The sequence below is a fragment of the Hydrogenophaga sp. genome, assembly GCF_050250835.1.
Taxonomy (GTDB): Bacteria; Pseudomonadota; Gammaproteobacteria; order Burkholderiales; family Burkholderiaceae_C; genus Hydrogenophaga.
Window position 1 is genome coordinate 235,084 of sequence record NZ_JBFWNX010000004.1, and the last position, 106,061, is coordinate 341,144.

Annotated in this window: 101 protein-coding genes and 3 tRNA genes; 52 read left to right on the forward strand and 52 right to left on the reverse strand. The window is 65.1% G+C overall.

Annotation, left to right across the window (positions count from 1 at the left end; genetic code table 11):
* A partial coding sequence (locus tag AB7F11_RS07805; protein ID WP_428300731.1) for a hypothetical protein occupies positions 1–566 on the reverse strand: 566 nt, incomplete at its 3' end.
* Positions 563–1,819, reverse strand: coding sequence for a lipoprotein-releasing ABC transporter permease subunit (locus AB7F11_RS07810; protein WP_428288096.1), 1,257 nt, complete (start codon positions 1,817–1,819; stop codon positions 563–565). The genes AB7F11_RS07805 and AB7F11_RS07810, both read right to left, overlap by 4 nt.
* Positions 1,820–1,865: 46 nt before the next feature.
* On the opposite strand from AB7F11_RS07810, the gene AB7F11_RS07815 reads away from it, so the two are divergent.
* Both AB7F11_RS07815 and recJ read left to right on the forward strand, forming a co-directional pair.
* Complete coding sequence (locus tag AB7F11_RS07815; RefSeq protein WP_428288097.1) at positions 1,866–2,819, forward strand: hypothetical protein; 954 nt, start codon at positions 1,866–1,868, stop codon at positions 2,817–2,819.
* A 25-nt stretch (positions 2,820–2,844) separates the two neighbouring features.
* Positions 2,845–4,944, forward strand: a complete 2,100-nt coding sequence (gene recJ / locus AB7F11_RS07820) for a single-stranded-DNA-specific exonuclease RecJ (RefSeq protein WP_428288098.1) — start codon at positions 2,845–2,847, stop codon at positions 4,942–4,944.
* Positions 4,945–4,997: 53 nt separating this feature from the next.
* On the opposite strand, the gene AB7F11_RS07825 is transcribed toward recJ, so the two are convergent.
* The gene (locus AB7F11_RS07825; protein WP_428288099.1) at positions 4,998–5,807 is read right to left on the reverse strand and encodes a mechanosensitive ion channel family protein; all 810 of its coding nucleotides are present in this window, start codon (positions 5,805–5,807) and stop codon (positions 4,998–5,000) included.
* A gap of 143 nt (positions 5,808–5,950) precedes the next feature.
* Here AB7F11_RS07825 and AB7F11_RS07830 point away from each other — a divergent pair, with 143 nt between their 5' ends.
* From AB7F11_RS07830 to AB7F11_RS07855, 6 genes are all read left to right on the forward strand, one after another.
* On the forward strand, positions 5,951–6,733 hold the full coding sequence (locus tag AB7F11_RS07830; RefSeq protein ID WP_428288100.1) for a spermidine synthase: 783 nt from the start codon (positions 5,951–5,953) through the stop codon (positions 6,731–6,733).
* Between the two features lie 7 nt (positions 6,734–6,740).
* Entirely contained in the window at positions 6,741–8,630 is a 1,890-nt protein-coding gene (locus AB7F11_RS07835) for a GspE/PulE family protein (protein WP_428288101.1), read from the forward strand.
* Positions 8,631–8,648: 18 nt separating this feature from the next.
* Positions 8,649–9,143, forward strand: a complete 495-nt coding sequence (locus AB7F11_RS07840; RefSeq protein WP_428288102.1) for a tripartite tricarboxylate transporter TctB family protein — start codon at positions 8,649–8,651, stop codon at positions 9,141–9,143.
* A gap of 19 nt (positions 9,144–9,162) precedes the next feature.
* Complete coding sequence (locus AB7F11_RS07845) at positions 9,163–10,716, forward strand: tripartite tricarboxylate transporter permease (RefSeq protein ID WP_428288103.1); 1,554 nt, start codon at positions 9,163–9,165, stop codon at positions 10,714–10,716.
* A 207-nt stretch (positions 10,717–10,923) separates the two neighbouring features.
* Positions 10,924–11,853 (forward strand): DMT family transporter, encoded by a 930-nt coding sequence (locus AB7F11_RS07850; RefSeq protein WP_428288104.1) that lies wholly within the window; start codon positions 10,924–10,926, stop codon positions 11,851–11,853.
* A gap of 25 nt (positions 11,854–11,878) precedes the next feature.
* Positions 11,879–12,676: an SDR family oxidoreductase gene (locus AB7F11_RS07855; protein WP_428288105.1), complete on the forward strand. Its 798-nt coding sequence runs from the start codon at positions 11,879–11,881 to the stop codon at positions 12,674–12,676.
* Between the two features lie 4 nt (positions 12,677–12,680).
* On the opposite strand, the gene AB7F11_RS07860 is transcribed toward AB7F11_RS07855, so the two are convergent.
* Positions 12,681–13,622 (reverse strand): DMT family transporter, encoded by a 942-nt coding sequence (locus AB7F11_RS07860; RefSeq protein WP_428288106.1) that lies wholly within the window; start codon positions 13,620–13,622, stop codon positions 12,681–12,683.
* 133 nt (positions 13,623–13,755) lie between these two features.
* Between AB7F11_RS07860 and AB7F11_RS07865 the strand changes: the two genes are divergently transcribed.
* Positions 13,756–14,751, forward strand: coding sequence for a quinone oxidoreductase family protein (locus tag AB7F11_RS07865; protein ID WP_428288107.1), 996 nt, complete (start codon positions 13,756–13,758; stop codon positions 14,749–14,751).
* A gap of 12 nt (positions 14,752–14,763) precedes the next feature.
* Here AB7F11_RS07865 and AB7F11_RS07870 read toward each other — a convergent pair whose 3' ends face one another.
* From AB7F11_RS07870 to AB7F11_RS07890, 5 genes are all read right to left on the reverse strand, one after another.
* On the reverse strand, positions 14,764–15,912 hold the full coding sequence (locus AB7F11_RS07870) for an aminotransferase class V-fold PLP-dependent enzyme (RefSeq protein ID WP_428288108.1): 1,149 nt from the start codon (positions 15,910–15,912) through the stop codon (positions 14,764–14,766).
* A 73-nt stretch (positions 15,913–15,985) separates the two neighbouring features.
* A complete protein-coding gene (locus AB7F11_RS07875) occupies positions 15,986–17,644 on the reverse strand; it encodes a Na/Pi cotransporter family protein (protein ID WP_428288109.1) in 1,659 nt (552 codons plus the stop codon).
* A gap of 70 nt (positions 17,645–17,714) precedes the next feature.
* Positions 17,715–18,224: a signal peptidase II gene (gene lspA / locus AB7F11_RS07880; RefSeq protein ID WP_428288110.1), complete on the reverse strand. Its 510-nt coding sequence runs from the start codon at positions 18,222–18,224 to the stop codon at positions 17,715–17,717.
* Positions 18,224–21,169: an isoleucine--tRNA ligase gene (ileS, locus tag AB7F11_RS07885; protein ID WP_428288111.1), complete on the reverse strand. Its 2,946-nt coding sequence runs from the start codon at positions 21,167–21,169 to the stop codon at positions 18,224–18,226. Before ileS ends, lspA begins: the two co-directional genes overlap by 1 nt.
* Positions 21,170–21,285: 116 nt before the next feature.
* A complete protein-coding gene (locus tag AB7F11_RS07890; protein ID WP_428288112.1) occupies positions 21,286–22,350 on the reverse strand; it encodes a bifunctional riboflavin kinase/FAD synthetase in 1,065 nt (354 codons plus the stop codon).
* Between the two features lie 180 nt (positions 22,351–22,530).
* Between AB7F11_RS07890 and AB7F11_RS07895 the strand changes: the two genes are divergently transcribed.
* A complete protein-coding gene (locus AB7F11_RS07895) occupies positions 22,531–23,088 on the forward strand; it encodes an HNH endonuclease (RefSeq protein ID WP_428288113.1) in 558 nt (185 codons plus the stop codon).
* Between the two features lie 14 nt (positions 23,089–23,102).
* Here AB7F11_RS07895 and AB7F11_RS07900 read toward each other — a convergent pair whose 3' ends face one another.
* The 4 genes from AB7F11_RS07900 to AB7F11_RS07915 form a co-directional block, all read right to left on the reverse strand.
* Positions 23,103–24,479, reverse strand: coding sequence for an alpha/beta fold hydrolase (locus AB7F11_RS07900; RefSeq protein ID WP_428288114.1), 1,377 nt, complete (start codon positions 24,477–24,479; stop codon positions 23,103–23,105).
* Positions 24,476–25,591 (reverse strand): acyl-CoA dehydrogenase family protein, encoded by a 1,116-nt coding sequence (locus AB7F11_RS07905; RefSeq protein WP_428288115.1) that lies wholly within the window; start codon positions 25,589–25,591, stop codon positions 24,476–24,478. Before AB7F11_RS07905 ends, AB7F11_RS07900 begins: the two co-directional genes overlap by 4 nt.
* A gap of 93 nt (positions 25,592–25,684) precedes the next feature.
* Positions 25,685–26,866, reverse strand: a complete 1,182-nt coding sequence (locus tag AB7F11_RS07910) for an acyl-CoA dehydrogenase family protein (protein WP_428288116.1) — start codon at positions 26,864–26,866, stop codon at positions 25,685–25,687.
* Positions 26,867–26,945: 79 nt separating this feature from the next.
* On the reverse strand, positions 26,946–27,671 hold the full coding sequence (locus AB7F11_RS07915) for a YceH family protein (protein ID WP_428288117.1): 726 nt from the start codon (positions 27,669–27,671) through the stop codon (positions 26,946–26,948).
* Positions 27,672–27,685: 14 nt separating this feature from the next.
* On the opposite strand from AB7F11_RS07915, the gene purN reads away from it, so the two are divergent.
* The gene (gene purN / locus AB7F11_RS07920) at positions 27,686–28,279 is read left to right on the forward strand and encodes a phosphoribosylglycinamide formyltransferase (RefSeq protein ID WP_428288118.1); all 594 of its coding nucleotides are present in this window, start codon (positions 27,686–27,688) and stop codon (positions 28,277–28,279) included.
* Here the strand turns inward: purN and AB7F11_RS07925 are convergent, their stop codons facing one another.
* On the reverse strand, positions 28,280–29,899 hold the full coding sequence (locus tag AB7F11_RS07925) for a peptide chain release factor 3 (RefSeq protein ID WP_428288119.1): 1,620 nt from the start codon (positions 29,897–29,899) through the stop codon (positions 28,280–28,282). It lies immediately after the preceding gene.
* Positions 29,900–30,014: 115 nt separating this feature from the next.
* On the opposite strand from AB7F11_RS07925, the gene AB7F11_RS07930 reads away from it, so the two are divergent.
* Together AB7F11_RS07930 and AB7F11_RS07935 are read left to right on the forward strand one after the other, a co-directional pair.
* Positions 30,015–31,283: an RsmB/NOP family class I SAM-dependent RNA methyltransferase gene (locus tag AB7F11_RS07930; protein ID WP_428299871.1), complete on the forward strand. Its 1,269-nt coding sequence runs from the start codon at positions 30,015–30,017 to the stop codon at positions 31,281–31,283.
* Positions 31,284–31,449: 166 nt separating this feature from the next.
* A complete protein-coding gene (locus tag AB7F11_RS07935) occupies positions 31,450–32,676 on the forward strand; it encodes a DesA family fatty acid desaturase (protein WP_428288121.1) in 1,227 nt (408 codons plus the stop codon).
* Between the two features lie 111 nt (positions 32,677–32,787).
* Here the strand turns inward: AB7F11_RS07935 and rpmG are convergent, their stop codons facing one another.
* The 3 genes from rpmG to trxB form a co-directional block, all read right to left on the reverse strand.
* Complete coding sequence (rpmG, locus tag AB7F11_RS07940; RefSeq protein ID WP_066268084.1) at positions 32,788–32,958, reverse strand: 50S ribosomal protein L33; 171 nt, start codon at positions 32,956–32,958, stop codon at positions 32,788–32,790.
* A gap of 12 nt (positions 32,959–32,970) precedes the next feature.
* A complete protein-coding gene (gene rpmB / locus AB7F11_RS07945) occupies positions 32,971–33,204 on the reverse strand; it encodes a 50S ribosomal protein L28 (RefSeq protein ID WP_056269541.1) in 234 nt (77 codons plus the stop codon).
* A gap of 192 nt (positions 33,205–33,396) precedes the next feature.
* On the reverse strand, positions 33,397–34,344 hold the full coding sequence (gene trxB, locus AB7F11_RS07950; RefSeq protein ID WP_428288122.1) for a thioredoxin-disulfide reductase: 948 nt from the start codon (positions 34,342–34,344) through the stop codon (positions 33,397–33,399).
* Positions 34,345–34,499: 155 nt separating this feature from the next.
* Between trxB and AB7F11_RS07955 the strand changes: the two genes are divergently transcribed.
* The 9 genes from AB7F11_RS07955 to lysS all read left to right on the forward strand — a co-directional run bounded on the left by AB7F11_RS07955 (position 34,500) and on the right by lysS (position 45,087).
* Positions 34,500–35,174: a Crp/Fnr family transcriptional regulator gene (locus AB7F11_RS07955; RefSeq protein ID WP_428299870.1), complete on the forward strand. Its 675-nt coding sequence runs from the start codon at positions 34,500–34,502 to the stop codon at positions 35,172–35,174.
* A gap of 79 nt (positions 35,175–35,253) precedes the next feature.
* On the forward strand, positions 35,254–37,605 hold the full coding sequence (locus AB7F11_RS07960; RefSeq protein ID WP_428299869.1) for a DNA translocase FtsK: 2,352 nt from the start codon (positions 35,254–35,256) through the stop codon (positions 37,603–37,605).
* A gap of 46 nt (positions 37,606–37,651) precedes the next feature.
* Positions 37,652–38,287, forward strand: coding sequence for an outer membrane lipoprotein chaperone LolA (gene lolA, locus AB7F11_RS07965; protein ID WP_428288179.1), 636 nt, complete (start codon positions 37,652–37,654; stop codon positions 38,285–38,287).
* Positions 38,288–38,305: 18 nt separating this feature from the next.
* Positions 38,306–39,604 carry a replication-associated recombination protein A gene (locus tag AB7F11_RS07970; RefSeq protein ID WP_428288124.1) on the forward strand — a complete coding sequence of 433 codons (1,299 nt, stop codon included), beginning with the start codon at positions 38,306–38,308 and terminating at the stop codon, positions 39,602–39,604.
* Positions 39,605–39,832: 228 nt separating this feature from the next.
* Positions 39,833–40,762: a branched-chain amino acid ABC transporter permease gene (locus AB7F11_RS07975; RefSeq protein ID WP_428288125.1), complete on the forward strand. Its 930-nt coding sequence runs from the start codon at positions 39,833–39,835 to the stop codon at positions 40,760–40,762.
* 18 nt (positions 40,763–40,780) lie between these two features.
* Positions 40,781–41,866 (forward strand): branched-chain amino acid ABC transporter permease, encoded by a 1,086-nt coding sequence (locus AB7F11_RS07980; RefSeq protein WP_428288126.1) that lies wholly within the window; start codon positions 40,781–40,783, stop codon positions 41,864–41,866.
* A gap of 14 nt (positions 41,867–41,880) precedes the next feature.
* Positions 41,881–42,651 (forward strand): ABC transporter ATP-binding protein, encoded by a 771-nt coding sequence (locus AB7F11_RS07985; protein WP_428288127.1) that lies wholly within the window; start codon positions 41,881–41,883, stop codon positions 42,649–42,651.
* A 16-nt stretch (positions 42,652–42,667) separates the two neighbouring features.
* Positions 42,668–43,384 carry an ABC transporter ATP-binding protein gene (locus AB7F11_RS07990; RefSeq protein WP_428288128.1) on the forward strand — a complete coding sequence of 239 codons (717 nt, stop codon included), beginning with the start codon at positions 42,668–42,670 and terminating at the stop codon, positions 43,382–43,384.
* Positions 43,385–43,533: 149 nt separating this feature from the next.
* Entirely contained in the window at positions 43,534–45,087 is a 1,554-nt protein-coding gene (gene lysS, locus AB7F11_RS07995; RefSeq protein WP_428288129.1) for a lysine--tRNA ligase, read from the forward strand.
* 64 nt (positions 45,088–45,151) lie between these two features.
* On the opposite strand, the gene rpoH is transcribed toward lysS, so the two are convergent.
* From rpoH to AB7F11_RS08035, 8 genes are all read right to left on the reverse strand, one after another.
* Positions 45,152–46,099 carry an RNA polymerase sigma factor RpoH gene (rpoH, locus tag AB7F11_RS08000; protein ID WP_428288130.1) on the reverse strand — a complete coding sequence of 316 codons (948 nt, stop codon included), beginning with the start codon at positions 46,097–46,099 and terminating at the stop codon, positions 45,152–45,154.
* A gap of 102 nt (positions 46,100–46,201) precedes the next feature.
* Positions 46,202–47,281 (reverse strand): aldose epimerase family protein, encoded by a 1,080-nt coding sequence (locus AB7F11_RS08005; protein WP_428288131.1) that lies wholly within the window; start codon positions 47,279–47,281, stop codon positions 46,202–46,204.
* A gap of 19 nt (positions 47,282–47,300) precedes the next feature.
* Positions 47,301–48,269: a Bug family tripartite tricarboxylate transporter substrate binding protein gene (locus AB7F11_RS08010; protein ID WP_428288132.1), complete on the reverse strand. Its 969-nt coding sequence runs from the start codon at positions 48,267–48,269 to the stop codon at positions 47,301–47,303.
* 27 nt (positions 48,270–48,296) lie between these two features.
* Entirely contained in the window at positions 48,297–49,583 is a 1,287-nt protein-coding gene (locus tag AB7F11_RS08015) for a TRAP transporter large permease (RefSeq protein ID WP_428288133.1), read from the reverse strand.
* The gene (locus tag AB7F11_RS08020) at positions 49,583–50,113 is read right to left on the reverse strand and encodes a TRAP transporter small permease (protein WP_428288134.1); all 531 of its coding nucleotides are present in this window, start codon (positions 50,111–50,113) and stop codon (positions 49,583–49,585) included. The genes AB7F11_RS08015 and AB7F11_RS08020 overlap by 1 nt, the downstream gene beginning before the upstream one ends.
* A gap of 23 nt (positions 50,114–50,136) precedes the next feature.
* Complete coding sequence (locus AB7F11_RS08025) at positions 50,137–51,114, reverse strand: TRAP transporter substrate-binding protein (protein ID WP_428288135.1); 978 nt, start codon at positions 51,112–51,114, stop codon at positions 50,137–50,139.
* A gap of 46 nt (positions 51,115–51,160) precedes the next feature.
* On the reverse strand, positions 51,161–52,063 hold the full coding sequence (locus AB7F11_RS08030) for an SMP-30/gluconolactonase/LRE family protein (RefSeq protein WP_428288136.1): 903 nt from the start codon (positions 52,061–52,063) through the stop codon (positions 51,161–51,163).
* Positions 52,064–52,065: 2 nt separating this feature from the next.
* Positions 52,066–52,875: an NAD-dependent epimerase/dehydratase family protein gene (locus AB7F11_RS08035; protein WP_428288137.1), complete on the reverse strand. Its 810-nt coding sequence runs from the start codon at positions 52,873–52,875 to the stop codon at positions 52,066–52,068.
* A gap of 176 nt (positions 52,876–53,051) precedes the next feature.
* Here AB7F11_RS08035 and AB7F11_RS08040 point away from each other — a divergent pair, with 176 nt between their 5' ends.
* The 8 genes from AB7F11_RS08040 (at position 53,052) to AB7F11_RS08075 (ending at position 60,370) form a co-directional block, all read left to right on the forward strand.
* Positions 53,052–53,768 carry a FadR/GntR family transcriptional regulator gene (locus AB7F11_RS08040; protein WP_428288138.1) on the forward strand — a complete coding sequence of 239 codons (717 nt, stop codon included), beginning with the start codon at positions 53,052–53,054 and terminating at the stop codon, positions 53,766–53,768.
* Between the two features lie 302 nt (positions 53,769–54,070).
* On the forward strand, positions 54,071–54,655 hold the full coding sequence (locus AB7F11_RS08045) for an NnrU family protein (RefSeq protein WP_428288139.1): 585 nt from the start codon (positions 54,071–54,073) through the stop codon (positions 54,653–54,655).
* Between the two features lie 123 nt (positions 54,656–54,778).
* Positions 54,779–55,861: a PQQ-dependent sugar dehydrogenase gene (locus AB7F11_RS08050; protein WP_428288180.1), complete on the forward strand. Its 1,083-nt coding sequence runs from the start codon at positions 54,779–54,781 to the stop codon at positions 55,859–55,861.
* Positions 55,862–55,866: 5 nt separating this feature from the next.
* Positions 55,867–57,141, forward strand: coding sequence for an ergothioneine biosynthesis protein EgtB (gene egtB, locus AB7F11_RS08055; protein ID WP_428288140.1), 1,275 nt, complete (start codon positions 55,867–55,869; stop codon positions 57,139–57,141).
* Complete coding sequence (gene egtD, locus AB7F11_RS08060) at positions 57,138–58,142, forward strand: L-histidine N(alpha)-methyltransferase (RefSeq protein ID WP_428288141.1); 1,005 nt, start codon at positions 57,138–57,140, stop codon at positions 58,140–58,142. The genes egtB and egtD overlap by 4 nt, the downstream gene beginning before the upstream one ends.
* A 61-nt stretch (positions 58,143–58,203) precedes the next feature.
* Positions 58,204–59,280, forward strand: coding sequence for a selenide, water dikinase SelD (gene selD / locus AB7F11_RS08065; RefSeq protein WP_428288142.1), 1,077 nt, complete (start codon positions 58,204–58,206; stop codon positions 59,278–59,280).
* Positions 59,281–59,297: 17 nt separating this feature from the next.
* Positions 59,298–59,684 (forward strand): RidA family protein, encoded by a 387-nt coding sequence (locus tag AB7F11_RS08070; protein ID WP_428288143.1) that lies wholly within the window; start codon positions 59,298–59,300, stop codon positions 59,682–59,684.
* Positions 59,681–60,370 (forward strand): haloacid dehalogenase type II, encoded by a 690-nt coding sequence (locus tag AB7F11_RS08075; protein WP_428288144.1) that lies wholly within the window; start codon positions 59,681–59,683, stop codon positions 60,368–60,370. Before AB7F11_RS08070 ends, AB7F11_RS08075 begins: the two co-directional genes overlap by 4 nt.
* A gap of 4 nt (positions 60,371–60,374) precedes the next feature.
* Here the strand turns inward: AB7F11_RS08075 and AB7F11_RS08080 are convergent, their stop codons facing one another.
* Both AB7F11_RS08080 and AB7F11_RS08085 read right to left on the reverse strand, forming a co-directional pair.
* Positions 60,375–61,175 (reverse strand): DUF4399 domain-containing protein, encoded by an 801-nt coding sequence (locus AB7F11_RS08080; RefSeq protein ID WP_428288145.1) that lies wholly within the window; start codon positions 61,173–61,175, stop codon positions 60,375–60,377.
* Between the two features lie 55 nt (positions 61,176–61,230).
* Positions 61,231–62,379, reverse strand: coding sequence for an FAD-dependent oxidoreductase (locus AB7F11_RS08085; protein WP_428288146.1), 1,149 nt, complete (start codon positions 62,377–62,379; stop codon positions 61,231–61,233).
* Here AB7F11_RS08085 and AB7F11_RS08090 point away from each other — a divergent pair.
* Both AB7F11_RS08090 and AB7F11_RS08095 read left to right on the forward strand, forming a co-directional pair.
* Positions 62,335–62,901: a rhodanese-like domain-containing protein gene (locus AB7F11_RS08090; protein WP_428288147.1), complete on the forward strand. Its 567-nt coding sequence runs from the start codon at positions 62,335–62,337 to the stop codon at positions 62,899–62,901. The two genes, AB7F11_RS08085 and AB7F11_RS08090, sit on opposite strands and share 45 nt — an antisense overlap.
* 44 nt (positions 62,902–62,945) lie before the next feature.
* Positions 62,946–63,554, forward strand: a complete 609-nt coding sequence (locus AB7F11_RS08095) for a hypothetical protein (RefSeq protein WP_428288148.1) — start codon at positions 62,946–62,948, stop codon at positions 63,552–63,554.
* 9 nt (positions 63,555–63,563) lie between these two features.
* On the opposite strand, the gene AB7F11_RS08100 is transcribed toward AB7F11_RS08095, so the two are convergent.
* On the reverse strand, positions 63,564–65,687 hold the full coding sequence (locus AB7F11_RS08100; RefSeq protein ID WP_428288181.1) for an FAD-dependent oxidoreductase: 2,124 nt from the start codon (positions 65,685–65,687) through the stop codon (positions 63,564–63,566).
* 131 nt (positions 65,688–65,818) lie between these two features.
* On the opposite strand from AB7F11_RS08100, the gene AB7F11_RS08105 reads away from it, so the two are divergent.
* Positions 65,819–66,871: an aminoglycoside phosphotransferase family protein gene (locus AB7F11_RS08105; protein ID WP_428288149.1), complete on the forward strand. Its 1,053-nt coding sequence runs from the start codon at positions 65,819–65,821 to the stop codon at positions 66,869–66,871.
* Positions 66,868–68,247 carry a TIGR04283 family arsenosugar biosynthesis glycosyltransferase gene (locus AB7F11_RS08110; RefSeq protein ID WP_428288150.1) on the forward strand — a complete coding sequence of 460 codons (1,380 nt, stop codon included), beginning with the start codon at positions 66,868–66,870 and terminating at the stop codon, positions 68,245–68,247. Before AB7F11_RS08105 ends, AB7F11_RS08110 begins: the two co-directional genes overlap by 4 nt.
* Before the next feature lie 184 nt (positions 68,248–68,431).
* Here the strand turns inward: AB7F11_RS08110 and AB7F11_RS08115 are convergent, their stop codons facing one another.
* From AB7F11_RS08115 to AB7F11_RS08160, 10 genes are all read right to left on the reverse strand, one after another.
* Positions 68,432–69,271, reverse strand: coding sequence for an undecaprenyl-diphosphate phosphatase (locus AB7F11_RS08115; protein WP_428288152.1), 840 nt, complete (start codon positions 69,269–69,271; stop codon positions 68,432–68,434).
* Positions 69,272–69,327: 56 nt separating this feature from the next.
* Positions 69,328–69,933, reverse strand: a complete 606-nt coding sequence (locus AB7F11_RS08120; RefSeq protein ID WP_428288153.1) for a CDP-alcohol phosphatidyltransferase family protein — start codon at positions 69,931–69,933, stop codon at positions 69,328–69,330.
* Positions 69,923–70,558, reverse strand: coding sequence for an ATP-binding cassette domain-containing protein (locus tag AB7F11_RS08125; protein ID WP_428288154.1), 636 nt, complete (start codon positions 70,556–70,558; stop codon positions 69,923–69,925). Before AB7F11_RS08125 ends, AB7F11_RS08120 begins: the two co-directional genes overlap by 11 nt.
* Positions 70,555–72,204: an ABC transporter permease gene (locus tag AB7F11_RS08130; protein WP_428288155.1), complete on the reverse strand. Its 1,650-nt coding sequence runs from the start codon at positions 72,202–72,204 to the stop codon at positions 70,555–70,557. The genes AB7F11_RS08125 and AB7F11_RS08130 overlap by 4 nt, the downstream gene beginning before the upstream one ends.
* On the reverse strand, positions 72,197–73,414 hold the full coding sequence (locus AB7F11_RS08135) for an ABC transporter substrate-binding protein (protein ID WP_428288156.1): 1,218 nt from the start codon (positions 73,412–73,414) through the stop codon (positions 72,197–72,199). The genes AB7F11_RS08130 and AB7F11_RS08135 overlap by 8 nt, the downstream gene beginning before the upstream one ends.
* Positions 73,415–73,449: 35 nt before the next feature.
* The gene (locus AB7F11_RS08140) at positions 73,450–73,950 is read right to left on the reverse strand and encodes a DoxX family protein (protein ID WP_428288157.1); all 501 of its coding nucleotides are present in this window, start codon (positions 73,948–73,950) and stop codon (positions 73,450–73,452) included.
* Positions 73,947–74,747 (reverse strand): putative DNA-binding domain-containing protein, encoded by an 801-nt coding sequence (locus AB7F11_RS08145; protein WP_428288158.1) that lies wholly within the window; start codon positions 74,745–74,747, stop codon positions 73,947–73,949. The genes AB7F11_RS08140 and AB7F11_RS08145 overlap by 4 nt, the downstream gene beginning before the upstream one ends.
* Positions 74,744–75,649 carry a DUF692 domain-containing protein gene (locus AB7F11_RS08150; protein ID WP_428288159.1) on the reverse strand — a complete coding sequence of 302 codons (906 nt, stop codon included), beginning with the start codon at positions 75,647–75,649 and terminating at the stop codon, positions 74,744–74,746. Before AB7F11_RS08150 ends, AB7F11_RS08145 begins: the two co-directional genes overlap by 4 nt.
* A gap of 26 nt (positions 75,650–75,675) precedes the next feature.
* A complete protein-coding gene (locus AB7F11_RS08155; RefSeq protein WP_428288160.1) occupies positions 75,676–75,957 on the reverse strand; it encodes a DUF2282 domain-containing protein in 282 nt (93 codons plus the stop codon).
* A 141-nt stretch (positions 75,958–76,098) separates the two neighbouring features.
* Positions 76,099–76,614, reverse strand: a complete 516-nt coding sequence (locus tag AB7F11_RS08160; protein WP_428288161.1) for a TlpA family protein disulfide reductase — start codon at positions 76,612–76,614, stop codon at positions 76,099–76,101.
* Positions 76,615–76,674: 60 nt separating this feature from the next.
* On the opposite strand from AB7F11_RS08160, the gene AB7F11_RS08165 reads away from it, so the two are divergent.
* Entirely contained in the window at positions 76,675–77,256 is a 582-nt protein-coding gene (locus AB7F11_RS08165; RefSeq protein WP_428288162.1) for a sigma-70 family RNA polymerase sigma factor, read from the forward strand.
* Positions 77,253–77,456, forward strand: coding sequence for a zf-HC2 domain-containing protein (locus AB7F11_RS08170; RefSeq protein ID WP_428288163.1), 204 nt, complete (start codon positions 77,253–77,255; stop codon positions 77,454–77,456). Before AB7F11_RS08165 ends, AB7F11_RS08170 begins: the two co-directional genes overlap by 4 nt.
* A gap of 12 nt (positions 77,457–77,468) precedes the next feature.
* Here the strand turns inward: AB7F11_RS08170 and ftsY are convergent, their stop codons facing one another.
* Positions 77,469–78,479: a signal recognition particle-docking protein FtsY gene (ftsY, locus tag AB7F11_RS08175; RefSeq protein ID WP_428288164.1), complete on the reverse strand. Its 1,011-nt coding sequence runs from the start codon at positions 78,477–78,479 to the stop codon at positions 77,469–77,471.
* 29 nt (positions 78,480–78,508) lie between these two features.
* Between ftsY and AB7F11_RS08180 the strand changes: the two genes are divergently transcribed.
* From AB7F11_RS08180 to AB7F11_RS08200, 5 genes are all read left to right on the forward strand, one after another.
* On the forward strand, positions 78,509–79,939 hold the full coding sequence (locus AB7F11_RS08180) for a M16 family metallopeptidase (protein ID WP_428288165.1): 1,431 nt from the start codon (positions 78,509–78,511) through the stop codon (positions 79,937–79,939).
* 77 nt (positions 79,940–80,016) lie between these two features.
* Positions 80,017–81,303: a M16 family metallopeptidase gene (locus AB7F11_RS08185; protein WP_428288182.1), complete on the forward strand. Its 1,287-nt coding sequence runs from the start codon at positions 80,017–80,019 to the stop codon at positions 81,301–81,303.
* A gap of 28 nt (positions 81,304–81,331) precedes the next feature.
* Positions 81,332–81,946, forward strand: a complete 615-nt coding sequence (gene rsmD, locus AB7F11_RS08190; protein WP_428288166.1) for a 16S rRNA (guanine(966)-N(2))-methyltransferase RsmD — start codon at positions 81,332–81,334, stop codon at positions 81,944–81,946.
* Positions 81,947–81,982: 36 nt separating this feature from the next.
* A complete protein-coding gene (coaD, locus tag AB7F11_RS08195) occupies positions 81,983–82,501 on the forward strand; it encodes a pantetheine-phosphate adenylyltransferase (protein ID WP_428288167.1) in 519 nt (172 codons plus the stop codon).
* A 14-nt stretch (positions 82,502–82,515) separates the two neighbouring features.
* Positions 82,516–82,812, forward strand: coding sequence for a YfhL family 4Fe-4S dicluster ferredoxin (locus AB7F11_RS08200; RefSeq protein ID WP_428299868.1), 297 nt, complete (start codon positions 82,516–82,518; stop codon positions 82,810–82,812).
* Here the strand turns inward: AB7F11_RS08200 and pth are convergent.
* The 7 genes from pth to AB7F11_RS08235 all read right to left on the reverse strand — a co-directional run bounded on the left by pth (position 82,764) and on the right by AB7F11_RS08235 (position 88,719).
* Positions 82,764–83,423 carry an aminoacyl-tRNA hydrolase gene (gene pth / locus AB7F11_RS08205; RefSeq protein WP_428291375.1) on the reverse strand — a complete coding sequence of 220 codons (660 nt, stop codon included), beginning with the start codon at positions 83,421–83,423 and terminating at the stop codon, positions 82,764–82,766. The two genes, AB7F11_RS08200 and pth, sit on opposite strands and share 49 nt — an antisense overlap.
* A 70-nt stretch (positions 83,424–83,493) precedes the next feature.
* On the reverse strand, positions 83,494–84,129 hold the full coding sequence (locus tag AB7F11_RS08210) for a 50S ribosomal protein L25/general stress protein Ctc (RefSeq protein WP_428291374.1): 636 nt from the start codon (positions 84,127–84,129) through the stop codon (positions 83,494–83,496).
* Positions 84,130–84,228: 99 nt separating this feature from the next.
* Positions 84,229–85,203: a ribose-phosphate pyrophosphokinase gene (locus AB7F11_RS08215; protein ID WP_428291373.1), complete on the reverse strand. Its 975-nt coding sequence runs from the start codon at positions 85,201–85,203 to the stop codon at positions 84,229–84,231.
* Between the two features lie 100 nt (positions 85,204–85,303).
* A tRNA-Gln gene (locus AB7F11_RS08220) sits at positions 85,304–85,380 on the reverse strand.
* Positions 85,381–85,475: 95 nt separating this feature from the next.
* Positions 85,476–86,390 (reverse strand): 4-(cytidine 5'-diphospho)-2-C-methyl-D-erythritol kinase, encoded by a 915-nt coding sequence (gene ispE / locus AB7F11_RS08225; RefSeq protein ID WP_428291376.1) that lies wholly within the window; start codon positions 86,388–86,390, stop codon positions 85,476–85,478.
* A 14-nt stretch (positions 86,391–86,404) separates the two neighbouring features.
* Positions 86,405–86,914 (reverse strand): lipoprotein insertase outer membrane protein LolB, encoded by a 510-nt coding sequence (locus AB7F11_RS08230; protein ID WP_428291372.1) that lies wholly within the window; start codon positions 86,912–86,914, stop codon positions 86,405–86,407.
* Complete coding sequence (locus tag AB7F11_RS08235; RefSeq protein ID WP_428291371.1) at positions 86,911–88,719, reverse strand: tetratricopeptide repeat protein; 1,809 nt, start codon at positions 88,717–88,719, stop codon at positions 86,911–86,913. The genes AB7F11_RS08230 and AB7F11_RS08235 overlap by 4 nt, the downstream gene beginning before the upstream one ends.
* A 102-nt stretch (positions 88,720–88,821) precedes the next feature.
* On the opposite strand from AB7F11_RS08235, the gene mutM reads away from it, so the two are divergent.
* The 3 genes from mutM (at position 88,822) to mutY (ending at position 92,756) form a co-directional block, all read left to right on the forward strand.
* A complete protein-coding gene (mutM, locus tag AB7F11_RS08240) occupies positions 88,822–89,640 on the forward strand; it encodes a bifunctional DNA-formamidopyrimidine glycosylase/DNA-(apurinic or apyrimidinic site) lyase (RefSeq protein WP_428291370.1) in 819 nt (272 codons plus the stop codon).
* A gap of 105 nt (positions 89,641–89,745) precedes the next feature.
* Complete coding sequence (locus AB7F11_RS08245) at positions 89,746–91,689, forward strand: dynamin family protein (RefSeq protein WP_428291369.1); 1,944 nt, start codon at positions 89,746–89,748, stop codon at positions 91,687–91,689.
* Entirely contained in the window at positions 91,686–92,756 is a 1,071-nt protein-coding gene (gene mutY / locus AB7F11_RS08250; RefSeq protein ID WP_428291368.1) for an A/G-specific adenine glycosylase, read from the forward strand. Before AB7F11_RS08245 ends, mutY begins: the two co-directional genes overlap by 4 nt.
* On the opposite strand, the gene rapZ is transcribed toward mutY, so the two are convergent.
* The 3 genes from rapZ to AB7F11_RS08265 are packed head-to-tail and all read right to left on the reverse strand — an operon-like array spanning position 92,753 to position 96,234.
* Complete coding sequence (gene rapZ / locus AB7F11_RS08255; RefSeq protein WP_428291367.1) at positions 92,753–93,664, reverse strand: RNase adapter RapZ; 912 nt, start codon at positions 93,662–93,664, stop codon at positions 92,753–92,755. The genes mutY and rapZ overlap by 4 nt on opposite strands.
* 4 nt (positions 93,665–93,668) lie before the next feature.
* Complete coding sequence (recN, locus tag AB7F11_RS08260; protein ID WP_428291366.1) at positions 93,669–95,312, reverse strand: DNA repair protein RecN; 1,644 nt, start codon at positions 95,310–95,312, stop codon at positions 93,669–93,671.
* A 4-nt stretch (positions 95,313–95,316) separates the two neighbouring features.
* Positions 95,317–96,234 (reverse strand): NAD kinase, encoded by a 918-nt coding sequence (locus AB7F11_RS08265; RefSeq protein ID WP_428291365.1) that lies wholly within the window; start codon positions 96,232–96,234, stop codon positions 95,317–95,319.
* Positions 96,235–96,329: 95 nt separating this feature from the next.
* Here AB7F11_RS08265 and hrcA point away from each other — a divergent pair, with 95 nt between their 5' ends.
* From hrcA to greB, 8 genes are all read left to right on the forward strand, one after another.
* Positions 96,330–97,349 carry a heat-inducible transcriptional repressor HrcA gene (hrcA, locus tag AB7F11_RS08270; RefSeq protein WP_428291364.1) on the forward strand — a complete coding sequence of 340 codons (1,020 nt, stop codon included), beginning with the start codon at positions 96,330–96,332 and terminating at the stop codon, positions 97,347–97,349.
* 36 nt (positions 97,350–97,385) lie between these two features.
* A tRNA-Ile gene (locus AB7F11_RS08275) sits at positions 97,386–97,462 on the forward strand.
* A gap of 103 nt (positions 97,463–97,565) precedes the next feature.
* Complete coding sequence (locus AB7F11_RS08280; protein WP_428299867.1) at positions 97,566–98,777, forward strand: tyrosine-type recombinase/integrase; 1,212 nt, start codon at positions 97,566–97,568, stop codon at positions 98,775–98,777.
* Positions 98,778–98,870: 93 nt separating this feature from the next.
* The gene (locus AB7F11_RS08285; protein WP_428291362.1) at positions 98,871–99,692 is read left to right on the forward strand and encodes a hypothetical protein; all 822 of its coding nucleotides are present in this window, start codon (positions 98,871–98,873) and stop codon (positions 99,690–99,692) included.
* Between the two features lie 374 nt (positions 99,693–100,066).
* On the forward strand, positions 100,067–100,282 hold the full coding sequence (locus AB7F11_RS08290; RefSeq protein ID WP_428300732.1) for a hypothetical protein: 216 nt from the start codon (positions 100,067–100,069) through the stop codon (positions 100,280–100,282).
* Positions 100,283–100,390: 108 nt separating this feature from the next.
* Entirely contained in the window at positions 100,391–100,627 is a 237-nt protein-coding gene (locus AB7F11_RS08295) for a hypothetical protein (protein WP_428300733.1), read from the forward strand.
* A gap of 1,395 nt (positions 100,628–102,022) precedes the next feature.
* A tRNA-Arg gene (locus AB7F11_RS08300) sits at positions 102,023–102,099 on the forward strand.
* 60 nt (positions 102,100–102,159) lie between these two features.
* Positions 102,160–102,723, forward strand: coding sequence for a transcription elongation factor GreB (gene greB, locus AB7F11_RS08305; protein WP_428299866.1), 564 nt, complete (start codon positions 102,160–102,162; stop codon positions 102,721–102,723).
* 10 nt (positions 102,724–102,733) lie between these two features.
* On the opposite strand, the gene AB7F11_RS08310 is transcribed toward greB, so the two are convergent.
* The 3 genes from AB7F11_RS08310 to gmk all read right to left on the reverse strand — a co-directional run bounded on the left by AB7F11_RS08310 (position 102,734) and on the right by gmk (position 105,943).
* Positions 102,734–104,983, reverse strand: coding sequence for a RelA/SpoT family protein (locus tag AB7F11_RS08310; protein WP_428291770.1), 2,250 nt, complete (start codon positions 104,981–104,983; stop codon positions 102,734–102,736).
* 107 nt (positions 104,984–105,090) lie between these two features.
* Positions 105,091–105,294, reverse strand: coding sequence for a DNA-directed RNA polymerase subunit omega (gene rpoZ / locus AB7F11_RS08315; RefSeq protein ID WP_066268010.1), 204 nt, complete (start codon positions 105,292–105,294; stop codon positions 105,091–105,093).
* Positions 105,295–105,322: 28 nt separating this feature from the next.
* Positions 105,323–105,943: a guanylate kinase gene (gmk, locus tag AB7F11_RS08320; RefSeq protein ID WP_428291771.1), complete on the reverse strand. Its 621-nt coding sequence runs from the start codon at positions 105,941–105,943 to the stop codon at positions 105,323–105,325.
* Between the last annotated feature and the right edge of the window lie 118 nt (positions 105,944–106,061).

Here is a 106,061-nt window from a genome sequence, read left to right on the forward strand (position 1 = left end):
CGTTCGGGTAGAGCCATCACCCGTTCGGGTAGAGCCATTGCCCGTTCGGGCTGAGCCATCACCCGTTCGGGCTGAGCCATCACCCGTTCGGGCTGAGTCATCTCCCGTTCGGGCTGAGTCATTACCCGTTCGGGCTGAGCCATCACCCGTTCGGGCTGAGTCATCTCCCGTTCGGGCTGAGCCACCACCCGTTCGGGCTGAGTCATCTCCCGTTCGGGCTGAGCTTGTCGAAGCCCCTGCCAAGGAGTTGGTGAGCCCTTCGACAAGCTCAGGATGATCGGAACGTTGCCCTTCGACAGGCTCAGGCCCTTCGACAAGCTCAGGATGATCGGAACGTTGCCCTTCGACAAGCTCAGGCCCTTCGACAAGCTCAGGATGATCGGAACGTTGCCCTTCGACAAGCTCAGGCCCTTCGACAGGCTCAGGATGATCGGAACGTTGCCCTTCGACAGGCTCAGGATGATCGGAACGTTGCCCTTCGACAGGCTCAGGCCCTTCGACAAGCTCAGGATGATCGGAACGTTGCCCTTCGACAAGCTCAGGGCGAACGGGGCTGGTTGGGTCACTCATATCTCAGTGCCTCGGCCGGATTCACCCGGCTCGCGCGCCAGCTCGGATAGATGGTGGCCAGGAATGACAGCACCAGCGAGATCACCGCCACCGGCAGGATGTCGGTCTGCTGCGGGTCGCTGGGCATGCGGCTGATGAGGTAGATGTCCTGCGGCAGGAAACTCGCGCCCAGCAGGCGTTCGAGCGCGGGCACCAGGGTGTCGATGTTGAAGGCCACGCCGAGCCCGAGCAGGAGGCCCGCGCCGGTGCCGATGACGCCGACCATGGCGCCCTGCACCATGAACACACCCATGATGCTGCGAGGGCTGGCACCCAGCGTGCGCAAGATGGCGATGTCGGCGCGCTTGTCGGTCACGGTCATGACCAGCGTGGACACCAGATTGAACGCGGCCACCGCCACGATCAGGGTCAGGATGATGAACATCATGCGCTTTTCAAGTTGTACGGCGGCGAACCAGGTGCGGTTCTGGCGCGTCCAGTCGCGCACCAGCAGGCCAGGGTCCAGGCCGGCGGCAATCGAGATGGCCACCTCGCGTGCCGCGTGCAGGTCCTTGATCTTGATGCGCACGCCGGTGGGTCCTTCCACGCGGAAAATGCGCGCGGCGTCGTCCTGGTGCAGCAGCGCCAGGGCCGAGTCGTATTCGAAATGGCCGGAATTGAACACGCCCACCACCGCCATCTGCCGGATGCGTGGCACCACGCCGGCCGGTGTCACCTGCCCGCTGGGCGCGATCAGCGTGACGGTGTCGCCCACGATCACCCCGAGGCTGCGCGCCAGTTCGCCACCAAGGATGACGCCGAATTCGCCCGCTACCAGTCGCGGCAGCACCGTAGCGGCCAGATCGGCGGCGAGATCGGTCACCTTGGGCTCCAGCGCCGGGTCGATGCCGCGCACCAGCGTGCCCTTCATGTCTTCGCCGCGCGCGATCAGCGCCTGGGCACCGACGAAGGGCGCCGCGCCCAGCACCTCCGGGTGGCTTTCGATGCTGGCGAGCACGCGCGGCAGATCGGGAATGGCCTGGCCGCCGGGCTCGAACACCTCGATGTGCGCCAGCACGCCGAGCATGCGGTCGCGCACCTCCTTCTGGAAGCCGTTCATGACCGAGAGCACGATGATGAGTGCAGCCACGCCCAGAGCGATGCCCAGCATGGACACGCCGGAAATAAAGGAGATGAAGCCGTTGCGCCGGGTGGCGCGGCCGGCGCGCGTGTAGCGCCAACCCAGAATGAGTTCGTAGGGGGTTTGCATGGGTCCTGGATCCAGGGGGCATTGTGGCATCCCCGACAATCCCCTCATGTCCGTTGCCGCCCGCCACTTGATCATTCCGTTTGCCGCTGCCGGCGCGTCCGACCAGCAGCCGCTGTGGCCGTCGCCAGACCGAGAAGACCTGCCTCACCTGGCCGCCCTGCTGCATCGGCTGCAGGTGGTCTCACGCACGGTGTGCGCGCCCGACACGCCGTCGATGCCCTACGAACTGGTTCTGGCCCGGTTGCTGGGTCTTCCGTCCGAACCCGGGCGGATACCCTGGGCCGCCTTCGAGACGCGCACCCTGGGCGAGGCCTGCGGCTGGATCAAGCCCTGCCATCTGCAAGTGGGTGGCGACCAGGTGCGCCTGGGAGACGCGGCCCTGCTGGGGCTGGAGGAGGCCGAATCCCGAACCCTGCTGGCCGCGGCCGCACCCTACTTCGCGGAAGACGGCATGCGCCTCACCTACGCGGCACCCGGGGCCTGGCTGGTTGTCGGTGAACCATTGCGCGGTCTCACCACCTGGTCCGTCGACCGTCTTGCAGGGCGCCAGCTCTCGCCCGGTGTTCTGCAGCTCACCACGGGACCGTTTGGCCCACTCTGGCAACGCTTGCAGAACGAAATGCAGATGCTGTTCTACACACATGGTGTCAACGACGAGCGGACACGGCGCGGCCAGTTGCCGGTCAACGCCATCTGGCTCACCGGCGCCGGTGTTCTCGACGCTTTGCCTGCGCCCGCGCCCCATGTGGTGGTCGAGAATCGTCTGTGTGCCAGCGCGCTGGCGCTCGATGCAGCGGCGTATCGGCAAGCGTGGCAATCCGTGGACGCAGATGCCTGCATGGCGCTGTTGAATCAATGCCGCCAGGGACAACCGGTGCGTCTGACGCTGGCGGGCGAGCAGGCGGCGATCACCTATGGCCCCCGCCCCGTGTCAATGATCGCGCGCGTCGGCTCGCTGTTCTCCGCGAAACCGTCCGTGGCCGTGCTCGACGATCTGTAGAAACCAGGAAAGGCTTTATTTCGCCATGAAGATCATCACCCGCGACGTCCCTCCACGCGCTGCCTGGGCGCTGGAGCAAGGTGGCCTGCACCCGTTGCTCGCGCGCCTGTTCGCAGCACGCGGCATCACCAGCAAGGACGAGCTCGACGATGCGCTTGCGCGCCTGATTCCGCCCTCGCAGATGCTGGGCGCGCAGGAAGCCGCCCGCGCGCTGGCCGATGCCATGGTGGCCAGGCAGGCCATCTGCATCGTGGCCGACTACGACTGCGATGGCGCCACAGCCTGCGCGGTGGGGCTGCGTGGGCTTCGCCTGCTCGGCGCACCGCTGGGTTTCGACCGCGTGAACTACCTCGTGCCCGACCGCGTGGCCGACGGGTATGGACTCACGCCGTCAATTGCAAGGCGCGTGAAGGCCCAGGGCGCCGATGTGCTGGTGACCGTGGACAACGGCATTGCGAGTGTGGAGGGCGTGCGCGCTGCGCGCGAACTCGGCTTGCAGGTGATCGTGACCGATCACCACCTGCCCGCCATGAAGAATGGCGAGATCACGCTGCCGCAGGACTGCATCATCGTCAACCCCAACCAGCCCGGCTGCCCCTTCGAGAGCAAGTCGATTGCGGGTGTGGGGGTGATGTTTTATGTGTTGCTGGCGCTGCGGGCGGAGCTGCGCGAGCGTGGGGCATACGATTCTGTTTGCCCCGAACCCCCCTCCGCTCGCCCCGAGCCCCCCTCCGCTCGCCCTGAGCTTGTCGAAGGGCAACGTTCCGATCATCCTGAGCTTGTCGAAGGGCAATGTTCCGATCATCCTGAGCTTGTCGAAGGGCAATGTTCCGATCATCCTGAGCTCGTCGAAGGGCCTGAGCTTGTCGAAGGGCAATGTTCCGATCATCCTGAGCTTGTCGAAGGGCTCGCCAACACCTTGACCGGGGCTTCGACAAGCTCAGCCCGAACGGGAGAAGGCTCAGCCCGAACGGGAGATGGCTCAGCCCGAACGGGAGACGGCTCAGCCCGAACGGGAGACGGCTCAGCCCGAACGGGAGACGGCTCAGCCCGAACGGGCGGCCCGCGGCTTGACTCCTTGCTCCCTCTGGTGGCGCTGGGCACCGTGGCCGATGTGGTGAAACTGGATGCCAACAACCGCCGCCTGGTCGCGCAGGGCCTGAAGCGCGTGCGCATGGGAGCCATGCCGCCGGGCATGACGGCGCTGTTCAACGCGGCGGCTCGCAAACCCACTGCCGCCACCGGCTTCGACTTCGGCTTTGCCCTGGGTCCGCGCCTGAATGCCGCCGGCCGCCTGGCCGACATGACGCTCGGCATCGAATGCCTGACCACCGACGATGCCTTGCGTGCCGACGAACTCGCGCGCACGCTGGACGGCATCAACCGCGAGCGCAAGGTGATCGAAGGTGACATGCGCGAACAGGCGCTGCAACTGGCGGAGGAGATGTTCGACGAGTCCGAAGAACCGCCACCGGCGCTGATCGTGTTCGATCCGGACTTTCACGAAGGGGTGGTCGGCATCGTGGCCTCGCGGCTGAAGGACAAGCTGCACCGCCCCACGTTTGTGTTTGCCGCCAGTGGCGCCGAGGGCAAAGAGCACGAGCTCAAGGGGTCGGGGCGTTCCATTGCGGGCTTTCACCTGCGCGATGCGCTCGACCTCGTGGCCAAGCGCCACCCGGGCGTGCTGCTGCGTTTTGGCGGGCACGCCATGGCGGCCGGCTGCACCATCGACGAAGAGCATCTGGAGACTTTTGAAGCCGCGCTGCAGCAGGTGGCACACGAGTGGCTGGACGCTGCCACGCTGCAGCGCCGCATCGAGGCCGATGGCCCGCTGGAGACGAAGTACCGCCGCGCCGATCTGGTGGATACCTTGCACCAGGAGGTCTGGGGTCAGGGTTTTGCGCCGCCGGTGTTCTGCGAGGAGGTTCAGGTGGTGTCACAGCGGCTGGTGGGTGAGAAGCACCTGGCGCTCAAGCTCAAGCACCAGGGTGAGCCGGTGGATGGCATCTGGTTCGGCCACACCGAGCCACTGCCCAACCGCGTCAAGATCGCGTTCCGCCTGGACGCGGAAGAGTGGCAGGGCCAGCGCAGGGTTCGGTTTCTGGTGGAGGCGGCGGAGGTCTGAGGCATTGACGTCCTGTCGCTTTTCTCCGGCAGCAGGAAGCCGCCGGAGAAAAGTCAAACAGTCCGATGCAAAACCGGCGTCTCGGGCACCGGATACCCCGCAGCCCCAAAGGTACTCACCACTGCCTTGTGCGTGTCGAAGTAGACCTGCCAGTAGTGGTCGGTGTGGGTGTAGGGACGCACGCAGAGCAATGGCCCTTCGGGCGTGAACTGCAGAATTTCCACATCGGGGGCCGGTGAGGTCACCACATTGGGAATCGCGGCGAGGGCGGTGCGCAGGCGCGCCATGGCGTCGTTCACATCCACGCTGTTGGCCACCTTGGCCACGCAGTCCACGCGGCGGAACGGTTCATGGCTGAAGTTCTGGATGTTGTCCGAGAACACTTTGTTGTTGCCCACGATGGTCGTCACGTTGTCGGGCGTGAGGACGGTGGTGGCGAACAGGCCAAGTTCCTTCACCGTGCCAGTGACGCCACCGGCACAGATGAAATCGCCCACCTTGTAGGGCCGCAACACCTGCAGGAAGATGCCCGCCGCGAAGTTGGCCAGCATGCCGCTCCAGGCCACGCCGATGGCCAGGCCGGCGCCCGCCAGCAAAGCCGCGAAAGAGGTGGTGCGCACGCCGAAAATGTCCAGGATCGCCAGGATCAGCACGATGGTGAGCAGCACCGAGATGATGGACTTGAGGTACTGGATCAGCGTCTGGTCGAGCTTGCGGCCCCTCTCCATAGCCTTGCCGATCAGCCCCACCGCGATGCCGATGAGCCATCGGCCCACCACCCATGCCGCGATGGCGCCCAGCACCTTGAGGCCGAAATCGGCCCCTTGCGTGACCAGAAAATCCCAGATGACTTCCGTGTTCATAATGTTTTCCTTTCAAAGGTGATCCAACAGATGCAGCATTCACACCCACCTGGCAAACCTTGCGGTTGCGTCCTCCCCAGGACCCAGCAGGTCGGCGGATTGTGCCCGCGCCGTGGCCGGCCAGGTAGCAGGGGTATCCGCGCGTGAAGGCCGGTGCCAATGCCGCGGCCCGCCAGCGCCGCGTTCCCCAGGCCCTGCCCGAGGTCACCATCTCCGAGGACAGCGAAGTGCGCTTCCTGCACCTGGGAACTGAATGGATCCAGGGCTCCATGCTGCTGGACTCGCCGTTCGACATCGAGCTCGACTACGTCCAGCGCATGATGGCCTGGCTGCTGTTCGTCGAGCCCGACTCGGTGAGCACTCGGCGCGCGCTGCAACTCGGGCTGGGCTCGGCCGCGCTCACCAAGTTCTGCTTCAAGAAGCTTCGCATGGACACCACCGCCATCGAGATCAACCCTCAGGTGCTGGCGGTGTGTCGGCAGTGGTTCAAGCTGCCGCCCGACGGGGCGCGCCTGCGCGTGTTGCTGGCCGATGCCGGCGAAGAGATTCGCCGCGCCAGCCACATCGGCGCCTACGACGCCTTGCAGGTCGACCTGTACGACCACGAAGCTGCCGCACCGGTGCTCGACAGTCCCGACTTCTATGCCGACTGCCGCGCCGCGCTCACCGACGAAGGCGCCCTCACCGTCAACCTCTTTGGCCGCGACGCCAGCTACGAGCGCTCGCTGCAAAGCATCTGCGCCGCGTTCGGCGCCGATGCGGTCTGGGCTTTCAAGCCCACGCGCGAAGGCAACACGGTGGTGCTCGCGCAACGCACACCCGAGCGCCCCACGCGCATGGCGCTGCTGGCTCGGGCCGAGGCGGTGCAGGCACGCTGGGGTTTACCCGCTGTGAAGTGGCTGCGCCTGTTCAAGCCGGTATCCTGACGGTCCCATGAAGACTCTGCAGAAGCCCTCGCTCCGCCCGATCGAAGCCCCGCTGGACTGGCGCAGCCTGGTGGAATGGCTGCGCGAGGACGAAGTGATTTCCGCTGAAGAGGCCGAACGCACCATCACGCGCTGTGCCTCTGCCCACAGCTCGCAGCATCCCTTGCAGCGCCTCTCGGTGGTGGGCATGGCGCGCAAGGCCGATCGCCACGTGCTCGATGTGGAGATGCTCACCCAATGGCTGGCGGGGCGCAGTGGTCTGGACTACATGCGCATTGATCCGCTCAAGGTCGACGTGGGCAAGGTGGCCGAGGTGATGAGCGCCGCCTACGCCGAACGCCACAGGGTGTTGCCCGTGCTGGTGAGCCCCGCCGAGGTGGTGGTGGCCACGGCCGAACCGTTTCTGCGTGACTGGGTGCCCGAGGTGGAACGCCAGACGCGCAAGACGGTGCGCCTCGTGCTGGCCAGCCCGCAAGCCATCAGCAGCTTCACTGCCGAGTTCTTTGCCCTGGCCAAGTCGGTGCGCGCTGCCAGCAAGAGCGGCGGGCAGGCTGGCTTCGGCAGCTTCGAGCAACTGGTGGAACTCGGCAAGGCCAACACGCAGCTCGATGCCAACGACCAGGGCGTGGTGCAGGTGGTGGACTGGCTCTGGCAGTACGCCTTTGACCAGCGCGCCAGCGACATTCACCTGGAACCCCGGCGCGATCTAGGCGTGATCCGCTTCCGCATCGACGGTGTGTTGCACCCCGTGTACCAGATGCCCATTGGCGTGATGAACGCCATGACTGCGCGCATCAAACTGCTGGGGCGCATGGACGTGGTGGAGCGCCGCCGCCCGCAGGACGGTCGCATCAAGACCCTGCGTCCCGCGACATCGGCCCCCACGCTTGCGACTTCGTCTGCTTCGCTGCCCCCCGGGGGGGCTCAGCCGCCCAGGGGCGGCCCGTCGGCGGCTGGCCAGGCCCGCGGCGAAGAAGTGGAAATGCGCCTGTCCACCCTGCCCACAGCGTTCGGCGAAAAGCTGGTCATGCGCATCTTCGACCCCGACTCCACGGTGAAGGACCTCGCCGCGCTCGGATTTGCCGCGCACGACGCGCAGCGCTGGGAAGGGCTCACGAAACACCCGCACGGCATCGTGCTGGTGACTGGCCCCACCGGCTCGGGCAAGACCACCACGCTCTATGCCACTTTGAAGCGCCTGGCCACCGAAGAGGTGAACGTGAGCACGGTGGAAGACCCGATCGAGATGATCGAACCCGCCTTCAACCAGACGCAGGTGCAGCCGCATCTGGACCTGGACTTCGCACAAGGCCTGCGCGCCCTCATGCGACAGGACCCGGACATCATCATGGTGGGCGAGGTGCGCGACCTCGCCACTGCCGAAATGGCCGTGCAGGCCGCGCTCACGGGCCATCTGGTGTTCACCACCCTGCACACCAACGACGCTCCCTCGGCCATCATGCGCCTCATGGAACTGGGCATACCGCCTTACCTCATCAACGCCACCGTGCTCGGCGTGCTCGCGCAGCGGCTGGTGCGCACACTCTGTCCCGCGTGCCGCAAACCGCTGGACAAGGACGAGGTGGCTGCCTCGCACGAAACGCTGGCCGATCTCGTGAAACCGTGGCAGGTGAGCGGCAGCTACCGGCCGTATCAGCCGGTGGGCTGTGTGGACTGCCGCATGACAGGCTTCCGCGGACGCATGGGCCTTTACGAACTTCTTGTCGTGACCGAAGCCTTCAAGGACAAGGTGAGCCGCGAGCCGCGCCTGGACGTTCTGCGCAGGCAGGCCATGCAAGACGGCATGCGCCCTCTGCGCCTGGGTGGCGCGGCGCGCGTGGCCGAAGGCTCGACCACCATGGACGAAGTGCTGGCCTGCACACCGCCCGTGCAGTGAGCCCCTGAGCGCGGACCCATGATCAAGAACCTGCAGGACTTTCTGGCGGGCCTGCTCTTTCTGGCCATTGGCATTGGCTTCGGCTGGGCTGCCACGCACCATTCACTGGGATCTGCTTCCGACATGGGGCCGGGCTACTTCCCCCTGCTCATGGGCCTGCTGCTTGCCTTGCTCGGAGCGCTCATACTTTTCAAGGCACTCACCTTCGAGGCGCTGGGTGGCGGTCGGGTGAGTCACTGGGGCCTGGGTCCGCTGGTGCGCTTGCTGGGCGGACTGCTCTGGCTGGCCTTCTGTACCGGCCCTTCGCAATGGCCCTGGGTCGGGGCCGCGCTGCAAGGTTTCCCCACCTTTGGCCTGGTGATCGGCCTGGCCGGCTTGTTGCTGGCCGTGGTGGCCGGTGGCGGCGCGCGCGCCATGGGGTGGTCGTTGTTGCTGACGGTGTCGATCGGTGCCCTCTGGGTCGGGCTGCTCGGGTTGAACGTACCCCTGTGGCCAGGGCCAGGCGTGGGCTGACGGGAAAGGCACTTCCACCATGTCGCTTTCCTGGTGGGATTCACTGACCCTGGGCGCCGCCGCTGTGGCGGCATTCCAGCCGCTCGCATTGATTGCGGTGGGCGTGCTGGTGGGCAGTGTGTTCGGCCTGCTGCCCGGCCTGGGTCCGGTCACCGCCATTGCATTGCTGCTGCCGGCCACGCTCGATCTGCCGCCGCTGCCCGCGCTGCTGGTGCTGGCCGGTGTGTACTACGGCGCGCAGTACGGTGGCTCTCTGCCCGCCATCGTGCACAACCAGCCGGGCGAGGCGTCTTCCGTCATGACCAGCCTGGACGGCCATCCCCTGGCTCTCCAGGGCCGCGCGGGCGCAGCGCTGACGATGGCCACGGTCAGTTCCTTTGCCGCTGGGTGCCTGGGCATTGCAGTGGTGGCCGCACTCGCGCAGCCATTGGTGTCGCTCGGCTTGCAGTTCGGCTCGGCCGAGCGCTTCATGCTGCTCGTGGTGGGTCTCATGGGTGCCACCGTGCTGGCTTCGGGCTCGTTCCTCAAGGCGCTGGCCATGGCCGTGCTCGGCATCCTGCTCGGCCTCACCGGCTGGGATGTGCACACCGGCACCGCGCGCTTTGTGCCCGAAGCGCTGGAACCATGGATGGGCCGACAGAACGGGCTCGCCAATGGCGTGGGTTTCATCGCGTTGGCGCTTGGCTTTTTCGTGGTGGCACCGGTGGTGGCCGAGATGGCAGGGCTGTCTGACCTTGCGCCAGCAACAGAAGCAGAACCGACACAACCATCATCAGGCATGAAGGACCGCCCCACCCGCGCGGAATGGCGCGACGCCGTGCCCGCCCTGCTGCGTGGCACCGGCCTGGGCGTTGTGCTCGGGGTGGTGCCAGGTGGCGGTGCGCTGCTGTCATCGCTGGCGGCGTACCAGGTGGAAAAAGTGGTGTCGCGCCAGCGCACACCACGCCTGGGCGAGGGCAACCTGCGCGGCGTGGCCGCCCCTGAAGCCGCCAACAACGCCGGCGCACAAACGGCCTACCTGCCCATGTTGGCCCTGGGCCTGCCACCCAACGCCGTGATGGCGCTGCTGCTGGGTGCGCTCGGCCTGCACGCCATCGAGCCCGGGCCTTCGGTGATGAACGTGCAGCCCGCGCTGTTCTGGGGCTTGCTCGTGTCCATGTGGGTGGGCAACGTGCTGCTGATCCTGCTCAACCTGCCGCTGGCGCGCTGGTGGCAGCCGGCGCTGCTGAAGGTGCTGCACATCCCGCGCCGCGCATTGCTGGCGGGCCTCATGGTGGCGTGCGGTCTCGGAGCCCTTGCGCTCGGCCCTCATGGCTGGGGCGTGTGGCTGGTCATCGGCCTGGGTTTGCTCGCCTTTGTGCTGCAGCGCCTGGGCTGCGAGGGCGTGGCGCTGCTGCTGGGCTTTGTGCTCGCGCCGGGGCTGGAAGAACACCTGCGCCGTGCGCTGCAGCTTTCGCGTGGGGACTGGCTTGTGTTTCTTGAGCGGCCAGTGTCGGCACTGCTGCTGATGGTGGCGATCGGGTTGTTGCTGGTGGTGGTGTTGCAGCCGGGGCGGCGGCGTTTGGGGCGCTGAGGGACTTCTCGGCCTACGGAAATGCCACCTTCGCCGGTAACGGGCAGGTCGACATCAACGCGGGAGGCAACCACATCTCCAGACTCTCCATCGAACCGCTCTTGCACAGGCCCGATGTCGAAAATTCCCGGCTGCTCCTGCAGCCGGGCTTGGGGGTGATGTCGTTGTGAAACGCGGGGGAAGCGGCTTGTCCCCATAATCGACCGGATGTCCGTCGCCGCGTCCCACTCCAGTCCCCATCTCGCCACCGGTCTCACGCTCGCCATAGCGGGCTCGATCGCCTTCAGCGCCAAGGCCATCATCGTCAAGCTGGCCTACCGGTACGGCGTGGATGCGGTCACGCTGCTCATGTACCGCATGCTGTTCTCGCTGCCGCTGTTTCTGGCGCTGGCGTGGTGGGCGTCCTACCGGCAGGGCGCACGCCTCACCCTCAAGCGGCGTGACTGGCTGGGTGTGATCGGGCTGGGTTTCACGGGTTACTACCTCGCCAGCTTTCTGGATTTCTGGGGCCTGCAGTTCATCAGCGCGAGCCTGGAGCGGCTGATTCTTTATCTCAACCCCACGCTGGTGCTGGTGTTGGGCTGGATCATCTACCAGCGGCGAATCAGCGGCTTGCAGGCGATTGCCATGGCGGTGAGTTATGGCGGGGTGCTGCTGGTGTTCGGACACGAGGCTGGATTCCAGGGCCCGAATGCTGTGCTGGGCGCGGTGCTGGTGTTTGGAAGCGCCATCAGCTACGCCATCTACCTTGTCTACAGCGGGGAAATCGTCAAGCGCCTGGGGTCGATGCGCCTGGTGGGGCTGGCCACCAGCGTCGCCTGCGTGTTGTGCATCGTTCAGTTCGCCTTGCTTCGCCCCTTGAGCGCGGCAGTGGTCGAACCCGAGGTGATCTGGCTCTCCATGCTCAACGCCACCTTGTGCACGTTCGCGCCGGTGGTGATGGTGATGATGGCGATCGAGCGCATCGGCGCGGGGCTGGCGGCGCAGACCGGCATGATCGGACCCATGTCGACCATCGTCATGGGCGTGCTGATCCTGGGCGAGCCTTTCAACGGCTGGATCGTGGCGGGCACCGTGCTGGTGCTCTCGGGTGTGTTTCTGGTGACGCGTTTCGGCTCGTCGGCCGCGACCAAATAATCCTTCCCTTTCAGGAGATCAAAGCATGGACCTGGGTATCAATGGCAAGTGGGCGCTGGTGGGTGGCGCGAGCAAGGGGCTGGGGCTGGGCTGCGCGCAGGCGCTGGCGGCCGAAGGCGTGAATGTGGTCATGGTGGCGCGCCGTGCGCGCGACCTGGAGGAAGCGGTGGCCGGCGTGCGCGCGGCGTCGCCAGCGGTCACGGTGCTCGGTGTGGCGGCCGACATCACCACGCCCGAAGGCCGCGCCGCTGCGTTCTCGGTGAGCGGAGGGCCAGGCACGGCCTTCGACATCGTGGTGACCAACGCGGGTGGTCCGCCGTCGGGCGATTTCCGCGCCTGGGACCGCGATGTGTGGATCAAGGCGCTGGACGCCAACATGCTGACCCCGATCGAGCTGATCAAGGCCACGGTGGATGGCATGGCGCAGCGCGGCTTTGGCCGCATCGTCAACATCACCTCGGGTGCGGTGAAGGCGCCGATCGACATTCTGGGCCTGTCCAATGGCGCACGCAGCGGCCTCACGGGTTTCATGGCGGGCGCGGCGCGCAGCTCGCTGGCCGCACAAGGTGTGACCATCAACAACCTGCTGCCTGGTGCCTTCGACACGGACCGTCTCAAGAATCTGTTCGCCAGTTCGTCCACCAAGACCGGTGAACCCGCCGAGGCCATTGCCGATGCGCGGCGCAAGACGATACCGGCCCGGCGCTTTGGTGATCCCCAAGAGTTCGGTGCCACTTGCGCCTTCCTGTGCAGCGTGCACGCCGGCTACATCACGGGCCAGAACGTCCTGGTCGATGGTGGCGCCTACCCGGGAACGTTCTGAAGCGTCAGCGTCGCGACGACACCAGGATTCCGCCGACGATGAGCATGAAGCCGACCGCGTGGTACAGGCGCGGCGGCTCGCCCAGCAAGGTGGCCGACATGAGCGCTGCAAACAGGGGCGTGAGGTTGGAGAAGAACGCGGCCATGGCCGGGCCCACCCGTGCCACGCCCGCACCCCAGCAGCGGTAGGCCAGCAGCGAAGGGCCCACGGCCACGTACACCAGCGCAGCCGCCAACGGCCAACCCCATTGAATGGCGGAGCCGCCCACCGGCTGGGGGGGCAAGGTGAGCCACTCGCCTGCCGCGAAGAGGCCCGACCACGCCACGCCCATCAACACCTGCGCCAGCAGGAACGCGGCCCAGTCCGACTTGATGTGAGCCGGGTCCTCGCCTGGGCGGGGGCGTGCCAGCAGCCAGCTGTACCACGACCACAACATGGCGGCCAGCAGCACCCAGGCGTCGCCCGGGACCAGTTGCAACGCCCGCAGTTGATCCAGCTCACCGCGAGTGAGCACCACCACCACGCCCGCAATGGACAGCGCCGCGCCGAGCGCGGCCAGGCGCGAGATCGCCACACCGTAGAACAGCCGGCCCAGGAGCAGCATCCACACCGGCATGCTGGCGGCCACCAGCGTCACGTTGATGGGCGTGGAGGTTTTCAGGGCCACGTATTGCAGCGCGTTGTAGCAGCCCACCCCCAGCAGGCCCAACAGCGTGAAGCGCCGCCAGTGCGGCCACATGCCACGGTCACCCGGACGCACCACCCAGCCGGCCAGGGGCAGCAGCAGCGCCAGCGCCAGCACCCAGCGCAGAAAATTGAGCGTGACGGGCGGCACCACGCCCTGCATCACGCGGCCCACGATGGCGTTGCCTGCCCACAGCAGGGGCGGCGTCATGAGCAGCAGGACGGTGGAGAGCGTGAGGCGGGAATCTTTCGGTGCAGACATGCTGGAACTGTAGCCGCCCATGGATGCCCGCCGATGGCCAGGGGCTGCTGCCGTCGGGCACGCGCGTCGACCGCGTTTCCGTGGCAGCATGGTCGCTTTCATCGACACGCATCCCTGCAAGAGGAGACCCGATATGAGCGAACACACCAGCCGCGCCGTGCGCATACACGCCTCCGGCGGACCCGAGCAACTGGTGATCGACACCGTGAGCGTGGGTGATCCAGGCCCGGGACAGGTGCGCATCCGCCACCACGCGGTGGGGTTGAACTACATCGACGTCTATCAGCGCAGCGGCCTGTACCCGTTGCCCCTGCCGCTGGCGCTGGGCGTGGAAGGTGCTGGCGTGATCGAGGCGGTGGGTGAGGGCGTGACGCACCTGAAGGTGGGCGATCGTGCCGCCTACGCCGCCAATCAGCCCGGCAGCTACTGCGATGTGCGCGTCATGCCCGCCATGAACCTTTGCGTGCTGCCCGACGGCATTGATTTCGAAACCGGTGCGGCCATGATGCTCAAGGGGCTCACGGCGCAATACCTGCTCAAGCGCTGCAAACCGGTGGAAGGCCTGGAGGCGGGCGACTTCGTGCTGTTCCACGCCGCCGCAGGTGGCGTGGGCCTGATCGCCTGCCAATGGGCCAAGGCGCTCGGCCTGAAGCTCATTGCCACCGCTGGCTCGGACGAAAAGTGCAAGCTGGCGCTCGAACATGGTGCGAGCCACGCCGTCAACTACCGCACTGAAGACTTTGTCGCACGGGTCAAGGAGATCACCGGCGGCCAGGGCGTGAAAGTGGTCTACGACTCGGTGGGCAAGGACACTTTTGAAAAGTCGCTCGACTGCCTGCGCCCTTTCGGCCTGCTCGTGAGCTTTGGAAACGCCTCGGGCCCCGTGCCACCGTTTGCGCCCGGCATCCTGGGTGCCAAGGGGTCGTTGTATCTCACGCGCCAGACGGTGTTCACGCACATCTCCAGCCGGGAGCGCACGCAAGCCATGGCCGACGATCTGTTCGCGGTGGTGTCCAGCGGGCAGGTGAAGATTCGCATCGACCAGCGCTTTGCGCTGACCGATGTGCAGTCTGCGCACAGGAGCCTGGAAGCACGAGCCACGACAGGCAGCACCGTCCTCCTTCCCTGATCCAAAAAAGGATCAGGCGGCCTGGGTCGCGCGAGGCGCCACGGTCGCCAGCGCCTTTTCCAGGTGTTGCAAGGTGCCCGGCACGTCGTGCCACTTGTCCAGGCCGAAGAGGCCAATGCGGAAGGTCTTGAAGTCCGGACCTTCGTCGCATTGCAGCGGCACACCCGCCGCGGTTTGCAGGCCCTGTGCGAGGAATTTCTTGCTCGATTGAATGTCCGGGTCGGTGGTGAAGCTCACCACCACACCGGGCGCCTGGAAGCCACTGGCTGCCACACTGGCGAAACCGTGGCTTTGCAGCAGTTCGCGCACCTGGCTGCCCAGCGCCATCTGCTCCTGGCGCACCCGTTCTACGCCGTAGGCTTCGGTTTCCTTCATCGTGTCGCGCAGCCGCGTGAGTGCGTCGGTTGGCAAGGTGCTGTGGTAGGCATGGCCACCCCCTTCGTAGGTCTCCATGATCTGCAGCCATTTTTTCAGATCCATCGCAAAGGTGGTGCTTTGCGTGCTGTCGATCGCCGTTCGGGCACGCTCGCTGAGCATGACCATGGCGCAGCAGGGCGAGCTGCTCCAGCCCTTCTGCGGCGCAGAGATCAGGATGTCGACACCGGTGGCCTGCATGTCCACCCACATCGCACCCGAAGCGATGCAGTCGAGCACGAAGAGACCGCCCGCCGCATGCACCGCATCGGCCACCGCCTGCAGGTAGTCGTCCGGCAGGATCATGCCGGCGGCAGTTTCCACGTGTGGCGCAAACACCAGCGCGGGCTTTTCGCGCGCGATGGTGGCCACCACCTCGTCGACGGGGGCCGGTGCCCAGGCCGACTGGGCGCCTTCGCCCACGCGCCGCGCCTTCATCACCGTGTGGCTCGCGGGAATGGTGCCCATGTCGAAGATCTGCGTCCAGCGGTAGCTGAACCAGCCATTGCGAATGACCAATACATGCTTGCCGTGGGCAAACTGCCGCGCCACCGACTCCATGCCGAAGGTGCCGCTGCCCGGCACCAGCACCGCTGAGCGCGCACCGTACACGCGCTTGAGCATGGCCGAGATGTCGGTCATCACGCCCTGGAAGCGCTGGGACATGTGGTTGAGCGCGCGGTCGGTGTAGACCACCGAGAACTCGAGCAGGCCGTCGGGATCGACGTGGGGCAACAATCCTGGCATGGTGTTTCTCCTCTGGTGCTGGCCGTGAAAAGCGGCTTTCCAGCGTAGCACAGCAGCCCGTCTGCCGCAGGCTTCAGGGCCGTTCGAGCGTGCCTGCGGCGGGTCGCAGGCGGCTGGGAGCCAGCACGCCGGCCGAGTCCAGGATGGGGTAGGCAATGGAGCAGATGTGCGAGTTGATGCGCTTCAGATCGCTGATGAGGTCGAGGTGCAGCGCGCTGGTGTCCATGCTCTGCATGCTCTGGTCCGACAGCCGGTTCAGGTGCGTGGCAGCGTACTCGCGTTCCATGTCACGGAAGCGGACCTTCTCCTCCAGAAGACGTTGCGCATCGCGCACGTTGCCATTGAGGAACACGCTCATGCCCAGGCGAAGGTTGTCGATCAGGCGCGTGTGCAGCTCGGTGATCTCGGCCATGCCCGCCTCGGAGAACTCGCGGCCCTTGCGGATCTTCTTGTCCTCGATGTCGAGCAGCACGCGCTCCACGGTGTCGCCGATCTGCTCCATGTTGATGGTGAAGCTGATGATGTCGGTCCAGCGGCGGCCTTCTTCTTCGCTCAGCTGCTGGCGCGAGATCTTGGTGAGGTAGTACTTGATCGACGAGTAGAGGCTGTCCACGGTGTCATCAAGCTTGCGCAGATCTTGTGCGAGCTTGAGGTCGTTGGTCTTGATGACGGTGACCACGCCACGAAGCATGGTTTCGACGATGTCGGCCTGGTGCATGGCCTCGCGTGCGGCGCAGGAAATGGCCAGCGAAGGCGTGGCCAGGGCCGAGGGATCGAGGTGCTTGGGCCGATCCAGCGGGCTGTTGCCGGCTTGAAGTGGCAACAGCCGCTCCACCATGCGGGCAATGGGCTTGGTCAGGCCGATGAACACCAGGCCGACCATGAGGTTGAAGCTGAGGTGGAACAGCACGGTGAGAGTGGCCGGGTCCTGCACGTGGGGCTGGGCCAGCCGCAGCCACAGCGGGATCAACCACGGCGCAATGCCCACGCCCAGCACCTTGAACAGCAGGTTGCCCAGTGGCACCTGGCGTGTGCTGATGCCCGACTTGGCGGTGGTGATCACCGCCAGAAGGCCGCTGCCCAGGTTGGCGCCCAGCACCAGGCCCAGGGCCACGTCCAGCCCCACCATTTGCGTGGCCAGCGTGGCTGAGAGCAGCACGACCGCCAGGCTGGAATAGGACAGCACCGCCAGCGTGGCGCCCACCAGAATTTCAAGCAGCAGGTCGCTGCCCAGCGATTCCAGCATCAACTGCACTGCCGGGTTCTGCGTGAGTACGCTGGTGGAGGCCGACACCAGGCGCAGCGCCAGCAGCATCAGGCCCAGGCCGATCAGCACACGGCCGAAATCGCCCACCTGCGTGCCCTGACGAGAGATGAACAGCGTGACGCCGATGAAGATGAACAGGGGCGAGAGCCACGACAGATCGAAGTGGAACAGAACGGCCATGACGCTGGTGCCGATGTCAGCGCCCAGCATCACGGCGAGCGCGGCGGGCAGTGCGATCAGGCCCCGGCCCACGAAGGAGCCGGTGATCAGCGCGGTGGCGGTGCTCGACTGCACCAGGGCCGTGACGCCCAGGCCCGAGAACGCAGCGGCAAAGCGGTTGCCGGTGCAGGTGGCGAGGATCTGGCGCAGATTGCTGCCGAAGACCCTCAACACGCCGGTGCGCACGAGGTGGGTGCCCCAGACGAGCAAGGCCACAGCGGCCAGAAGATCCAGGAGATGTTTCATGAACTCCAAAACTATACGCGTCGCCGATGACGCGTGTTGCCAGCGCGGACTCGCGGATCAGGCAGAAGCGTCAGCGGCTTCGACGCAGGCGCAGGATTTCGTCGAGGATCAGCGCCACCGCCCCCACGCTGATGGCCGTGTCCGCCACATTGAACGCCGGAAAATGGCCACCGGGGAACATGCCGTTCAGCACGCGCCAGTGGAAGTCCAGGAAATCCACCACATAGCCATGTACCAGGCGGTCGATCACGTTGCCCAATGCGCCGCCCAGGATGCAGGCGAGTGCAAAGGCAAACAGTTTCTGGCCAGGGTGTGAGCGCAGCATCCAGACGATGAACACGGACGCCGCCACGCCCACGGCGGTGAAGAACCAGCGCTGCCAGCCACCCGCCTCGGCCAGAAAGGAAAACGCCGCGCCGGTGTTGTGTGCGCGCACGATGTTGAAGAAGCTGGTGACGTAGGTGGTGTCGCCGAGCTGGTAGCTGGACAGGATCACCTGCTTGGTGCCCTGGTCCACCACCAGCAGGAGTGCAGCCAGACCCAGCCAGGGCCCGATGCCAGCGTTTGAGGCGCGGGTCATCAAGCCGCGACGCGAGTTTCACCCGCGCCATACAGGTTGCTGGTGCAGCGACCGCACAGCGTGGGGTGCGCGGCGTCGGCGCCCACGTCGTCTCGGTAGTGCCAGCAGCGCTCGCACTTGGAGGCGGTGGCGGGTGCCACTTCCATTGCGACGCCTTCACCTTCAACGCACGCGAGCGTCACCTTGGACACGATGAAGACAAACTTCAGGTCTTCGCCCAGCGACGCCAGTTCACTGAAGCCCGGTTCACTCAAGCGGATGGTCAGTTCTGCCTGCAGCGAAGAACCAATCAGGCCTTCTGCGCGCTGTTCCTCGATTTTTTTGTTGGCCAGATCGCGAAGCTGATGGATGTCTTCCCATTTGTCCAGCAAGGCCTGATCGGGCACGGGCAGCTTGGCAAAGGTCTCGAAGAAGATCGAACCCCGGCTTTGCGCGCCCGCCAGCACCGGCCAGGCTTCCTCGGCCGTGAAGCTCAGGAAGGGAGCCATCCAGCGCAGCATGGCGTGGGTGATCTGGTGCAGGGCGGTCTGTGCGCTGCGGCGTGCCAGGCTCCTGGGCGCGGTGGTGTAGAGGCGGTCCTTGAGCACGTCGAGGTAAAACGCGCCGAGATCTTCGGAGCAGTACACCTGCAGCCTGGAGACCACGGGGTGAAATTCGTACACCTCGTAGTGCGCCAGCACCTCAGCCTGCAACTGCGCCGCGCGCGACAGCGCATACCGATCCACTTCCAGCAATTGCTCGAAGGGCACCGCGTCCCTGGCTGGATCGAAGTCACTCACGTTGGCCAGCAGGAAGCGCAAGGTGTTGCGGATGCGGCGGTACGCGTCGGTCACGCGGGCAATGACTTTCTTGTCCATCGGCGGGTCGCCGGAATAGTCGGTCGAGGCCACCCACAGGCGCGCGATCTCGGCGCCCGGGTCCTTCGCAAAGGTCTCGATTTCAATCACGTTGCCCAGCGACTTGCTCATTTTGCGGCCCTGCCCGTCGACGTTGAAGCCGTGCGTGAGAATGCCGCGATAGGGCGCTCGGTCGTAGAGTGCGCAGCCCAGCAACAGCGAGCTGTGGAACCAGCCTCGGTGCTGGTCGTGGCCTTCGAGGTACAGGTCGGCCTCGGAGCCCTGTTCGTGGTAGGGCAGGCGGTCGTATGCCTGGGCATGGCTGCCGCGCAACACATGCTGGAAGGTTGAGCCCGAGTCGAACCACACCTCCAGGATGTCGGTGCTCTTGGTGTAGTGCTTCGCGTCGTCTGCGCCCAGGATTTCTTCGGCAGTGACGCGGCTCCAGGCCTCGATGCCGCCCAGTTCCACGATGGCGGCTGCCTGGTCGAGGATCTCCATGGTGCGCGGGTGGAGCTCGCCGCTGTCCTTGTGCAAGAAGAACGGGATGGGCACGCCCCAGCTTCGCTGGCGCGAGATGCACCAGTCGGGGCGGTTGGCGATCATGTCGTGCAGGCGCGCCTTGCCGTTGGCCGGGAAAAACCGGGTCTGCTCGATCGCGTCCAGCGCAGTCTGGCGCAGCGTCTTGGGCGCCTTGTCTTTGGTGAACACGCCCACGCCTTCGTCCATGCGCACAAACCACTGCGCGGCGGCACGGTAGATCACCGGTGTCTTGTGGCGCCAGCAGTGCGGGTAGCTGTGGGTGATGGTCTGCGTGGCCATCAGGCGCCCGGCGTTCTTCAGCGCTTCCAGGATGACCGGCACGGCTTTCCAGATGTGCAGGCCACCGAACAGCGGGAAGTCAGGCGCATAGGCGCCGTTGCCCTGCACCGGGTTGAGGATGTCCTCGACCTTCATGCCGTGCGCGGTGCAGGAGTTGAAGTCGTCCAGGCCGTAGGCGGGTGACGAATGCACGAGGCCGGTGCCGTCGGCATCGCTCACGTAGTCGGCCAGGAACACTGGCGAGAGGCGGCGGTAGCCGGGGTCCACGTCGAACAGCGGGTGGCGGAAATTCAGGCCGCCCAAAGCCTTGCCGGACGCAGTGGCGAGCACCGTGCCGGAAAGGCCGAAACGCTCCAGGCATTTCTCGACCAGGGTCTCGGCCAGCACCAGGCAGCCCTTGGGCGTGTCGACCAGGGCGTAGGTGAAATCCGGGTGGGCATTGAGCGCCTGGTTGGCCGGGATGGTCCAGGCGGTGGTGGTCCAGATGACGGCGAAAACCGGCTTGACACCATCCGTTCGCACGGAGCTTGTCGAAGTGCTTGGACCCCGATCATCCTGAGCTTGTCGAAGGACAGGCTCAGACCGAACGGGCAAACTTGAGAACGCGGCATAAACCTTCGCCGGTTCATCGGCTTCGAACGCCACGTCCAGCGTCTCGCTCTTCTTGTCGGCGTACTCGATCTCGAATTCGGCCAGCGACGAGCCGCAGTCGAAGCACCAGTAGACCGGCTTCAAACCCCGGTAGACGAAGCCGCGCTCGATCACGCGCTTGAAAGCGCGGATCTCGCCTGCCTCGTTGGCCGGGTCCATGGTGCGGTAGGGGCGCTCCCAGTCGCCGAGCACGCCCAGCCTGCGGAAGTCTTCACGTTGCTGGTCGATCTGCTCCGTGGCGAAGGCGCGGCTCTTGGCCTGCATGTCGTCTCGGCTGAGGTTGCGGCCATGCAGCTTCTCGATCGCGTTTTCGATCGGCAGGCCGTGGCAGTCCCAGCCGGGGATGTATTGCGCATCGAAACCGGCGAGCTGGCGGCTCTTGACGATCATGTCCTTGAGGATCTTGTTCAGCGCATGGCCGATGTGCAGCTTGCCGTTGGCATACGGCGGGCCGTCATGCAGCACGAACAGCGGTGCACCGGCGCGGGCCACGCGCAGCCGCTGGTACAGGCCTTCGTCCTTCCAGGCCTTGACCCAGCCCGGCTCCCGCTTGGGCAGGTCGCCGCGCATGGGGAAAGGCGTGTCAGGCAGGTTGAGTGTGCTTCGGTAGTCGGTGGGGGTGGTGGTGTCGGACATGACCGGATTTCCGTGGTGGCTTCGACAAGCTCAGCCCGAACGGGGAGGGAGAGGTGGGAGGCTGGAAACCGTTCGCCCTGAGCCTGTCGAAGGGCGGCGACCGGACGGACAGGTCGTTAAATTCGGTCGCGGGTGGTCTGCCGGTGGGTCTGGGTGTGCAGCGACGCGAAATAGGCGCGCGCGTCGTCGCAGTCTCGAGCGATGCCTTGGGTCAGGGCGTCGAGGCCGTCGTATTTCAGTTCGTCGTGCAGTTTGTGCAGCAGTTCCACGCGCACGATTTTACCGTAGGCCTCACCGCCCGGCAGGCTGCGGGCCAGGGCGTCGGGCCATTGGAGGCAATGGGTTTCCAGCAGCACGCGCCCGCCATTGATGTCGTCCGGGTCGAGTGAAGGCCGCACACCGAGGTTTGCCACGCCGGGCAGGGGGGGTGACGCGGGGGTGGGGCCGAGCCCATGCACCAGCACGGCGAAGATACCGCTGGCAGCGGGCTTCCAGTGTGAAAAGCGCAGGTTGAGGGTGCGAAAGCCGTCGCCTCGCCCGGGAGCGCTCTCGGCCAGCCGGCGGCCCAGCTTGCGACCGTGCACCACATGGCCACTGATGCTGTACGGCCGGCCCAGCAGCGCGGCCACGTCGTCCATTCGGCCGGCGCCCAGGGCCTCGCGCACCGCCGAACTGGAGACGCGCAGGCCGTGCACCTCGTAGCTCTGCATGCGGGCGACGTCGAATCCTTGCCGGGTGCCTGCCGCGTCAAGCATGGCGTAGTCGCCCGCGCGCTGGGCGCCAAAGCGGAAATCGTCCCCCACCAGGACGTAGCGCACGCCGAGCGCACGAACCAGCGTGTCTTCGATGAAGGCCTGTGCTGGCTGACTGGCGAGCTTCGCATTGAAGGGCAGCACCACGCACTCGTCGACGCCGCAACGATCGAGTTCCTGGAGCTTGTCGCGCAGCGTGGCAATGCGGGCGGGCGCCAGTTCGGGCTTGTGGTGCAGGGCGGCGAAATAGTCGCGCGGATGCGGCTCGAATGTCATGACACAGCTTGGCACGCCACGGTGCTGGGCTTCGTTGTTGAGCAGCGCCAACATGGCCTGATGGCCTCGGTGCACACCGTCGAAGTTGCCGATGGTCAGGGCGCAGCCCGGTGGACCGGCGTTGTGGGAGCGCAAACCGCGAAAGATTTTCATGCCATCAAGGGGTGTCGGGGGCTGGCGACTGTGGCTTATGCGCCCGCTGCCGAGGCCCGCTCACAAAGTCTTGCTATATTGATGCACGATCATATGCGCCCGTCGCACCGCCTGCTGGCGCCGGACGGCTCCCTGCGGAGCCGCCCTTCCTGTTGACTTGTTCGATAGAAGGAGCCCGTCTTGAAGGTCTTGAAACTCTCCGCGCAAGGCTTGCCACAGTCGTGGATCAGCCTGGAAGAAGCCGTGCTGCATTACGCCGCGGACGAAGTGCGCTGGGAGATGGGGGCAGAGATCGCGGTGTTCCATGGCGGGCACAACGCGGTGACCGGGCGCCAGTCCATCATCAACGTCAATTCCATCATCGGCACCCAGGGCGTGCCACGCATCAACCCATTCGATCTGCGCCCGACGCTGACCAACAGCAAGCTGTTTGCGCGTGATCGCAACGTCTGCGCCTACTGCGGCGACCATTTCCATGAAGACGAGCTCACCCGCGAGCACATCGTGCCACTGGGGCAGAACGGGCGCGACCTGTGGATGAACGTGGTCACGGCCTGCCGTTCCTGCAACCACCGCAAGGGCAACCGCACGCCCGAGCAGGCCAACATGGGGCTTCTCTACGCTCCTTACGTGCCCAGCCTGTGGGAGGACTTCATCCTGCGCAACCGGCGCATCCTGGCCGATCAGATGGAGTTCTTGATGTCCCACCTGCCCAAAACCTCTCGGCTGCACGCCTGAGGTCGAGCAGTGGCTCAATAGGTCAGTTCAAGCACCACGAGGTGGTTGTCGGCTGCAGGCCACGTCCGGCCCGTGATTTTTTCGCCGTTGAATTCCGCCGAAATCGGGCGAACGGCGTCTTCCATCTGTTTGATCTTCGAACTGGACACGCCAGCGCCCGTGGGCGGCACGCCGGGCAACGCCTTGCCGTCAAACGCCATTCGGTCGCGCCCGGCGTCGAAGTAGCCGCGTGGTCGCGTAAGCGTGACGACGGACTTGCTGTCCTTGTCGGACGCCGCTAGGCGCTCTGCGCGCAGGTGAATGAGTTCGCTGCTGCGCGGGAAAGGGCTGCGGTAGATGTGGGTGATGGCATAACCCGGTGCGCTGATCACGAATTCGTAGGGCACACCGGCCTGCGCCATGAACGGTCCCCAAACGCCGTCGGCGCCCACGGTCTTTCGGTGCACTGCCGCGCCACGACGTTCACCCGTCGCCGGGTCGGTGGCGTACACCTCGAGGTATGCCCCCGGCAGCGGCAGGTTGTTCGAGTAGGTGCCCGAGGCAGGGTCGGTCGAAGACAGCCCGAGGCCGGTGACCTTGCCGTTGAGCACCGGCTGGGCCTGTTCGGAAATCGCCGTGGTCTGGGGTGCCTGGCCGGTGATGAAGCGCCAGGTTGCGTCAAAGGCGCCAGCCGAAAAAGCGGTCTCGCGGTGGTCCACGCGCGGCAGCACCACGTTTTGCGCGCCCTTGAGCGCCGGACCATCAAAGGTCACGTTCGTGGGTGTTCCCTTTGCACCGATCCACAGACCATCGGGCTGCGCGAACTTGTCGTTGTTGTCCGAGCGGAGGGTGAGCCATTTCACCGGGCCACTCACCTCGTCGCCTGTGGCGTTCTTCGGCGCGTTCAGCGCGGTCAGGAAGGGGCCGGTGCCCGCGAATTCATTGGCTTCGCGAAAGCCCTTGACGGCCCAGACGCCGTGGTTGGGCACGCCGCCCAGCACCGCGTGGCTCACGGTCTTGTCGCCGCCGCCGTTCTGGATGTAGTTGCGCACCGCGTACCCGCCGCGCGAGTTGGCCACCAGCACCACCTGGCCAGCGCCAGTGGCCTTCATGACCTTCTCCACCTCTGTTTTCAGAAAGGCCATGTGCTCGCCGGTGGACGTGCGGCCTGGCTGGGCCTTGGCGTCGTCGTCGCGCGCGAGCGGGTAGGGCAGGTCTATGGCGTGCAGGCGATCGCGCGGCCAGCCGTTGGCCTCGAAGCGCCACACGGTGGTCTGCCAGATGGAGGCCGAGTCTCCGTTGCCGTGCACAAAAACGATTGGCTGCCGTACGGTGGCGTTGGGCGTGCTGGCGCAGGCCGCGAGCAACAGGCCGCTGCCGACCAGTGCCAGGAGGGTGCGACGGTTCATCACGCAAACACGCCCGCCGTGTCCTGCATCCGGCTGGACACTTCGCCCAGGTGGTGCAAGGTGTCGCCGAAGGTCATCTCCAGCTGTGTGAGCTTTTTGAAGTAGTGGCTGACGATGTACTCGTCGGTCACGCCGATGCCGCCGTGCAGCTGCACCGCTTGCTGGCCGACAAAGCGCATGGCCGTGCCCAGCTGGACCTTGGCCCGCGCCAGGGCGGCGCGGCGTTCAGTGGCGGGCGCATTGAGCTTGAGGCTGGCGTAGTAGCTCATGGAACGGGCCAGTTCGAGTTGCATCTTCATGTCGGCCACGCGGTGGCGCAGCGCCTGGAACGTGGCGATGGCCACGCCGAACTGTTTGCGCGTGTTCATGTACTCGACCGTGATCGCCAGCGTCCTGTCCAGCACGCCCACCGCCTCGGCGCAGATGGCAGCGATGCCGATGTCCACACCGTGCTCCAGCGCGGCCAGGCCGTCGGAGGTGATGAGCTGGGCCGGGCTGTCCTGCAGTGTCAGGTCGCCGGCTCGGCCACCATCCTGCGTGAGATAGCCGGTGGCGCTCGAGCCGCTGGCTCCGCGCTCCACGAGGAACAGCGCCAGCTTGCCATCGGCCGTGGCGGGCACGATGAACGCATCGGCTTGATCGGCCACGGGCACCATGTGCTTGGCACCCGAGAGCGTCCAGCCGCTCATGCTTTTCGTGGCTCGCGTGGTGCACACGTCGAGCCGGTAGCGCGCCTTGCGCTCTTGATGCGCCAGTACCACCAGCGCCTCGCCCGAGGCCACGCGCGGCAGCCAGGCGGTCTTCAGGTCGGCCGGAGCATAGCCCTCGAGCAGGCCGGATGCGATCAGTGCCTGCGCCAGCGGTTCGAGCACGATGCCGCGTCCGAGCTCCTCCATCACCACCATGCCTTCGACAGGCCCCATGTTCATGCCGCCGTCGTTTTCACTCACGTAGAGACCGGTAAGACCGAGTTCGGCGAGTTCGCCATAGGCCTTGCGATCGAAACCACCGGCCCGCACGATGGCGCGGCGACGCTCGAAGTCGTAGCCCTTCTCCACCCATTTCTGAACTGCGTCGCGCAGCGCGCTCTGGTCATCGGAAAAATCGAAGTCCATGTGTGTCTCCAGCGTATCCGTTCGCCCTGAGCCAGTCGAAGGGCTTGTGCAATGTTCGTGTGAGGGCTTCGACAGGCTCAGCCCGAAGGGGAGTTATCCGAGCACCGTCTGCGCGACGATGTTGCGTTGCACTTCATTGCTGCCGCCGTAGATGGTGGTCTTGCGCATGTTGAAGTAGGTGGACGCCAGTGGCGCGTTCGCGTTGACGCCGCCTGGGAAGTTGCCTTGCCAGCCGGCCTCCATGGCCTCTTCGATGAAGGGCAGGCTGTACGGGCCGGCCGCGAGCATCATGAGTTCGCTGTAGCGCTGCTGGATCTCGCTGCCCTTGATCTTGAGCAGGCCGGCGATGTCGAGCGAATTCTTGCCGGACTTCTCGGCCGAGAGCACGCGCAGCACCAGCATTTCCAGCGCCACCACATCGACTTCCAGCAAGGCAATCTGATCGCGAAAACGCGTGTCCTCCCACACTCCCTCGGTCTTGGCGATGCGTTTGAGGCGTTCAAGTTCGCGTTTGGCGCGGTTCACATCGGCGATGTTGGTTCGCTCGTGGCTGAGAAGGTGCTTGGCGTAGGTCCAGCCCTTGTTCTCCTCGCCGATCAGGTTCTCGGCGGGCACTTCGACGTTGTCGAACCAGACCTCGTTGACCTCGCTTTCGCCGTCAAGCAGCTGGATGGGCCGAACCGTGACGCCGGGCGACTTCATGTCGATCAGCAGGAAGGAGATGCCGGTCTGCGGCTTGCCTTCGTTGCTGGTGCGCACCAGGCAGAAGATCCATTCGCCGTACTGGCCGAGCGTGGTCCAGGTTTTCTGGCCGTTGACGAGGTACTTGTCGCCGTGGCGTTCTGCGCGGCATTTCACCGAAGCGAGGTCGGAACCCGAGCCTGGCTCGCTGTAGCCCTGGCTCCACCAGACTTCGCCGCTGGCGATGCCAGGGAGGAAGCGTTCCTGCTGCTCCTTGTTGCCGAAAGCCATGATCACCGGCGCCACCATCACCGGTCCGAAGGGCACCACGCGCGGCGCACCGGCCAGGGCACATTCCTCTTCGAACAGGTGCTTTTGCACCGCGTTCCAGCCTGGGCCGCCAAATTCCTGGGGCCAGCCCCAGCCCAGCCAGCCCTTCTTGCCCAGGATCTTCGCCCAGCGCTGCATGTCCTCACGCGTGAGGCGCAGCGCATGGTGAACCTTGTGGGAAATCTCCGGGGGCAGGTTGGCTTTGACCCAGGCGCGGATGTCTTCGCGAAACGCCTGCTCTTGCGGCGTGAATGCCAGATCCATGGGGTTGTCTCCTGAGAACCACCACGGTTCGGTGGCGGCAAGTTGATCGACGCCCGTCAGTTTCGCACGACCGTTCGTTTTACCGCTGTCCGGGCTGCGACAAGCCGAGTTGTTCGTTCAGATTCTGCAACTGGTCCTGCAGGCCTGCCACCGTGTTTTCCAGTGCGGCCAGGCGGCGCGTGAGTGCGATCAGATCGTCCTCGGTGGCTGCGCTGGCCTGCGGGCTGCTGGCCAGCGCAGCGGTGTCGACCGGGCCGCACAGCAGGTGTGTCCAGCGCTGCTCGCGGGCGCCGGGCGCTCGCGGCAACTTCACCACGAGGGGTCCTCCTTTTTCAGGGCTGCGGTCCTGCAGCTCCTCCAGAAAACCATCCACCGAGGCCAGGTCGAGGAATTTGTACCAGCGCTCGGTGTTCAGACGCAGTTCGCCGGCGGTCTGTGGCCCACGCAGCATCAGCATGCCCAGCAACACGGCCGATTGCTCGGGCACGCCCGCGGCGCGCGGGAAGTTGTGTTCGTAGCGCGTGACGCGGCTGCCGCTGCCCTCCACCACCATGTGCAGCGAGCGCAGCGCTTCCAACGCCTCCAGCACCTGGGCTTCCGCCAGGTGCATCACCGGTTCGCGACTGGACTTCTGGTTGCAGCCAGTCACCAGCGCGTTCAGCGTGAGCGGGTAGCTGTCGGGCACGGTACGCGCCTTCTCCATGAGGGTGCCGAGCACGCGTGCTTCAACGCTGAGGAGAGGGCGCTGTTGAAAATCGTGGCCGCGTGGGCGAGCAGCCTGGGGGTATGTCGAATCTGAGGTCATTACACTTCCGGGCCATGTCTGGCGTGAACAAGAACATCGTGATTCTGATCTCTGGCGGCGGCTCGAACATGGCGGCCATCGTGGAAGCAGCGCGTGCGCGGCAATGGCGCGCGCGCTATGGCGCACGAGTGGTCGCCGTGATCAGCAACAAAGCCGCCGCGTCTGGCCTGGCCTGGGCCGGCATGCAAGGCCTGGCCACCGCCGTGGTGGACCATGCAGGCTTCGCGAGCCGCGAGGCCTTTGACGCGGCGCTGATGAGCGAGATCGACCGTCACGACCCCGCCCTCGTGGTGCTCGCCGGGTTCATGCGCATCCTCACACCGGGCTTCGTGCAGCACTACGAGGGCCGTCTCGTGAACATCCATCCCAGCCTGCTGCCGGCATTCACCGGCCTGAAGACGCACCAGCGCGCAATCGACATGGGCTGTCGTTTTGCCGGCGCCACGGTGCACCGCGTGACCGCCGAACTGGACCACGGCGAGATCCTGGAGCAGGCGGTGGTGCCCGTCCTGACCGGTGACACGGCCGACACGCTCGCCGCGCGTGTGCTGGCGCAGGAACACGTCATCTATCCCCGCGCGCTGGAGCGGCTGCTGGCCGCAGGCTGATCAGACGCCTTTCGCGAACACCAGGCCCGCGTGCTCCCGCATCGCGTGGAACTTGATCTTCGGCCAGTTCGCTTCCACCGCGCGCAGGGTGGCCGCATGGTCCACCAGCAGTGTGGGGGCGTCGACCGCGTCCAGTGCCACGCGGTGGCTGTTGGCGTCGATGAAGCGTTTGAGTTCGATCTCGCCACCATCCTCGGGCGAACAGGTGACCCAGCGCGCCACCTGGTAGGGGCTGTTCATGATGCGCGCCTTCACGCCGTATTCGTGTTCCAGACGGTGCGCCACCACCTCGAACTGCAGTTGGCCCACGGCGCCCAGCAGCAACACTGAGCCAGCCACCGGGCGGAACACCTGGATCGCGCCTTCTTCGCCAAGCTGCGTCAGGCCGGCGCGAAGTTGCTTGCTGCGCAATGGGTCCGCCACCTCGACGCTGCGGATGATTTCGGGCGCGAAGAAGGGCAGGCCGGTGAACTGCAGACTTTCGCCCTCGGTGAGCGTGTCGCCGAGCTGCAGCACGCCGTGGTTCGGAATGCCGATGATGTCGCCGGCAAAAGCTTCGTCCAGCAACTCACGCCGCTGGGACAGAAAGCTGACCACGGTGTTGGGACGCAGGTCTTTGCCCGAGCGCACCACCTTGAGCTTCATGCCGCGCTCGAAATGGCCACTGGCCACGCGCACGAAGGCGATACGATCGCGGTGCGCTGGGTCCATGTTGGCCTGGATCTTGAAGACCACGCCGCTGAACTTTGGCTCTTCGGGATGCACCACGCGCTGGATGGCGGGGCGATCACCAGGTGGCGGCGCCAGGTCCACCAGGGCGTCGAGCACTTCGCGCACCCCAAAGTTGTTCACCGCTGAACCAAACAGCATGGGCGTCTGCTGGCCGGCCAGGAACTGCTGCTCGTCAAAGGCTGGTGAGGCACCGGACACCAGCTCCAGCTCATCGCGAGCCTGTTCGAATTCGGCGCCAAAGCGCTGGAGGCTCTCCGGGTTGTCCAGGCCAGCGAGCACGTCCTCGTCGCCGCCGCGCCGGTCTTCGCCGGCCGCGAACACGCGCATCTGGTCCGTGCGCCGGTCGAACACACCGCGAAACGTCTTGCCCATGCCCACTGGCCAGGTGAAGGGCACCACCGTCATGCCGAGTTCGCGCTCGATCTCGTCCATCAGGTCCAGCGGCGCTTGCACCTCGCGGTCCATCTTGTTCACAAAGGTCAGGATCGGGGTGTTGCGAGCGCGGCAGACCTGCAGCAGGCGCCGCGTCTGCGGCTCCACGCCGTTGCCCGCGTCGATCACCATCAACGCGGCGTCCACGGCAGTGAGCACGCGGTAGGTGTCCTCGGAGAAGTCCTGGTGGCCGGGCGTGTCCAGCAGATTGATCACACAGTCGCGGTACTCCATCTGCATCACCGACGACGCCACCGAGATGCCGCGCTGCTTCTCGATCTCCATCCAGTCGCTGGTGGCATGGCGCGCGGCCTTGCGAGCCTTCACGCTGCCAGCGATGTTGATGGCGCCCGAAAACAGGAGGAGCTTCTCGGTGAGGGTGGTTTTCCCCGCGTCGGGGTGGGAAATGATGGCGAAGGTGCGGCGGCGGCGCACCTGTTGGGCGATGTCGGACATAACCACTGATTATCGTGCCCCACGCTCTGCGGCCTTGCGGGGTGCTGCCCCCGAGGGGCGGGTCTCGCGCTGGGGTGGTCCGGCGGCGAGCCCACCCCGGAGGACAATACGTCCCATGCACCCCAAAGCCTTGCTGGACGAAATCGCCACCCTGATCGAACAGGTCTTCAAATTCGAGCACCCCGCCGACGCTGTGGTTGCGCGCCGTTTTCGCGAGAACCGTTCGCTGGGTCCGCGCGAGCGGACCACCCTGTCCGACGCCGTCTATGCCACCTTGCGCGAGCGCCTCAAATTCGAGTGGCTGGCGCGTTCGGGCAGCGGCTCAAAGTGGCGCCGACTGGCCATCCTGGGCTTTCCGGGCGACCGCGATTTCCTCATGAGCGCACTCACCGAGCCCGAAAAGACCTGGCTCCATCATTGCGATGCCGTCACCGACGCCGAACTGATGGCGCAGCACCGCCACAACCTGCCGGACTGGCTGGCCAGCGCCCTGCGCGAGCAGGTGGGCGATGAGTTCGACGCCCTGGCGGCCAGCCTGAACCAGCCCGCCCCGCTGGACCTGCGCGTGAACCTGCTCAAGACCAAGCGCGAGGCGGCGCTGGCCTCGCTGCGCCAGGCCGGTCTGACGGCCGATACCACTCCTTATTCGCCGCTGGGCATTCGATTGGCGGGCAAACCTTCCCTGGCCAAGCTGCCTGCCTTCGTGCAGGGCGACGTGGAGGTGCAGGACGAGGGATCGCAACTGCTGGCCCTGTTGCTGGATGCCAAGCGTGGCGAAATGGTGGTGGACTTCTGCGCTGGTGCGGGCGGCAAGACACTGGCCATCGGCGCGGCCATGCGCAACAGCGGCCGGCTCTACGCCTTCGACACGTCCGGGCACCGCCTTGATGCCCTCAAGCCGCGCCTGGCTCGCAGTGGCCTGTCCAACGTTCACCCGGTGGCCATCGCTCATGAGCGGGACGACCGCATCAAGCGGCTGACCGGCAAGATCGACCGGGTGCTGGTCGATGCACCCTGCTCCGGCCTGGGTACCCTGCGGCGCAATCCGGATCTGAAGTGGCGCCAGACTCCTCAGACCGTGGCCTCGCAAGCGCAGCTGCAGCAGGCCATTCTGATGAGCGCGGCGCGCTTGCTCAAACCAGGCGGACGCCTGGTGTACGCCACCTGCAGCCTGCTCCCGGCGGAGAACGAGGCCGTGGCGCAAACGTTTTCGGCAGCTCACCTCGACTTCGAGATGGTGCCAGTGGTCGATCTGCTGGAGGGGCTCCAGGTCGGGGACGCCAGTTCGCTTTGCTCGGGAAATATGGGTCAGTGGCTGCGTTTGTGGCCACATCGGCATTCAACTGACGGCTTCTTCGCAGCCGTCTGGCGGAAAAAGGTTTGAAATCCTCTGGTTTCGCCGCATCTTTCCTCTCGGATTCCACATCGTGGACCATGCGGGTTGGTGAATTGCCACCCCTACCTTAAAATCCGTGGGTTGTCCGGGCCCCCGCGTCCGAGGTCGGACAGGTCCATTCTGAAAATTCTTCTGGCGCTCCTTTAGGAACTCAATGTCTTCAACTGTTTTCGAGGTCTTCATTACGCTGTGGGATGGTCTGGTCCGATTTCTGGATCAGGGTCTGACCGGCGCCACCTGGTGGCAGGCCATCCTCGTGGCCTTGGTGTTTGCCCATGTGACCATTGCGAGCGTCACCATCTACCTGCACCGCCATCAGGCCCACCGGTCTCTGGATCTGCACCCGATCGCCTCTCACTTCTTCCGCTTCTGGCTCTGGATGACCACCGGGATGGTCACCAAGGAGTGGACGGCCATCCACCGCAAGCACCACGCCAAATGCGAACACGAGGGGGATCCGCACAGCCCGGTGGTCTTCGGCATCAAGAAGGTGTTCTATGAAGGCAGCGAGCTGTACCGTCTGGAAGCGAAGAACCAGGAGACCCTGGAGCGCTACGGGCACAACACGCCCAATGACTGGATCGAGAAGCACCTCTACACCGGCCAATCGCGCCTGGGTGTGAGTCTCATGCTGATCATCGACGTCGCCTTGTTTGGCGCGCTGGGCCTGACCGTCTGGGCTATCCAGATGATCTGGATCCCGCTCACCGCAGCCGGCATCATCAACGGCATTGGCCACTGGTGGGGTTACCGCAACTTCGAAGCCGCCGACGCGAGCACCAACGTGTCGCCCTGGGGCATCCTCATCGGTGGCGAGGAGCTGCACAACAACCACCACACCTACCCGACCTCGGCCAAGTTGTCGGTCAAACCCTACGAGTTCGACATCGGCTGGATGTACATCAGCATCCTGCGCTCGGTCGGCCTGGCCTCGGTTAAAAAGGTGCCGCCCAAGATGGCTTATGGCGACGTGCGTCCGGTTGCCGATGAGAAGACCCTGGAGGCCATCATTGCCAACCGCTACGAAGTGATGGCAGGCTACGCGCGTGAAATGCGTGCCGCCTGCAAACGCGAAATTGACAACCTGCAGAGCCGTCGAGGCGATGCCGCGGTGTTGCAGGAGGCCCGCCGCTGGCTGCACCGCGACGACGACAAGGTGCCCGCCAACGTCAAACCTCAGCTGGCGCAGGTGCGCGCCGAGCACCCGGTGCTCGACAAGATGGTGACCATGCGCGAGGAACTGCGCGCCTTGTGGTCCAGTACCAACGCCACGCGCGAGCAACTTGCCACCGATCTGCAGGCTTGGTGCCGGCGGGCCGAGGAAAGCGGTATCGCGGCGCTGCGCGACTTCTCGATTCGCCTGCGCTCCGCCCATGCCTGAGTAGGTCCCATCCGGAAATGAAAAAACCCGCTGTGAAAACAGCGGGTTTTTTTGTTTCCGGGTCCGTGGATCCGGCTTTGCCGGTCCACAGGAACCGCCCTTCGGGGCGCCTTACTTGAGCTTGATTTCCTTGTAGTCCACGTGCTTGCGTGCCTTGGGATCAAATTTCTTGATCAGCATCTTGTCGGGCGTGGTCTTCTTGTTCTTGGTGGTGGTGTAGAAGTGGCCGGTTCCAGCAGTGGATTCCAGTTTGATCTTCTCGCGTGCGCCTTTGGTAGCCATGTGCGTTACTCCTTAAGCCTGACCGCGTGCGCGCAGGTCGGCGAGCACGGCGTCAATGCCGTTTTTGTCGATCAGGCGAAGTGCGGCGCCGGAGACGCGCAAGCGCACCCAACGGTTTTCGCTCTCGACCCAGAAACGGCGGTATTGCAGGTTCGGCAGGAACCGGCGCTTGGTTTTGTTGTTGGCGTGGGAAACATTGTTCCCGACCATGGGCTTCTTGCCCGTGACGTCGCAGACGCGTGCCATGAGGACACTCCGATCAATTCAAACAGCCGAAGACCCGTGGCCCGGACGTGAATCCGGTTGGGCCAATCAGCCTCACCTCGCCAGGAATGGGTGGCGGTAACCCCTCATCTGCTTCAAAACCGGGAAAGCCGGTCAATCTCAGCAAAGCCCGCAATTATAGCCAAAACGGCAAAAAGCAGCCAGCAAGCAAGTTCAGGCGGGCGTTTGTTCCAGGAACCGCTGGGCGTCCAGCGCGGCCATGCAGCCGGTGCCCGCACTGGTGATGGCCTGGCGGTAGACGTGATCCTGCACGTCACCGGCAGCGAACACGCCAGGCACGCTGGTCATCGTGGCCATGCCCTGGAGGCCGGAGCGGGTCGTGATGTAACCGTCCTTCATGTCGAGCTGGCCCTGGAAGATGTCGGTGTTGGGCTGGTGGCCGATGGCGATGAAGCAGCCTTTGACGGCCACATCCTCGGTTGCACCGGTTTTCACGCTTTTCAGGCGCACACCGGTGACGCCGGTCTGATCACCCAGCACCTCGTCGAGCGTGCTGTGCAGCTTGAGTTCGATCTTGCCGGCAGCTACCTTGTCCATCAGCTTGTCCACCAAAATGGCTTCGGCCTTGAAGGTGTCGCGGCGGTGAACCAGCGTCACTTTGCTCGCGATGTTGGAGAGGTACAGCGCCTCTTCCACAGCGGTGTTGCCTCCCCCGACCACACTAACCTCTTGTCCGCGGTAGAAGAAACCGTCGCACGTGGCGCACCCCGACACGCCCTTGCCCATGAAGCTCTCTTCTGACGGAAGGCCCAGGTATTTGGCCGATGCGCCGGTGGCGATGATGAGCGCGTCGCAGGTGTACTCGGCGCTGTCGCCCTTGAGCACAAAGGGCCGCTTGCTGAAGTCGACCGCGTTGATGTGGTCAAAAATGATCTCGGTCTTGAAGCGCTCGGCATGTGCAAGAAAACGCTGCATCAGATCAGGGCCCTGCACACCCTCGGCGTCAGCAGGCCAGTTGTCCACGTCGGTGGTCGTCATGAGCTGGCCGCCCTGCGCGATGCCCGTGATGAGCACGGGGTTGAGGTTGGCGCGCGCAGCGTAGACGGCGGCTGTGTAGCCCGCGGGGCCTGAACCCAGGATGAGTACTTTCGCGTGTTTCATGTGGAGAGCCCCATCGGAATTGGAGCCAAGTGGTTTAGAGTAGTAGGGTATATGGGCGCGAGGGGGTGGAAAACCAGTCCCGTGGAGCACCCAGTGTGTGCAGATCATTGTATGAAAGAGCGCCAAAGGCGCTGGCTGAACCAAGGAATACACGCATGTCGCTTCTGTCCAATCTCGATCTGATCCGCCGAGTGCCGTTGTTCTCCACGCTGACGCAGGCGCAGGCCGAGGCGGTCGCCGATTCCGTCATCAAGCGACGTTTCAAGCGCGGCGAGTGCATCGTCGAGCAGGGCAAAAAGTCCAATTGCCTGGCGATCGTGCTCACGGGGCGTGCGCGCGTGGTGACCACCGATACGCGAGGCCGCGAAGTGATCCTTGCCACCATGAACCCGGGTGACTATGTGGGTGAAATGAGTCTGATCGACAACCAGCCGCACTCTGCCACCGTGAAGGCCGAGGTGCAGACCGACGTGCTGATCCTGGGCCGCACCGAATTTGCCCGCTGCCTGCCCGAAAACACGTCGATGGCCTACGCCGTCATGAAGGGCCTGGTGCAACGCTTGCGCCACGCCGACCGCAAGATCGAATCGCTGGCGCTGATGGATGTGTATGGCCGAGTGGCGCGGACCCTGCTCGAGTTCGCGCGGCCGGACAAGGATGGCCAGCTCGTCATCAAGGACCGCGTTTCGCGCCAGGACGTGGCCAAGATGATCGGTGCATCGCGCGAGATGGTCAGCCGGGTCATGAAAGACCTGGAGGACAGGGGTTTCATAGAGCTGGCCGAGGACGGCAGCACCATCATCAAGGAACGTCTCAACTCGCTGGGCTGAGGCGCTGGTCGGCGCCCTCGCGGCGCCTGGTCCTGGCCCCTGCATGGGGTAAGCTTGCGGCAGAAATTCCGCGAGGCCCATGACCTATTCACTCAACACCCTCAATGCCGATCGCAGCACTGCGCCTGCGGTGGGCGTGTCGCGTTTTGCCCAGGAAATCGTCCTGGTGCTGGGGGCCGCTGCCTTGCTCTTCTGGCTTCTGGCGCTGTTGAGTCACTCGTTGGCCGATCCGGCGTGGAGCACCACCGGCACGTCGGCCGAGGTGGGCAACTGGGGCGGGCGGTTGGGCGCACTTCTGTCCGATGGGAGCTACTACCTGCTGGGCTTTTCCGTGTGGTGGTGTTTCCTGGCGGGTGCGCGCGCCTGGCTGTCGGCGCTGGCACGATGGATACGTGGCACGCAAGGGCCTACGCCTCAGGAGCTTGAAGGCTTGCGCCCTTGGCAGCGCCCCTGGCCGCGGCGCGGCCTCTATGCGCTGGGTCTTCTCATGCTTCTGGTGGCGAGCACGGTGCTGGAGTGGGGCCGCCTTTACCGCCTCGAAGCGCTTCTGCCCGACCACGCAGGTGGCGTGCTGGGCCATGCACTGGGGCCGCTGGCGACGCGCTGGCTGGGCTTCAATGGAGCGGCCATTGCCATGCTCGCCCTGCTGCTGGCGTGCCTGCCCGCCGTGTTCCGGTTTTCCTGGGGCCATTGGGCCGAGGTAGTGGGGCACACACTGGACGGCTGGTTCGAGGCACGTCGTGAAAAGCGCGAGGCGGTGGAGGATCAGCGAATTGGCGAAAAAGCGGCACGCGAGCGCGAAGAGGTGGTGAAAGTCGAACGCGTGGAGATCGAGGAACTGCACCCCACGCCCGTGGTGATCGAGCCGACCCTGGTGGATGTGCCCAAGAGCGAGCGCGTGGCCAAGGAGCGCCAGAAGCCGCTGTTTGCCGAAATGCCGGACAGCAAGCTGCCGCAGGTGGACTTGCTGGACAGTGCGCCGCTGCATCAGGCGGGCGTGGACAGCCAGACGCTGGAGATGACCAGTCGCCTGATCGAGAAGAAGCTCAAGGACTTTGGCGTCGAGGTGCGGGTGGTGGCTGCCGCTCCGGGGCCGGTGATCACCCGCTACGAGATTGAGCCTGCCACGGGCGTGAAGGGGTCGCAGATCGTCAATCTCGGTCGCGACCTGGCGCGCTCGCTGTCACTGGTGTCGATCCGTGTGATCGAGACCATCCCTGGCAAGAACCTCATGGCGCTGGAGCTGCCCAATGCCAAGCGGCAGACCATCAAGCTCAGCGAGATCCTGGGCTCGCAGGTCTACAACGACGCGAGGTCCATGTTGACCATGGGGCTTGGCAAGGACATCGGCGGTCAGCCCATCGTGGCCGATCTTGCCAAGATGCCGCACTGCCTGGTGGCGGGCACCACCGGCTCGGGCAAGTCGGTCGGTATCAACGCGATGATCCTGTCGTTGTTGTACAAGGCCGATGCACGCGACGTGCGCCTCTTGCTGATTGACCCCAAGATGCTGGAGATGAGCGTCTACGAAGGCATTCCGCATCTGCTCGCGCCTGTGGTCACGGACATGAAGCACGCGGCCAACGGGCTGAACTGGTGCGTGGCCGAGATGGAGAAGCGCTACAAGCTCATGAGCAAGCTGGGCGTGCGCAACCTGGCTGGCTTCAACACCAAGATCGACGAGGCCGCCGCTCGAGGTGAATTCATCGGCAACCCTTTCAGCCTCACGCCCGAGCAGCCTGAGCCACTGGAGCGCCTGCCGTACATCGTGGTGGTGATCGACGAACTGGCTGACCTCATGATGGTGGTGGGCAAGAAGATCGAGGAGCTCATCGCTCGCCTGGCGCAAAAGGCGCGCGCGGCGGGCATTCACCTGATCCTGGCTACGCAGCGACCCAGCGTGGATGTGATCACCGGCTTGATCAAGGCCAACATCCCGACCCGGCTTTCCTTCCAGGTCAGCAGCAAGATCGACAGCCGCACCATTCTCGATCAGATGGGCGCCGAGAGCCTGCTGGGCATGGGCGACATGCTCTATATGCCATCGGGCACGGGCTTCCCCATCCGCGTGCACGGCGCATTCGTGAGCGACGACGAAGTGCACCGCGTGGTGGCCTATCTGAAGGCGCAGGGCGGCGAGCCCAACTACATCGAGGGAGTGCTCGAAGGCAGCGCAGGTGACGGTGAAGGCGGTGATCTCTTTGGCGAAGGCGCGGGCGAGAGCGGCGGCGAAAAGGACGCGCTGTACGACCAGGCGGTCGAGATCGTGCTCAAGGACCGAAAGGCGAGCATTTCCTACGTGCAACGAAAGCTCAAGATTGGTTACAACCGTGCCGCGCGCTTGCTCGAAGACATGGAAAAGGCGGGGCTGGTGAGCGCGCTCACCTCCAGCGGTCAGCGCGACATCCTGATGCCGTCTCGCGGCGATTGAACCTGGCTTGCAACCATTTGGGTCAGAAGGGGTCCGACACTTCATGATGAAACAACTTCTTCTTGCCAGTGTGCTGGCTGGGTGCAGTCTGGCCGCGCAGGCCGATGGAATGCAGGAACTCGAAAAATTCCTGCGCGAGGTGAACAGCGGTCAGGCCAGCTTCACGCAGGTGGTGACGTCGCCCAAGCGCAGCAACGAAGCCACCGCGCGAAGCAAGACCTCCAGTGGCCGCTTTGAATTTCTGCGTCCCAACCTTTTCCGGTTCGAGTACACCAAGCCGTTCGAGCAGACCATCGTGGCCGACGGCCAGACCCTGTGGCTGTACGACGTGGACCTGAATCAGGTCACCTCCCGTTCGCAGAAAGCGGCCTTGGGCAGCACGCCAGCTGCGCTGATCGCATCGGGCGCGGACATGAAGGGCTTGTCGGAAGCGTTTGATCTCAAGGCCGCGCCGGCCCGTGAAGGCCTCGAATGGCTGGAAGCGCGCCCCAGGGACCACAACGGGCAGTTGCAAATGGTTCGCGTCGGTTTCCGGCAAGGCAGGCTCTCGATGCTCGACATCGAGGACAGCCTGGGACAGCGCTCGGTGCTCACCTTCAGTGAATGGCGCGACAACGCCACCTTGAGGGTTGGCGACTTCAAGTTCCAGCCGCCCCCTGGTGCTTCCGTGATCCGGCCCTGAGCCGGCCGATCCCCCACCATGTCCGTGCATGCTGCCGGCGCCCATGTCCCACTGGCTGAGCGCCTGCGCCCGCGCACGCTGGCCGAGGTAATCGGCCAGCAGCACATGCTGGGTGAGGGCATGGCCTTGCGCCTGGCCTTCGAGTCGGGCCAGCCGCACAGTTGCATCTTCTGGGGGCCACCCGGCGTGGGCAAGACCACGATCGCACGTTTGATGGCCGATGCATTTGATGCGCAGTTCATCACCATCAGCGCGGTGCTCGGTGGCGTCAAGGACATCCGTGAAGCGGTGGAACGCGCCGAGGCGGCGCGAACCGGCCTGGCCGCGCAGCGGACCATTTTGTTCGTGGACGAAGTGCACCGATTCAACAAGAGTCAGCAAGACGCGTTCCTCCCCCACGTGGAGAGCGGCTTGTTCACCTTCATCGGGGCCACGACCGAAAACCCCTCATTTGAAGTCAATTCCGCATTGCTGTCGCGCGCGGCGGTGTACGTACTTCAGCCCCTGAACGAAGACGACCTGCGCCAAATCGTGGACAAAGCCCGCGACATCGACGCCGTGCCGCCTGTGCAAGCCGCTGCGATCAACCGGTTGATCGCCTATGCCGACGGCGACGCGCGCCGCCTGCTCAACACGCTGGAGACGCTTGCGGTGGCGGCAAAGAAGGAAAAGCTGGTGGAGGTGACCGACGAGTGGTTGCTCAAGGTGTTGGGTGAGCGCATGCGCCGCTACGACAAGGGTGGCGAGCAGTTCTACGACACCATCAGCGCCCTGCACAAAAGTGTGCGCGGTTCGGATCCGGATGCCGCGCTGTATTGGCTCGTGCGCATGCTCGACGGAGGCGCGGACCCGCGCTACCTGGCGCGACGCCTCATCCGCATGGCCAGCGAGGACATCGGCCTGGCCGACCCTCGGGCATTGCGCCTGGCGCTCGATGCGGCCGAGGTCTACGAGCGGCTGGGCAGCCCGGAAGGCGAGCTCGCACTGGCCGAATGTGTGGTCTATCTGGCCGTGGCGCCCAAATCCAACGCGGTCTACAAAGCATTCAATGCTGCGAAGGCTTTCGTGAAAAAAGATGGCACGCGCCCCGTGCCCATGCACCTGCGCAATGCCCCCACGCAGCTCATGAAGTCCCTGGACTACGGGAAAGGGTACCGTTACGCGCACGACGAAGCGGGTGGGTTCGCCGCAGGAGAGCGTTATCTGCCCGAAGGCATGGCCGAGCCTGGTTTCTACCAGCCGGTAGATCGTGGCCTGGAACTGCGCATTGGTGATAAGTTGCGTGAGCTCAAGGGCTACAACGATCAAAATAGCTAATGCAGCGCCTAACCCTCTGATGCTGTAAGCGTGCCTTGGTTAATTTCAGGGTAAACCCGGACTTGCTTAGGGCTTACACGCATGGGGGGCCGAAAACGCCTAGCTACAATCCGCCCACCAACCCGCAGTCTGTCCTGTTCCAAGGTCAGGTCTGGCGGGTTTTTTGCTAGGTTGAAGCAGGCCGCGGCGCACAACGCAGGTGGCAAATCACAAACACGGAGAACCTTCATGGAAGTTTTGCTTCAGCAGATCATCAATGGTCTGGTGCTGGGCAGCATGTATGCGCTGGTGGCCCTGGGTTACACCATGGTCTACGGCATCATCGGCCTCATCAACTTTGCGCACGGCGACGTGCTGATGGTGGGGGCCCTCACCAGTTGGACCGTCATCGGCTGGATGATGGACGCCTCCACCGGCATGCCGACTTGGCTGGTCCTTCTTTTCGCCACCGTCATCGCCATGGTGGTGTGCGCCATCCTGAATTTCTCGATCGAGAAACTCGCCTACCGTCCTCTGCGCAACTCCAATCGACTGGCGCCCCTGATCACTGCGATCGGCATGTCGCTGCTGCTGCAGACCTTCGCCATGATCATCTGGGCGCCGAACCCCAAATCCTATCCGTCGATGCTCTCGCGTGAGCCAATCGAATTTGCGGGTGCGGTGGTGTCGGTCACGCAGGTCGTCATCCTCGCCACCACGGCCATCACGCTGGCTGTGCTCATGTGGCTGGTCAATCGCACCAACCTGGGCCGCGCCATGCGGGCCACGGCAGAAAACCCCCGGGTGGCCGCGCTCATGGGCATCAAGCCCGATGTGGTCATCTCAGCCACCTTCATCATCGGCGCCATGCTGGCGGCCATTGCCGGCGTGATGTGGGCCTCGAACTACGGAACGGTGCAGCACGCCATGGGCTTCATGCCCGGCCTCAAGGCCTTCGTGGCGGCAGTCATGGGTGGCATCGGCAACCTCGCCGGGGCCGTGGTGGGGGGCATTGCCCTCGGGTTGATCGAATCGCTGGGCGCGGGTTACCTGGGCAAGCTCACCGGCGGTGTGCTGGGCAGCCAGTACACCGACATCTTCGCATTCATCGTGCTGGCCATCGTGCTGACCCTGCGCCCCTCGGGCCTGCTGGGCGAACGCGTGGCAGATCGCGCCTGACCGCCTGGGAGAAGCACCATGCTGAACACAAAAACCGGCAAATTCATTGTCTTTCTCATCGCAGCGGCGGCCTTGCTGCTGCTGCCCATCATCCTGCAGTCCACGGGAAGCAACTCCTGGGTTCGCATCCTCGACATCGCGCTGCTCTACGTGCTGCTGGCCCTTGGCCTGAACATCGTTGTGGGCTACGCGGGCCTGCTCGATCTGGGCTACATCGCATTCTTTGCCGTGGGGGCCTACGTCTTTGCCTTGCTGGGCTCACCCCACCTGGCCAACACCTTCCCTGCGATCCAGGCCATGTTTCCGGACGGACTTCACTACAGCATCTGGTGGGTGATGCTCCTGGCGGCGATCATTGCAGGCGTGGTGGGCATGATCCTCGGCGCGCCCACACTCAAGCTGCGTGGCGACTACCTGGCCATCATCACCCTGGGCTTTGGCGAGATCATCCGCATCTTCCTGCTCAACATGGATCGCCCGGTGAACATCACCAACGGTCCCAAGGGCATCAGCCAGATCGACACCATCTCCGTGTTCGGCCTCGACCTGGGCAAACGCCTCACCATCGGCGATTTCACCTTCCAGCCCGTCACGCTGTACTACTACCTGTTCCTGTTCTTCGTGGTGCTGTCCGTGATCATTTCGTACCGCCTGCAGGATTCGCGCATTGGCCGCGCCTGGATGGCCATTCGCGAAGACGAGATCGCGGCCAAGGCCATGGGCCTGAACACGCGCAACCTCAAGCTCCTGGCTTTTGGCATGGGCGCTTCCTTTGGCGGCGTCTCCGGCGTGCTGTTCGCGTCGTTCCAGCGCTTTGTGTCGCCCGAATCCTTCTCTCTGATGGAGTCGGTGATGGTGGTGGCCATGGTGGTGCTTGGTGGCATCGGCCACATACCCGGGGTGATTCTGGGTGCCTTGCTGCTGGCCGGCTTGCCTGAACTGCTGCGCCACGTGGCGCACCCGCTGACGGCCATGACCGATGGGCGTCTGGCGCCCGAGATCCTGCGCCAGCTGCTGATCGCGCTGGCCATGGTGGTGGTCATGCTCATTCGTCCCAAAGGCTTGTGGCCAGCGCCCGAGCACGGCAAGTCCTTGAGCAAGTGAGCGGAGAAGAAAATATGAGCGACACCATTCTCAAGGTAGCGAACGTTTCCAAGCGCTTTGGCGGCCTGCAGGCCCTGAGCGACGTGGGTATCGAAATCAGGCGCGGGCAGGTCTACGGCCTGATTGGTCCCAATGGCGCCGGCAAAACCACGTTCTTCAACGTGCTCACCGGCCTGTACACACCCGACAGCGGCTCTTTCGAACTCGCGGGCAAGCCTTACACGCCCACTGCGGTGCATGAAGTGGCCAAAGCTGGCATTGCACGCACCTTCCAGAACATCCGCCTGTTCGCCGAGATGACGGCATTGGAAAACGTGATGGTGGGTCGCCACGTGCGCACCCATTCGGGCCTGATCGGCGCAGTCCTGCGCACTCCGGGCTTCAAGCGCGAAGAGGCGGCCATCACCGCCCGTGCACGTGAACTGCTGGCCTATGTCGGCATCGAGAAGTTTGCCGACTACAAGTCACGCACGCTGAGCTACGGCGACCAGCGTCGCCTGGAGATCGCACGTGCCCTGGCAACCGATCCGCAACTCATTGCACTCGATGAACCCGCAGCGGGCATGAACGCCACCGAAAAGGTGCAACTGCGTGAACTCATCGACCGCATCCGCAAGGATGATCGCACCATCCTGCTGATTGAACACGATGTGAAGCTGGTGATGGGCCTATGCGACCGCGTCACCGTGCTCGACTACGGCAAGCAGCTGGCTTCCGGATCTCCGGCGGACGTGCAGAGGGACCCCAAAGTGATCGAGGCCTACCTCGGCACGGGTGGGCACTGATCAAGGATTCATGCAAATGGCAAACACACTCCTCAAAATCAGCGGCCTCAAGGTGTCCTACGGCGGCATCAAGGCCGTCAAGGGCGTCGACCTGGAAGTGCGCGAAGGCGAGCTGATCTCCCTCATCGGCTCGAACGGTGCTGGCAAGACCACCACCATGAAGGCGGTTACGGGGTCGCTGGCTTATGAAGCCGGCGACATCGAATACCTGGGGCAGAGCATCAAGGGCAAAGGCGCCTGGGACCTGGTCAAGCAGGGACTGGCCATGGTGCCCGAAGGCCGCGGCGTGTTCACGCGCATGAGCATCACCGAGAACCTGCAGATGGGCGCCTACATCCGCAAGGACAAGGCAGGCATCGCGCAAGACATCGAGCGTATGTTCGGCATTTTTCCCCGCTTGCGAGAGCGCAAAGACCAACTGGCGGGCACCATGAGCGGTGGCGAGCAGCAGATGCTGGCCATGGCGCGTGCGCTCATGAGCCAGCCCAAGGTGCTGTTGCTTGATGAGCCGTCCATGGGGCTGTCGCCCATCATGGTCGACAAGATCTTCGAGGTGGTTCGCGACGTGTCCGCACAAGGGGTGACGATTTTGCTGGTCGAGCAAAACGCTCGCCGGGCCCTGCAGATCGCCGACCGTGGCTATGTGATGGACTCCGGGGAGATCATCATGACCGGCAACGGCCGCGACATGCTGGATGATCCGAAGGTGCGCGCCGCCTACCTGGGCGAGTAAGCTACACCAGATTCCGCCGCTGCGTGAGTCGCGGCCCCCAGTGGGGTCGTGCGAATTGGGGAGGCCTGGCGGGATCGCCTCCAGAGACGTTTCGGCTCAAAACTACAATCGAGGGTTGCGCACATCAGTGCTCAACCCTCTTTTCATTCATGACCCAAGCCCACACCACCGAATCCGGCGCACCTGCGCACGACGACAACCAGCTGATCGCCGAGCGTCGCGAGAAGCTCAAAGCCCTGCGTGAGGCTCAGAAGCAGGGGCAGGGTGTGGCCTTCCCCAACGACTTCAAGCCGGCGAACAAGGCGGCGGATCTGGTGGAGAAATACGGCGACTCGACCAAAGAGGCGCTCGAGGCGGCGCCGGTGCGCGTCAGCGTGGCGGGCCGGATGATGCTCAAGCGTGTGATGGGCAAGGCCAGTTTTGCCACATTGCAGGACGCCTCTTTCGGCCCTTCGGGCGGGCGCATCCAGATCTACGTGAACAACGATGGCGTGGGTGAGGCGCAGCACGCCGCTTTCAAGCACTGGGACCTGGGCGACATCATCGCAGTCGAAGGCGTGCTCATGCGCACGCGCACCGGCGAGCTCACCATCCAGGCCGAGCGCATCCGCCTCATTACCAAGAGCCTGCGTCCCTTGCCCGACAAGTTCCACGGTATCGCCGACCAGGAAATCAAGTACCGCCAACGGTACGTGGACCTGATGACCGACGAAGCTGCGCGCAAACGCTTCGTGGCGCGCAGTCAGGCGCTCTCCAGCATCCGAGACTTCATGGTAGACCACGGTTTCCTGGAAGTGGAAACGCCCATGCTTCACCCCATTCCGGGTGGCGCCAATGCCAAGCCATTCAAGACGCACCACAACGCGCTCGACCAGGAGATGTTCCTGCGCATTGCGCCCGAGCTGTACCTGAAGCGGTTGCTGGTGGGTGGCTTCGACAGGGTTTTCGAGATCAATCGCAATTTCCGCAACGAAGGCATCAGCGTTCGCCACAACCCCGAGTTCACCATGATGGAGTTCTACGCGGCCTACTGGAACTACCAGGACCTGATGGACTTCAACGAGCATCTCATCCGCCATGTCGTGCGCCAGGTGCGGGGCGACGACCCACTGACCTACCAGGGCCGGCCGGTTGACGTGATCTCGCCCTTCGAGCGGTTGACGATCCGTGAAGCCATCGTGAAGTACACCGATGCAGGCGACCAGGTGGACGATGCGACTTGGCTCTCCACTCAGTTGAAGAAGCTGGGGCTGAGCGAGGAAAAACACCAGCTTTCCGGGCGCAGTCTGGCCAGCCTGCAGGTGCTCTACTTCGAGGAGAAGGTCGAGGACAAGCTGTGGAACCCGACTTTCATCATGGACCATCCGACCGAAATCTCGCCGCTGGCGCGAGCCAACGACGCGCACCCCGAGGTCACCGAACGCTTCGAGCTCTATATCACAGGCCGAGAGTTTGGCAACGCATTCTCCGAGCTCAACGACGCGGAAGACCAGGCGGCACGCTTCCAGGCCCAGGCTTCAGCCAAGGATGGCGGTGATGAGGAGGCCATGTTCTATGACGCTGACTACATCCGTGCGCTCGAATACGGGATGCCGCCAGCCGGCGGCTGTGGCATCGGCATCGACCGACTGATGATGTTGCTGACCGACAGTCCCAGCATTCGAGACGTGATCCTGTTCCCCGCGCTGCGTCGAGAGAACTGAATCGGTTTATCACCCATGAAAGAAGCCGCCCTCGGGCGGCTTCTTCTTCCCCCGCTGCCAGCGCTCAGGCGTAAGCTGCGAGCGCCTTGCGCATTTTTTTCATGGCGGCCACCTCGATCTGGCGCACGCGCTCGGCACTCACGCCGTATTCGGCCGCCAGTTCGTGCAGCGTCATGCCGCCGGAGCCGTCGTCGTTCACCTTGAGCCAGCGCTCGCTGACGATGCGGCGCGAGCGTTCGTCGAGTTCGCTCATGGCCATGGCAACCCCTTCGGTGGCCAGCACGTCGCGCTGGGCCGATTCGAGCACGGCGGTGGGTTCATGCGTGGCGTCGGCCAGGTAGGCGATGGGGCCGAAGCTGTCCTCGCCGTCGTCACCCGGGGCCGGGTCGAGCACCACGTCGCCACCCGAAAGACGGGTTTCCATTTCCCGAACTTCCTCGGGCTTGACGTTGAGTTCACGGGCCATCACGCCCACTTCGCCATCGGACAGCACGTCCCGGTGGGTATCGCCATCAAGGGCATCGGCCCTGAAGCCCTGCTTGCGCGAACGCAGGTTGAAGAACAGCTTGCGCTGCGCCTTGGTGGTGGCCAGCTTGACCATGCGCCAGTTTTTCAACACATATTCGTGAATCTCGGCCTTGATCCAGTGCATGGCGTAGCTCACCAGCCGCACGCCTTGGTCAGGGTCAAAGCGCTTCACCGCCTTCATCAGGCCCACGTTGCCTTCCTGGATCAGGTCGCCGTGCGGCAGCCCGTAGCCCAGGTACTGGCGGGAAATGGAGACGACCAGGCGAAGGTGGGACATCACCAGCTGGCTGGCGGCTTCCAGGTCGTTGTTGTCGCGCAGGCTGCGCGCAGCCTGTTGCTCCTGCTCAAGAGTCAGCAATGGCAGGCGGTTCACCGCAGAGATGTAGGCGTCCAGGTTGCCCAGTGGCGGCACCAGCGCCCAGGGATTGGCCACGGCCAGCGAGCCGGTGGTGGCGGATGCGACGGGGGCGAGAGAGTGAGACATAGGAACCCTCCTCAGGTGTTCATCCAGGAATATTAGCACTCTCTATGAGCGAGTGCTAAGCGCGAAGTTCCTTGTCCCTGGGCGTCGAATTGCGGGGGTATGTCAGTGAATGCCAACTTCTTTCTGATGTATGCTGAAACGGTAAATGGTGGTACCCCGGTACGGACGCCCGGAAGAGACCAGGTTCTGTGGCAGTGCCGGGCAGTTGGGCGCATTGGGGAAATGCTGGGGTTCCAGGCAAATCGCTGCGCGCGGGCGGTGTTGCACGCCACGCTTGCCCAGGTCGGGCTTCTCTGCGGTGCCGAGCTGGCCAGCGGTGTAGACCTGAAGCAACGGTTCACTCGTCCAGACCTCGAGCGTTCGCCCGCTGGCCGGGCTGTGCAGCTTTGCGCACAGGCGCGTGGCGTCCGAGGGGTTGGGCTCCAGCGGGTAGCTCAGGTCGATGTCGGGCAGTTTGCCCAGAACTTTCGGTGAACGCAGGTCGTGAACGTGGCCGGCCAGCGACACCTGTTCACCAGTGGCGATGCCGTCCTCGGTGGTGGCCAGAACCGACTTCGCGCCAGGTACCTCCAGCACGTGGTTGTCGATGTGCTTGCCTTGGCCCACTCCTTCTAGATTGAAATAGATGTGGCTGGTGAAACTGGCAGGGCTGGCCCCTTCTCGCATGGTGGCCAGGTGCTCGATCGCCAGGGCGTTGTCATCGTCGAGGCGGTAGGTGAGTTGCAGGTCCAGCGTACCGGGAAAATCATCTTCGCTGGTCAGGAAGCGATGGTGCAGCTGCAGGGTCTGGGCGTCGGGCTGCCTGGCGTCGAAGACGCGATGACGCGAACCGCGGGGGCCGCCGTGAATGCAGTGTTCCCCCGCATTGGGTGTCAGGCGATGCTCGTGTCCATGCAGCGTGAAACGTGCATTGCCGATGCGTCCGGCGTAGCGCCCGACGAAGGCCCCCATCGAACGCGAGCCAGTCCTCACGCCTTCCAGGCTGTCATAGCCGAGTGCCACGTCGTCCAGAGCACCGCTGCGGTCCGGCACGACGATCTGCAGCACCTTCGCGCCGAGATTGGTGATGGCTACCACCGCGCCGCGGGCATTGCGCAGGAAGAAGAGAGCGGTGGGTCGGCCGTCCACCTCACCCGCAAAGCGGAACGGATCAAGCAATGGGGCGCAGGGCTGTGGATTCATACGCCCGATGGTGGATCCATCAATCGAGCTTGATGTTGGCCTGTGCGACAACCTCTGCCCACCGCTTGCGCTCTCGCTCGAAGAACCGGTCCTGTTCAGTCGACTGCATGGTGACGACTTCTGCTCCCTGGCCGGTCAGGCGTGCCCGGACATCGGGGTTGCGGATGGCCTTGATCAATTCAGCATGGAGGCGCGCCACGACCGCTGCGGGCGTGCCATTGGCCACCAGCGCGCCCTGCCAGGTGCCGGATTCAAAATCGGGCACGCCCTGCTCGGCCAGCGTGGGCACGTTGCCCACCAGCGGCATGCGCGTTTTCTTCGAGATGCCCAGCACCTTCAGGCGCCCGCTCTGCACATGAGGCAGTGTGGCCAGCATGCCGTTCATGATCACCTGGGTCTGGCCGGCCACCGTGTCGGCCACGGCCTGTGAACCGCCTTTGTAGGGAACGTAGATCCACTTCGCGCCCGTGGCACGCTCCACCGCCACACCGGCCACGTGGGGCGCGCTGCCCACGGCGGTCACGGCAAAGTTCAGGTCGCTCGTTTTCGACAATGCCACCAGCTCTTTGAGCGAATTCGCCTTGACGGATGGGTGCACCGCCAGCATGTGTGGCGAGTAGGCCAGCATGGTCACGCCGCGCAGGTCCTTGCCCGGATCGAACGACAGCTTGGTGTAGACCGAGGGGCTGATGGCCAACGCCCCGACGTCGCACAGCAGGATGGTGTGGCCATCGGGCGCTGACTTGGCCACCAGGTCGGCGCCCAGGTTGCCGTTGGCACCCGGACGGTTCTCCACGATGACAGACTCGCCGAGGCCCTCGGACAGGGGTTGGCTGATGGCGCGCGCGATGATGTCTGAAGAGCCACCGGGCGGGTAGGGGACGATGATGCGCACCGCCTTGTTGGGAAAGCTTTGTGCGTAAGCGGGCCGTCCCACGGTGGCGAGGGCCGCAGAAGCTGCGATCAGTTGTCGGCGATTCAATGACATGGAGATCTCCAGTGAAATGAGGGCGGGTTAGCGGGCGAGCACGGTCTGCGGCAGCCAGAGTGAGATGGCGGGGAGGTAGGTGACTGCCATGAGCACGCCGAACAGCGCCACATAGAACGGCAGCAGGGCCTTGACCACCGATTCGATCGGGAGTTTGGCCACCGCGCTGCCCACGAAGAGCACTCCCCCCACCGGGGGTGTGATCAGACCCATGCCCAGGTTGACCATCATGATCATTCCGAAGTGGACCGGGTCCACGCCGATGGTCTTGACGACGGGCAGCAGGATGGGGGTGAGGATGAGGATCAGAGGCGCCATGTCCATCAGCGTGCCCAGGGCCAGCAGCATCAGGTTGATCATCATCAGGATCACGTAGCGGTTGTCCGAGAGCGTGGTGAGCGCGGTGGTGATCTGCAGAGGAATCTGCATCAGGGTCATGATGTAGCCAAAGCCAGCCGCGAAAGCGATGAGGATCATGACGATGGCCAGGGTCTTCACGGTGCGGTGTACCAGCTTGGGCAACTCGCGCCACGTGTAGTCACGGTAAACGAACATGGTCACGAGAAAGGCCCACACAACGGCCACCGAGGCGGACTCGGTTGCGGTGAACACGCCCGAGAGAATGCCGCCGAGGATGATCACCATCGTCATCAGGCCCCACAGCGCATCGACGCAGATGCGCAGCGCCTGGCGCATCGGAATCGCATCGCCCTTGGGGTAGTTCTTGCGTCTGGCGATCACGAGGCACATCGTGGCCAGGGTCAGGCCAAGCAGGAGCCCGGGCAACACACCGGCCAGGAAAAGGGCTGCAATGGACACCGAGCCGCCCGCCGCGAGCGAATAGATGACTGCGTTGTGGCTCGGTGGAATCAGGATGGCCTGCACCGAACCACTGACCGTGACCGCAGTGGCGAACTCGCGCGGATAGCCCTTCTTCACCATCTCCGGAATGAGGACCGTGCCCACCGATGCGGTGTCCGCCATCGACGATCCGGAAATGGCACCGAAGAAGGTGGAGGCGAGTATGTTCACCAGTGAAAGGCCGCCGCGAATGAAGCCGACCAGCACGTTCGCGAAAGCCACCAGGCGCCGTGCCATGCCGCCTTCGGCCATGATGGCACCCGCCAGCACGAAGAAGGGAATGGCCAGCAGCGAGAACTTGTTGACGCCGCTGCTGATGGCAATCATGACCGCGTCGAGCGGAATGTCGATCCACCACGCACCGATGAGCGCCGAAATGCCCAGCGCATAGGCCACCGGAGTGCCGATGAGCATCAGCACGAAGAAGCTGCCGAGCAGAATGAAGGCGTCCATCAGGCAGCACCATCCTTCGCTTCGTCCATCAGGTCGAAGCGCACCACATCGCGCTGGCTCTGGTCGCCCGCTGCAAGAAATTCCAGGACGAACAGCAGCGTGATGAAGCCGCCCAGCGGCACGGGCACATAGGTGAGGCCCACTGGCATCCACGGCAGGGCAGGAATCGATTGCTGCCACGTGCCGATGCACAGGGACGTGCCGTAATACACCATGAACATGCTGACCAGCAGCATCAGCACACTAACGGCGAAGGCCATCACGCGCCGAAGCTCGGGCGGCATGCGCTCAGTGAGCATGGCCACGGCGATATGGGCGCCAGCGCGGTAGGCCGCCGCAGCGCCCAGGAACGTGAAGATCACCATGAGCAGAATCGAAATGGGTTCTGGCCATTGCGCGCCCGTGCCCAGCACATAGCGCGCAAAAATTCCCCAGGGAATGAAGAGCGACATCAGGAAGATGCACGCTCCGGCGACCCAGATGCAGGCGAGGTAGACCGCGTCCAAAGCGCGATGAATCGTTTCGGCCATGGTGATTTGCCGTCAGTGCCGGTTCATTTGACGGCGTCGATGCGCTTCATGAGGTCGGCCAGTTGCGCGCCGTATTTCGCGCGCACCGGGGCGGTGGCGTCATAGAAGGGCTTCTGGTCGACGGTGATGAATTCCACCCCGGCAGCCTTGAGCCTGGCGCTGTAGTCCTCCACGCTCTTGTCCCACAACACCCGTTGCTCCAGTTGCGCTTCGCGGGCGAACTTCTTCACCAGCGCCTGGTCGGCGGGCGTGAGCTTGTCCCAGGTGACCTTGGACATCACGAAGATTTCCGGAATGATCAGGTGGTTCGTTTGCGCGTAGTACTTGGCCGGCGTGGTGTAGTGGTTGGCGGTGAAGTAGCTGGGCGGGTTGTTTTCCGCGCCGTCGATCACACCGGTCTGAAGCGAGGTGAACACTTCGCCATAGGCCATGGAAATGCCGTTGCCGCCCATCGCGTTCATCGTGTCCACGAACAAGGGGTTGCCCATCATCCGGATCTTCTGACCCTTGAGATCGGCCGGGCTTCGCACCGGCTTCTTGGTGTAGAGGCTGCGAGAGCCGCCGTCCATCCAGCCCAGTGCCACCAGCCGCGATGAGCTTTTGGTGACCTTGTCCAGCAGATCGGCGCCAACGTCGCCGTCGATCACCTTGCGCATGTGGGCGACGTCCCGAAACACGAAGGGCATATTGAAGACATTCACCTCCGGCACGATGGGCCCGATCACGCCCAGCGAAATGCGCGCGATCTGGATCGCTCCCAGCTGCGTCTGCTCCACGGCCTCCTTTTCCTCGCCGAGCACGGCGCCCGGGAACATCTGCAGCTTGATTCGACCGCTGGTTGCGGCCTCCAGCTTCTTTCCCATGCTTTCCACGGCCGCGACGGTGGGGTAGCCCGCGGGGTGCGTGTCGTGAGCCTTGAGCACCAGGTTCTGTGCGTGGGTGCTCAAAGGCAGCAGGCCGGCCATGGCCAGGCTCAGAATCAGTCGGCGATGCGTTTTCATGGTGTCTCCGTTGGTTGATGTGTCGAGGTGAATACGCCGGTCTGCTTCACACGAAGCACTTCGGCTCGTCCAGGCCCCTCACGCCGGGACGCAATGCAAACACGCCACCGGCCAGGGGCTGGTCGGACAGATCGCCGCCGGGCCGGATGGATGTGACGAACAAGGTGTCGAATCCGCTGCCACCGAAGGCACACATCGCGGGCTTCTTCACCGGCACCGCGAGCGATCGGTCGAGCTGGCCAGCGGGCGTGAAGCGGTGCACCAGGCCGGCGTCGTTGGCGCAGATCCAGTAGCCGCCTTCTTCGTCCACAGCGGCGCCGTCGGGCCGCCCGGGCAGCGGGTTCATGTCGGCGAACACGCGCTGCCGATGCGGGGTGCCGGTGTCGGTGTCGTAGTCGAAAACCCAGATGGTCTGCACCTTGGGATGCGAGTCCGACAGGTACATCGTGCGCCCGTCGGGACTGAACGCCATGCCGTTGGGTGTGATGAGGCCGCTTTGCAACGAGCGCAAGGTGTGGTTTTCGAAGGCATAGACGCTGCCCACCGGTGCGGCCATCGACATGTCCGCGACCATGGTGCCGGCGCGCAGTCGGCCCTGGCGGTCGCAGCGGCCGTCGTTGAAGCGCATGCCGGGCTGCGGGTGCTGCACGCGGGCCAGCGGCTCGTGGTCCAGCGTGCCGTCTTCGTGTGGCGTGAGCTCGGCCACACCGGTCTCCATGGCCGCGATCCAGCGTCCATGTGGCGTGGCCTCGCTGCCGCTGGCCAAGGCGATGCAGCCGGTCATCTTCGGCGTGGGCCATTGGCGTGACTGGCCAGTGCGCGCGTTCCAGCACCACAGCGTTCTGCCCGGAATGTCTACCCAGAACAGGCACTGCCGTTGTGCGTCCCACACCGGACTTTCGCCCACGCCGTTGCGTGCGTCGATGAGCAACTCGGCCGGTGTGTTCATGGTCAGAAGGGGCCGGCCTTGACGAAGGCGCCACCCTGGTAGATGGCCGCCGGGTCGCTCAGGTCCGGCGCCTGGGTTCGAGCGTAGACCGCCTCGCGGAACACGTCCGAACTGTCGCGCGGCACAAAGCCGATGTGGCGCGCGCGGCTGTTGTCCCACCAGGTCACGGCGTTGTTGGACATGCCGAAGACGATGCTGTGTCCGAGCACGGGGGTACTCAGACAGGCCGTGATGAGGCGGTGCAGGTCGTCAAAGCTCAGCCAGGTGGCGAGCATGCGGCGATCCCTGGGTTCCGGAAACGAAGAACCGATGCGCACGCACGCGGTCTCGATGCCATAGCGGTCGAAGTACAGCCGCGCCAGGTCTTCGCCAAAGGCCTTGCTCAGGCCGTAGAAGCCGTCGGGGCGGGGTGGGTGATCGGCGTGGATGGTCTCGCTCTGCTTGTAGAAACCGGTCACGTGGTTGGAGCTGGCGAACACGATGCGCCTGACGCCATGCCGCCGAGCAGCGTCATACAGGTGGTAGGCGCCCAAGATGTTGGCCTGCAGGATGGCGGCAAAGGGCGCCTCCACGGAAATACCGCCCATGTGCACGATGGCGTCCACGTCCCGCACCATCGTGTCCACTTCGTCGGCGTTGGACAGGTCGGCCAGCACGATCTCCTCGCGTGGCTGCGCCGCGCCCAGACCCGTCCTGTCGGAGAGCCGCAGCACTTCGCAGTTGGCCTTGAGGCGTTCGCGCAGAGCCGTGCCCAGTCCGCCAGCGGCGCCGGTGAGCAGCAGGCGGTGATGAGTCTTGTGCGTGGTTTCCATGGGCGGGTGCTGGAGGGGCGGCAAAGGGCTTGGACTTTGGCGAGGGCTTTGTTACAGTTCCTCATCCTTGTTGTCTGTTGTCGGTTGTCAGACAACGTCGGCGGATTGTGTGAACGCGAGAATGGCGTGTCAAGGAAAAAACCATGCTCTCAGTGAAAACCCTAGAACCCGAGGCCATGCCACGACCCCGACGCCAGCGAGGCCTGGTGCCCGAAATCGTCGACACGCTGGCCGCCGACATGCGCGAGGGCCGGTTGCAGACCGGCGACAAGCTGCCCACCGAATCCGAACTGATGGGGCGCTTCGAGGTCAGTCGCACGGTGGTGCGTGAGGCGATCTCGCGCCTGCAGGCCTCGGGGCTGGTGGAAACGCGCCATGGCGTCGGCACTTTCGTGATGGCGCCGCCCGAGCAGAGCAACTTCCGAGTCGCCCCGGAAGACTTCGCCACTGTGGCCGACGTCATCTCGCTGCTCGAATTGCGCATCAGCCTGGAAAGCGAGGCGGCCAGCCTGGCCGCGCAGCGGCGCGATGAAGCCCACCTGCAGAACATGGCCGCCGCGCTTGCGGCCTTTGAAGCGTCGATAGCCGAGTCTTCCGACGCCGTGCCCTCCGACTTCCAGTTCCACATGGAAGTGGCGCGGGCCACCGGCAACCGCCATTTCGCCGACCTCATGACCTACCTGGGCACCATGATCATCCCGCGCACCCGGCTCAATACCGCGAGCAGTGCGCCCGAAGGCCGGCTGGCCTACCTGCAGCGCGTGCACACCGAGCACCAGCACATCTACCAGGCTATCCGCCTGCGCGACGCCGAGGCCGCGCGCAAGGCAATGCGCCTGCACCTCTCCAACAGCCGCGAACGCCTGCGCCGCGCCCAGCCCGACACGATTTGAGCGTTGCGCCGGGCCGCTCCCAAGCAAGCTCGCACCGCAGCCCGAAGGGCGAAGGTACCCAAGTGAGCGTTGCGCCGGGCCGCTCCCAAGCAAGCTCGCACCGCAGCCCGAAGGGCGAAGGTACCCAAGTGAGCGTTGCGCCGGGCCGCTCCCAAGCAAGCTCGCACCGCAGCCCGAAGGGCGGAGGTACCCAAGTGATCGCTTGACCCTGGGCTCGCAGCGTTGCGCCATCGGCGCTACAGTGCCCTCTCGCCGAAGAGGCGCCGGGCGGTCCGGCGCGGCGACTGCGACAAGGGGCTCTCATGGTGTGGTTGGTCGTTGGCCTGGTGCTGTTTCTGGGCGTCCACTCGGTGTCCATCGTCTCGCCGCAGGGGCGCCACGCGTTGGCGGGTCGCCTGGGTGAAGGGGGCTTCAAGGGCCTGTATTCGCTGCTGTCTTTCGTGGGCCTGGTGCTCATGGTGTGGGGTTACGGGCTGGCGCGCCAGGCGCCGGTGGTGATCTACACACCGCCCACGGGTTTGCGCCACGCGGCGCTGCTTCTCATGGTCCCGGTGTTTGTCCTGTTGCTGGCGGCCTACCTGCCGGGGCGCATCCAGCGGGCGACCAGGCACCCCATGCTGCTCGCGGTCAAGCTGTGGGCCACCGCCCACCTGCTGGCCAACGGCACGCTGGCCGATGTGCTGCTGTTCGGGGGTTTCCTGGCGTGGGCCGTGGCAGATCGCATCTCCGTCAAGCGCCGCGCGGCAGCCGGGCTCCTGCGCAACGCACCGGCCTTGCCGGGCAGCGCGGCCAACGACGCCATGGCGTTGGTGGCGGGCCTGGCGATCTACGCAGCGCTGGCGTTCTGGGTTCACGCGTGGATGTTCGGCGTGCGGCCTCTGGGCTGAGCCTGGGGAACCCTCCGCGGCGCCTGCGCACCAACTGGATGCTGCCCACATTCCCGCCATGCCTTGCACACCATGACCCGTCTCATCGTCCAACCGCTTCTGTTGCTCTCCGTCATGGCGGGCATGCTGTTTGCCCCCACCCTGCATGCGCAGTCGCCCTCCATCACCGCCGAGGTCGTCGCCCAAGGCTTGCAAAACCCATGGGCCGTGGCTTTCATCGGCGAAGGTCGCATGTTGGTGACCGAGCGGCCGGGCCGCATGCGTGTGGTCGGCGCCGACGGTCGCGTGGGTGAGCCCGTCAAGGGAGTGCCCAAGGTGGATGCGGTGGGGCAGGGTGGCCTGCTTGACCTGGTGACCGATCGCGACTTCGCTCGCAACCGCACCGTGCATTTTTGCTACGCCGAGCCTGGCGCGCCGGGTCAGGGCAATTCCACCGCGCTGGCGTCTGCCCGCCTCTCGGCCGATGCCAGGTCGCTGGAGGACGTGAAGGTGGTCTTCAGCCAGCAGCCGAAGTACAGCAGCCGGCTGCATTTCGGCTGCCGCATCGCGCAGACCGAAGACGGCAACCTCTTCCTGGCCCTGGGCGACCGCTTCCAGCGCATGGCCGATGCGCAGACGCTGGACAACCACCACGGCAAGGTGGTGCGCGTGCGGCCCGATGGCAGCGCGCCGGGCGACAACCCTTACATCGGGCGGGCAGGCGCGCGGCCCGAGATCTGGAGCATCGGTCATCGCAATGTGCAGGCGGCCACACTCGGCGCCGACGGGCGTCTGTGGACCATCGAGCACGGCCCGCAAGGTGGCGATGAAATCAACATCACTCAAGCCGGCAAGAACTACGGCTGGCCCGTGATCACTTACGGCGAGAACTATGGCGGTGGCCAGATCGGCGAAGGCCTCACCAGCAAGGTCGGACTCGAACAACCCCTGCTGTACTGGAAACCGTCCATTGCGCCCTCGGGCATGGCTTTCGTGAAGAGCGAGCGCTATGGCAGAGACTGGCAGGGCAACCTGCTGGTGGGGTCGCTCAAGTTCCGTTACCTCGTGCGCCTGGTGCTCGACGGCGATCGCGTGGTGCGTGAAGAGAAGCTGCTGCCCGGACTGGGTCAGCGCGTGCGCGACGTGCGCGAAGGCCCTGAAGGCTTCATTTACCTTCTGACCGACGACAGCAATGGCCAGTTGCTGCGACTTCGACCCGGAGCCTGACGCCCATGCAAGCCAACGCCTCTCCGCTACTCGCGCCGCACCCCCTGGCCGCGCATTACGCCGACGTGAGGGCGCGCAGCCGAGCGCTGTCGGCCCCGCTGTCGGCCGAAGACTGCCAGGCCCAGTCCATGCCCGACGCAAGCCCGGTGAAGTGGCACCTGGCCCACGTCACCTGGTTCTTCGAGACCTTCGTGCTGGAGCCTTTTGAACCCGGTTTCCAGCCTTTCAATCCGGCGTTTCGTGACCTCTTCAACAGCTACTACCAGGGCGTCGGAGAACCGTTTGCCCGTCCGCAGCGAGGCCTGATCACCCGGCCCGACCTCGCCGAGGTGTGGCGCTGGCGCGATCAGGTGGACGAGCGCATCGCGCGCCTGATGGCCGACGGCGCTCCCCAGTCCGCACTTCGGCTCATCGGACTCGGCCTGCAGCACGAGCAGCAGCACCAGGAACTGCTGCTCACCGACGTCAAGCACCTGTTGTCCGTCAACCCGTTGCGCCCGACCTACCACCGGCCCTGGCCCCTGACACCGGTGGCCCATGTGGCCTCGGCCTGGATCGAGTTCGATGGCGGGCTGGTCGAGGTGGGCCACGACGGGCGTGGATTCTCGTTCGACAACGAGAACCCGCGACACCGCCAGTGGCTGGAACCCCACGCGTTGATGAACCGCCTGGTGACGCATGGCGAATGGCTCGACTTTGTGCTGGACGGTGGCTACCAGGCGCCGCGCTGGTGGCTGGCGGCTGGCTGGGACTGGGTGCGCTCGCAAGGCATCCGGGCGCCCTTGTACTGGACCTTGCCGCTCGAAGGCAGCGCCCTGCCGACGGTGTTCACCCTGCACGGCGAGATGCCACTGGACCCCCACACGCCGGTGACGCACATCAGCTATTTCGAGGCCGATGCCTTTGCCCGCTGGTCCGGTGCGCGCCTGCCCACCGAGGTCGAATGGGAGGCGGCGGCCGCTTCCTTGCCCGTGCTGGGCAACCTGCAGGACGGCAACGCGCTGCACCCGCTGCCCGCGCGCAACGCTTCCGGCGGCCTGCTGCAGATGTTCGGCGACGTGTGGGAATGGACCTCCAGCCATTACGGCGCCTATCCCGGCTACCAGCCCGCCGAGGGCGCGGTGGGCGAATACAACGGCAAGTTCATGGTGAACCAGTACGTGTTGCGCGGCGGCTCCTGCGCCACGCCAGCCTCGCACATCCGCGCGAGCTACCGCAATTTTTTCCCCACCGATGCGCGCTGGCAGTTCAGCGGGCTCCGTCTGGCAAGAAGCCTGTGAAACAGCAAACCGCGCCGACCCCCCGATTCGTCCAGCATGAACTGCCCGCCGCCAGCGCGGTGCGAGCCGAACTGCTCGCCGGCCTGCGCGAGACACCGCCACGCATGGCGCCCAAGTTCCTCTACGACGCGTTGGGTTCGCGCCTGTTCGATGCCATCACCGAACTGCCGGAGTACTACCCCACGCGCACCGAGGCGGCGATTCTCGAGCGCCACGGGGCCGATATGGCCCGCCAGGTGCCTGCGGGCGCGGTGATGATCGACCTGGGTGCTGGAAGTTGCGCGAAGGCGGCGCGCCTCTTTCCGGTGTTGCAGCCCTCTGCGTATGTGCCGGTGGACATCTCGGTGGACTACCTGCGCGACACGCTGGCTGTCTTGCAGCAGCGTCACCCCGATCTGCCCATGCTCGGCCTGGGCATGGACTTTTCGCAGCGCTTTGCGCTGGGCGCCGCCGCCAGCCAGTGGCTCCACGATCGCGCGCTGGCCGACCAGCCCCGCTGCGTGTTCTACCCGGGTTCGAGCATTGGCAATTTCACACCCGACGAAGCCCTCGCCTTGCTGTGCCAGGCGCGGGAGATGTGCGCGGCGGGTGGCCCCGGCGGAGGCCTGCTGATCGGCGTGGACCGCGTCAAGCCGCGCGAAGTGCTCGAACCCGCCTACGACGACGCGCTGGGCGTCACCGCCGCGTTCAACCGCAATCTGCTGCTGCACGTCAACCGCCTGCTCGGGTCCGACTTCTCGCCCGCCGCGTGGCAGCACGTGGGACTGTTCAACGCTGAACTCTCGCGCATCGAGATGCACCTGCAGGCCCTGGGGCCTCAGACGGTGCGCTGGCCCGGCGGCGAGCGCCACTTTGCGGCTGGAGAGCGACTGCACACCGAGAACTCCTACAAATGGGAGCCACACGACTTCCAGGGGTTGTTGCAGGAAGCTGGCTTCGACAAGGCGCGGCACTGGACCGACGACCGCGCCTGGTTCAGCGTGTTCTGGGCGGCGGCCTGAGGGCTGTCGCACAATGGGCATCCGGCGCACCCCGTCACGCGCCACTCCTTTGATGCCGACCATGAATGCAGCGCTTCCTTCATCTGCCCGCCAGGAACCCCGTCTCACCAGTCTCTCGCACGGCGGAGGTTGCGGTTGCAAGATTGCACCGGGCGTGCTGAGCGACATCCTCAAGGGCACCAGCGCCATGCCGGTGCCGCCCGAGCTGCTGGTCGGCATCGAGACCGCCGACGACGCGGCTGTGTACCGCCTCAACGACCGGCAGGCGCTGATCGCCACCACCGATTTCTTCATGCCCATCGTCGACGACCCTTTCGACTTCGGCCGCATCGCCGCCACCAACGCCATCAGCGACGTGTACGCCATGGGTGGCACGCCCATCATGGCGCTCGCCCTGGTGGGCATGCCGATCAACGTGCTCTCCACCGACACCATCGGCAAAATCCTGGCGGGTGGACAACGCGCGTGCCGCGAGGCGGGAATTCCCATCGCGGGCGGCCACACCATCGACTCGGTCGAGCCGATCTACGGGCTGGTGGCGCTCGGGCTCGTGCACCCTGCGCGCGTCAAGCGCAATGCCGATGCCCAGGTCGGCGACCGCCTGATCCTGGGCAAACCGCTGGGCGTGGGCGTGCTCTCGGCGGCGCTCAAGAAGGAGGCACTGCCGCCTGAAGGCTACGCGCGAATGATCGCGACCACCACCCAGCTCAACACCCCCGGCCCCGACCTCGCCGCGCTCGAAGGCGTTCACGCGCTCACCGACGTCACCGGTTTCGGCCTGGCAGGCCATGCGCTTGAAATGGCGCGTGGATCGAACGCCGCCGTGCGGCTCGACATGGCACGTGTGCCCCTGATCGACGGCGTGCGCCACCTTGCCGCCGCCGGCATGGTGACCGGCGCATCTGGCCGCAACTGGTCCGCCTACGGCCACGAGGTGCGCCTGAGCGGTGCCTTGCAGCCCGTCGATCAGGCGCTGCTCTCCGACCCGCAGACCAGTGGCGGGCTGCTGGTGGCCTGTGCGCCCGAGTCCGTGGCCGAGGTGCTCGCCGTGTTCGAGCGCCACGGCTTTGTCGAGGCCGCTGACGTGGGCGAGATCGTGGCCGCAAGCGACGATGGCGTGCGCCTGCAAGTGGAATGAACTCCAATGGAATCACCATGAACCGTCAACGCATCAGCTCGGGCTCTCCCTTCGAAGAACAGCTTGGCTACTCGCGCGCCGTGGTCGCAGGCGACTGGGTGTTCGTGGCCGGCACCACCGGCTACGACTACGCCACCATGACGATCTCCGACGACATCGTCCAGCAGACCGAGCAGTGTTTCCAGAACATCCAGTCCGCACTGCAACAGGCCGGCGCCAGCCTGGACGACGTGGTCCGTGTCACCTACGTGGTGCCGGACGCATCCCAGTTCGAAAGCTGCTGGCCCGTGATGCGCAAGCACCTGGCACGAGCCCGGCCCGCCGCCATGATGATCTCCGCCGGCCTGCTCGATGCGCGCATGAAGATCGAGATCGAGGTCACGGCGATCAAGATGCAGCAATGACGCCGATTCTCGCCTTCGACGTTTTCGGGACCGTGGTGGACTGGCATGGCAGCATCTCGCGGGAGGTGCGCGCCCTGTACCCGCAGGTCGACGGCGATGCCCTGGCGCTGGCCTGGCGGGCCGGCTACCAGCCGGCCATGCAGCGCGTGCGATCGGGTGAACTCGGCTGGACGCGCATCGACGATCTCCACCGCATGATCCTGGACGAACTGCTGCCGCGCTTCGGCCTGGGGAACCTGAGTGAGTCCGAGCGGGAGCATCTCAACCATGTCTGGCAACGGCTTGACCCCTGGCCCGACACAGTGCCCGGGCTCGCTCGGCTGAAAGCGCGGCACACGCTTTGCACCTTGTCCAACGGCAATCTCGGCTTGCTGACGAACATGGCCAAGCGTGCTGGCCTGCCGTGGGATTGCGTGCTTTCGGCCGAGGTGTTTCGCGCCTACAAGCCCGATCGCCGCACCTACCTCGGGGTGGCCGACGTGTTTCGCGTGCCGCCTGCGCAGGTGATGCTGGTGGCCGCACACCAGGACGATCTGGCCGCCGCACGCGCTTGCGGGCTCTCGACTGCTTATGTGGAGCGTCCGCTGGAGTTCGGTGCCGACCGGCCCAAAGACGTGTCACCCGACCCGGCCAACACACTGCACGCGCGCGACTTCATGGACCTGGCCGATCAACTGGGCTGTTGATTCCTCATTCCACGCGCACGCTGGCGCTGGTCGGGCTGCCCATGCGCCTGGAGGCATCAAGGTTGTCCACCATTTCCAGCCGCAGGTTGTAGCTGCCCGCCGGGGGCGCGAGCCAGACTTCGGTCTGGCCCTCGGGAAAGTCGATCACGGTTGGCGTGCCCGTGGCCGGCGTGGCCGTCAGACGAAAGTGCCCGGTGTCGGGGATCTTTTGTGCCTGGTGGGCCACGTTGAGCGCCGAGGCGTGGAACTGCACACGGAACGGTGCCTTGACGACGGGACCGTCCAGACCGAGGCTCAGCCCCTTGACCGACAGGCTCGCGGGATCGACGGAGTTCTTCTTTGTGACCGTGATGGTGGCCGGCTTGCTGTAGACGAAATGTGGCAGGTGCTTCTGGTCGGCCAGCAGCATGCGCAGCGTATAGGTGCCTGGCGCCAGCGTGAGCACCGTCTCCATCTGGCCTTTGCCGAAGTGGATGTACTGCTCGTTGAACGGCAGGGCTTCCTTGAAGTTCAGCGGCAGTTCGCGGTTGACCAGCAGGTGGTGATGGCCGCTGCGGGCGCGGCCCGGCTGGGCAATGGGCGCCAGGCCCCAGCCACCGGAGAGGCCGAACTTGAGCAGGAACGGCGTCTCGATCTGGTCGCCGTCCTTGAGGTTGGTGAAATAGGCTTCTGCCGTCAGGCGCGGGGGTGGCGTTTGCCAGGGGTGGGGCTTGTCCGGGGCCCCGGGTGCCTGGGCCGTGGCGGCACTGACCACGGTGGCCAGGAGGATCGGAGCCAGGAAGCGAACGTAGGAATGGTGTTGCATGGTGTGACGGCAAAATGGCTGGACCAAGTCTACCCAGAGCCTACCCCAGGCGCCGTTACCGCCGGTAACGCGCCATGAACCCTTGGTCGATCCGGTCTTTCCACCACCAGGCCCACGCACCTTCGAGGTGCCATGGGCCGTAGCTGGCGATGGCGTGGCCTGTGCCGCAGGACAGCAGGTTGAGGGAATGCCTTGGCGGATGGTGGGCCTTGAGCGGCTGGCCTTCGTGCGAGGCGAGCAGGTTGTGTGCCAGCGGCGGGCCAGCCCGCACCGCGTACACGCCGCTTCGGGGATGAGTCTGGTCGATGCGGTTCGCCACGTCGCCCGCTGCAAACACATTGGCGTGACTGGTGCTCTGCTGGTATTCGTTCACCTGCAAGTGACCTGCCTCGGACAGCGCCAGCCCGCTGCCCTGCAACCAGACCGGTGCGTGCGTTCCGATGGCCAACAGAGGCACGTCGCATGCCAGGCGCGCGCCGTTGCCCAGGTGCAGTTCGCCTTCGCTCACGCCGGTGCAGGCTTCGCGCAGCACGGTGATGCCGCGCCGCTTGAGCTGGCGCAACACGCGCCTTTGCACGCCGGGCGAATAACCCGCCGCCACTTCAGGGCCGCCCGTGACCAGGGTGAAGCGCGCGCCACGCTGCCCGTTCTGGCGGATCGCCTGTTCGGCGGCAAACATCAGTTCGATGCCGCCCGCGCCTGCGCCCACCACGGCCAGTGACACGGCCTCTCGTTGTGCCAGTTCCATGACCTGCGGCCACAAAGTGGTGAATGCCTCGATCGGACGCACCGCAAGGGCGTGCGTGGCCGCGCCCGGCATGTCGGCCTCCAGCCGGGCGCGGTCGAGCACGGCGCCCGTGTCGATCGAAAGCAGGTCGTACGGCAGTGTGGCGGGCTTGCCCGGCGTGGCGCCGCTGGACAGTACCGAAACCGTGCGCGCCGCGGCGTCAATCCCATTGCAGCGTCCCTGGACCCAGCGCGCGCCCGCCGCTTGCATCAGCGGCTCCAGCGCGATGCGGCAGTCCGCTTCGCTGTAGTGGCCGGCCACGAAGCCCGGCGTCATGCCGCTGTAGGTCTGGTGCGGGTAGGGCGTGAGCACGGTCACGTCCAGATTGCCGGGGCGACCCTGGGCCAGGCGAGCCAGCACTTGCACATGGGCATGGCCAGCGCCGAGCAGCAGGAGTTTCTTGATGCCGTGGTGCATGGGTGGAGAAACGAATGGACAAAAGTGAAGTGTCGGCCAAATACTCGCGAGGAGGCGGGACTGCTCGCCTTTGTCTTCGGGGGGAAGGCTTTGTTCCGTTGGCGATGGTTTCCGGGCATCTGGGCGTGCGCAAGCGCGGCCGTGATGTTGAACGCCTGTGGGACCTGGACACCCTCTCGACCAGCGATGGCGTGCGCGAGCCCGGGTGAACTGACCGGGCCGGCCATCAAGGACCTGTTTGATGTCGAGCAGATGGCATTGGATGGCCATGTCGTTTTCCTGGATGTCAGGAGCCGACGCGAGCACGAACGCGGTCACATACAGGCGAAAAGGACGCTGCACCTGGACTACTTCTCGTCCGGCTTTGCAGATGGTCTTTTGTCGCTGGACAAGGAAGTGACCTACCTTGTCTATTGTGAATGTGGCGGGCGCAGCGCACAGGTCTTGCGCATGATGGCTTGGCTCGGCTTCAAGCACGTTTTTCACTACCCAGAGGGATATTCCGCCTATTCGGTGCGATGACAGTAGAGTCCAGGCACGTCCGCAACCTGCTTCAGGAGGTCTTCATGAAAATCCCGTGCTTTTCCTTTGCGTCCCGCGCAGCACTGGGGCTGTTGACGTTTTCCTCCATGGCCGTCTTCGCCCAGGAGCCTGTCCGGTTGTGTGCCAATGCCATGAACCCGGCCTTGTCCGGCATGGTGCTGCATTGGGATCGCTTCAACATGTTCGGCAACGTCAGGCAGACCTACTGGGAAAAGGACTTCGCTCAAATCGGTGAGGGCGAGAAGTGCCGCATCGCCAGCCTGCGAGACTCCGGTGCCAAAACCTCCAGGCCATGTTTCTGGACAACACGCATGAGTTGCGACCTGGAGGAAGGCAAGGCGCCGGTGTGGCACACGTTCACAGCCGGAACCAGCTTCCAGAAGGGCAAGTTGCAATGGGAGGGGAATGAGATGCTGTCCGTCAATGTCCGGCGAGGTGGAGCAACCGCACTCGAAAGCCGGAAGGTGGCTGTGGTGAAGTTCGCTGGCATCTGGACGATAGGTGGAAATTCTGGAGATTCCATCTCAACGGCTTACTTCGATCGCGACTGGGGGGTGCTGCTGAAGCTGGAGGGCACTCAAGGGACCAACAAATTTGGCGACACCGTCACCTTGGTCGAAATCCAGCCCTGAACGGGGTTGTCAGCCGCGCTTCCAGTCGTGGTACTTCTTCACCCAGCGCAACAGTCCTTCAGGCGCATGGGCGCGCTTCCACTCGCCAGCGGCGTATTTGTTGGCCTCGGCCAGCGTGGGGTAGGTGTGGATGGTGCCCAGGATCTGGTTGAGCCCCAGGCCGTGCTTCATCGCCAGCACGTATTCGGCCAGCAGATCGCCGGCGTGCGTGCCGACGATGGTCACACCCAGGATGGTGTCCTTGCCGGGCACGGTGAGCACCTTCACGAAGCCGTGGGCCTCGCTGTCGGCGATGGCCCGGTCCAGGTCGTCGATGCCGTACCTCGTCACCTCCACCGCGATGCCCTTCTCCCTGGCCTCCTGTTCGTTCAGGCCCACGCGCGCCACTTCGGGGTCGATGAAAGTGGCCCAGGGGATCACCCGGTAGTCGGCCTTGAACTTGCGGAATTCGCCGAACAGCGCATTGACCGCTGCATACCAGGCCTGATGTGCCGCCACATGCGTGAACTGGTAGGGCCCGGCGACGTCGCCAGCGGCGTAGATGTTGGGGTAGAGCGTCTGCAGGTACTCGTTGGTCTCCACAGTCTTGTTCGTGGGAATGCCCAGCGCTTCCAGGCCGTACCCGCTCAGGCGCGCGCTGCGGCCCACGGCGCAGACCAGTTCGTCGAAGGGGATGCGCTGCTCCACACCGGCGCGCTCCACCACCAGCACCTTCTCGTTCCCCTGGCGCTCGCAGCGCAGCGCCTTGTGGCTGGTGCGCACGTCCACGCCGTCGGCCGCCAGCGCCTGACGCGCGAGTTCGCTCACTTCCTCGTCTTCGCGCATCATGAGCCTGGGCGCCATCTCCACCAGTGTCACGTGTGAGCCCAGTCGGGCAAAGGCCTGCGCGAGCTCGCAGCCGATCGGCCCACCCCCCAGCACCACCAGGCGACCGGGAGGCTCTTCGAGTTCGCCGAAGCGCTCCCACAACGTGTCGCTGGTCACATAGCCGCTGTCGGCCAGTCCGGGCAAGGGTGGCACGAAAGGCTGCGCGCCGGTGGCCAGCACGATGCTGCGCGCCGTCAGCGTCTGGGTGCCACCGCCAGGCAGCGCAATCTCCACCGTCCAGGGGTTGGTGAGTGTCGCGTAACCCTGCAGCACCTCCACGCCCAGACCGGTGTAGCGCTCCACGCTGTCGTGCGGTTCGATCGCGCGAATCACGTCCTGGATGCGCTGCATCACCGACTTGAAGCGGAACGCCGGTTCGGTCGCCGCCAGGCCGTAGCGCTCGCCGTGGCGCATCTGGTGCGCCAGCTTCGCGCTGCGGATCAGCGCCTTGCTCGGCACGCAGCCGTAGTTCAGACAGTCGCCGCCCATTTTGTGCGCCTCGATCAGCGTCACTTTGGCCTTGACCACGGCGGCGATGTAGGCCGAGACCAGGCCGCCCGCGCCCGCGCCGATCACGATCAGGTTGCGGTCGAAGGTGCGCGGCCGCTGGCCTTTCCAGCGAGCGTAGACCTGGCGCCGGCGCACCGCGTCGACGATCTTGCGCGCCATGAGCGGGAACAGGCCCAGCAGCACGAACGAGCCCAGCAGCGCCGGGCTGAGAATGCCCTGCAGCGAATCGAGCCGGGCCAACTGGGTGCCGGCATTCACGTAGACCACCGTACCGGCAAGCATGCCAAGCTGGCTTACCCAGTAGAAGGTGCGCGCCTTCATCTGGGTCAGGCCCATCACCAGGTTGATCACGAAAAACGGCACCACGGGAATGAGCCGCAGGGTGAAGAGGTAGAAGGCACCGTCCTTCTCGATGCCTTTGTTGATCTCGGCCAGGCGCTGGCCGAAGCGCGCCTCGATGCCGTCGCGCAGCACGAAGCGCGAGACCATAAAGGCCAATGTCGCACCCAGGCTGGAGGCGAACGAAACCAGCACCGTGCCCCAGAACAGGCCGAAGATGGCGCCCCCGGCCAGGGTGATGATGGCGGCCCCTGGCACGGAGAGCGCCGTGGCTACCACGTAGACGGCAAAATAGGCCAGCGCCACCTGGATCGGTGATCGGGCGTGCAGCTCGGCGAAAGCGGCCTGGCTCTGCTTGAGCTGTTCCAGGCTCAGGAAGCGGTCCAGATCGAAAGCAAAAAAGGCCGCGATGCCCATCACCACCACCACGAGCAGCAGGATTCTTCGAATGTTCACGACGGTTCCATGGGAAGGGTTGCAGATCGGTCGGGTGGCCCGGGCCATTCTTACACCTTTGCCCCGGTGCCACTCTCACGAGGGCCAGTGGCTTGAGAGACGCTGATCGAATCGACCACCGCCTGCGCATGGCCCTGCAGGCTGCGGGGCATCCCGCTGCCGGTTTGCCGCTGGAGCCCCTGCGAGACAAGGGCCTGGCACACGACCATGTGCGCCTGGTGGGCAGTGGGCTGCTCGCCCGCATCCCCAAACAGAGTCAGATGGACCTGGGTGCGCTCGACAACCTGGTCTACCAGCGCGCATGCTTCGAGCGAGCGGCCGCGAGCGGCCACACCCCTGCCTTGCTGGGCTGGCTGATGCCCTCGACACACCTGCCGCGCGGTGCGCTGCTGGTGCAGGAGATTGCGGGCCGCCCCGCGCACCTGCCTGCCGACCTGTCGGCCATGGCCACCGCGCTGGCCACCCTGCACGCCGTTCCCCTGCCAGAAGAGCGCGCCCCGCTGCTGAGCCCGGCCGACCCGCTTCGGCACCTGTGCGACGAGATTGCCGGGCAGATGGCGCACCTGCCCGCTGCCAAGGTGCCGCCTCGCGTGGCTCGGGCCATCGACAGCGAGTGGCACAACGTGCAGCAACTGCTGACCTCACCCGAACGGCCGCCACAGTGCCTGATCGCCTTCGATGCCCATCCCGGCAACTTCATCGTTCAGACCGACGGGCGGGCCATGCTGGTCGATCTGGAGAAATGCCGCTTCGCCTACCCGGGCCTGGACCTTGCGCACGCCACGCTCTACACCTCCACCACCTGGGACGTGGACACCCGAGCCGAGCTCACCCCCGCGCAGGTGAGCGTTTTCTACGCCACCTGGACCCAGGCCGCCGGCCCGGCAGCCGAGGGCGCGCTGGCCTGGCACCTGCACCTGCGCCGCGCCATGTGGTTGTGGTCGCTTTCCTGGTGTGCCAAGTGGCGGGCGACCTCGGGCGCGGCCGCCAGCGCGCGGCCCCACGGCGAGGACTGGTCGAGCGAGCACAGCGATGCCGCTCTGGTGGCCCATGTGCGCGATCGTGTCGACCACTACCTCAGCCTCTCGGTGGTGTCGTGGGTGCGCGAAGAGTTGGCCACGCTCGAACAGCTGTTGCCCTCATGAAGCTGTCCATCGTCGTGCCCGTGCTCAACGAGGCGTCCACGCTGGCCGCACGCCTGGTGGCGCTGGCGCCGCTGCGCCAACGCGGTGCCGAGCTGGTGGTGGTGGACGGCGGCAGCGAGGACGACACGCTCGCCATCGCCAAGGCGGTCGCCGACCACGCGGGGACAGCGCCGCGCGGCCGCGCCTCGCAACTCAATGCCGGGGCCTGCGCTGCGCGCGGCGAGGTGCTGCTCTTCCTGCACGCCGATACACGCCTGCCGTCCGATGCCGATCGCCTCGTGGCCAGGGCCCTGGAGAGCGGCCATCGCTGGGGGCGATTCGATGTGCGCATTGAGGGCCGCCACCCCCTGTTGCCACTGGTGGCCACGCTCATGAACGTGCGCTCGCGCACCACCGGCATCGCCACCGGCGACCAGGCCCTGTTTGTGCGAAGGGACACCTTCGAATCGTTGGGCGGCTTCGCGCCCCTGCCCTTGATGGAAGACATCGACCTCAGCCGACGCCTGAGAAGCGCCGGCCCGCCGGCCTGCCTGAGCGAACGCGTCACCACCTCGGGTCGACGCTGGGATCAACACGGCTTCTGGCGCACGGTGGCGCTGATGTGGTGGTTGCGTGCCAGGTTCTGGCGAGGCAGCGACCCGCACACGCTCGCACAGCGCTATGGCTACCGGCCACGCGCGGGCGCGTCGGTGGCCGTGCTCGCGAAGGCACCGGTGCCCGGTCTGGCCAAGACGCGACTCATCCCTTTGCTCGGCGCCGTCGGCGCGGCCCGTGCGCAACGCGGCTTCACCTTTCAGACGCTGGCCACCGCCCGCGCGGCAGGCATCGGCCCGATCACGCTGTGGTGCGCACCCGATGAACATCACCGCTGCTTCCGCGCGCTTGCACGTCGCCACGGCGTGCGCACCGCGCCGCAGCCCACGGGTGACCTGGGCCAGCGCATGGCCGCGGCCCTGCACGCGCATTTCCAGCGCGCAGCGGCTACGCCACTGCTCATCCTGGGCACCGACTGCCCGGTGCTCACACCGGATCATCTGCAACACGCTGCCGACGCACTGGCTTCACGCGACGCCGTGCTGATCCCGGCCGAAGACGGCGGCTACGTGTTGATCGGCCTGCGCCGACCCTTGCCCCTGGTGTTCCAGCGTGTGGACTGGAGCACGCCGCAGGTGCTGCACCAAACGCTTGATCGGCTTCGCGAGGCGGGAGCGACGTGGCAGCTGTTGCCGACGCTGTGGGATGTGGACGAACCCGAAGACTGGGGGCGCTGGTCTCAGACCACCAGCATCCCCGCAAACCACACCCCCGCTACCGCCATCGACCAGCCTGGTTTTCCCGGTGTGAGCCAGAGCGAGCGAAGCAGGAACGCGTTGTAGGGCACAGGCGCGAAGTGCACCACGATTGCCCAGGCGATGGGCTGACCCTGCGAAATCAGAAACAGCGCGGCGAAGCCGGTGGAAAGGTTGATGGCGCTGCCCGCGGTGAGCATGTCGCGCCAGAACAGCGTGCGCCAGGGCGCCTGGCCGCGCCAGCGAACCGACCAGTAACCAGCGGTGGGCTTCAATGGGCGCTCAGAACGCCTGCGCCCAGCAGCCCAAAGACCAGCACGCCCAGCGCGATGCGGTAGTACACGAAGGGCATGTAGCTCCGCGTGGACACCAGTTTGAGGAAGACCACGATCACGCCATAGCCCACGCCGAAAGCGATCAGCGTGGCCAGGGCGGTGGGGCCAGGTGCCACCGGACTGCCGTGTTGCCAGCTTCGGAACAGCTGGTAGAAGCCTGATCCCATCACCGCCGGAATCGCCAGCAGGAAGGAGTAGCGTGCGGCCGCTTCGCGTGTGTAGCCCATGATCAGGCCGGCGGTGATGGTGCCACCCGAGCGCGAGACGCCAGGGATCAACGCCATGGCCTGCGCCAGTCCGAACAGCACGCCGTGGCCCCAGGTGAGCTGGTTCAGTGTGCGCTCGCGCCGGCCGTATCGGTCGGCGGCGGCGAGGATGAGCGCAAACACGACCAGCATGGTGGCGGTGATGTACAGATTGCGAAGCGATCCTTCGATCGCGTCCTTGAACAACAGGCCCAGCACCACGATGGGCACCGAGCCGATGATGATCAGCCAGCCCATGCGGGCATCGGGGTCCTGCCGCCGTGCGGGCTGCGTGAGCGAAGCCCACCAGGCCAGGAAAATGCGGGCGATGTCGTGCCGGAAATAGAGCAGTACCGCCGCCTCGGTGCCAATCTGGGTGATGGCGGTGAAGGCGGCGCCGGGGTCTCCACCGGAGGGCAGCAAGGGGCCGATGATGCGCAGGTGCGCGCTGGAGGACACGGGGAGGAATTCGGTGAGTCCCTGGATCAGGCCCAGGAACGCGGCTTCCAGCCAGGCGGTGGCAGGACTCATGGGAGGTGGAGAGGAAAGCGAAGGGTGCGCGAAGTATAGGGAGCACAGCGCCAGGTTCAGCGGAACTGCCGGTAGCCCCAGCCGATGCGCAGCAATGTGGTGACGGCGCACAGCGCCGCAAAGCCGTAAGCGATTTGAGCAAACCAGGCTGGCCACACACACATGGCGACAAACGCCACCAGCGTTTCAGTTGCTTCGGTGAGGCCGCCGAGGAAGTAGAAGCCCTTGTCGGGAAAGGCCAGCGAGGTCATCTTGCGCTGGGCCGCGACGATGGCAAAGGCCAGGAAGCTGCTGCCCGTGCCGATGAACGTGGTGAGCAGCACGGCCGCGGGCAGGGCATTGGTGGTCGGGTCGTGCAGCGCGAAGGCCAGCGGAATGGCGGCGTAGAAGAGGAAATCGAGCGTGATGTCGAGAAATCCGCCCCGGTCGGTGGGCGTGGTCGCGCGCGCCACGGCACCGTCGAGACCGTCCATCAGGCGCGAGATCAGCAGCAGTGCCAGGCCGCCGAGGAACTGGCCGAGCGCGATCGAAACCGCGGCGGCCATGCCCAGTGCAAATCCGGTGAAGGTGAGGGCGTCGGCACCGATGCCCAGGTGCACCAACACGCGGGCCACGTGCGCCAGCGGCGGCCTGAGCCAGGCTTGCAGGGTCCTATCGAACATGGGCGAGCTCCACCACATGGGCGGGGTCGGCCACATCGGCCAAGTCGTGCGTGACCAGCACGGCAGGGATGCGCATGCCGCGCAGGTGGTCGAACACGAAGGCGCGAAACTGCTCGCGCAAGGCCGCGTCCAGACGGGAGAAGGGTTCGTCCAGCAGCAGTGCGCGGGGCCTGGCCAGCAGCGCCCTCATGAGCGCCACGCGCGCGCGCTGGCCGCCCGACAGCGTGGCTGGATCGCGAGCGCCATAGCCCGCCATGCCGGCTTCGGCCAGCGCGCGTTCCACCTGCACAAGCCGACCGGACCGGGGACCCGCGGGCACCGCGAACATCAGGTTTTCGCCCACGGTCATGTGGGCGAAGAGCAGGTCGTCCTGGAACAGCAGGCCCACCCCGCGTTGCGAAGTGAGCAGGGCGCCGATGTCGCGCCCATCCAGTGTCACCTGGCCCTGGAAGCGCAATGCCTGTGTGTCCAGCGTGCCAGCAATCGCGGCCAGCACCGAGCTCTTGCCGCAGCCGCTGGGACCCATGAGGGTGAGGATCTGCCCCGGCGCGACGTCCAGCCGCAGGTCTTCCACCAGCGTGCGATCGCGCGTGGCCAGGCGTTGGATGTGCACGGACAGCGTCATGAACGCGGAGCATGCCTGAAACGGCGCGGTCGGCCCAGCCAGGCGGCGAGTGCAAAGGCCAGCACCGGCAGCAGGATCTGCAGGCCGGCATAGGCGCTGGTGAGCGATCGCTGGCCGCCAGCGGCGAGGGTGACGGCTTCGGTGGTGACGCTGGAAAAACGCCCGGCTCCCACGTACAGCGTGGGCAGGTACTGCGCCACACTGACCGCAAAACCGACGGCAGCGGCAGACGCCAGCGAGCGCCGCAACAGCGGCCATTTCACGCGCCACAGGAAACGCCAGCCGCCCTGGCCCAGGCTGGCATGGAGCTGGGCATAGCGCGGATCGAAACCCAGGTAGGCCGGGCTGAGCGCCAGCAGCACATACGGCAGCACCATGAGCATGTGTGCCAGCAGGAGGCCCGTGGCGCTGCCTTCGAGCTGCCATCGCAGGCCCATGCCATACAGTCCCACCACCCAGAGCACCGTGGGCAGGACCAGCGGCAGGTAGAGCACGGGACGCAGCGCCTGGTCCCAGCGGTGCGGCGCCAGTTCCAGCCAGGCGACGCTCCAGGCCAGCGCCAGGGCGCTGCTGAGCGTGGCCAGCCACAGCGTGGTCCAGAGGGTGGTGCTGCTCTGCGCCACCTGCGTCCAGGCTTGCAGCGTCCACGTCTGAGGCCAGACCGCGGGAAACGCCCACACGCCACTGAAGCTGCCTGCCGCCAGCGCCAGCAACACCGCCGCATAGAGACTGCCCAGCAGTCCGAGCCACGCGCCATCTGGGCGGGAGGTGTCGCGTATTTCGCCACGTCGTCCGCGTCCGTGTGCCAACACCCACCGGTGCGCGCGCTGTGCGCCCAGCCAGGATGCGCTGCACGCCAGCACCGTCAGCGCCAGCAGCACGCCGGCTGCGGCGCCGCGGGCATAGGTGGCGGGCTCCACGTCCTGCAGCCATTGCCAGGCCAGCACCGCCAGGGTGGGGGGTGTGGCGGGACCGATGACGAGTGCCATGTCCACCACCGTGAGGCTGTACGCCAGCACCGCCAGCAAGGGCCAGCGCAACCGCGCTGCCAACTGGGGCCACAGCACCAGCCAGAATGCGCGTCGAGGCGTGTACCCCAGCGTTTGCGCCAGCGCGTGCTCGGCACGCCAGCGCTGGCGCACGTCGTCGCGCTCCAGTTGTGTGGCAGCGGTCCAGAGCAGGAAGGGCACCTCCTTGGCCACGAGCGCGAGGATCAGGCCCAGGCCCCAGGGGTCCTGAGTGGTCGGCCAGGGCGGCGGATGTTCGAAACCCGTGAGCCAGGGCGAGAGCGCACGCAACAGCCAGCCACTGGGCGAAAGCAGGAACAACAGGCCGATGGCCAGCGCCGCATGGGGCGTGGCCAGCATCAGCGGCAGCCCACGCAGCAGCTGTGCGAGCCGCTGGCGAACAAAGCCCTGTGCCAGCAGCGTCGCCGCGCACCACCAGGCCAGCAGCGTCGAGGCCACGCCCGTCCACAGCGTAAGGGCCAGGGCCTGCCACAGCGCGGGCTCTTGCGGCAGCGTGCGCCAGGCCTGCAACTGCGTGCCGCTGCGCACCGCCTCAAGTGCGGTCCACAACATGGGCACGGCCACACCGCCCAGCAAGGCGGCCGCCAAGAGGCGACGGGCGGGTCCGGTTTCAGACACCGTAGCGCCGCGTCCACTCCCTTTCGATCGGGTCCACCCATGAGGCATGCGGCTCGGGCAGGGTGGGCGCGGGATTCAGCACCAGGCCCGGGAGGTTGCCGGCCTGGAACCGCGCACGTTCCTCAGCAGGCAGGCGGGGAACATCGAGCACGGTCGGATCTCCCCAGTGAGCAATGTCGGCCTTGCGCGCCTGCGCGGACGGCGAGAGCAGGAAGTTGGCCACCACCTGCGCTGCGGGCTTGGCGCGCGCATTGTAGGGAATGGCCACGAAATGCGTGTTGCCGATCGTGCCCTTCTCGAACTGCCAGCTCACCACGGTGGCGGGCAGTCGTTGGGCGGCGATTTCATTGGCCGCTTCGTTGGGGTTGAAGGTGATGGCCAGCAGAAGCTCTCCGTCGGACATCATCTGGCGCACCGCGGCGGCGTTCTGCGGGAACTGTTTGCCCGCGCGCCACAGGTGCGGGCGCAACGCGTCCAGGAAAGGCCAGAGGGTGGCCGTCTGTGCGGCAAACGCGGCGTCGGTGACAGGCCGGGCCAACGCGCGTGGGTCGGGGGCGAGCTCGACCAGGGCCTGCTTGATGAAGGTCGTGCCATGGAAATCCGGCAGGCGCGGGTAGGTGATGCGCCCGGGCTGGTTGCGTGCCAGCGCCAGCAAAGCCTGCATGCTCTGCGGTGGCCGGGGCAGGCGCTGTTGATCGGCGAAGAGTGTGAACTGGGCCATGCCCCACGGAGACTCCATGCCATCGGTGGGCACCGAGAAATCGTTCAGCGTGGTGGGCTTGTTCTCGGTATCGACCCAGCGGAAATTGGGCAGTGTCTCGGCGAAGGGGCCATGCAGCAGACCTTCGCGTTTCATGGCGGCAAAGTTTTCGCCGTTGATCCACACCAGGTCCACCGTGCCTTGACCGGGCCCGCGTCCGGCGGCTTTTTCGGCGCGCACGCGCTTGACCACGTCGGCGGTGTCGGCGATCTTCACATGCTGCAGCGTGACGCCATGCAGTGCGGACACCTGTTGCGCCACCCACTGGATGTAGGTGTTGGTCTGCGCACCGCCACCCCAGGCGTTCCAGTACACGGTCTGGCCGCGCGCCGCCTGCTCGACGGTCGTCCATGCAGCGGTGTTCGTCTGTGCCATGGCGGGTGCGAGCGCGCTGGCACTCGCGGCCAGCAGCCACTGGCGGCGGTTGATTTTCGGGGTGATCGAGGTCACTGGGCGTCTCCTGTGAGGTGCATCAGGATGCCAGCTTATTCCATGGCCATGCCCGAGCGAGGTGTGTGGCCGAGTCGGCCAGCCAGCCTTGGGTGAATCCAGGCGCAGTCCAGCGACCACTTGCCCACCCCGTACAGCGCCAGCGCAGCCAGTAGCACGCCCCAGGTGATGTGTTGCTGCAATGCGGCAGGCGCGATCTCGGCCAGGCTGATCACGGCCACGACGTTGACCACCGACAGGCCCAGGGCAGCGAATCGACCGGCCAACCCCAGCAACAACAGCACAGGCAGCACCAGTTCGCCAGCGGTGCCCGCCACGGCCGCCAGGGTGGGCGAGAGGAGCGGCACGCGGTATTCCTCGGAAAACAGCAGCAGGGTGGTGTCCCAGTCGCGGACTTTGGTCAGCCCTGCGAGGAAGAAGACTTGCGCCAGGTAGAGGCGCGCGCCCAGCGCAGCGGCTGGGCGGGCCCGGTCGAGCACCTGAGTGATGCCGTTCCAGACCGCAAAGGCTCGTTGCAACAGGTTGGGTGATTTCATGGCGATTCCTTGGTGGAGGGAGGGACTGAGACGACACCCAGCACCACACCCTGTTGCACCGAGTGGGCAAGCCATTCGGCGAGCTGGAAGGGCGTGTTGGCGACCGAGGTCAAGGCATCTGGCAAGGCGGTGCCGGCCAGCAAGGCCCGGTACCATGCCGCCTCGACAGGTGTGCAGGCCGACAGGCGAGGACGCAAGTCGTGGCGCCACACCAGCGCGCACTCGGCCACGCCGTCGCGCAGGCGCTGGCCCGCCTCGGCCAGGCTCGGGGCGTGTTCGCGGTGCGCCTGTATCACGCTCACCACGGGCCAGCGGCTCGCGATCACGGCTGCACCGGGCGCCAGTTGAAGCCCGAGGTGCTGCGGATCTTCCTGAGTCAGGCGTTCAAAGCTGGGGGCATCCAGGAACGCGTCGGCCGCGCTGGCGGCGTGGTGCAAGGCCCACTCCACGCGCGCAATGTCGCTCAGGCACGGTTCATGGAGCATCGCATCGAGCGAGTCCAGCAACTGGGGCAGGGCCTCGCCCCAGCGTGACATGTCGCCGCACCTGGGCGGATGCTCGTGCCACAGCCTGTGTGCCAGCGGCGCAAAGTTTTCGGCGCCGATGAACTCGGCGAGCACCGGGTAGGCCGACCTCAATGCGCGCTCTGCGAGCGCGTGGCCATGGGACCGATAGGCCGACAGCCCTCTCGAGGCCAGCGGTGAGAGCAGCGATCGCAAGTCGCCCCCACTCTGAGCCGGGTCAGGGGCAAAGAGAGCGTCGAGCAAAGTCCGTTGTTGGGTGGCCAGCGTGTTCATGCGATGGCAGGTTTGTGCGCCATGGCCTGCAGGGCGTCTTCGGCGTGCGCACGTGCGCATCGCGCTTCGTCGAGCAACACGTCCAGGGCGGGAACGTCCGTGTCCCATTCGATCAGGGTGGGCACCGCGCCGAAGCGCATCTGTGCATGGCGAAAGAGCGCCCACACCGGATCGGCCACCCGGCTGCCGTGGTCGTCAATGACGATGTCGCCGCAGTCCACGTGGCCCGCCAGGTGAAGCTCGGCCACCGTGCGAGGCTCGATGCGGTCAAGCCATTGCGCGCAAACCGTCACGAGGTCTGGATGCGCGGCATTGAGCGCGTTCACGTAGATGTTGTTGACGTCGATGAGCAACTGGCAGCCGGTGCGCCGGGCCAGCTCACCCAGGAATTCGGGTTCGTCCATCTCTGCGCCGCGCCATTGCACGTAGGCCGAGAGATTTTCCACCGCGATCGGGCGGCGCAGTCGGTCCTGTGTCTGCTGCACGTTGGCACACATCGCATCCAGCGCTTCGCGGGTGAAAGGGATCGGCAGCAGGTCGGAGGCGTGGACCCTGTCGAAACGGGAGGTGGAGCCCAGAGCGAAGCAGGCGTGGTCACTCACGCGCACGGGTTCGATATCCTGAACCAGCGCCGCCAGCAGATCGAGATGCTCGGTATCGAGCCCATGGGCCGAACCGAGCGACAGGCCCACGCCGTGCAGACTGACCGGGTAGTGCTCGCGCCCGATGCGCAGCATGGCGCGCGCAGCACCACCGGCTCCAAAGAAGTTTTCGGAATGGACTTCGATGAAGTCCAGCGCCGGTCGCTGTTCAAGCAGCGCCGCGTAGTGGGGATGCCGCCAACCGATGCCGGTCTCGCAGGTGCCTGTGGGCGCCGCAGGGTGGCGGTCGGTGGCGGTCATGGAAAAGCCCTTTGAAGAAGGTGCGATCAGGACTTCTTGGCGCCCATCTTGGCTTCGTCCATCGTCATGCCCTGCATCTGCTTGCAGGTGCCGGCGGCCACATACTTCCATTCACCCTTGTCGTTGTCCACCTTGGCCTGCCCGGCGCAGGAATGCGTGCCAGCCAGGTTGGCGCAGTCATTCTGGCCAGCCTTGGCGATACCGAAACATTTCTCTTTGGCGGCGTTCTGGGCGAGCGCGGGAGAAGACAGCAGGGCCAGCGACATCAGCGAGGTGGCGGCAGCGGCGATCAGATTGCGTTGGTTCATGGGAAAACTCCTGGGTGGTTGAACAAAGGAAAGCGATTTCAACCAGGTCGCTCGTCCGGCGGGTCGCTGGCCTAGCTGGCTGGTTGTTCGTTGGTCTGTGGTCGCGCTGCTTTCTTACGTGCAACCGGAAAATTCTTCTGGTCACAGCAGATCGGCAATGCGGTCCCAGGCTTCGGGGGGCACGCGGCCCTGATAGCGCTGGACCAGGCGACCGCTCTTGTCCAGCAGAAAGACCGCAGGGAGTGAACCCGGCGTGCCGAAGCTGTCGCGGTAGTCCGGTTCGCCCGCCCACAGACTCACGAACCGCTGGGAAGGCGGGACGGTGATGTTCACCAGCTGGTGGTAGGTTTCGGCGGCGCGGCGGTCTCGGTCGGTGCTCACGGTGACGAGTTCGAAGGCCTGTCCTTTCCAGCCTTTCACATTGGCCCGCAATTCGGGCATTTTGTCGCGACAGACCGCGCACTCGGTGGACCAGAAAAGCACCATGACGACCTTGCCGCGCGAGCGGTTGAGGTCATAGGGTTGGCCGTCCAGCGTCGGGCCCTTGAGTTCAGGCTGGACCTGTGCGTGAGCCGGCATGAAGCTCGGCCACAGAGCGCAGCCCAGCACGAGGCGGGCGACCTGGCGGCGCGTGAAGATGGGGGACAGCTGGGACACTGGATACCTCCTTGAAGATCTTTCGTCGCCCAGCAGCCCGTTTCATTACACTCAGCGCCCATGCCCCAACCCGACGCCGCCTCCTTCGAGCAGCAAGTTGCCGATTTGCGTGCGTATCTGCTCAAGTTCGCGCGCATGCAGCTCAGAAATGATGCATGGGCCGAAGACGCTGTCTCCGAAACCGTGCTGGCCGCCATCTCCAAGCCGCAAGGCTTCGAGCAACGTTCGCAACTGAAGACCTGGCTGGTGGGCATCCTCAAGCACAAGATCATCGACGCGCTGCGGCAGCACCGGCGTGAAGTGAGTTCGTCCAGCGGTTCGAACGATGATCAAGCCGATCCCCTGGAGGACATGGCCTTCCACGCCGATGGCCATTTCGCAGAAAAGCCGGCCGATTGGGGCAGCCCGGAGCAGGACTTGAGCAGCCGGCAGTTCTTCGCCATCCTGGAGGCCTGTACCGACAAACTGCCCGCCGTGCAGGGGCGCCTGTTCCTCATGCGTGAGTGGCTGGAGCTCTCCAGTGAGGAGATCTGTAAGGAACTGTCGCTCACACCGACCAATCTCTACGTCCAGCTGCATCGCGCCCGTCTGCGCCTGCGCGAGTGCCTGGAACTCAACTGGTTTGCCCGGAAATCCCCATGAAGCCCGTGTACCCCCTTCGTCGGACTTGCAAGGAGGTCAGCGCCCTGCTGATCGCCAGGGAAGATCGCGCCCTACCTCTGGTGGAGCGCATGGCCTTGCGGCTTCACATGGCGATGTGCGCAGCCTGCCCCAAGTTCGAGCGCCAGTTGCTCACGATGCGCAACGCCATGGGGCGCTGGCGCCACTACACCGAGGATTGATCCTGATCGCGTTCAGGCCAGCAAGGCCTGGGCGAATTCGCGTGCGTCGAAGGTCTCGAGGTCTTCGAGCTTTTCGCCCACCCCGATGAAATAGACCGGCACCGGTTTCTCCCGTGCGATGGCGCACAGCACGCCGCCTTTGGCGGTGCCGTCGAGCTTGGTGATGATCAGCCCAGTCAGCGCCAGCGCTTCATCAAATGCCTTCACCTGATGCAGCGCGTTCTGCCCGGTATTGCCGTCGATCACCAGCAACACCTCGTGCGGTGCCGTGGCATCGGCTTTCTGCACCACGCGCTTGATCTTGCGCAGCTCTTCCATCAGGTGCAGCTGGGTGGGCAATCGCCCTGCGGTGTCCACCAGCACGACGTCGCGCCCTCGCGCCTTGCCGGCGGTGACCGCGTCGAAACTCACGGCGGCCGGGTCCCCTCCCTGCTGGGTGACGATCTCCACCGTGTTGCGGTCGGCCCAGACAGCAAGCTGCTCGCGCGCAGCCGCACGAAAGGTGTCGGCCGCCGCCAGCAATACGCTGGCGCCGCCATCGGCCAGGTGGCGTGTGAGTTTGCCAATGGACGTGGTCTTGCCCGCGCCATTGACGCCCGCCACCATGATGACGGTGGGTTGGTGTTCGCCGATGACCAGCGGCTTCTGCAAAGGGGTCAGCAGGTCCGCGATGGCATCGGCCAGCAAACCCTTGACGGCCGCTGGATCGGTGGTCTTGCTCTCCTTCACACGGCGCCTGAGATCGGCCAGCAGGTGCGTGGTGGCCTTCAACCCGGTGTCGGCCATCAGCAGGGCAGACTCCAGCTCTTCGTACAGCGCGTCGTCGATCTGCGTGCCGGTGAATACCGTGGCGATGCCGCTGCCGGTCTTGCGCAGTCCGGTCTTGAGCTTGTCGAGCCAACCTTGGCGCGGCGCGGGGCTCTGCGGTACAGGCGCAGGCGCGGTGGCCGGAGTTGGCGAGTCGGCGGGCAGGGCGACGGCGGGAGAGGGTGCGGGGGTTTTTTTACGGAAGAACGAGAACATTTTCGAATCTCTAGAATCCATTGCATTCTATGAAACGCTTCCCACGCCCGCAGTTCGCCCGCCTGGGTGGCACTTTCTCCCCACTGATCCTGGCCCTTGTGCTGTTCCTGCCGGGCGCGGCGCACGCGCAAGCACCTGCGCCGTCCACCGTGCGCTCCTTCACCCTGGCCAATGGCATGACGTTGATCGTGCGGCCCGATCGACGTGCCCCCACCGTGGTTCACATGCTGTGGGTGCGCGTGGGTTCGATGGATGAAGTCGATGGCACCTCGGGCGTGGCGCACGTGCTCGAACACATGATGTTCAAGGGCACGCCCGACCTCGCACCGGGTGAGTTTTCGCGCCGTGTGGCCGCGCTGGGGGGGCGTGAAAACGCCTTCACCAGCCGCGATGCCACCGCTTTTCACCAGCAAGTGCCGGCCGAGCGCCTCGAAGACATGATGAAGCTTGAGGCCGACCGGTTTGCACGCAACCAGTGGGACGACGAAGAGTTCATGCGCGAGATCGAGGTCATCAAGGAAGAGCGCCGTCAGCGCACCGAAGAGTCGCCGCGCTCGCGCATGTTTGAGGCACTCAATGCCATGGTGTACCAGGCCAGTCCTTACCGGCGGCCCATCATTGGCTGGATGAGTGACCTCGATGCGATGACGCCCGACGACGCGCGCACCTTCTATCGCCAGTGGTACAGCCCGAGCAACGCCGCCGTGGTGGTGGCGGGTGATGTGGAGGCGGACCAGGTATTGGCGATGGCTCAGAAGCATTACGGTGGGATTCCCGCCCGCGCTGTGCCCGCGCGCAAACCGCGCGAAGAGCCTTCGCAAATGGGTCCGCGCCGCATGGAGTACCGTGCCGTGGCCGAGCAGGCCATGGTGGTCCTTGTTTACAAGGCACCGCGCTGGCAGGCTGATGACAGCCGCGAAAGCCAGGACGCGCTTGCGCTGACCGTGCTGTCGGCTGTGCTGGATGGCTACAGCGGAGCTCGCCTCGACCGCGCCCTGGTGCAAGGCTCGGGCCTTGGCGGCAAGCGCATTGCCGACAATGCCAGCGCATCCTTTGGCCTCATGGGGCGTGGCCCGCAGGAGTTCACGCTCAGCGCGGTGCCGGCCAAGGGTGTGAGCGCCGAGATGGCTGCCGCCGCACTCAAGTCCGAGGTGGCGCGCATCGCACGCGAAGGCGTGAGCGACGCCGAGTTGCGTCGTGTCAAGACGCAATGGACCGCGAGCGAGATTTACAAACTCGATTCGGTGGTCAACCAGGCGCGTGAACTGGGCAGCTACTGGATCAATGGCATGGGCCTGGACACCGGCGAGCGCCTCATGGCGCGTCTGCGCGAGGTCACCGCCGCGCAGGTGCAGTCGGTCGCGCAGCGCCATTTCTCCGACGAAAAGCTCACCACCGCCGTGCTGGTGCCTGATTCCTCTCGCCCGGAAAACGCCGGACCCACATCGGCATCCAAGTGAACATGAGCCGTCCATCACCCTTTCCCCGCCATTTTTTTGCCAGGTGGGCTGCGCTGACCGCCGTCACGCTGGTCGTGATGACGGGATCGCCCGCCAGCGCCGCCATTCCCATCGAACACTGGACGCATTCCAGTGGAGCGCGCGTCTACCTTGTATCGAGCCCTTCCATTCCCATGCTCGACGTGCAGGTCGATTTTGACGGTGGCAGCCGGCGAGATCCGGCGCGGCAGGCCGGCCTGGCCAGCGTGACGGCGGGCCTGCTTTCGGACGGTCTGGCCGCTCAGGGCGGACAACCTGCACTGGACGAGAACCAGTTGAGCGAAGCTTGGGTGGACCTCGGTGCCCAGTTTGGCGCACAGGCCGGCGCCGACCGGTTCACCGTCTCGCTTCGCTCCCTCACCGAACCCGATCTTCTCGAGCGGGCCGTGGCGCTCGCCACACGCCAGCTGGCCGCGTCCGCCTGGCCAGAGCGGGTGTGGCAACGAGACCGCGAGCGCATGCTGGCCTCGCTTCGTGAAGCCGAAACGCGGCCCGCCACTCATGCGGGGCGTGCGTTTGCGCGGGCCGTCTACGGCGGCCATCCCTACGGACAGCAGGCCGATGCCGCCAGCCTGCAGGCCATCGGGGTGGCCGACATGAAGGCCTTTTTTGTGCGCCACGTGGTTGCTTGCCGTGCCCAGGTGACGATGGTGGGCGCCATCGACCGCGCCCGTGCCGACCGCATCGTGGGCAGGCTCATGGCTGCGGTGCAGCCGCACGGATGCACCACCTTGCCCGAAGTCCCTCAGGTGGCGGCACTCACGCGCGCTGTCGAAGAACGGCTGCCATTCCAGGCGGCCCAGGCCCAGGTGCTGATCGGGCAGCCCGGCATTGCACGCGATCATCCGGATTTCTTCCCCCTGTTCGTGGGCAACTACATCCTCGGCGGCGGCGGCTTCGTCTCGCGCCTCACGACCGAAGTGCGCGAGAAGCGCGGTCTGAGCTACAGCGTTTACAGCTACTTCTCCCCTGGCCGCCACGCGGGCGCTTTCCAGATCGGCCTGACCACGCGACCCGATCAGGCCGCACAGGCGGTGGACGTGACCCGCGAAGTGGTGCGCAACTTCGTCTCACAAGGCCCCACCGAGGCCGAACTGCAGGCGGCCAAGGATTTCCTCGTCAACGGGTTTGCGCTGCGCATCGACAGCAACCGCAAGTTGCTCGACAACGTGGCCAATATCGCCTGGAACGGTCTGCCGCTCAACTACCTGGACACCTGGACCGATCGAGTGCGGCGCGTGAGCGTGGACGATGTCCGACGCGCCTTTGCCCAGGCAATCCAGCCCGAACGTATGGTGACGGTGGTGGTGGGAGCCAAGCCTTGAGCCAAGCGCTGGCGTTAAGCTCGGCCGCATGAAGAAACCTCCCTCCGGCGCCACGCGTGCGCCTGTCCACGCACCGCATGAGGTCCGCATCATTGGTGGCCAGTGGAAGCGAACGAAGTTGCCCGTGGCCGATCGACCCGGGCTGCGGCCAACGCCCTCGCGCGTGCGCGAGACCCTGTTCAACTGGCTGGGGCAGGACCTGACGGGCTGGCGTTGCCTGGACGCCTTTGCCGGAACCGGTGCGTTGGGCCTTGAGGCTGCCTCGCGAGGCGCGGCCGAGGTGGTGCTGGTCGAGCAGGACGCGGCGCTGCTGAACAACCTGAGCCGCATTGTCACCAGGCTCAAGGCCACCTCGGTGCGCGTGGAGCGCGGCGACGGCGTGGCCGCGCTGCGCCAGCGCGCGGGCCAGGGACACGACGTGGTGTTTCTCGACCCTCCCTTTGCCGATGGGCAGAACGACCCCCTGGTGCTGGCGGCCCTGGTGGCCGCGCGCCAGGCGGTTCGCCAGGACGGCCTGGTCTACCTGGAGGCGCCCCGTCTCTGGCTCGACGACGAGCTGGCCCAACTGGGTTTGCAGGTCCACCGACAAGGCCGCGCCGGCGCGGTGGCCTTTCACCTGTTGCGGCCATTGCCGGCGCAGTGAAAGGCCTCGGAGAGGCCCTCGCGCATAATCTTCGGCATGAGTCCAGCCACCGTTCCCCCGGCCCGCCCGCCCCGAGTGGCGGTCTACAGCGGCACTTTCGATCCCATCACGCTCGGTCATGAGGACGTCACGCGCCGTGCTGCCCAGCTGTTCGACGAGGTGATCGTCGCGGTGGCGATCGCGCACCACAAGAAGACGCGTTTTTCGCTTCAGGAGCGCCTGGACATGGTGGCCGAGGTCGCTGCTCGCATGCCAGGGCAGGTGCGCGTGCTGCCCTTCGATGGCCTCATCATGGACTTTTGCCGCCAGCAGGGCGCCGTTGCCGTGGTGCGCGGCATCCGCAACCTCACGGATTTTGATTACGAGGCCCAGATGGCGGCAATGAACCGCAAGCTGCACCCTGCGGTGGAGACGGTGTTCCTGTTGCCGCAGGCCGAATTGCAATGCATTTCCAGCACCCTGGTGCGTGAGATCTCGCAGCTCGGGGGAGACGTGTCGCAGATGGTCAGCGCGCCGGTGGTTCAGCGGCTCAAGCCACGGCCTCTGCAGGCCTGAACAGGAGCCCCGCCATGGCCCTGATGATCACCGACGAATGCATCAACTGCGATGTGTGCGAGCCCGAGTGCCCGAATCAGGCCATTTACATGGGCGAAGAGATCTACGAGATCGACCCGTCGCGCTGCACCGAGTGCGTGGGCCATTTCGACGAGCCACAGTGCGTACAGGTCTGTCCCGTGAGTTGCATCCCTATCCACCCTGAACACATTGAATCGCATGAGACGCTGTGGCAGAAGTACCAGCGCCTGCAGAAGTCCGCTCAGCCTTTGTCGGCGGCGGGCGAAGAGCCGCCGCCCGCATCGGCCTGAGGTGCTGTGTCGGCGGGCCGAGGCGGCTTGGGCCGGGGTGGTTTGCTGGTGTGGATCAACGCCGTGGCCTTGTCCATTTCGCCGGCGATCAGTTGAGGCAAGGCCTTGAGGCTGCGGTCCAGCGCCTGTGCGATGGCGATTCGGTCGTCAGGTGACGGTTTCTTCAGCACCCAGTTCGCCACCTCGTTCTTGTTGCCCGGGTGGCCGATGCCCACGCGGAGGCGCCAGTAGTCGGGGCTGCCCAGTTGCGCGTGGATGTCGCGCAGCCCGTTGTGGCCGGCATGCCCTCCGCCCTTCTTGAGCTTGGTTTCACCCGGTGGCAGGTCGAGCTCATCGTGCACCACCAGCACCTCTTCGGGAGCAATCTTGTAGAACCGCGCCACCGAAGCGACCGACTTGCCCGAAAGGTTCATGAACGTCTGCGGCTCCACCAGCCAGACGCTCTGACCCGCCACACTGGCGCGCGCCAACAGGCCGAAGTGCCCGCGTTCCATCTGCAGTGGTGCCTTGAGCAGCCGCGCGGCCTCGTCCACCCACCAGAAACCGGCGTTGTGGCGTGTGTGTTCGTATTCCGGCCCAGGGTTGCCCAGGCCAGCGATGAGCTTGATCATGGGTGGGGATTATCGAGGCGGAAAACAGAAAGGCCCGCAGAGCGGGCCTTTCTGGCAGCAAGAGAGCGGATTACTTCTTGCCTTTGCCCTTGGCAGCGGCCTTCTTGTCGTCGGCGGGAGCGGCCACCGGAGCGGCGACCACTTCTTCCACCGGTTCGACCACGGTGGCCACGGTGAGGTTCTTGCGGCCATGCATCACGAGCTTGATGCCCTTGGCCAGCTTGATGTCACCGGTGTGGACCGTGGCACCCTTGGTGACTTCGCCCAGGTCGACTTCGATGTGCTCGGGCAACTGGGTGGCCAGGCATTCAATTTCGATGTCGTTCATCACGTGGCTGATCACGCACTTGTCGGTCTTGACCGCAGGCGAGTTCTCGGCGTTGATGAAGTGCAGCGGCACCTTCTTGCGCAGGCGGGTCTTGTCGTCCACGCGCTGGAAGTCCACGTGCAGCACTTGCGGCTTGTACGGGTGGTATTGCACATCACGCAGCAACACTTTCTGCACCTTGCCCGCCAGTTCCATGTCGAGAATGGACGAGTGGAACGCTTCCTTTTTCAGGGCGTGCCAAAGAGCGTTGTGATCGAGTTCGATCGTGGTGGCCGGCGTTTCACCGCCGAAGACGATACCGGGCGCGCGACCGGTGTTGCGCAGACGGCGGCTCGCACCCGTTCCCTGCTTGGCGCGCTCAAAAGCGACGAATTGCATGTCATTCTCCAATGGAGGGGTTCCGCGACCAGAACGCCTCTGTTTCAAAAGAGCGGCGCCCACCATGGGCGTCACCCGCTTTTTGCCGCCTTCAGCAACCTAGAACAGGTTGTCCTGATCGGCGAACAAACTCATGACCGACTCTCCGGAAGCAATGCGCGCGATGGTCTCGGCCATCAGCGGTGCCACGGAGAGCTGGCGAATCTTCGAGCAGGCCTGCGCGGCCTGCGAAAGGGGGATGGTGTTGGTCACCACGACTTCGTCGAGCGCGCTGCCCTTGGCGATGCGTTCGATGGCCGGTCCGGAAAAGATGGGATGCGTGCAATACGCATAGACGTTCTTGGCGCCGCGCTCCTTGAGCACCTCGGCAGCTTTGACCAGTGTGCCAGCGGTGTCGATCATGTCGTCCATGATCACGCAGTTGCGGCCGTCGATGTCGCCAATGACGTGCATCACCTCGGAGACGTTGGCCTTGGGCCTGCGCTTGTCGATGATGGCCATGTCGCAGTTGAGCTGCTTGGCCAGCGCGCGTGCGCGGACCACGCCGCCCACGTCGGGTGAGACCACCAGCAGGTCTTCGTAGTTTTTGGTCCGCAGGTCACCCAGCAGAACCGGCGACGCATAGATGTTGTCCACCGGGATGTCGAAGAAGCCCTGGATCTGGTCGGCATGCAGGTCCATGGTGAGCACGCGGTTCACGCCCACGGTCTGCAGCATGTTCGCCACCACCTTGGCGCTGATCGGCACGCGGCTCGAACGCGGGCGGCGGTCCTGGCGGGCGTAGCCGTAGTAAGGGATGACCGCCGAAATGCGCTCGGCCGAAGCGCGCTTGAGCGCGTCGACCATGATGAGCAGTTCCATCAGGTTCTCGTTGGTCGGAGCGCAGGTGGACTGGATCACGAAGACGTGGCGCGCGCGCACGTTCTGGGTGATTTCCACCGTCACCTCGCCATCGGAGAAGCGCCCCACACTGGCCGCGCCGAGTTGGGTGCCCAGGTGCTGGGCGATCTCGGATGCCAACACCGGATTGGCATTGCCGGTGAAGATCATGAAATCCGGGGGCTGAACTTGCATGGTGTTCCCAGCGGTTTGAACGACGGACCCTGGGGAACGCCATCAAAAAAGGGCCATCCGGGGATGGCCGTGCGCATACCTGATCGGCTCTAAAAATGGGTGGCAGGGGAGGAAGGACTCGAACCCTCGCATGCTGGAATCAAAATCCAGTGCCTTTACCAACTTGGCGACTCCCCTACGCAGGTCGGCTGTTCGACGCGAGGTCGGACAGACTACCAAACAAAAACGTCGCTGGTTGCGCAACCACTGCCTGGGCTGTGCGCTGGCCGATTTTAGTCGGCGCACCAGTCGAGCAATGGATGTGCATCCATGTTGGCGCATTCCCGAACCGTCCAGCCGCCAGGGGCGGGTGCCAGGTTCTTGGCCTGCGCCAGTTGCGCAAACACCGCGGTGCCCGATCCGGTCATGCGCGCCTGCAGGCCCTGACTTTCCAGCCATTGGATGCAGTGGCCCACTTCGGGGCAGATCGCCTGAGCCACGGGTTGAAGGTCGTTGTGTCCGAAAGCCAGGATTTCCTGGATATCGAGCGCCCCAGATGCCTGGAAACCCCCATCCGTTTCGTTTCGCGCGTCGTTTGCAGCAAAGCCTTGGATTGTAGCAGTTTTTGTGTCCCGTTTGAGCTCTGGCGAGCCGAAGATGCGTTGCGTGGACGCCCCGCCAGCAGGCTTCACGACGACGAAACGGGCCGGCTGGAGGCGAATCGGGGTGAGTCGTTCGCCCACGCCTTCCACCCAGGCGTTGCGTCCGCCCAGGAAGAAGGGGACGTCAGCGCCCAGTTGCAGGCCGATGGCGGCGAGGTCCCCTCGGGACAGGTTCAGGCCCCAGAGGCGGTTGAGGGCGAGCAGTGTGGTGGCTGCGTCTGAGGAGCCTCCTCCCATGCCGGCTTCGGCGGGTAACCGTTTTTCCAGGCCGATGCGCACACCCAGAGCGCATCCGGTGGCCTGGCGCAACGCCTTGGCGGCCCGCACCGACAGGTCTTCGGCGGGCAAGGTGCCCGTGGTCGTGCCAGGCCCGATGTCTTCCCGGTCGATGCCGCCGTCGGCGCGCGTTTCAAAGTGCAGCAGATCGCACCAGTCGACCAGCATGAACACCGACTGCAGCAAGTGGTAGCCGTCGTCCCGGCGGCCAGTGATGTGCAGGAACAGATTGAGTTTGGCCGGCGCGGGCACATCGAGCAGGCGCCGCAGCGGGAGGTGGGCGGTCATGGCTGAAAGATCACGCGCAGTTCCGCTGTAGGCAAGGGCTCGGTGCGGCGCGCGGTGACGCGGCCTTCCGGCTGGCGCGAGAGGTCTGCCTGCCAGCCGGGCACGTCCTCGCCTGGCTGGCCGTTGAGCCAGCCAAACAGGGCCGCGACAGGCACCGGTGTGCCACTGAGTTCGGCGGTGAGTTCGTCCAGGCTGCCACGCCGGGTGACCTGGCCGCCCTGGCGCAGTTCGGCGCCCTGGTGGTCCCAGACCACCAGGGCCAGTGTGTTGCCCAGGGGAGAGACCAACTGCAGTTCGCCCGCTGCGGGCGAGCCGCGCAGGTCGAATCCTGCGGAGAAAGATTGCGGAGGCTGGCTGTCGACGCTGAGGGCCAGGCGTCCGTTCCAGGCCGATTCCCCCGGCTGCACGGGCTTGGGCGGGGTGGCGCACGCGGCGAGCAAAGCAGCCAGGGCCAGAGCCATCCCTGTGCGCCAGGCACCACGTGCGCCGGCGCGTGTCCACGTCATGGCTTGACTTGCAGGCGCTTCAGGGTTCCCTGCAGGGTTTCGTTGTCGCTCGCCAGCAGCAGGCCTTCGCGCCAGATCTTCAGCGCCTGCTCTCGCTGGCCCTGGGACCACAGCACCTCACCGAGGTGGGCCGCGATCTCGGGGTCCGGGCGTTTGGCGTAGGCAGCCTGAAGGATGCTCAGGGCGCGCGCGGCGTTGCCGAGCCGGAACTCGACCCAGCCCAGGCTGTCCTGGATGTAGGCGTCGCCCGGCGCCAGCGACACCGCCTTCTCGATCAGTTGCTTGGCCTCGGGCAGGCGCAGATTGCGGTCGGCCAGCGAGTAGCCCAGGGCGTTGTAGGCGTGGTGGTGGTCGGGTTTGGCGGCAATGAGCTGGCGCAGCAGCTTCTCCATCTCCTCGCTCTTGCCGGCCTTCTCGGCCATCATGGCCTGGTAGTAGATCAGGTCGGTGTCCTGGGGGAAGCGTTGTGCAGCCTCGCTGTAAACCTCATACGACTGCTGATAGGCCTTGAAATCGCGCAGCAACTGGGCCTCGGCCACCAGTTTGAGTCGAGCGTCTTGCGGTCGTCGCTCGGGCTGGTTGCGCAGCAGCGCGCGCGCCTGGGGCAACTGGCCCTGGCGTGCCAGCAACGAGGCTCGACGGACCTGCGCGGCCAGGATGTCGTCGGCATTCTCGATCCGGTCCAGCCAGGCGTTGGCGGCGGTGAAGTCCTGCTGCTTTTCAGACACCTGGGCCATAAGCAGGTAGGCCTGAGTGAGGCCGCGGGCCGAGCGTTCGTCGGTCGCTCGTCGAGCCAGCGTCATGTACTTCTGCAAGGATTCCGTGGCGGCGGGCAAGGCGTCTTCCTGCACCTGCAGCGAGCCCAGCAACAACCAGGGTTCGGCCTGTTCCGGCTGGCGCGCGGTGAGCGTTTCGAGCTGGGCACGGGCGTCGCTGTTGCGCTGCAGGTCCAGCAGGATGCGCGCGTAGGCCAGCGCCACTGCGGTGTCTTCGGGTGATGTGGCGGTGCTCACCAGCAACTGGCGGCGCACCAGAGGCTCGGCATCTGCCTCACCGCGCTCGAGCAGTTCCAGTGCCAGCAGCGCAGGGTAGGGAGAGCCAGGCTCGGCCTCGTGGCCCTGGCGAGCGGCTGCGAGCGCCTGAGGAAGGCGGTCCTGCGCCAGTTCCATGCGCCCCACGGTGGTCCAGGCCACGGCGGCGTGGGGCGGTTGCTTCAACCAGGGTTCCAGTGCCTCGCGCACCACGGACGCAGCCAGCGCCTTGTCGGCCACTCGGGCATAGGTTTGAGGGATGGCGTTGATCGTGTCGTTGCGTTCCCGGGCGGTGGCCTGAAGGATGGACCGCAGAACGGGCGCCGTTTCGTTGGCCCGATCCAATGCCAGCAGGATCTGGAGCACATATCGGCTGGATTCCGTGCCGCCAGGCAGCTCCTGCGACCAGGCGCGCGCGGCGGTCAGTGCGGCGTCGCCCGAGCGAGCCTGCAACGCCACTTCGACGGCGCGGCGATACAGACTGGCATCGCGCTGCTTTCTGGCGGCATCCAGGATGAGCGAGTAGCCGGTGCCCGGTTCGCCGGCGCGCACATTGAGTTCGCCCAGCAGCAACTGGTAGAACAGTGGCGCGTTCAGTGCTGAGTTGGCCACTGGTTCAGGTGCTGATGGCGCGGCTGACGGCGGGCGGCTGGCGGGCGCAGGCGTGGCTGGCGTTTGACCTGCCGCGCCGAGAGCGGAGCACAGCAGCCCGCCAGCGATCAGGCGGGCTGCGAGCTTGGACGTGGCGATGTCGTGGCGAGGCGCGTATTTCATCGGTTCATGATAATGGAAGGGTCTTTGGACGCTCGGGTGTGATCCGAACACTGCACGGCCGTTCCGGCCCATTGGAACGTATCGAAAAAAAATCTGCCCGCCATGCCTGAATTGCCAGAAGTGGAAGTGACTCGCCGCAGCTTTGCGGATCGCATCGCGGGCGCTCGGGTGCAGTGCCTTCAGATGGGCAAGCCCTTGCGCTGGCCCCTGGGCTGCGACCCCGCCGATCTGGTGGGGCGTGAGGTCCTTTCGGTGGCCCGTCGCGGCAAGTACCTGCTGATTCACCTGGACCGGGGCCTGTTGCTGTTGCACCTTGGCATGTCTGGCAGCCTGCAGTTCGCAACCTCCCTGCCACCTGCTGGCACACACGATCACTTCGAACTTCGCACCAGCCTGGGCGTGCTTCGCCTGCACGACCCGCGCCGTTTTGGTGCCGTGGTCTACGCCGCGTCGCTGGACGACGCTCGCTCGCTCAAGCTGCTCGGTGGCCTGGGCGTGGAGCCGCTGGAGGAGGGCGCCTTCGAGCCGCTCGCCTTTCACCGTGCTTTGCGCCTGCGCCGCGCACCCATCAAGCAGGTGCTGCTGGCCGGAGACATTGTGGTGGGAGTGGGCAACATCTACGCCTCGGAGGCGCTGTTCATGGCGGGCATCCGGCCCACGGTGCGGGCTGATCGGCTGAGCGGCCCGCGCGCGGCCAGGCTGCATGCGGCCATCGTGGCGGTGCTGCAGCGCGCCGTGGCACTCGGTGGCAGCACCTTGCGCGACTTCTCCAGTGCCGAGGGCCAGAGCGGCTACTTCCAGCTCGATGCCATGGTCTACGGACGCCAGGGCCTGCCATGCCGGGTGTGCGGCACTCCCGTCAAGGCGATTCGCCAAGGACAGCGCTCCACGTTTTTCTGCACCGTGTGCCAGAAAGCCTGAGCACCGCTGGGTCGTTGCAGATGTCCGGCTGTCGGGCTTGGGAACCGCCCGGCATTCTCTGATGTGGCGATGCTATATTGACTGATTCAAGGACCGACCGCGCGTATGAGTTTCAATCAGGACTTCGAGCAACACGGCGTGTGGCGCAAGCAGTTTGCCTTGCGCCTGAAGCTGTTGTCCGAATGGCTGACCGACCACGACCTCATGGAGTCCGGCGTGCGCGAGCGGCTGGACCAGTTGCATGCGCAGGTGAAGAACGACAAGATCACGGTCGCCTTCGTGGCCGAGTTCTCGCGCGGCAAATCGGAGCTGATCAACGCGGTTTTCTTCGCTGGCTACGGACGGCGCATCATGCCCGCGAGCGCCGGGCGAACCACCATGTGCCCCACCGAGCTGGGTTATGACGCCGAGATTCCCCCTTGCCTGCGGTTGCTGCCCATCGAGACGCGGTTGCAGCCGCAGTCTCTGCTGGATTGGCGCAATGCGCCCGACAAGTGGGAGCGCGTCGATCTGGATGTGACCGACTCCAGGCAATTGGCGCGAGCGATCCAGAAGGTGGCCGAGGTCCGCAGGGTGACGCAGGCCGAGGCCGCGGCGCTCGGTTTCTGGCACGAAGAAGTGCCCGAAGACAACCCGCTGCCGGGGCCCGACGGCCTGATTGAAGTGCCGCGCTGGCGCCACGCCCTCATCAACATGGCACACCCCTTGCTCAAGCAGGGCCTGGTGATCCTGGACACACCGGGTCTGAACGCGATCGGTGCCGAGCCCGAACTCACCGTGAGCCTGCTGCCCCAGGCCCACGCCGTGGTGTTCATTCTGGCCGCCGACACGGGTGTGACCAAGTCCGACCTGACCATCTGGCGCCAGCACCTCGCCGTGCTGGGCGAAGGCCGCGAGTCACGGCTGGTGGTGCTCAACAAGATCGACACCATGTGGGACGCGCTGAGCTCACCCGAACAGGTGCAGCTGCAGATTGCCTCACAACGCACCGATTCCGCCGAGATCCTTGGGCTGGACCCGCGACAGGTGCTGGCGGTCTCTGCGCAAAAGGGCCTGCTGGCCAAGGTGAGCCGCGACAAGAAGCTGCTGGAAGCCAGCAACCTCATGGAGCTGGAGACCGCTCTGGGTGTGGACCTGCTGGGCCAGCGCCGCAAGATCCTGGGCGCTGCCGTGGCGGCGGGCATACAGGCGTTGCGCAGCGAAACGGGTCGCATGGTGCATACGCGCGCCCGCGACCTGGTCGAGCAGATCCAGGAACTGGAAGGCCTGCGCGGCAAGAACACGGGTGTGATCAAGCAGATGCGCCTTCGCATCGAACAGGAACAGGCCGACTTCGATGCCAGCGGCGCCAAAATCCAGGCCGTGCGATCGGTACACCTTCGCCTGCTCAAGGACCTGTTCGCGCTGCTGAGCGCTACACACCTCAAGTCTGAGGTGGGCGTGCTGGGCAAGGCGCTCAAGCAGCCCGGCATCAAACTGGGGGTGCGCCGCGCTTACGACCAGACCTTCGACCGTCTGCGCGCCGATCTGGTCAAGGCCGATCGCATGGCCAGCGACATCCAGTCGATGCTGGAAGGCAGCTTCAAGAACCTCAACGCCGAATACAGCTTTTCGCTGCAAGCCCCCACGCCGCCGCGCCTGGGGCAGTACGTCAGGGATCTCGACCTGATCGAGAAAAGCCATCTGCAGTACCTGAGCCTGGGCAACGCCTTGCGTCTGGCCCAGCCCGAGTTTGCCGAACGCCTCGCGCGCGCGCTCATGAGCCGTCTGCGCGTGGTGTACGACACGGCGGTCAACGAAGTGGAGCTGTGGAACAAGTCGGCTGCCGCTCAGCTCGACGCGCAGTTGCGCGAACGCCGCCGCAACTTCAGCCGCCGCATTGAGGCGGTGGCGCGCATCCAGCAGGCCGCAGGCGGACTGGATGAGCGCATCCGCGAACTTCAATCGCTCCAGGCCGACCTCAATCAGCTCGAAACCAAGCTGGGTGAACTCACCGACCACCTGCTCTCGGCCCCCGAAGACGAACCTGCCGAAGCCCTGGCAGCATGACGCGTCCGGCCCTGCCGCGCGAATTCGCACCGCGCCTCATTGACTGGCAGCGTCGCGCCGGTCGCAGTGGGCTCCCCTGGCAGCACACGCGCGAACCCTACCGCGTGTGGCTCTCTGAAGTCATGCTGCAGCAGACGCAAGTGAGCACCGTGCTCGACTACTATCCCCGCTTTCTCACACGCTTTCCTGACGTGAATGCCCTGGCCGATGCGTTGCCCGACGAGGTGATGGCGCTGTGGAGCGGTCTGGGTTACTACAGCCGCGCACGCAACCTGCATCGGTGCGCGCAAGCCGTGGTGGCCGAGCATGGCGGTGTTTTCCCCCGCACAGCCGAGACACTGCAGACTTTGCCTGGCATCGGCGCGTCCACCGCCGCCGCGATCGCGGCGTTCTGTCACGGTGAGCGCATTTCCATTCTGGATGGCAACGTGCGCCGCGTGCTTTCGCGCCTTCTCGCCTTTGAAGGCGATCTGGCGCAGGCGGGGCCACAGCGCCAACTCTGGGACCTGGCGCAGGCCCTGTTGCCCGACGCGCCCACGCCAGACGACATGACGGCCTACACCCAGGGCCTGATGGACCTGGGCGCCACGCTGTGCCAGCGCAGCCGACCGACCTGCGCGAGCTGTCCGGTGCAGTCCCTGTGCCGTGCCCACGGAGCGGGCGAGGTCCAGCGTTTCCCGGTGAAGACCCGGCGCCTGATGCGCAAGTTCGAGCGTTGGTGGTTGCTGCTGCTGCGTTCACGGGACCAGCAAGGGCGAGAGCGTTTCTGGTTGCAACGACGGCCGGCACCAGGCATCTGGGCCGGACTGTATTGCCCGCCGGTGTTTGCCTCGGAGCAAACTCTTCTGGAGGCACTTCCCGCGCATCCGCCCGATGCGCTGCTGGCCCTGGAGCCCGTGGCGCACAGTCTCACGCACCGTGAACTGCACCTTCACCCGATGTTGCTGGACGTGATGCCGGATTCACCCGGGCTGGCGCCGCACGCGGGCCAATGGGTGGAGACCGGTGCGCTGGCTGACCATGGTCTGCCCACACCGGTGCGCCAGCTGCTGGGTCGCCTGGCCTAAGCGCTGACGCGCAGCCAGCTGTCGAGCTCGCGGTGGCGCACCCGCGTGGACCACTCTGCGCGGAAGGCTTGTGCCAGTCGCTCGACAAGGTACACCGACCGGTGTTGCCCGCCTGTGCAGCCAATGGCCACCGTGACGTAGCTGCGGTGATCGCGCAGCATCTGCGGCATCCAGTGGCGCAGGAAGTCGGTGATCTGCTGCTCCATCTGCACCACTTCGGGCTGAGCGGCCAGGTACTCGGCCACGGGAAGGTCCAGTCCACTCATCGCCTTGAGCTCGGCTTCGTAGTGGGGGTTGGGCAGCATTCGCACGTCGTACACGAAGTCGGCGTCCATGGGCACGCCCCGTTTGAAGGCAAAGGACTCGAAGACCAGCGTCAGTGGGGCCTGCGTGGCGCCCAGCATGTCCTTGACCTGGCTGCGCAGCCGCATCGGGCGTATCAGGCTGGTGTCGATCACCAACGCCTGCTCGCGCAACTCGGCCAGCAACTCGCGTTCGTGCTCGATCGCATCGACCAGGGCCCGGTGCTGGTCGTTCGCCACTTTGAGCGAGAGCGGGTGCAGCCGGCGGGTTTCGGAGAACCGCCGCACCAGGGTTTCGGTGGTCGCGTCCAGAAACACCGTGGTGAGATTCACAGGCCGCTCGGGATCATCCTGCAAACGCGCCAGCCGCCGAGGCAAGCCAGGAAGCGAAGACGCGCTGCGCACGTCCATCGCGATCGCCACCTTGGGCGCCTGGTGGCTTTGCTCCAGCTCGATGAAGGATTCCAGCAGTTCAGGGGGCAGGTTGTCGACGCAGTAGAAACCCACGTCTTCCAGCGCCGTGAGGGCCACCGACTTGCCTGAACCAGACATGCCTGTGATCAGGACCAGCTGGGTCGTCGTGTTGGCAGCGACAGGTGTGCTCATGGCCCTAGGTGGTCAACATCTCGCGCGCATGCGCCAGGGAGATTTCGGACTGCTCGCCACCGCCAAGCATGCGGGCGAGTTCGCGCACCCGCGCTTCCCGGTCAATGGGGGCGACCGTGCTCTGGGTCTGCCGCCCCGCGGCCTGTTTGCTGACCAGCAGGTGATGGTCGGCGCAAGCGGCCACCTGGGGCAGATGTGTGACGGCCAGCACCTGGCGGTCCTGGCCGAGCTGGCGCAGCAGTTGGCCTACCGTGTGGGCCACGGCGCCACCAATGCCTGAATCGACTTCGTCGAAGATCAAGGTTGGCGCCTGGCCAAGGCGGCTGGTGACCACCGAAATGGCGAGCGCAATGCGCGAGAGCTCGCCGCCCGACGCCACCTTGCCGACCGGCTTGGGCGTGGCGCCGGCGTGGCCAGCGACGCGAAATTCGACTTGCTCGGCGCCCTGGGCCTGGGGTTCATCCAGCGGCAACAGGGCCACTTCGAAGGCGCCGCCTTGCATGCCTAGGGTCTGCATGGTCTGGGTGACCGCCTTGGACAGCCGGGGCGCGGCCTTGTGGCGCTCTTTGCTGACCGTTTGCAACGCCGCAGAAAACGCCTTCCATGCGGCACGTTCGGCTTTTTGCAAGGTGTCGATGTCCAAGGCCTGATCCACGCGCGCGAGTTCTTCTTTCCATTGCGCATGTACCTCGGCCAACTCTTCCGGCGCCCGCCGGTAGCGCCGTGCGAGCGACACCCACAGCGAGAGGCGCTGGTCCAGCGCCTCCAGGTTTCCAGGGTCCTGGTCGGTGTGGCGCACGTAGTGGTGCAGGCCATGCACTGTGTCCTGCACCTGGGCCAGGGCGCTTTCCAGGGCCTCGATGGCGCTGCTGAACTGCGGTTCGATGTGGGCCTGGGACTGCAAAGCCGAGAGCGCGCGGTGAATGAGGCCGGCCGCGTTGGCATCGTTCTCGTCAAGCACAGTGGTGGCGGTTTGCGCTGCTTCGATCAGCGCCTGCGAATTCGCCAGTCGGCCGTGTTGGGCGTTGAGTTCGTTCCACTCACCGATCTGCGGCGCGAGCTTGTCCATTTCTGCGATCTGCCACGACAGGCGCTCGCTTTCCTGTTGCAGCGCTGCCTGTTTCTCGGTGGCGGCGTCCAGCGCCTTGCGGCTCTGGCGCCAGTGCGCCCAGGCTTTTCCAGCCGGGCCGGTGTCGATGCCGGCATAGGCATCAAGGAGGTCGCGCACCGCATCGGCGCGGGTGAGGCTTTGCCAGGCATGCTGGCCGTGAATGTCGACCAGTCCGTCGGCCAGCGTCTTGAGCTGTGCCACCGTGGCCGCACTGCCATTGATCCAGGCGCGGCTGCGGCCCTCGGTATCCACCGTGCGGCGCAGCAGAAGGCCATCTTCCAGGGGAAATCCCTGTTCTTCAAGCCAGGGCGCCAGCGAGGGCGGAGGGTCGAATTCGGCGGCGATGTCGCAGCGGGGTGCGCCTTCGCGCACCACACCGCTCTCGGCGCGGGCGCCCAGCGCAAGTTGCAACGCGTCAATCAGAATGGACTTGCCGGCGCCGGTTTCGCCGGTGAGCACGCCGAAGCCGCCCTCCAGTTCCAGGTCCAGCGACTGCACGATGACGAAGTCGCGCAGAACAATGCGTCGAAGGCTCATGGCGTCACGCTCCCTCGTTCCAGTGCAACTTTTTGCGCAAGGTATCGAAGTAGCTCCAGCCCACCGGGTGCAACAGGCGCAGGGCGTGCTCGGAGCGGCGCACCACGATGCGGTCACCGTGCAGGAGGCTGGTGAGGGATTGCATGTCGAAATTGGCGCTGGCGTCGCGCCCCGAGACGATCTCAACCGCGATCTCACTGTCCGACGGCAGCACCACCGGCCGGTTGGACAGGGTGTGCGGCGCGATCGGAACCATCACCCAGCCGCCCAGCGCCGGGTGCAGCATAGGCCCGCCGGCGGACAGTGCGTAGGCAGTGGAGCCGGTGGGCGAGGCGATGATCAGGCCGTCGGCGCGCTGGTTGGCGACGAAATGGCCATCCACCTCCACACGCAGCTCGATCATGCTGGCCACGCCGCCGCGATTGACCACCACGTCGTTGAGCGCGGTGGCCTCGAACACGCAGCGGCCATCACGCCAGACGGTCGCTGCCATCAGGGCGCGCGGGTCTTCCTCGAACTGCCCGTGCAGGATCGGACGCAGCTTGTCCCGGTAACTGTCGAAGGGAATGTCGGTGATGAAGCCCAGACGACCCTGGTTGATGCCCACGAGTGGAACACCGTAACGCGCCAGCCGCCGCCCGATGCCGAGCATGGTGCCGTCGCCACCCACCACCAGGGCCAGGTCGCAGTGCTGCCCCATGGCAGGCACATCGAGCGCCGGGTACTGCAGCAGTCCCGTGTTGAGGGCCGTTTCCTGTTCCAGGGAGACGTCGCAACCCTCTTCGTGCAGGAAGTTGGCGATCTCATCCACCGCATGGCGCGCGCCGGGCGCGTGGTACTTGCCGATGATGACGACATGCGCGAAACGAAGGGGGCGGTCTTCGCGCAGGGGTGCAGACCGGGACTCAGGGGGCAGGCTCATGCGGCAAATTACAACATAGCTTGTTTGTGGGGGATTGCCCGAAAACCCTTGTTCTTCGCCGGTCGCAACGGGACGACCTTCCTTAAAATGAAACGATGTTGGATGACCGCGCCAAGTTGCTCCTGAAGGCTCTCGTCGAGCGATACATCGCCGACGGCCAGCCCGTGGGTTCGCGCACGCTCGCCAAAGCCGCCGGCATGGAACTCTCGCCCGCCACCATCAGGAACGTCATGAGCGACCTGGAGGAAATGGGCCTCATCGCCAGCCCGCACACCTCGGCCGGACGCATTCCGACCGCCAGGGGCTACCGGCTTTTTGTGGACACCATGCTCACCGTGCGGCGCGAGTCGTTGCCCCCCGTGAGCGAAATGGCGGCAACCGGCCTTGAGTCGGGCCAGCCGCACCGCGTCATCAGCCATGCGGCGCAAATGCTGTCCAACCTCTCTCAGTTCGTCGGCGTCGTCATGGCGCCGAGGCGGGCGTCCGTGTTCCGCCACATCGAATTCCTCAGCCTGTCCGATCGGCGGGTGCTGGTCATCATCGTCTCGCCCGATGGCGAAGTTCAGAACCGCATCATTCACACGCAGGCCAGTTTCACCCAGCCGCAATTGCTGGAGGCGTCGAACTTCCTCAACTCCCACTACGCTGGCCTCACCATGGAGGCGGTGCGGGAGCGCCTGCGCACCGAAGTCGACGCACTTCGAGGAGAGATCGCCGAGCTCATGAAGACGGCCGTGGACATCGGCACCGAGGCGAGCCAGGCGCCCGACGAGGTGGTGGTTTCTGGCGAGCGCAACCTGCTCTCGGTGAGCGAGTTTTCCAGCGACATGGGCAACTTGAGGCGCATGTTCGACCTGTTCGAGCAGAAAACGCAACTCATCCGGTTGCTCGACGTCTCGGCACAGGCCGACGGCGTTCGCATCTACATCGGCGGCGAAAGCCAGGTCGTTCCCTACGAAGATCTTTCCGTGGTCACCGCGCCCTATGAAGTGGACGGGCAGGTGGTGGGCACCCTGGGCGTCATCGGGCCGCAACGCATGTCCTACGAACGCATGATCCAGATCGTGGACGTCACGGCCAAGCTGGTGGGCAATGCGCTCAGCCACCACAAGTGAGCGAAGCTCCACCCGGCCCCTACAATCGCCGCTTCCGGGCCGTTAGCTCAGTTGGTTAGAGCAGAGGACTCATAATCCTTTGGTCGTTGGTTCAAGTCCAACACGGCCTACCATGTATCCCCAGGGGAAAGGCGCTATTCAGGCGCTTTTTTGCCCTTTCAGTTCGGGTCCTTTGTGCAAACTGTGTGCACATTGGTTGACTGAGAGGGGGTTCATGTGTCGGTAATCAAGCTGCCCAACGGGCGGTGGCGTGTCCAAGTGCGTAGAAAGGGCTATCCCACGTTCGACAAAGTGTTCGCGACGGAGGGGGTGGCCCGCGCCAAAGAGGCGGCGGTCCGCCACGACCTCGATGCAACATCAACTCCCGAACAAGGCTCTGTCTCCCAGTTGTGGAGCAGGTACTTTCAGTCGTACGAGTTCCAAGCGAAGGCTCAACACACTCGGGCGACGGAGACGAGCCGTATCAAGCCCGTCATAGCTGAGTTGGGGGCCTACTCGTTGCCAGTCTTGGAGCAGTCGCCCCACCTCATCTACGCGTATATCGACCGGCGCATTCAGTTTGTCTCACCCAAAACCAAGCGAAAACTGTCAACCAGCAGCGTACGGCTTGAAATTGCGGCCCTTTCCGCGTTGGTAGCGTGGGCTAAGCGACGGAAACTGTTCAGTGGAAACTTCCTCCGTCACATCGACCGACCAGGCATGAGTAAGCGACGTCGGCGAGTGACATCTGTTGAACAGGCCACGCTCGACACCGCAACACGAGACTATGCGCGCCCAAAACTCGCAGAAGCCGCGCGATTCGCGCTACTTCTCCGATATCTCGGATGCCGCCCTGGCGAACTGGCAGCCCTTCGACGAGATGACATCGAGCTGCAGAAAAAGGAGCTTCTATTCCGCGATACGAAGTACCGCAAGGAAGTGCGTCGCGTACCTCTTGGTACTCGTGCAGTGGGCCTTCTTGACGCGCAACTCAGCGTCGCTCTCGATGCCGCGACGGGCTCCCCTTACCTGTTCAGTACCAAGGGTCGAACACTTGGAGATGATGGCACCCCATGGCGGCCTTTTGCCTACTCAGGAGCAATCAAGCGCCTTCGAGTGGAGCATGTGGTTCCGGTGGAATTCCACGCACATGCTATGCGCAGGGAGTACATCTCACGCGCCATCGAGGCTGGACTACCCTATGCCACGATTCGCAAGGTTACCGGGCATCATTCCACTCAGGCGATAGAAATCTATGACGAAGGACTCGCCACTGCCCCAGAGCTCCGCGAGGCAGTCGAGAAGCATCTCCAGACGGTGCAACAGGAGCAGCTTCTGGCGCAGCTCCAATTGATGGGCGCCACCCCTGAAATGCTTGAGAATTTTGCCGGACAGCTTCGCGGTCAGCCACCAAAGCAGTACCGCCGCGTGTACTCTGACCGCAAGTAGGTTTTCGCGCGATCGCGCGAAAACAAGAAACAATGCAACGCGCGCGGCGTCCCGAAGAATGCTGCCCACGAACTATCACGGGGGAAGGACTTCATGACACCAAAGCCACTACTCAACCAGCTCGCGGAACTTGCACATTTCCACCCAAGGCTTCTTAGCGTCGCTTGGGTGTCGCTATCCGTCGAATCGAAGGTTTCGCTGTTTGAGGCGCTCCTCAAACGCGATGGCGCCCCACCCCAGTGGCTCGTAGACCTTGTCCTTCGAGATGAGGAGTCGGAGTTCGTACGGTTCTGGGTCGTCAAGAATGCAACCCTGACCCGGTCTCAAGCCGAATGGGTCGCAGCGAGGGATGAGCCGCTGCTCAAAATTGCGCTCCCGTACTCTGGAGGTTCGTTCTTCCAGCCAACCCCTCCATCTATCGTGCATGTAGGTGTTGAGGGCATCGGGTTGTTTTGGCGATTTCGGGCATACGCTACCGCTGGGCTCGCCCATTTGGTCAGGTGGATTCAGGAGCATGAGGGCGATGAAGAGTACGCAAGCGCACTACATAGCGGCACCAATGGCTTCCTGTCCAGAGACGACGTGCAGCAATTGTTCCGAGACTGCACAGAGCGATGGCTTGAAATGGACGGCATGGAGCGAGCGGGACACCATAAGGACGCCTCAGAAGCCTGGATGCTTTGCCAGACGACGCGGCATCACGATGCTGCAAAGTCGATGGCCTTTTGGTTGCCGACCTACCCGCTAACGCTTGATGCGATGCTTGAGCTGCCCGACCATCTCAAATCGGTTCTGATGCAGCGTGTGTGGATTACCGATGAGGTGCGCAAATTTGTTCAGCATGTGGTGGCTCACCCGGATTCGTTTAGTGAGAGCTTGGCCGATGCGGCTCGTCACCATGAAGCGCTGAAATAGCACAAGGGCTGCGATTACTCGCAGCCCTTGTGGTCACCGTGGTTAGGATTGGCCCTGGTGACCACAGGCCAAGCACTTTGCTTTTCCCCGCGAGGGGCCAAGAGGACACGTGAGCCTCCTGGGAATCAGGTTTACGTGTTCAGTGGCCTTGAATCAGAGGTTGGTCGTTTCCTGTGGCGTATAGGCACCTGCTACTGCTGTCTTCCAGCGAACTGCGCTGCCCAAGCCGCTAGCGTCTTTTCTTCGCATCCCCGCCATATATGGCCAGGCCCGAGACGTGCCGCGCTGAGGACGACGCGGCGCATGGCGGTCTGCTGCTCTGAAGGTCCGCAGTGGCCCCAGCGCTCACGCGCTGCTCGCACCAGCCGCCTTGCATGACCTTGACTGCCATCGAAAACCACGACCAGGCGCGCAATAGTCGGAGTGCCAGGGCTACCGAGGGGAGTGCCGACCACCTCTGCCCACCCGAGTACGCCAACGAGCTCGGCCATGGGCTTGCTACTCGCTTCGACCTCCACCACATCTGCGACGAGGCCACGGTCAGTACCGTAAATTACGAGGCCATCGGCCAGCTTGTGGTATCGCGCTGACATCGCCTCGCGGCTCAACGGGGCCAGACCGTGCGCGATGGCGTACTCGCCGAACACCGCAGCCGCGCCCTTGGCGCGGTGCACCAGATATTGAGTGGCCAGCGTCCGATGCAAGAACGTCGCGCCCGCGACGCCGACGATATCGCGTCCGTGGCGCGCGCGGTGCCCTTGCAGTTCAAGTCTGGCGACTCCACGTTCCGCCAAGACCCACGAAGTACCACCTATGGCGTTTGCACGCGCAAGAATGAGTCCGGCCTTGGCAGCGACTCGCAAAAGCCGCTGGGCAAGCTGCTGTCCATAACGAGCTGCCCCGAACAATGCCATGGCCACCTCATGCGGACGTAGGTGACTGTACTGCGACAAAAGCACTAGCAGACTGTCAAGACGCCGCTGGTGGACGGTCTGAGTGCTGAGCCTTGGCACGTGTGGGTCGCTTTGACGCGCGGGGACATAGCCTGGCTTGCGCTGAGGCATTGGCGAGCGCTGTGGTGCGCTCTGCGGGTGTAGTCGCGGCTCGTCACGTAAGAGGCCGAGCGCCTGAAGCGCGGGGGTCAAGATGCGATTGTTCATGTTCGGTGTAGCGAGCGCCATCCTGTCGCCCTATCCGGACCGCTGTCTTCCCGGCGAGATATCGCCCCGAGACAGCGAGGCAGGACCGACGCGCTCTTTGGTCGCTAGGGCGACACGCACGCCTGCCACGGCTGGACGCCCTGGCTCCCGCTGAACAACCGCGCCGCTCGTCCTCTCAGCACGTTGTGCTGCGCGGTCGGCCACCCCGCTCACCAGACGACCGCGCGTACCGCCCGCTCTCGCACTGCCGTGCGCTGATGACCCGGGTGGCCGACCGCTGCGCGTCCGACGGCGCTCTTCGGCACGACTACGCCGTGTCCTGCGCGCTCACCGTACGCCGCTGGGGCGGCGCCGGGCCTTGGACCGGCCCTAAACGGCGAGCTTGCCCCGGCAGCGTGGCGACCTGGTGGGCCAGGTGCGCCGTGCTGGGCTGCGGCTGGACGCCTGGCCCCGCCGTCCGTTGGCGGCGGCCCCACCCCCTCGGTGGGATTGCTTCGCAATCCCACCTCGCACCCATGACTCCCGGACTTCCTTCCACCACCGCGCCAGCCCTCTACACCGAGGACTACCGAGGTTTCTTTTTTCTTTATTGGCCCTTCGGGCCAGGGCCGCCATAGGCGGCCCATATGGACGGGAGGTGAGGGGGGAGCTTTAGGCAAAACATCCCCCTACCCATGCCAAGGCATCGGTGAGCGTGGTTTGCCTTGCTTTTGGACGGCGGAGCCGGTCATCGCATCAGGCACCGAGGTCGCGTGAGTACGCCTCGGCACAGCCAGACTCTGGACACACTGCACATGTCCCCGCCTTGCACCTCTGGCTGTACCACCCAGTGCCGCATCCTCAGGCTCCCGCTTGATGCGCGTTCTATGTGAGTCGCGGGGTGTTTGAGCCCTCTCCCCTCACAGACCCGTATAGGAACGCGTTTATATTTCCGGGCCAAAGGCCCAAGAGGATGAGAGAGCACGCTGAAAATGATGGGGTCCTCTGTGCTGCGATGTTGCACATTTCAATGCGTGTTCTTCATTTTTGTGCAACGCCTTGTCGTGTAAGCTGTTGCTCTAGAAGGAATCGTGTTGCTGATGGCCACTCTCTATATTTCTCATAATCCTTTGGTCGTTGGTTCAAGTCCAACACGGCCTACCAAAAAAGCCTGCTACAATGCGAGGCTTCGCGGCTGTAGCTCAGCTGGATAGAGTACTTGGCTACGAACCAAGGGGTCGTGGGTTCGATTCCTGCCAGCCGCACCAAACTAAAAACCCGCAGCCAAAAGCTGCGGGTTTTTTCTTTTTCTGCGGAGTTCGACCATCATGAGCAAGGCATTCACCCGTGAATCCGACGCCGGCGACGATGAGGACGATGTGCCAGAGACGCCAGCACCGGGTGGCAAGAACTACCTCACCCGAACTGGCTACGACCGTCTGCGTGCCGAATTGTTCACGCTGATCGACGAGGAACGTCCACGGATTGTGGACGTGGTGCACTGGGCCGCAAGCAACGGCGATCGTTCGGAAAACGGCGACTACCTCTATGGCAAGAAGCGCCTGCGCGAAATTGACCGGCGCATCCGTTTCCTCACCCGTCGGCTCGAAATCGCCGAAGTCGTTGACAGCTCTCTGCACCATGGCAGCGATCAGGTGTTCTTCGGCGCCACGGTCCACTATGTCGACGCGGTGGGGCAGGAGGCGACGGTCGTCATTCTTGGCGTGGATGAAGCGGACAGCGCGCAGGGTCAGATCAGTTGGGTTTCGCCGGTGGCCAGGGCGTTGCTCAAGGCCCGCGTGGGCGACGTGGTTCGCGTCGTGGTGCCAGGCGGTGAGCAGGAACTCGAAATCCTCTCCGTGAACTATCCTGCGCCCGAGTTCCGTACCTGATAGGGCGTGATCAAGGCTTGAAGCGCTGCGCCTTGATCACCGAGGCCGTGCGCTTGAGGCTGCGCAGCACGTCGGCCAGGTGCTGGCGGTCACGCACCGCCACGGTGAAGCGGATGTCGGTGGCGGTCTGGGCCGGCTCGTCCCCCATGTCGACGTGGGTGATGTCGGCTTCGGCGGCGGCAATGGCCGAGGCGACGCGTGCCAGCACGCCCTTGCCATTGGCCACCGTCACGACCAGCGCTGTTTCGAACGAGCGAACGGGTTCGTCGGCCCACTCCACTTCCAGGAAACGCTCGCTGTCTCGCAGCAGCAGGCGCTTGCCGGTGGGGCAATCTTCGGCGTGCACCACCAGGCCTTCACCACGGCCCAGGTAGCCCACGATGCGGTCGCCCGGAATGGGTTTGCAGCAAGGCGCGTATTGCACGGACATGCCTTCACTGCCGTCGAGCGTGACCACGCCTTGCGAAACCGATTCATCACGACCACTGGCGTACCGCTCGGTGCTGATGAGCAGGGCATCGGGCTTGAGGCCGGTTTCGGCCAGCAGCACCGCCAGTTTCTTGGCCACCATGCTGGCGATTCGCTTGCCCATGCCGATGTCCGAGAGCAGCTCTGCACGTGACTTGCTGCCCGTGAAGCGCAGCAATTTTTCCCAGGTGGCACTGTGGGGGCCGTCCTCCGCTGGAAGGCTGGAGAGGCCTTCCGAGCGCAATGCCTGACTGAGCATGCGTTCACCCAGATCGTGCGACTTGTCCTGCGCCAGGGTCTTGAGGTAGTGGCGGATCTTGGAGCGCGCCCGCCCGGTCTTCACGAAAGACAGCCAGGACGGGTTGGGCTCAGCGTTGTCTGCGGTGATGATTTCCACCACGTCGCCATTGGTCAGCTCGGTTCGCAGTGGACGCTGCTCACCATTGATGCGGGCCGACACGGTGTGATCGCCGACATCGCTGTGAATCGCGTAGGCAAAATCCATCACCGTGGCACCGCGCGGCAGCGCCATGATTTTGCTCTTGGGCGTGAACACGTAGACCGCGTCGGGGAACAGGTCGATCTTGATGTGGTCCCAGAATTCGGAGGCGTCTCGCGTTTCCTGCTGAATGTCCAGCAGCGACTGAAGCCACTGCGTGCCCAGCCGCTGTGACATGTCACTGCCGGGCTCGCTGGCTTTGTAGAGCCAGTGGGCAGCCACGCCGGACTCGGCCACCACGTCCATGGCGTGGGTGCGCAACTGGAACTCGATGTTGGTGCCAAATGGGCCGATCAGCGTGGTGTGCAGGGACTGGTAACCGTTCACCTTGGGAATGGCCACGTAATCGCGGAACTTGCCCGGCAAGGGCTTGTACAGCTGGTGCAGCACGCCCAGGCCGGTGTAGCAGTCGGTCAATTCAGGCACGACGATGCGGAATCCGTAGATGTCGGTCACCTGGGAAAACGACAGGTGCTTGGTGTCCATCTTCCGGTACACCGAGTAGAGCGTCTTTTCTCGACCCAGGATGCGCACGGCCATGCCGTGCTGCCCAAACTCGGTCTCCACCTCACGCTGAACGCGCGCAATTAGGTCCCGTCGCCGGTTGCGCGACTTGTTCAGGGCCTTGGAGAGCACCTCGTAGCGCCAGGGATGCAGGAAGCGGAACGCCAGGTCTTGCAGTTCCCGGTAGGTGAAGTTCAGACCCAGGCGGTGAGCAATGGGTGCATAGATCTCCAGGGTCTCGCTGCTGATGCGCTGCCACTTCGAGCGCGGCATGTCGCCCATGGTGCGCATGTTGTGGGTGCGATCGGCCAGTTTGATCAGAATGACCCGCACGTCCTTGGCCATGGCCAGCAGCATCTTGCGGAAGGACTCGGCCTGGTTCTGCTCGCGGGTGTCGAACTCCAGCTTCTCCAGTTTGGTCAGGCCGTCCACCAGTTCGGCCACGGGCGCGCCAAAGCGCCGCACCAGTTCCTCCTTGGTCACGCCGCAGTCTTCTATGGCGTCGTGCATCAGGGCCGCCATCAAGGCCTGCGCATCCAGCTTCCATTCGGCGCATTGGGCCGCCACCGCAATCGGGTGGGTGATGTAAGGGTCGCCGTTCTTGCGCAGTTGCCCCAGGTGGGCTTCATCGGCAAAACGGTAGGCTTGCCGGATGCTTTCGATCTCGGCCGCACCCAGGTATTCCAGCTTGCCGAGCAGCGCAGCAAAGCTCGCCGCCGCAGCGCTGGCGGCCGGATTCGCCTGGTCAACAGGAGGAGAAAGTGTGCCGTTGTCGGCCGTGGACATCATCCCGGTACTTTAGCGCGAGACATCAACTCGCGCCGCAGAGGGTTTCCGGACGAAAAAAAACACCGCAGAGCGGTGTTTTTCAGGCATCGGGCGGGTGCTCTGGCGAATCAGAGGGGAACCTTCTTGAGCATCTCCAGGCCGACCTTGCCGTCTGCGATCTCGCGCAGTGCAGTCACGCCCGGCTTGTTCTTGCTCTCGATCTTGGGGGCGTGCCCCTGGCTGAGCATGCGTGCACGGTAGGTGGCCGCCAGCACAAGCTGAAAGCGGTTGGGGATCTTTTCCAGACAGTCTTCGACGGTGATGCGGGCCATGGGCGTGCTCCGGGGAATGGGCGAGAAATCAGAGGATGTTGAGCGCTTTGAAGGTGTCGCCTCGGGCGATACGCTGAGCGGAAAACTTGAGCCGCTGGGCATGGACGATGGCCTTGAGGTCAAACAAGGCCCGCTCGAACAACTCGTTGATTATAACGAAGTCGAATTCCCGGGCGTGGGCCATCTCGGTGGCGGCGTTCACCAGGCGCAGTTCGATCACGTCTGCACTGTCCTCCGCTCGGCGCTCCAGCCTGGCGCGCAGTTCCTCCAGGCTGGGTGGCAGGATGAAGATCAGCACCGCGTTGGGAAAGATCCGCTTGACCTGGATCGCGCCCTGGAAGTCGATCTCCAGCACCACGTCTGCACCCTGGTTCATGCGCTGCTCGATGGCCTGCTTGGAAGTGCCGTACCGGTTGCCATGCACCATGGCCCACTCCAGGAAAGCGCCCTGGATGACCATCTGATCGAAGGTTTCCTTGCTGACAAAGTAGTACTCGCGGCCATGCAACTCCTGCCCTCGGGGTGGACGGGTGGTGTGCGAGACCGAAGGGACCACGCGGGAGTCGAGCTCCATCAGTGCCTTGACCAGGCTGGATTTGCCGGCCCCGCTCGGGGCCGCGACGACAAAAAGGTTTCCGGGGTATTCCATCAAGAGGCAGGAAGTTGGGTTTCGCCGCCGGGCCGCCCCAGGGCGAAACGCGCCCCCATGGGGGGCGGCGACCCGCGCAGCGGTGGAGCGTGGGGTTTGTATTTCACTCTATGTTCTG

What these genes read in the sequence shown, in the direction of transcription:
- AB7F11_RS08075 (WP_428288144.1), top strand. Translation starts at nt 59,681, where the DNA reads ATGACGCCGATTCTCGCCTTCGACGTTTTCGGGACCGTGGTGGACTGG.
- AB7F11_RS07925 (WP_428288119.1), bottom strand. Translation starts at nt 29,899, where the DNA reads ATGTCCGACATCGCCCAACAGGTGCGCCGCCGCCGCACCTTCGCCATC.
- AB7F11_RS07910 (WP_428288116.1), bottom strand. Translation starts at nt 26,866, where the DNA reads ATGGATCTGGCATTCACGCCGCAAGAGCAGGCGTTTCGCGAAGACATC.
- hrcA (WP_428291364.1), top strand. Translation starts at nt 96,330, where the DNA reads ATGTTGGATGACCGCGCCAAGTTGCTCCTGAAGGCTCTCGTCGAGCGA.
- AB7F11_RS08090 (WP_428288147.1), top strand. Translation starts at nt 62,335, where the DNA reads ATGGCCAGCGCCGAGCAGCAGGAGTTTCTTGATGCCGTGGTGCATGGG.
- rpoH (WP_428288130.1), bottom strand. Translation starts at nt 46,099, where the DNA reads ATGTCTCACTCTCTCGCCCCCGTCGCATCCGCCACCACCGGCTCGCTG.
- AB7F11_RS08025 (WP_428288135.1), bottom strand. Translation starts at nt 51,114, where the DNA reads ATGAAAACGCATCGCCGACTGATTCTGAGCCTGGCCATGGCCGGCCTG.
- AB7F11_RS07850 (WP_428288104.1), top strand. Translation starts at nt 10,924, where the DNA reads ATGTCCGTCGCCGCGTCCCACTCCAGTCCCCATCTCGCCACCGGTCTC.
- AB7F11_RS07815 (WP_428288097.1), top strand. Translation starts at nt 1,866, where the DNA reads ATGTCCGTTGCCGCCCGCCACTTGATCATTCCGTTTGCCGCTGCCGGC.
- AB7F11_RS08285 (WP_428291362.1), top strand. Translation starts at nt 98,871, where the DNA reads ATGACACCAAAGCCACTACTCAACCAGCTCGCGGAACTTGCACATTTC.
- rpoZ (WP_066268010.1), bottom strand. Translation starts at nt 105,294, where the DNA reads ATGGCCCGCATCACCGTCGAAGACTGTCTGGAAAAGATCCCCAACCGC.
- AB7F11_RS07835 (WP_428288101.1), top strand. Translation starts at nt 6,741, where the DNA reads ATGAAGACTCTGCAGAAGCCCTCGCTCCGCCCGATCGAAGCCCCGCTG.
- AB7F11_RS07980 (WP_428288126.1), top strand. Translation starts at nt 40,781, where the DNA reads ATGCTGAACACAAAAACCGGCAAATTCATTGTCTTTCTCATCGCAGCG.
- AB7F11_RS08155 (WP_428288160.1), bottom strand. Translation starts at nt 75,957, where the DNA reads ATGAACCAACGCAATCTGATCGCCGCTGCCGCCACCTCGCTGATGTCG.
- AB7F11_RS08215 (WP_428291373.1), bottom strand. Translation starts at nt 85,203, where the DNA reads ATGCAAGTTCAGCCCCCGGATTTCATGATCTTCACCGGCAATGCCAAT.
- AB7F11_RS08035 (WP_428288137.1), bottom strand. Translation starts at nt 52,875, where the DNA reads ATGGAAACCACGCACAAGACTCATCACCGCCTGCTGCTCACCGGCGCC.
- AB7F11_RS07865 (WP_428288107.1), top strand. Translation starts at nt 13,756, where the DNA reads ATGAGCGAACACACCAGCCGCGCCGTGCGCATACACGCCTCCGGCGGA.
- greB (WP_428299866.1), top strand. Translation starts at nt 102,160, where the DNA reads ATGAGCAAGGCATTCACCCGTGAATCCGACGCCGGCGACGATGAGGAC.
- AB7F11_RS07840 (WP_428288102.1), top strand. Translation starts at nt 8,649, where the DNA reads ATGATCAAGAACCTGCAGGACTTTCTGGCGGGCCTGCTCTTTCTGGCC.
- AB7F11_RS08125 (WP_428288154.1), bottom strand. Translation starts at nt 70,558, where the DNA reads ATGACGCTGTCCGTGCACATCCAACGCCTGGCCACGCGCGATCGCACG.
- AB7F11_RS08235 (WP_428291371.1), bottom strand. Translation starts at nt 88,719, where the DNA reads ATGAAATACGCGCCTCGCCACGACATCGCCACGTCCAAGCTCGCAGCC.
- AB7F11_RS08170 (WP_428288163.1), top strand. Translation starts at nt 77,253, where the DNA reads ATGAAGCCCGTGTACCCCCTTCGTCGGACTTGCAAGGAGGTCAGCGCC.
- AB7F11_RS08100 (WP_428288181.1), bottom strand. Translation starts at nt 65,687, where the DNA reads ATGGGCATCGCGGCCTTTTTTGCTTTCGATCTGGACCGCTTCCTGAGC.
- AB7F11_RS07855 (WP_428288105.1), top strand. Translation starts at nt 11,879, where the DNA reads ATGGACCTGGGTATCAATGGCAAGTGGGCGCTGGTGGGTGGCGCGAGC.
- mutY (WP_428291368.1), top strand. Translation starts at nt 91,686, where the DNA reads ATGACGCGTCCGGCCCTGCCGCGCGAATTCGCACCGCGCCTCATTGAC.
- AB7F11_RS08120 (WP_428288153.1), bottom strand. Translation starts at nt 69,933, where the DNA reads ATGTTCGATAGGACCCTGCAAGCCTGGCTCAGGCCGCCGCTGGCGCAC.
- ileS (WP_428288111.1), bottom strand. Translation starts at nt 21,169, where the DNA reads ATGTCCGACACCACCACCCCCACCGACTACCGAAGCACACTCAACCTG.
- AB7F11_RS07860 (WP_428288106.1), bottom strand. Translation starts at nt 13,622, where the DNA reads ATGTCTGCACCGAAAGATTCCCGCCTCACGCTCTCCACCGTCCTGCTG.
- AB7F11_RS08040 (WP_428288138.1), top strand. Translation starts at nt 53,052, where the DNA reads ATGCCACGACCCCGACGCCAGCGAGGCCTGGTGCCCGAAATCGTCGAC.
- rapZ (WP_428291367.1), bottom strand. Translation starts at nt 93,664, where the DNA reads ATGAGCACACCTGTCGCTGCCAACACGACGACCCAGCTGGTCCTGATC.
- AB7F11_RS07905 (WP_428288115.1), bottom strand. Translation starts at nt 25,591, where the DNA reads ATGGACTTCGATTTTTCCGATGACCAGAGCGCGCTGCGCGACGCAGTT.
- AB7F11_RS08110 (WP_428288150.1), top strand. Translation starts at nt 66,868, where the DNA reads ATGAAGCTGTCCATCGTCGTGCCCGTGCTCAACGAGGCGTCCACGCTG.
- AB7F11_RS08070 (WP_428288143.1), top strand. Translation starts at nt 59,298, where the DNA reads ATGAACCGTCAACGCATCAGCTCGGGCTCTCCCTTCGAAGAACAGCTT.
- egtB (WP_428288140.1), top strand. Translation starts at nt 55,867, where the DNA reads ATGCAAGCCAACGCCTCTCCGCTACTCGCGCCGCACCCCCTGGCCGCG.
- AB7F11_RS08030 (WP_428288136.1), bottom strand. Translation starts at nt 52,063, where the DNA reads ATGAACACACCGGCCGAGTTGCTCATCGACGCACGCAACGGCGTGGGC.
- purN (WP_428288118.1), top strand. Translation starts at nt 27,686, where the DNA reads ATGTCTGGCGTGAACAAGAACATCGTGATTCTGATCTCTGGCGGCGGC.
- AB7F11_RS07985 (WP_428288127.1), top strand. Translation starts at nt 41,881, where the DNA reads ATGAGCGACACCATTCTCAAGGTAGCGAACGTTTCCAAGCGCTTTGGC.
- rpmB (WP_056269541.1), bottom strand. Translation starts at nt 33,204, where the DNA reads ATGGCACGCGTCTGCGACGTCACGGGCAAGAAGCCCATGGTCGGGAAC.
- AB7F11_RS08080 (WP_428288145.1), bottom strand. Translation starts at nt 61,175, where the DNA reads ATGCAACACCATTCCTACGTTCGCTTCCTGGCTCCGATCCTCCTGGCC.
- AB7F11_RS08180 (WP_428288165.1), top strand. Translation starts at nt 78,509, where the DNA reads ATGAAACGCTTCCCACGCCCGCAGTTCGCCCGCCTGGGTGGCACTTTC.
- AB7F11_RS08230 (WP_428291372.1), bottom strand. Translation starts at nt 86,914, where the DNA reads ATGACGTGGACACGCGCCGGCGCACGTGGTGCCTGGCGCACAGGGATG.
- AB7F11_RS07845 (WP_428288103.1), top strand. Translation starts at nt 9,163, where the DNA reads ATGTCGCTTTCCTGGTGGGATTCACTGACCCTGGGCGCCGCCGCTGTG.
- AB7F11_RS08245 (WP_428291369.1), top strand. Translation starts at nt 89,746, where the DNA reads ATGAGTTTCAATCAGGACTTCGAGCAACACGGCGTGTGGCGCAAGCAG.
- AB7F11_RS08165 (WP_428288162.1), top strand. Translation starts at nt 76,675, where the DNA reads ATGCCCCAACCCGACGCCGCCTCCTTCGAGCAGCAAGTTGCCGATTTG.
- coaD (WP_428288167.1), top strand. Translation starts at nt 81,983, where the DNA reads ATGAGTCCAGCCACCGTTCCCCCGGCCCGCCCGCCCCGAGTGGCGGTC.
- AB7F11_RS08115 (WP_428288152.1), bottom strand. Translation starts at nt 69,271, where the DNA reads ATGAGTCCTGCCACCGCCTGGCTGGAAGCCGCGTTCCTGGGCCTGATC.
- AB7F11_RS07870 (WP_428288108.1), bottom strand. Translation starts at nt 15,912, where the DNA reads ATGCCAGGATTGTTGCCCCACGTCGATCCCGACGGCCTGCTCGAGTTC.
- AB7F11_RS07930 (WP_428299871.1), top strand. Translation starts at nt 30,015, where the DNA reads ATGCACCCCAAAGCCTTGCTGGACGAAATCGCCACCCTGATCGAACAG.
- AB7F11_RS08005 (WP_428288131.1), bottom strand. Translation starts at nt 47,281, where the DNA reads ATGAATCCACAGCCCTGCGCCCCATTGCTTGATCCGTTCCGCTTTGCG.
- lysS (WP_428288129.1), top strand. Translation starts at nt 43,534, where the DNA reads ATGACCCAAGCCCACACCACCGAATCCGGCGCACCTGCGCACGACGAC.
- AB7F11_RS08045 (WP_428288139.1), top strand. Translation starts at nt 54,071, where the DNA reads ATGGTGTGGTTGGTCGTTGGCCTGGTGCTGTTTCTGGGCGTCCACTCG.
- AB7F11_RS08085 (WP_428288146.1), bottom strand. Translation starts at nt 62,379, where the DNA reads ATGCACCACGGCATCAAGAAACTCCTGCTGCTCGGCGCTGGCCATGCC.
- AB7F11_RS07960 (WP_428299869.1), top strand. Translation starts at nt 35,254, where the DNA reads ATGACCTATTCACTCAACACCCTCAATGCCGATCGCAGCACTGCGCCT.
- AB7F11_RS08210 (WP_428291374.1), bottom strand. Translation starts at nt 84,129, where the DNA reads ATGCAATTCGTCGCTTTTGAGCGCGCCAAGCAGGGAACGGGTGCGAGC.
- AB7F11_RS08295 (WP_428300733.1), top strand. Translation starts at nt 100,391, where the DNA reads ATGCAAGAACGTCGCGCCCGCGACGCCGACGATATCGCGTCCGTGGCG.
- AB7F11_RS08145 (WP_428288158.1), bottom strand. Translation starts at nt 74,747, where the DNA reads ATGAACACGCTGGCCACCCAACAACGGACTTTGCTCGACGCTCTCTTT.
- AB7F11_RS07825 (WP_428288099.1), bottom strand. Translation starts at nt 5,807, where the DNA reads ATGAACACGGAAGTCATCTGGGATTTTCTGGTCACGCAAGGGGCCGAT.
- AB7F11_RS07915 (WP_428288117.1), bottom strand. Translation starts at nt 27,671, where the DNA reads ATGACCTCAGATTCGACATACCCCCAGGCTGCTCGCCCACGCGGCCAC.
- mutM (WP_428291370.1), top strand. Translation starts at nt 88,822, where the DNA reads ATGCCTGAATTGCCAGAAGTGGAAGTGACTCGCCGCAGCTTTGCGGAT.
- AB7F11_RS08020 (WP_428288134.1), bottom strand. Translation starts at nt 50,113, where the DNA reads ATGGCCGAAACGATTCATCGCGCTTTGGACGCGGTCTACCTCGCCTGC.
- AB7F11_RS08310 (WP_428291770.1), bottom strand. Translation starts at nt 104,983, where the DNA reads ATGATGTCCACGGCCGACAACGGCACACTTTCTCCTCCTGTTGACCAG.
- AB7F11_RS08200 (WP_428299868.1), top strand. Translation starts at nt 82,516, where the DNA reads ATGGCCCTGATGATCACCGACGAATGCATCAACTGCGATGTGTGCGAG.
- AB7F11_RS08095 (WP_428288148.1), top strand. Translation starts at nt 62,946, where the DNA reads ATGAAAATCCCGTGCTTTTCCTTTGCGTCCCGCGCAGCACTGGGGCTG.
- AB7F11_RS08050 (WP_428288180.1), top strand. Translation starts at nt 54,779, where the DNA reads ATGCTGTTTGCCCCCACCCTGCATGCGCAGTCGCCCTCCATCACCGCC.
- lolA (WP_428288179.1), top strand. Translation starts at nt 37,652, where the DNA reads ATGAAACAACTTCTTCTTGCCAGTGTGCTGGCTGGGTGCAGTCTGGCC.
- AB7F11_RS08150 (WP_428288159.1), bottom strand. Translation starts at nt 75,649, where the DNA reads ATGACCGCCACCGACCGCCACCCTGCGGCGCCCACAGGCACCTGCGAG.
- AB7F11_RS08290 (WP_428300732.1), top strand. Translation starts at nt 100,067, where the DNA reads ATGACCTTGACTGCCATCGAAAACCACGACCAGGCGCGCAATAGTCGG.
- AB7F11_RS07875 (WP_428288109.1), bottom strand. Translation starts at nt 17,644, where the DNA reads ATGAAACATCTCCTGGATCTTCTGGCCGCTGTGGCCTTGCTCGTCTGG.
- AB7F11_RS08185 (WP_428288182.1), top strand. Translation starts at nt 80,017, where the DNA reads ATGACGGGATCGCCCGCCAGCGCCGCCATTCCCATCGAACACTGGACG.
- ftsY (WP_428288164.1), bottom strand. Translation starts at nt 78,479, where the DNA reads ATGTTCTCGTTCTTCCGTAAAAAAACCCCCGCACCCTCTCCCGCCGTC.
- AB7F11_RS07975 (WP_428288125.1), top strand. Translation starts at nt 39,833, where the DNA reads ATGGAAGTTTTGCTTCAGCAGATCATCAATGGTCTGGTGCTGGGCAGC.
- gmk (WP_428291771.1), bottom strand. Translation starts at nt 105,943, where the DNA reads ATGGAATACCCCGGAAACCTTTTTGTCGTCGCGGCCCCGAGCGGGGCC.
- pth (WP_428291375.1), bottom strand. Translation starts at nt 83,423, where the DNA reads ATGATCAAGCTCATCGCTGGCCTGGGCAACCCTGGGCCGGAATACGAA.
- AB7F11_RS08010 (WP_428288132.1), bottom strand. Translation starts at nt 48,269, where the DNA reads ATGTCATTGAATCGCCGACAACTGATCGCAGCTTCTGCGGCCCTCGCC.
- AB7F11_RS07990 (WP_428288128.1), top strand. Translation starts at nt 42,668, where the DNA reads ATGGCAAACACACTCCTCAAAATCAGCGGCCTCAAGGTGTCCTACGGC.
- AB7F11_RS07970 (WP_428288124.1), top strand. Translation starts at nt 38,306, where the DNA reads ATGTCCGTGCATGCTGCCGGCGCCCATGTCCCACTGGCTGAGCGCCTG.
- AB7F11_RS08015 (WP_428288133.1), bottom strand. Translation starts at nt 49,583, where the DNA reads ATGGACGCCTTCATTCTGCTCGGCAGCTTCTTCGTGCTGATGCTCATC.
- AB7F11_RS08140 (WP_428288157.1), bottom strand. Translation starts at nt 73,950, where the DNA reads ATGAAATCACCCAACCTGTTGCAACGAGCCTTTGCGGTCTGGAACGGC.
- AB7F11_RS07890 (WP_428288112.1), bottom strand. Translation starts at nt 22,350, where the DNA reads ATGAAAATCTTTCGCGGTTTGCGCTCCCACAACGCCGGTCCACCGGGC.
- AB7F11_RS08265 (WP_428291365.1), bottom strand. Translation starts at nt 96,234, where the DNA reads ATGAGCCTGCCCCCTGAGTCCCGGTCTGCACCCCTGCGCGAAGACCGC.
- rpmG (WP_066268084.1), bottom strand. Translation starts at nt 32,958, where the DNA reads ATGGCTACCAAAGGCGCACGCGAGAAGATCAAACTGGAATCCACTGCT.
- recN (WP_428291366.1), bottom strand. Translation starts at nt 95,312, where the DNA reads ATGAGCCTTCGACGCATTGTTCTGCGCGACTTCGTCATCGTGCAGTCG.
- AB7F11_RS07935 (WP_428288121.1), top strand. Translation starts at nt 31,450, where the DNA reads ATGTCTTCAACTGTTTTCGAGGTCTTCATTACGCTGTGGGATGGTCTG.
- lspA (WP_428288110.1), bottom strand. Translation starts at nt 18,224, where the DNA reads ATGACCCGCGCCTCAAACGCTGGCATCGGGCCCTGGCTGGGTCTGGCT.
- rsmD (WP_428288166.1), top strand. Translation starts at nt 81,332, where the DNA reads ATGAAGAAACCTCCCTCCGGCGCCACGCGTGCGCCTGTCCACGCACCG.
- AB7F11_RS07955 (WP_428299870.1), top strand. Translation starts at nt 34,500, where the DNA reads ATGTCGCTTCTGTCCAATCTCGATCTGATCCGCCGAGTGCCGTTGTTC.
- AB7F11_RS07810 (WP_428288096.1), bottom strand. Translation starts at nt 1,819, where the DNA reads ATGCAAACCCCCTACGAACTCATTCTGGGTTGGCGCTACACGCGCGCC.
- recJ (WP_428288098.1), top strand. Translation starts at nt 2,845, where the DNA reads ATGAAGATCATCACCCGCGACGTCCCTCCACGCGCTGCCTGGGCGCTG.
- trxB (WP_428288122.1), bottom strand. Translation starts at nt 34,344, where the DNA reads ATGAAACACGCGAAAGTACTCATCCTGGGTTCAGGCCCCGCGGGCTAC.
- selD (WP_428288142.1), top strand. Translation starts at nt 58,204, where the DNA reads ATGAATGCAGCGCTTCCTTCATCTGCCCGCCAGGAACCCCGTCTCACC.